Source organism: Haloglomus halophilum (assembly GCF_024298885.1).
Taxonomy (GTDB): Archaea; Halobacteriota; Halobacteria; order Halobacteriales; family Haloarculaceae; genus Haloglomus; species Haloglomus halophilum.
Genome location: NZ_CP101166.1, coordinates 3594420 through 3705665, shown reverse-complemented (window position 1 = coordinate 3705665; position 111246 = coordinate 3594420). Strand labels below are relative to the sequence as shown.

General features: G+C 70.4%; 110 protein-coding genes (2 of these 110 running past the window's edge). 46 read left to right on the top strand and 64 right to left on the bottom strand.

Annotated features, from left to right (window positions below; all coding sequences use genetic code 11):
* On the top strand, positions 1 to 431 hold the final stretch of the coding sequence (locus NL114_RS18000; protein ID WP_254822296.1) for a phosphate signaling complex PhoU family protein. It extends 598 nt beyond the left edge of the window; the window shows 431 of its 1029 coding nt (coding positions 599-1029); its start codon lies beyond the left edge, outside the window; it ends in the stop codon at positions 429 to 431.
* A gap of 32 nt (positions 432 to 463) precedes the next feature.
* Here NL114_RS18000 and NL114_RS17995 read toward each other — a convergent pair whose 3' ends face one another.
* From NL114_RS17995 to NL114_RS17970, 6 genes are all read right to left on the bottom strand, one after another.
* The gene (locus NL114_RS17995) at positions 464 to 1615 is read right to left on the bottom strand and encodes a methionine synthase (RefSeq protein WP_254822295.1); all 1152 of its coding nucleotides are present in this window, start codon (positions 1613 to 1615) and stop codon (positions 464 to 466) included.
* Positions 1612 to 2622, bottom strand: coding sequence for a 5-methyltetrahydropteroyltriglutamate--homocysteine methyltransferase (locus NL114_RS17990; RefSeq protein ID WP_254822294.1), 1011 nt, complete (start codon positions 2620 to 2622; stop codon positions 1612 to 1614). Before NL114_RS17990 ends, NL114_RS17995 begins: the two co-directional genes overlap by 4 nt.
* An 87-nt stretch (positions 2623 to 2709) precedes the next feature.
* On the bottom strand, positions 2710 to 3306 hold the full coding sequence (locus NL114_RS17985; protein ID WP_254822293.1) for a HemK2/MTQ2 family protein methyltransferase: 597 nt from the start codon (positions 3304 to 3306) through the stop codon (positions 2710 to 2712).
* Entirely contained in the window at positions 3299 to 4663 is a 1365-nt protein-coding gene (locus NL114_RS17980) for a mechanosensitive ion channel family protein (protein WP_254822292.1), read from the bottom strand. The genes NL114_RS17985 and NL114_RS17980 overlap by 8 nt, the downstream gene beginning before the upstream one ends.
* Positions 4663 to 5502, bottom strand: a complete 840-nt coding sequence (locus NL114_RS17975; RefSeq protein ID WP_254822291.1) for a 16S ribosomal RNA methyltransferase A — start codon at positions 5500 to 5502, stop codon at positions 4663 to 4665. Before NL114_RS17975 ends, NL114_RS17980 begins: the two co-directional genes overlap by 1 nt.
* A 70-nt stretch (positions 5503 to 5572) precedes the next feature.
* Entirely contained in the window at positions 5573 to 6172 is a 600-nt protein-coding gene (locus tag NL114_RS17970) for a DUF655 domain-containing protein (RefSeq protein ID WP_254822290.1), read from the bottom strand.
* Between the two features lie 420 nt (positions 6173 to 6592).
* Between NL114_RS17970 and NL114_RS17965 the strand changes: the two genes are divergently transcribed.
* Positions 6593 to 7921 carry a permease gene (locus NL114_RS17965; RefSeq protein ID WP_254822289.1) on the top strand — a complete coding sequence of 443 codons (1329 nt, stop codon included), beginning with the start codon at positions 6593 to 6595 and terminating at the stop codon, positions 7919 to 7921.
* Positions 7922 to 8164: 243 nt separating this feature from the next.
* Here the strand turns inward: NL114_RS17965 and dph2 are convergent, their stop codons facing one another.
* The gene (dph2, locus tag NL114_RS17960) at positions 8165 to 9223 is read right to left on the bottom strand and encodes a diphthamide biosynthesis enzyme Dph2 (RefSeq protein ID WP_254822288.1); all 1059 of its coding nucleotides are present in this window, start codon (positions 9221 to 9223) and stop codon (positions 8165 to 8167) included.
* Positions 9224 to 9421: 198 nt separating this feature from the next.
* On the opposite strand from dph2, the gene NL114_RS17955 reads away from it, so the two are divergent.
* The 3 genes from NL114_RS17955 (at position 9422) to NL114_RS17945 (ending at position 11070) form a co-directional block, all read left to right on the top strand.
* Positions 9422 to 9595 (top strand): DUF1328 family protein, encoded by a 174-nt coding sequence (locus tag NL114_RS17955; RefSeq protein ID WP_254824742.1) that lies wholly within the window; start codon positions 9422 to 9424, stop codon positions 9593 to 9595.
* A gap of 226 nt (positions 9596 to 9821) precedes the next feature.
* Positions 9822 to 10229 (top strand): YlbF/YmcA family competence regulator, encoded by a 408-nt coding sequence (locus NL114_RS17950; RefSeq protein ID WP_254822287.1) that lies wholly within the window; start codon positions 9822 to 9824, stop codon positions 10227 to 10229.
* An 82-nt stretch (positions 10230 to 10311) separates the two neighbouring features.
* Positions 10312 to 11070 (top strand): HpcH/HpaI aldolase family protein, encoded by a 759-nt coding sequence (locus tag NL114_RS17945; protein ID WP_254822286.1) that lies wholly within the window; start codon positions 10312 to 10314, stop codon positions 11068 to 11070.
* A gap of 82 nt (positions 11071 to 11152) precedes the next feature.
* On the opposite strand, the gene NL114_RS17940 is transcribed toward NL114_RS17945, so the two are convergent.
* Both NL114_RS17940 and NL114_RS17935 read right to left on the bottom strand, forming a co-directional pair.
* Positions 11153 to 11494 (bottom strand): hypothetical protein, encoded by a 342-nt coding sequence (locus tag NL114_RS17940; protein WP_254822285.1) that lies wholly within the window; start codon positions 11492 to 11494, stop codon positions 11153 to 11155.
* 3 nt (positions 11495 to 11497) lie between these two features.
* The gene (locus tag NL114_RS17935) at positions 11498 to 12220 is read right to left on the bottom strand and encodes a DUF2071 domain-containing protein (RefSeq protein WP_254822284.1); all 723 of its coding nucleotides are present in this window, start codon (positions 12218 to 12220) and stop codon (positions 11498 to 11500) included.
* 120 nt (positions 12221 to 12340) lie between these two features.
* Here NL114_RS17935 and NL114_RS17930 point away from each other — a divergent pair, with 120 nt between their 5' ends.
* From NL114_RS17930 to NL114_RS17920, 3 genes are all read left to right on the top strand, one after another.
* Positions 12341 to 13192 (top strand): MBL fold metallo-hydrolase, encoded by an 852-nt coding sequence (locus NL114_RS17930; protein WP_254822283.1) that lies wholly within the window; start codon positions 12341 to 12343, stop codon positions 13190 to 13192.
* A 90-nt stretch (positions 13193 to 13282) separates the two neighbouring features.
* Positions 13283 to 14575: a hypothetical protein gene (locus NL114_RS17925; protein ID WP_254822282.1), complete on the top strand. Its 1293-nt coding sequence runs from the start codon at positions 13283 to 13285 to the stop codon at positions 14573 to 14575.
* Positions 14576 to 14615: 40 nt separating this feature from the next.
* On the top strand, positions 14616 to 15536 hold the full coding sequence (locus tag NL114_RS17920) for a phosphoribosyltransferase HisG-related protein (protein ID WP_254822281.1): 921 nt from the start codon (positions 14616 to 14618) through the stop codon (positions 15534 to 15536).
* A 7-nt stretch (positions 15537 to 15543) separates the two neighbouring features.
* Here the strand turns inward: NL114_RS17920 and NL114_RS17915 are convergent, their stop codons facing one another.
* The 4 genes from NL114_RS17915 to NL114_RS17900 all read right to left on the bottom strand — a co-directional run bounded on the left by NL114_RS17915 (position 15544) and on the right by NL114_RS17900 (position 18767).
* Positions 15544 to 16194 carry a helix-turn-helix domain-containing protein gene (locus NL114_RS17915; protein WP_254822280.1) on the bottom strand — a complete coding sequence of 217 codons (651 nt, stop codon included), beginning with the start codon at positions 16192 to 16194 and terminating at the stop codon, positions 15544 to 15546.
* A gap of 288 nt (positions 16195 to 16482) precedes the next feature.
* A complete protein-coding gene (locus tag NL114_RS17910) occupies positions 16483 to 17529 on the bottom strand; it encodes a tyrosine-type recombinase/integrase (protein WP_254822279.1) in 1047 nt (348 codons plus the stop codon).
* A complete protein-coding gene (locus NL114_RS17905; protein ID WP_254822278.1) occupies positions 17522 to 18001 on the bottom strand; it encodes a DUF5805 domain-containing protein in 480 nt (159 codons plus the stop codon). Before NL114_RS17905 ends, NL114_RS17910 begins: the two co-directional genes overlap by 8 nt.
* A 364-nt stretch (positions 18002 to 18365) precedes the next feature.
* Positions 18366 to 18767 (bottom strand): DUF7124 domain-containing protein, encoded by a 402-nt coding sequence (locus NL114_RS17900; protein ID WP_254822277.1) that lies wholly within the window; start codon positions 18765 to 18767, stop codon positions 18366 to 18368.
* Positions 18768 to 18990: 223 nt separating this feature from the next.
* Between NL114_RS17900 and NL114_RS17895 the strand changes: the two genes are divergently transcribed.
* From NL114_RS17895 to NL114_RS17885, 3 genes are all read left to right on the top strand, one after another.
* Entirely contained in the window at positions 18991 to 19173 is a 183-nt protein-coding gene (locus NL114_RS17895; RefSeq protein WP_254822276.1) for a hypothetical protein, read from the top strand.
* 152 nt (positions 19174 to 19325) lie between these two features.
* Positions 19326 to 20066: a dolichyl-phosphate hexose transferase gene (locus NL114_RS17890; protein WP_286671087.1), complete on the top strand. Its 741-nt coding sequence runs from the start codon at positions 19326 to 19328 to the stop codon at positions 20064 to 20066.
* Between the two features lie 269 nt (positions 20067 to 20335).
* On the top strand, positions 20336 to 21136 hold the full coding sequence (locus NL114_RS17885; RefSeq protein ID WP_254822275.1) for a CbiX/SirB N-terminal domain-containing protein: 801 nt from the start codon (positions 20336 to 20338) through the stop codon (positions 21134 to 21136).
* Between the two features lie 48 nt (positions 21137 to 21184).
* Here NL114_RS17885 and NL114_RS17880 read toward each other — a convergent pair whose 3' ends face one another.
* The 3 genes from NL114_RS17880 to cobN are packed head-to-tail and all read right to left on the bottom strand — an operon-like array spanning position 21185 to position 26614.
* On the bottom strand, positions 21185 to 21976 hold the full coding sequence (locus tag NL114_RS17880) for a cobalt-precorrin-7 (C(5))-methyltransferase (RefSeq protein WP_286671086.1): 792 nt from the start codon (positions 21974 to 21976) through the stop codon (positions 21185 to 21187).
* The gene (locus tag NL114_RS17875; protein ID WP_254822274.1) at positions 21973 to 22704 is read right to left on the bottom strand and encodes a precorrin-8X methylmutase; all 732 of its coding nucleotides are present in this window, start codon (positions 22702 to 22704) and stop codon (positions 21973 to 21975) included. Before NL114_RS17875 ends, NL114_RS17880 begins: the two co-directional genes overlap by 4 nt.
* Positions 22694 to 26614, bottom strand: a complete 3921-nt coding sequence (gene cobN, locus NL114_RS17870) for a cobaltochelatase subunit CobN (protein ID WP_254822273.1) — start codon at positions 26612 to 26614, stop codon at positions 22694 to 22696. The genes NL114_RS17875 and cobN overlap by 11 nt, the downstream gene beginning before the upstream one ends.
* Positions 26615 to 26648: 34 nt before the next feature.
* Between cobN and NL114_RS17865 the strand changes: the two genes are divergently transcribed.
* The 3 genes from NL114_RS17865 to NL114_RS17855 all read left to right on the top strand — a co-directional run bounded on the left by NL114_RS17865 (position 26649) and on the right by NL114_RS17855 (position 29947).
* On the top strand, positions 26649 to 28901 hold the full coding sequence (locus tag NL114_RS17865) for a VWA domain-containing protein (protein ID WP_254822272.1): 2253 nt from the start codon (positions 26649 to 26651) through the stop codon (positions 28899 to 28901).
* Between the two features lie 72 nt (positions 28902 to 28973).
* Complete coding sequence (locus NL114_RS17860; protein ID WP_254822271.1) at positions 28974 to 29180, top strand: CbtB domain-containing protein; 207 nt, start codon at positions 28974 to 28976, stop codon at positions 29178 to 29180.
* Positions 29180 to 29947: a CbtA family protein gene (locus NL114_RS17855; protein WP_254822270.1), complete on the top strand. Its 768-nt coding sequence runs from the start codon at positions 29180 to 29182 to the stop codon at positions 29945 to 29947. The genes NL114_RS17860 and NL114_RS17855 overlap by 1 nt, the downstream gene beginning before the upstream one ends.
* An 84-nt stretch (positions 29948 to 30031) precedes the next feature.
* Here NL114_RS17855 and NL114_RS17850 read toward each other — a convergent pair whose 3' ends face one another.
* The 11 genes from NL114_RS17850 to NL114_RS17800 form a co-directional block, all read right to left on the bottom strand.
* Positions 30032 to 31402, bottom strand: coding sequence for an outer membrane protein assembly factor BamB family protein (locus tag NL114_RS17850; RefSeq protein ID WP_254822269.1), 1371 nt, complete (start codon positions 31400 to 31402; stop codon positions 30032 to 30034).
* On the bottom strand, positions 31389 to 31766 hold the full coding sequence (locus NL114_RS17845; protein ID WP_254822268.1) for a DUF3209 family protein: 378 nt from the start codon (positions 31764 to 31766) through the stop codon (positions 31389 to 31391). Before NL114_RS17845 ends, NL114_RS17850 begins: the two co-directional genes overlap by 14 nt.
* 52 nt (positions 31767 to 31818) lie before the next feature.
* Entirely contained in the window at positions 31819 to 33075 is a 1257-nt protein-coding gene (locus NL114_RS17840) for a CbiX/SirB N-terminal domain-containing protein (RefSeq protein WP_254822267.1), read from the bottom strand.
* Positions 33076 to 33115: 40 nt separating this feature from the next.
* Positions 33116 to 33814 (bottom strand): cobalamin biosynthesis protein, encoded by a 699-nt coding sequence (locus tag NL114_RS17835; protein WP_254822266.1) that lies wholly within the window; start codon positions 33812 to 33814, stop codon positions 33116 to 33118.
* Positions 33815 to 33887: 73 nt separating this feature from the next.
* Positions 33888 to 34154: a ferredoxin gene (locus tag NL114_RS17830; protein WP_254822265.1), complete on the bottom strand. Its 267-nt coding sequence runs from the start codon at positions 34152 to 34154 to the stop codon at positions 33888 to 33890.
* 1 nt (position 34155) lies between these two features.
* A complete protein-coding gene (gene cobJ / locus NL114_RS17825) occupies positions 34156 to 35145 on the bottom strand; it encodes a precorrin-3B C(17)-methyltransferase (protein ID WP_254822264.1) in 990 nt (329 codons plus the stop codon).
* A 6-nt stretch (positions 35146 to 35151) separates the two neighbouring features.
* Complete coding sequence (locus tag NL114_RS17820) at positions 35152 to 36069, bottom strand: precorrin-3B C(17)-methyltransferase (RefSeq protein ID WP_254822263.1); 918 nt, start codon at positions 36067 to 36069, stop codon at positions 35152 to 35154.
* On the bottom strand, positions 36066 to 37061 hold the full coding sequence (gene cbiG, locus NL114_RS17815; RefSeq protein WP_254822262.1) for a cobalt-precorrin 5A hydrolase: 996 nt from the start codon (positions 37059 to 37061) through the stop codon (positions 36066 to 36068). Before cbiG ends, NL114_RS17820 begins: the two co-directional genes overlap by 4 nt.
* 1 nt (position 37062) lies before the next feature.
* The gene (locus tag NL114_RS17810; protein WP_254822261.1) at positions 37063 to 37986 is read right to left on the bottom strand and encodes a cobalt-precorrin-4/precorrin-4 C(11)-methyltransferase; all 924 of its coding nucleotides are present in this window, start codon (positions 37984 to 37986) and stop codon (positions 37063 to 37065) included.
* Complete coding sequence (locus tag NL114_RS17805; RefSeq protein WP_254822260.1) at positions 37983 to 38765, bottom strand: cobalt-factor II C(20)-methyltransferase; 783 nt, start codon at positions 38763 to 38765, stop codon at positions 37983 to 37985. The genes NL114_RS17810 and NL114_RS17805 overlap by 4 nt, the downstream gene beginning before the upstream one ends.
* Positions 38762 to 39379 (bottom strand): hypothetical protein, encoded by a 618-nt coding sequence (locus tag NL114_RS17800; protein ID WP_254822259.1) that lies wholly within the window; start codon positions 39377 to 39379, stop codon positions 38762 to 38764. Before NL114_RS17800 ends, NL114_RS17805 begins: the two co-directional genes overlap by 4 nt.
* 148 nt (positions 39380 to 39527) lie before the next feature.
* Here NL114_RS17800 and NL114_RS17795 point away from each other — a divergent pair, with 148 nt between their 5' ends.
* Positions 39528 to 40361, top strand: coding sequence for a DUF7839 domain-containing protein (locus NL114_RS17795; RefSeq protein WP_254822258.1), 834 nt, complete (start codon positions 39528 to 39530; stop codon positions 40359 to 40361).
* A gap of 106 nt (positions 40362 to 40467) precedes the next feature.
* Here NL114_RS17795 and NL114_RS17790 read toward each other — a convergent pair whose 3' ends face one another.
* Positions 40468 to 40950 carry a nucleoside-diphosphate kinase gene (locus tag NL114_RS17790; RefSeq protein ID WP_254822257.1) on the bottom strand — a complete coding sequence of 161 codons (483 nt, stop codon included), beginning with the start codon at positions 40948 to 40950 and terminating at the stop codon, positions 40468 to 40470.
* A gap of 115 nt (positions 40951 to 41065) precedes the next feature.
* Between NL114_RS17790 and NL114_RS17785 the strand changes: the two genes are divergently transcribed.
* From NL114_RS17785 to NL114_RS17735, 11 genes are all read left to right on the top strand, one after another.
* Positions 41066 to 41566, top strand: coding sequence for a Fic family protein (locus NL114_RS17785; protein WP_254822256.1), 501 nt, complete (start codon positions 41066 to 41068; stop codon positions 41564 to 41566).
* 113 nt (positions 41567 to 41679) lie between these two features.
* On the top strand, positions 41680 to 42621 hold the full coding sequence (locus NL114_RS17780; RefSeq protein WP_254822255.1) for a hypothetical protein: 942 nt from the start codon (positions 41680 to 41682) through the stop codon (positions 42619 to 42621).
* Positions 42622 to 42713: 92 nt separating this feature from the next.
* The gene (locus tag NL114_RS17775) at positions 42714 to 43277 is read left to right on the top strand and encodes a metallophosphoesterase (RefSeq protein ID WP_254822254.1); all 564 of its coding nucleotides are present in this window, start codon (positions 42714 to 42716) and stop codon (positions 43275 to 43277) included.
* The gene (locus NL114_RS17770; RefSeq protein ID WP_254822253.1) at positions 43270 to 44226 is read left to right on the top strand and encodes a metallophosphoesterase family protein; all 957 of its coding nucleotides are present in this window, start codon (positions 43270 to 43272) and stop codon (positions 44224 to 44226) included. Before NL114_RS17775 ends, NL114_RS17770 begins: the two co-directional genes overlap by 8 nt.
* Positions 44223 to 45359, top strand: a complete 1137-nt coding sequence (locus tag NL114_RS17765; protein ID WP_254822252.1) for an outer membrane protein assembly factor BamB family protein — start codon at positions 44223 to 44225, stop codon at positions 45357 to 45359. The genes NL114_RS17770 and NL114_RS17765 overlap by 4 nt, the downstream gene beginning before the upstream one ends.
* Before the next feature lie 111 nt (positions 45360 to 45470).
* Positions 45471 to 50030, top strand: a complete 4560-nt coding sequence (locus NL114_RS17760) for a HEAT repeat domain-containing protein (RefSeq protein ID WP_254822251.1) — start codon at positions 45471 to 45473, stop codon at positions 50028 to 50030.
* A 240-nt stretch (positions 50031 to 50270) separates the two neighbouring features.
* A complete protein-coding gene (locus tag NL114_RS17755) occupies positions 50271 to 51221 on the top strand; it encodes an AAA family ATPase (RefSeq protein WP_254822250.1) in 951 nt (316 codons plus the stop codon).
* Positions 51222 to 51252: 31 nt separating this feature from the next.
* Positions 51253 to 53343: a vWA domain-containing protein gene (locus NL114_RS17750; RefSeq protein ID WP_254822249.1), complete on the top strand. Its 2091-nt coding sequence runs from the start codon at positions 51253 to 51255 to the stop codon at positions 53341 to 53343.
* Between the two features lie 77 nt (positions 53344 to 53420).
* The gene (locus NL114_RS17745; RefSeq protein WP_254822248.1) at positions 53421 to 54908 is read left to right on the top strand and encodes a lipase maturation factor family protein; all 1488 of its coding nucleotides are present in this window, start codon (positions 53421 to 53423) and stop codon (positions 54906 to 54908) included.
* Between the two features lie 62 nt (positions 54909 to 54970).
* Positions 54971 to 55141 (top strand): hypothetical protein, encoded by a 171-nt coding sequence (locus NL114_RS17740; RefSeq protein ID WP_254822247.1) that lies wholly within the window; start codon positions 54971 to 54973, stop codon positions 55139 to 55141.
* A 56-nt stretch (positions 55142 to 55197) separates the two neighbouring features.
* Positions 55198 to 56529, top strand: a complete 1332-nt coding sequence (locus tag NL114_RS17735; protein ID WP_254822246.1) for a GTPase — start codon at positions 55198 to 55200, stop codon at positions 56527 to 56529.
* A gap of 30 nt (positions 56530 to 56559) precedes the next feature.
* On the opposite strand, the gene NL114_RS17730 is transcribed toward NL114_RS17735, so the two are convergent.
* The 3 genes from NL114_RS17730 to NL114_RS17720 all read right to left on the bottom strand — a co-directional run bounded on the left by NL114_RS17730 (position 56560) and on the right by NL114_RS17720 (position 60204).
* Positions 56560 to 57474 carry an amino acid kinase family protein gene (locus tag NL114_RS17730; RefSeq protein ID WP_254822245.1) on the bottom strand — a complete coding sequence of 305 codons (915 nt, stop codon included), beginning with the start codon at positions 57472 to 57474 and terminating at the stop codon, positions 56560 to 56562.
* A 116-nt stretch (positions 57475 to 57590) separates the two neighbouring features.
* A complete protein-coding gene (locus NL114_RS17725; RefSeq protein ID WP_254822244.1) occupies positions 57591 to 57866 on the bottom strand; it encodes a hypothetical protein in 276 nt (91 codons plus the stop codon).
* Between the two features lie 166 nt (positions 57867 to 58032).
* Positions 58033 to 60204 carry an MmgE/PrpD family protein gene (locus NL114_RS17720; RefSeq protein ID WP_254822243.1) on the bottom strand — a complete coding sequence of 724 codons (2172 nt, stop codon included), beginning with the start codon at positions 60202 to 60204 and terminating at the stop codon, positions 58033 to 58035.
* Positions 60205 to 60453: 249 nt separating this feature from the next.
* On the opposite strand from NL114_RS17720, the gene NL114_RS17715 reads away from it, so the two are divergent.
* Entirely contained in the window at positions 60454 to 62049 is a 1596-nt protein-coding gene (locus tag NL114_RS17715) for a GMC family oxidoreductase (protein ID WP_254822242.1), read from the top strand.
* A gap of 17 nt (positions 62050 to 62066) precedes the next feature.
* Here NL114_RS17715 and NL114_RS17710 read toward each other — a convergent pair whose 3' ends face one another.
* The 4 genes from NL114_RS17710 to NL114_RS17695 form a co-directional block, all read right to left on the bottom strand.
* Positions 62067 to 63053, bottom strand: coding sequence for a patatin-like phospholipase family protein (locus NL114_RS17710; protein WP_254822241.1), 987 nt, complete (start codon positions 63051 to 63053; stop codon positions 62067 to 62069).
* Complete coding sequence (locus NL114_RS17705; protein ID WP_254822240.1) at positions 63046 to 63903, bottom strand: SDR family oxidoreductase; 858 nt, start codon at positions 63901 to 63903, stop codon at positions 63046 to 63048. The genes NL114_RS17710 and NL114_RS17705 overlap by 8 nt, the downstream gene beginning before the upstream one ends.
* Positions 63904 to 64179: 276 nt before the next feature.
* Positions 64180 to 64377 carry a hypothetical protein gene (locus NL114_RS17700; protein WP_254822239.1) on the bottom strand — a complete coding sequence of 66 codons (198 nt, stop codon included), beginning with the start codon at positions 64375 to 64377 and terminating at the stop codon, positions 64180 to 64182.
* Between the two features lie 126 nt (positions 64378 to 64503).
* A complete protein-coding gene (locus NL114_RS17695) occupies positions 64504 to 64686 on the bottom strand; it encodes a hypothetical protein (protein WP_254822238.1) in 183 nt (60 codons plus the stop codon).
* Positions 64687 to 64846: 160 nt separating this feature from the next.
* On the opposite strand from NL114_RS17695, the gene NL114_RS17690 reads away from it, so the two are divergent.
* Positions 64847 to 66262 (top strand): FAD-dependent oxidoreductase, encoded by a 1416-nt coding sequence (locus NL114_RS17690; protein WP_254822237.1) that lies wholly within the window; start codon positions 64847 to 64849, stop codon positions 66260 to 66262.
* Positions 66263 to 66691: 429 nt separating this feature from the next.
* Here the strand turns inward: NL114_RS17690 and NL114_RS17685 are convergent, their stop codons facing one another.
* From NL114_RS17685 to NL114_RS17665, 5 genes are all read right to left on the bottom strand, one after another.
* Complete coding sequence (locus tag NL114_RS17685; RefSeq protein WP_254822236.1) at positions 66692 to 67615, bottom strand: beta propeller repeat protein; 924 nt, start codon at positions 67613 to 67615, stop codon at positions 66692 to 66694.
* 220 nt (positions 67616 to 67835) lie between these two features.
* Positions 67836 to 68549 (bottom strand): helix-turn-helix domain-containing protein, encoded by a 714-nt coding sequence (locus NL114_RS17680; protein ID WP_254822235.1) that lies wholly within the window; start codon positions 68547 to 68549, stop codon positions 67836 to 67838.
* A gap of 53 nt (positions 68550 to 68602) precedes the next feature.
* Positions 68603 to 69193: a hypothetical protein gene (locus NL114_RS17675; RefSeq protein ID WP_254822234.1), complete on the bottom strand. Its 591-nt coding sequence runs from the start codon at positions 69191 to 69193 to the stop codon at positions 68603 to 68605.
* 9 nt (positions 69194 to 69202) lie between these two features.
* Positions 69203 to 70558: an NRAMP family divalent metal transporter gene (locus tag NL114_RS17670; protein WP_254822233.1), complete on the bottom strand. Its 1356-nt coding sequence runs from the start codon at positions 70556 to 70558 to the stop codon at positions 69203 to 69205.
* A gap of 138 nt (positions 70559 to 70696) precedes the next feature.
* Complete coding sequence (locus NL114_RS17665) at positions 70697 to 72286, bottom strand: succinic semialdehyde dehydrogenase (RefSeq protein ID WP_254822232.1); 1590 nt, start codon at positions 72284 to 72286, stop codon at positions 70697 to 70699.
* Between the two features lie 133 nt (positions 72287 to 72419).
* Between NL114_RS17665 and NL114_RS17660 the strand changes: the two genes are divergently transcribed.
* Together NL114_RS17660 and NL114_RS17655 are read left to right on the top strand one after the other, a co-directional pair.
* Positions 72420 to 72593 carry a hypothetical protein gene (locus NL114_RS17660; RefSeq protein WP_254822231.1) on the top strand — a complete coding sequence of 58 codons (174 nt, stop codon included), beginning with the start codon at positions 72420 to 72422 and terminating at the stop codon, positions 72591 to 72593.
* A gap of 1 nt (position 72594) precedes the next feature.
* Entirely contained in the window at positions 72595 to 73122 is a 528-nt protein-coding gene (locus NL114_RS17655; RefSeq protein WP_254822230.1) for a hypothetical protein, read from the top strand.
* Between the two features lie 101 nt (positions 73123 to 73223).
* Here NL114_RS17655 and NL114_RS17650 read toward each other — a convergent pair whose 3' ends face one another.
* From NL114_RS17650 to NL114_RS17640, 3 genes are all read right to left on the bottom strand, one after another.
* The gene (locus NL114_RS17650) at positions 73224 to 74171 is read right to left on the bottom strand and encodes a transcription initiation factor IIB (RefSeq protein WP_254822229.1); all 948 of its coding nucleotides are present in this window, start codon (positions 74169 to 74171) and stop codon (positions 73224 to 73226) included.
* A gap of 132 nt (positions 74172 to 74303) precedes the next feature.
* Positions 74304 to 75458: an alpha/beta fold hydrolase gene (locus NL114_RS17645; protein ID WP_254822228.1), complete on the bottom strand. Its 1155-nt coding sequence runs from the start codon at positions 75456 to 75458 to the stop codon at positions 74304 to 74306.
* A 112-nt stretch (positions 75459 to 75570) separates the two neighbouring features.
* A complete protein-coding gene (locus NL114_RS17640) occupies positions 75571 to 76044 on the bottom strand; it encodes a YbaK/EbsC family protein (protein ID WP_254822227.1) in 474 nt (157 codons plus the stop codon).
* A gap of 115 nt (positions 76045 to 76159) precedes the next feature.
* On the opposite strand from NL114_RS17640, the gene NL114_RS17635 reads away from it, so the two are divergent.
* From NL114_RS17635 to dpsA, 4 genes are all read left to right on the top strand, one after another.
* Complete coding sequence (locus tag NL114_RS17635) at positions 76160 to 76741, top strand: hypothetical protein (protein ID WP_254822226.1); 582 nt, start codon at positions 76160 to 76162, stop codon at positions 76739 to 76741.
* 61 nt (positions 76742 to 76802) lie between these two features.
* Positions 76803 to 77210 carry a DUF8048 family protein gene (locus tag NL114_RS17630; protein ID WP_254822225.1) on the top strand — a complete coding sequence of 136 codons (408 nt, stop codon included), beginning with the start codon at positions 76803 to 76805 and terminating at the stop codon, positions 77208 to 77210.
* Positions 77211 to 77283: 73 nt separating this feature from the next.
* Positions 77284 to 78072 carry a carbon-nitrogen hydrolase family protein gene (locus NL114_RS17625; protein WP_254822224.1) on the top strand — a complete coding sequence of 263 codons (789 nt, stop codon included), beginning with the start codon at positions 77284 to 77286 and terminating at the stop codon, positions 78070 to 78072.
* Between the two features lie 167 nt (positions 78073 to 78239).
* On the top strand, positions 78240 to 78788 hold the full coding sequence (gene dpsA, locus NL114_RS17620; protein ID WP_254822223.1) for a DNA starvation/stationary phase protection protein DpsA: 549 nt from the start codon (positions 78240 to 78242) through the stop codon (positions 78786 to 78788).
* A gap of 179 nt (positions 78789 to 78967) precedes the next feature.
* On the opposite strand, the gene NL114_RS17615 is transcribed toward dpsA, so the two are convergent.
* Entirely contained in the window at positions 78968 to 79117 is a 150-nt protein-coding gene (locus tag NL114_RS17615) for a hypothetical protein (protein WP_254822222.1), read from the bottom strand.
* 90 nt (positions 79118 to 79207) lie between these two features.
* Here NL114_RS17615 and NL114_RS17610 point away from each other — a divergent pair, with 90 nt between their 5' ends.
* Entirely contained in the window at positions 79208 to 79987 is a 780-nt protein-coding gene (locus tag NL114_RS17610; protein WP_254822221.1) for a DUF7547 family protein, read from the top strand.
* A gap of 17 nt (positions 79988 to 80004) precedes the next feature.
* On the opposite strand, the gene NL114_RS17605 is transcribed toward NL114_RS17610, so the two are convergent.
* Together NL114_RS17605 and NL114_RS17600 are read right to left on the bottom strand one after the other, a co-directional pair.
* Positions 80005 to 80409, bottom strand: coding sequence for a Zn-ribbon domain-containing OB-fold protein (locus tag NL114_RS17605; protein ID WP_254822220.1), 405 nt, complete (start codon positions 80407 to 80409; stop codon positions 80005 to 80007).
* Positions 80406 to 81563: a thiolase family protein gene (locus NL114_RS17600; protein ID WP_254822219.1), complete on the bottom strand. Its 1158-nt coding sequence runs from the start codon at positions 81561 to 81563 to the stop codon at positions 80406 to 80408. Before NL114_RS17600 ends, NL114_RS17605 begins: the two co-directional genes overlap by 4 nt.
* A 90-nt stretch (positions 81564 to 81653) precedes the next feature.
* Here NL114_RS17600 and NL114_RS17595 point away from each other — a divergent pair, with 90 nt between their 5' ends.
* Complete coding sequence (locus NL114_RS17595; protein ID WP_254822218.1) at positions 81654 to 82463, top strand: NAD+ synthase; 810 nt, start codon at positions 81654 to 81656, stop codon at positions 82461 to 82463.
* Between the two features lie 36 nt (positions 82464 to 82499).
* On the opposite strand, the gene NL114_RS17590 is transcribed toward NL114_RS17595, so the two are convergent.
* The 9 genes from NL114_RS17590 to NL114_RS17550 all read right to left on the bottom strand — a co-directional run bounded on the left by NL114_RS17590 (position 82500) and on the right by NL114_RS17550 (position 93097).
* A complete protein-coding gene (locus NL114_RS17590; RefSeq protein ID WP_254822217.1) occupies positions 82500 to 82811 on the bottom strand; it encodes a hypothetical protein in 312 nt (103 codons plus the stop codon).
* A gap of 116 nt (positions 82812 to 82927) precedes the next feature.
* The gene (locus tag NL114_RS17585; RefSeq protein WP_254822216.1) at positions 82928 to 83509 is read right to left on the bottom strand and encodes a gluconate 2-dehydrogenase subunit 3 family protein; all 582 of its coding nucleotides are present in this window, start codon (positions 83507 to 83509) and stop codon (positions 82928 to 82930) included.
* Positions 83506 to 85764, bottom strand: a complete 2259-nt coding sequence (locus NL114_RS17580; RefSeq protein WP_254822215.1) for a DUF7846 domain-containing protein — start codon at positions 85762 to 85764, stop codon at positions 83506 to 83508. Before NL114_RS17580 ends, NL114_RS17585 begins: the two co-directional genes overlap by 4 nt.
* Positions 85765 to 85771: 7 nt before the next feature.
* Complete coding sequence (locus tag NL114_RS17575) at positions 85772 to 87013, bottom strand: ABC transporter ATP-binding protein (RefSeq protein WP_254822214.1); 1242 nt, start codon at positions 87011 to 87013, stop codon at positions 85772 to 85774.
* 1 nt (position 87014) lies between these two features.
* Positions 87015 to 88628 carry an ABC transporter permease gene (locus tag NL114_RS17570; protein WP_254822213.1) on the bottom strand — a complete coding sequence of 538 codons (1614 nt, stop codon included), beginning with the start codon at positions 88626 to 88628 and terminating at the stop codon, positions 87015 to 87017.
* 6 nt (positions 88629 to 88634) lie between these two features.
* A complete protein-coding gene (locus NL114_RS17565; RefSeq protein ID WP_254822212.1) occupies positions 88635 to 89810 on the bottom strand; it encodes an ABC transporter substrate-binding protein in 1176 nt (391 codons plus the stop codon).
* Entirely contained in the window at positions 89803 to 91023 is a 1221-nt protein-coding gene (locus tag NL114_RS17560; RefSeq protein ID WP_254822211.1) for an alpha-1 4-glucan-protein synthase, read from the bottom strand. Before NL114_RS17560 ends, NL114_RS17565 begins: the two co-directional genes overlap by 8 nt.
* 173 nt (positions 91024 to 91196) lie before the next feature.
* Complete coding sequence (locus NL114_RS17555) at positions 91197 to 91481, bottom strand: DUF8022 family protein (protein WP_254822210.1); 285 nt, start codon at positions 91479 to 91481, stop codon at positions 91197 to 91199.
* 86 nt (positions 91482 to 91567) lie between these two features.
* Positions 91568 to 93097, bottom strand: a complete 1530-nt coding sequence (locus NL114_RS17550) for an acyl-CoA carboxylase subunit beta (RefSeq protein ID WP_254824739.1) — start codon at positions 93095 to 93097, stop codon at positions 91568 to 91570.
* Positions 93098 to 93455: 358 nt separating this feature from the next.
* Between NL114_RS17550 and NL114_RS17545 the strand changes: the two genes are divergently transcribed.
* A complete protein-coding gene (locus NL114_RS17545; protein ID WP_350355382.1) occupies positions 93456 to 93926 on the top strand; it encodes a GIY-YIG nuclease family protein in 471 nt (156 codons plus the stop codon).
* A 6-nt stretch (positions 93927 to 93932) separates the two neighbouring features.
* On the opposite strand, the gene NL114_RS17540 is transcribed toward NL114_RS17545, so the two are convergent.
* A complete protein-coding gene (locus tag NL114_RS17540; protein WP_434084117.1) occupies positions 93933 to 94949 on the bottom strand; it encodes a DMT family transporter in 1017 nt (338 codons plus the stop codon).
* 102 nt (positions 94950 to 95051) lie between these two features.
* A complete protein-coding gene (locus NL114_RS17535) occupies positions 95052 to 95870 on the bottom strand; it encodes a DUF63 family protein (RefSeq protein WP_254822208.1) in 819 nt (272 codons plus the stop codon).
* Between the two features lie 175 nt (positions 95871 to 96045).
* Between NL114_RS17535 and NL114_RS17530 the strand changes: the two genes are divergently transcribed.
* Together NL114_RS17530 and NL114_RS17525 are read left to right on the top strand one after the other, a co-directional pair.
* Positions 96046 to 96360, top strand: coding sequence for a hypothetical protein (locus NL114_RS17530; protein WP_254822207.1), 315 nt, complete (start codon positions 96046 to 96048; stop codon positions 96358 to 96360).
* A gap of 72 nt (positions 96361 to 96432) precedes the next feature.
* Positions 96433 to 96840 (top strand): hypothetical protein, encoded by a 408-nt coding sequence (locus NL114_RS17525; RefSeq protein WP_254822206.1) that lies wholly within the window; start codon positions 96433 to 96435, stop codon positions 96838 to 96840.
* Positions 96841 to 96948: 108 nt separating this feature from the next.
* Here the strand turns inward: NL114_RS17525 and NL114_RS17520 are convergent, their stop codons facing one another.
* Complete coding sequence (locus tag NL114_RS17520) at positions 96949 to 97650, bottom strand: DUF5828 family protein (RefSeq protein WP_254822205.1); 702 nt, start codon at positions 97648 to 97650, stop codon at positions 96949 to 96951.
* Between the two features lie 205 nt (positions 97651 to 97855).
* Here NL114_RS17520 and upp point away from each other — a divergent pair, with 205 nt between their 5' ends.
* Positions 97856 to 98530 (top strand): uracil phosphoribosyltransferase, encoded by a 675-nt coding sequence (gene upp / locus NL114_RS17515; RefSeq protein WP_254822204.1) that lies wholly within the window; start codon positions 97856 to 97858, stop codon positions 98528 to 98530.
* Positions 98531 to 98622: 92 nt separating this feature from the next.
* Here upp and NL114_RS17510 read toward each other — a convergent pair whose 3' ends face one another.
* The 5 genes from NL114_RS17510 to NL114_RS17490 form a co-directional block, all read right to left on the bottom strand.
* The gene (locus tag NL114_RS17510; RefSeq protein ID WP_254822203.1) at positions 98623 to 99270 is read right to left on the bottom strand and encodes an IMPACT family protein; all 648 of its coding nucleotides are present in this window, start codon (positions 99268 to 99270) and stop codon (positions 98623 to 98625) included.
* A 122-nt stretch (positions 99271 to 99392) separates the two neighbouring features.
* The gene (locus tag NL114_RS17505) at positions 99393 to 100724 is read right to left on the bottom strand and encodes an outer membrane protein assembly factor BamB family protein (RefSeq protein ID WP_254822202.1); all 1332 of its coding nucleotides are present in this window, start codon (positions 100722 to 100724) and stop codon (positions 99393 to 99395) included.
* Positions 100725 to 100797: 73 nt separating this feature from the next.
* A complete protein-coding gene (gene trpY / locus NL114_RS17500) occupies positions 100798 to 101286 on the bottom strand; it encodes a TrpY family transcription regulator (RefSeq protein ID WP_254824737.1) in 489 nt (162 codons plus the stop codon).
* Between the two features lie 144 nt (positions 101287 to 101430).
* Positions 101431 to 102219, bottom strand: coding sequence for a 7-cyano-7-deazaguanine synthase QueC (gene queC / locus NL114_RS17495; protein ID WP_286671085.1), 789 nt, complete (start codon positions 102217 to 102219; stop codon positions 101431 to 101433).
* A gap of 593 nt (positions 102220 to 102812) precedes the next feature.
* The gene (locus NL114_RS17490) at positions 102813 to 103382 is read right to left on the bottom strand and encodes a luciferase domain-containing protein (protein ID WP_254822201.1); all 570 of its coding nucleotides are present in this window, start codon (positions 103380 to 103382) and stop codon (positions 102813 to 102815) included.
* A gap of 106 nt (positions 103383 to 103488) precedes the next feature.
* Between NL114_RS17490 and NL114_RS17485 the strand changes: the two genes are divergently transcribed.
* The 3 genes from NL114_RS17485 to NL114_RS17475 all read left to right on the top strand — a co-directional run bounded on the left by NL114_RS17485 (position 103489) and on the right by NL114_RS17475 (position 106019).
* A complete protein-coding gene (locus NL114_RS17485) occupies positions 103489 to 103968 on the top strand; it encodes a universal stress protein (RefSeq protein ID WP_254822200.1) in 480 nt (159 codons plus the stop codon).
* A gap of 3 nt (positions 103969 to 103971) precedes the next feature.
* Positions 103972 to 105102 (top strand): thiamine pyrophosphate-dependent dehydrogenase E1 component subunit alpha, encoded by a 1131-nt coding sequence (locus NL114_RS17480; RefSeq protein ID WP_254822199.1) that lies wholly within the window; start codon positions 103972 to 103974, stop codon positions 105100 to 105102.
* Positions 105103 to 105170: 68 nt separating this feature from the next.
* Positions 105171 to 106019 carry a ZIP family metal transporter gene (locus NL114_RS17475; RefSeq protein ID WP_254822198.1) on the top strand — a complete coding sequence of 283 codons (849 nt, stop codon included), beginning with the start codon at positions 105171 to 105173 and terminating at the stop codon, positions 106017 to 106019.
* A 45-nt stretch (positions 106020 to 106064) separates the two neighbouring features.
* Here NL114_RS17475 and NL114_RS17470 read toward each other — a convergent pair whose 3' ends face one another.
* A complete protein-coding gene (locus tag NL114_RS17470) occupies positions 106065 to 106532 on the bottom strand; it encodes a hypothetical protein (RefSeq protein WP_254822197.1) in 468 nt (155 codons plus the stop codon).
* Positions 106533 to 106655: 123 nt separating this feature from the next.
* Here NL114_RS17470 and NL114_RS17465 point away from each other — a divergent pair, with 123 nt between their 5' ends.
* From NL114_RS17465 to NL114_RS17455, 3 genes are all read left to right on the top strand, one after another.
* Positions 106656 to 107855 (top strand): redox-regulated ATPase YchF, encoded by a 1200-nt coding sequence (locus NL114_RS17465; RefSeq protein WP_254822196.1) that lies wholly within the window; start codon positions 106656 to 106658, stop codon positions 107853 to 107855.
* A gap of 292 nt (positions 107856 to 108147) precedes the next feature.
* The gene (locus tag NL114_RS17460) at positions 108148 to 109500 is read left to right on the top strand and encodes a vWA domain-containing protein (RefSeq protein ID WP_254822195.1); all 1353 of its coding nucleotides are present in this window, start codon (positions 108148 to 108150) and stop codon (positions 109498 to 109500) included.
* A gap of 173 nt (positions 109501 to 109673) precedes the next feature.
* Positions 109674 to 111246, top strand: the 5' portion of a protein-coding gene (locus NL114_RS17455; RefSeq protein ID WP_254822194.1) for a cytochrome P450. The gene runs 53 nt beyond the window's last position; only the first 1573 of its 1626 coding nucleotides appear in the window; it begins with the start codon at positions 109674 to 109676; its stop codon lies off the right edge, out of view.

Here is a 111246-nt window from a genome sequence, read left to right as displayed (position 1 = left end):
GGCTGGAGCTGTTCGAGCTCCGCACCGTCGCCCGCGAACTGGAGCGGGTCGCCGACGGCGCCGAGACCATCGCCGAGGTCGCCGGCGCGGTCGAGTCCTTCCCCGGGTCCGTTCCGGCGAGCGAGTTCCACAGCCTGGCCCGGGAGGCACGGGCCGTGGTCGAGGAGGCGACCGCCGTCGTCGTCGGCGACGCGGCGGTCGAGACCGCGAACGACGCCCTCGAACGGCGCGAGGAAATCCGGGCGACGGTGGAGTCGATGGACCGCCGACTGGCAGACGCCGCGGGGAGCTACCGGCTCGGTCGGGTGCTCGACGCACTCCGCCGGACCGTCGAGAGCGGCGGGAACATCGCCGAGATGGGACTGCGTGCGGGGGCGCGGCGGGAGGAGTTCGTACCACAGGGACCCATCGCCAGGCCGGAAGGGGACTGAGCGCGCCGAAGAAGGAGGGGCGGCTGTGCGGCTCAGTCGTCCGCGGCCGGCGCGGCGAAGCCGACATCGACCTCGCCGTCATCGAGTTCCTGCTCGACCTCGCGGGCGGCCTGCACCATGTTCTCCATCTTGCCGTAGGCGATGTCGCGGGGCAGGAGCTTCAGGCCGCAGTCCGGCGAGATGGTCAGCCGCTCGGGCGGGACGATCTCGAAGCCCTTCTTGATGTTCTCCTTGATGACCTCGACTGGCTCGACCTCGGCGGTGTGGGCATCGACGACGCCCAGGGCGAGGTCCTTCGTGAAGTCGGGCTCGGTGAAGACGGGGACCTGCTCGTAGTCGCCGTTCGCGAGTTCGAGGTCGAACTCGTGGACCGGGAAGTCCAGGATCTCCGGGTAGATGCGCGAGTAATCGCCGTAGCAGACGTGCAGCCCCAGACGAACGTCCGCGGGCACGTCGTCGACGATGCGCTCCAGACACTCGCCGACGATGGCGTGGTCGTCCGGCGTCGTCGCGAGCGCGGGTTCGTCGATCTGGATGTAGCGCGCGCCCGCGTCGACGAGCGCCTCGATCTCCTCGTTGACGAGGTCGGCCAGCTCGTAGGCCAGCGTCTCCTCGTCCTCGTAGTGCTCGTTGAACGACCAGTTCGCGAGCGTGTACGGCCCCGTGATGGGGACCTTGACGGGTCGCTGGGCGACGCCGCTGGTGAACTCGAACTCCTCGACCAGCCACTGCTCGCCGTAGGAGACCTCGCCGACGACCGAGGGCTTGTCGAAGTAGTTGTGCCCCCAGACCTTGACGGGGCCGTTGAACTCGTAGCCGTCGATGCGGTGGGCGAAGTACTCGACCATCTCGTTGCGCCGCATCTCGCCGTCACAGACGACATCGAGGCCGGCGCGCTCGTGCTCCTCCGTGATGAGGCGCGCGGCGTCGTCGTGGGCCTCGTGGAGGTGGTCCTCGTCGAAGTCGTACTCCTCGTCGTCGACCAGGTCCTCCGACCGGTTGAGCCACTTGGGCTTCGGGTACGAGCCGACCACGGTCGTCAGGAGGAAGTGGTCGGTCGGGTGGTCGTCCGGGCGGAACTGCTCGCGCACGTCGACGCCGCCATCCGCGGCAGTCGTCGGCGTCCCCTCGCGGGCGTCGCGTCCGTCGCGGTCGTCGTCGCCGACCTCGGGCCAGTCGCTCATGCTGTCACCTCCTCTTCCTCGGCGGCGGCACGCGCGAGCACGTCCAGCTTCTCGCGGGCGCGGTTCACGGGCAGGTAGAACAGCTCCGTGTTCGCGGTGAGGTACGTCGTGTCGAACGACTGAGCGGGGACCTGCTCGTTCACCCACTCCACGCGGTCACGGATCGTCTCGACGGACTCGACGCGCGTGTTCTGCCCGTCGACCAGACCCAGCGCGATGTCGTCGGTGGTGCCGTACTCCGTGATGTTGTAGAGGTTCGCCTCGTGGTCGCTGACGAAGTCGAAGCCGACGGCGTCGAGGTCGGCGTCCATCAGGTGGGCGTACGCCTTCTCCGGCACGGCGCCCCAGTAGGTGTGACAGACCACGTCGGCGCCGGTCGCGCCGGCCACGCGGTCGATGGCCGCGCCCGCGCGCTCGTCGATACCGTCCTCGGGCGGGTTCTCGACGAGCGAGGGCTCCAGCAGGAACAGCGTCTCGATGTCGGGGAACTGCTCGACCTCGCCGACGAGGAAGTCGGCGACGGCGTCGAGGAACGCTGCCTCGTCGCCGTAGTGTTCGTCGGTCGCGAGGTCGGCCAGCGAGTACGGGCCCGGGAGAACTGCCTGCAGACCACCAGCGTCACCATCCAGCAGGGCGGCCGCCGCGTCGAGCTCGGCCGCCACGTCGCCACTCGCGGCGAGGTCGTCGGTGACCACCGGCTCGCGGTAGAAGTTGTTGTTGTCGTAGTAGCGGACGATGCCGCGGGTGTCGACGGCGTCGGCCACGGCGAGCGGGTGCGCGATGTTGTCGTCCCAGCGGCCCTGCCCCTCGACCACGCGGTCGAGCCCGGCGTCGGTCTGCCACTCGAGCTCCTCGATACGGACGCGGTCGTACGCCTCGGTCACGTCCTCGCCCTCGGTCCCGTCGATGAGGTCGGACTTCTGGTGCCCTTTCAGGTCCGAGAGCTCCCCCTTCGCCCAGTCGGGCAGCGGGAGGAGCCCCGGTGTCGTCGCGACGAGTTCGGTCATCGAAGACGGATACGGTACCACCCCGAATAATATTTGCTAATCAGATTGATGCCCAGGAGTAATCCACCGCCGCACACGGGCCGCCGCTCACGTGCCGGTCGGCGTGAGTTCGAGTACCACCAGCCGCTCGGACGGGAACTGCTCCTCGGCCGCCTCGGCCGTCATCAGCCCCTCGTTGCGGGCCGTGTTCCGCACCGCGTCGAGCCCGGTGAGCGAGGAGACGAGCAGTAACGCGCGGCCGCCCGGAGCGAGGACGCGCCGGACGGACGCCAGGAACGGGTTCACCACCGCGCGACCGTCCTCGCCCCCGGAGAGCGCCTGTTCCATCCAGTCCCCCCACTCGCGGTCCTCGGGGGTCGGGAGATAGGGCGGGTTGAACAGGACCCAGTCGAAGCTGTCGTCGCGGAACGCCGAGACCATGTCCGTTCTGACCGCCGCGAGCCCGGCGTCGTGGGCCTGCCGGCACGCATGCGGGTTGAGGTCGGAGGCGACGACCCGGGCGCTGCACGCCTCGGCGACCTTGCGCCCGACGTAGCCCGAGCCCGTCCCGAGGTCGAGCACGAGGTCGTCGCTCTCGATACGGGCGGCCGCCGCCTTCGCGAGCAGGTGCGAGTCCTCGGCCGCACGGTAGACGTCCGGCTCACCACGGAGCCCCGCCAGCCGCGGGCGGTCGCCGTCAGTCATGGTTCCGGTCCATCGGTTCGACGGGGTCGGACAGCTCCGAGCCGCCCTCCACGCGCTCGATGGCGGCGATGTACTCCCCCTCCGTAGTGCGAGGCTGGAGGGAGCTGTCCCCGTCGTCGATCTCGACGGTCGGGTCGGTCACCGCGCTCATATGCGTGCCCGGACCGTCTTCCTCAGCGTCGGGGTCGACCTGCCGCACCGCGGCGTCCGGATCGCCGTTGCCGGCTGCCCCCACTTCCCGCCGTTTCTCGGCGAGCTGGAAGCCCTCGGTCTCCTCGCGGGCCATCAGCTCGCGCTGTGGGAAGGGGATCTTCACGCCATCCTCTTGGAAGGCGTTCTTGACCGCGTCGATGACCGCGTTCTGTGCGGCCCACTTGCGCTCGATAGTGGGGTCCGGAATCCAGAACCGTAGCGTCAGCACCACCGAGGACGCGCCGAGCTCGTCGATGACGACATCCGGCTGTGGCTCGTCCAGCACCTCGTCGAGGACATGCATCGCGTCGCGGGCCAGTTCCATCGCCCGCGCGATCTCGATGTCGTAGTCGACGCCCACATCAACCTGGATGCGGAGCTTCCCGTTGCGAGAGCGGTTGATGATGTTGTTCTTCGTGACCTCGTCGTTCGGGATGACGACGACCTCGTTGTCGAAGGTGCGGATCTCCGTGTTGAAGATGGAGATATCGGTGACGACGCCCTCCTCCTGATCGATGACGACCCAGTCGTTCACCTCGAACGGGCGCGAGATGAGAAGGACGAACCCGGCGACGACGGCGCCGAGGGTCTGCCGTGCCGCGAGTCCGAGGACGATACCCGCCGCGCCGGCACCGATGAGGAGGTTCTGTGGGTTCACCCCGTACAGCGCGAGAACGAACAGCGCCGCGGGCGCGAAGACGAGGATCTGGATGATGTGATGGGCGACCTCCTTCTGGTGGGCCGTGATGGCGTCGGCCTCCGACCCCCGCCGGATGGCCCGTTTCGTGATGCGGGTGACGGTGAACGCTGCCCCGAAGGCGGCAGCGGTCACGAGGAGCCGCACCCCGTCGGTCGGGCCGAGCCGGACGAAGGTGAAGGCGGTCGCCACCTCGTCGCGCAGCCGCCAGACCACGACCAGCGCGAACGCTACGCCCAGGCCGGTGAGGCTGATGGTGAGTGACTGGATCGCCTCGACGACCTCGTCGTCCTGGATGCGTCGCTTCAGCGGCCGCCCCAGCGCGTAGACGAACGCGGCCGTGACGAGGAACAGCGCCAGGAGTCCTGCACTCACGAGATACTGCTCCGTGCGAGAGAGCGTCCACGTCCAGGGGTCGAGCTGCGGTTCGGTCTGGAGCAGTAGCCCCGCCGCGTCGACCGCACCCATCACGGCGGGGTCACCTCCGTCTCCTCGGTCGCGAGTCTCGCCAGCTCGGCGAACTCGGCCGGTGTCACGTCGCCCGCACGCCGGCTCATCAGCTCCTCGCCGGCCGCGTCGACGACGGCATCGGCGTCCGCGATGCCGCTGATGTGGACCGTGTTCCGGACGGCGTTGCGCATCGTCTTGCGCCGCTGCGTGAAGACGCCCCGGACGAGTGCCATGAACACGGCCTCGTCCACCTCGTAGTCCGGGGCACGGGGGAGACATCTGACGACGGCGCTCTCGACGGCCGGTTCCGGGTCGAACGCCGTCGGTGGAACGGTCTCGACGACCTCCACGTCGGCGTAGTGGCCCGCAGTCACCGAGAGGCGGCCGTAGTCGTCCGTCCCGGGGTCGGCGGCCATCCGCTCGGCGAACTCGCGCTGGAGCATCAGCACGAGGGGTTTCCCCTCGGGAAGCAACCGGAAGCAGAATTCGCTGGACGCCCCGTACGGCAGGTTCGAGACGGACCCGGTGAAGTCGGGCAGGTCGCACTCGAGGGCATCCCCTTCGATGATGTCGAGCCGTCCGGCGTCGACGGCGTCGGCGAACTCCTCGCGGAGGAAGGCTGCGAGGCCCGGGTCCCGTTCGACCACGGTGACGTGGCCGTCGCTGGCGGCGAGGAGGCGGTCGGTCAGCCCCCCGGTGCCACCGCCGATCTCGAGAACGTGGTCCGTGGCGTCGGCCGGCAGGTAGTCCGGAAGGCGGTCCAGAACACGGTCGTCGATGAGGAAGTGCTGGTCCTGGTCCGGGTCCCCGCGGACTCCGGCACGGCGCCGCAGAGCATCCGGGTCCCGTCGTGTCATACGCGCTACCGCGAGTTCGTCGCCGGGGCGATAAAGGGTTGGCGCCACCGACCGACCGCGTGAGTCGGCCTCACTCCCCCCGGTCCCGGGTGGCGAAGATGCGGTACTTCATGTCGTCCTCCCGGATCTCCTCGACGATGCGGTCGATGAGAACCTGCCGGGGGTCGTGAAGGCCGGATACCCGTTCCTCGAGGTCCTCGAACGACTCGAAGGGCTGGCGCTTGCGCAGGTCGAGGACGTTGTTGCGGAGCTTCTTCCCGATACCCGGGAGCAGGTTGAGCGCGTGGAGGCGGGTCGTGATGGCCTGTGCCTCGTTGAAGAAGTCGACGAACCGCCGCTCCTCCTCGTCGACGATGGCCGCGACGGCGTACTCCAGTTCCGATTCCGCGGCCCCTGAGAGCTCGCCAAAGTCGACGTGTCCCACGCGACTCACCTTGTCGCCCCGCGGGTCGGTGGCCACCCTGTCCCCCACGTTCAGGTCGGTATCACCCTCGAAGCGGACGAGGTAGAGGTCGAACTCGTCGACCCCCAGCGCGTACGCGACGGGCGTGTTGCTCCGTTGCTCGTCCGGCAACCCCGTCGGGAGGTAGTCCAGCACGACCGCCTCGCGTGGGTCGTCCTCGTCGGCAACGGCCGACTGCGAGTCGTCCGAGTCGGCGGCGTCGGTCATGTCCCGAGGGTAGACGGAGCCGATATTTAAAATGCGGCCACGCGCGGGAGACGGTCCCGGTGGCCCCTGCCGGTTCTCGACGGCACCGGGCCTTCGACACCCTCGCATGCTGGCGAACAGGCGGTACCACTCGCTTCGCCGGGCCGTGGTACCGCGCTGGCGGAGCCGAGCGCGCGGTGGCGTGCCACCCGCTCGGGTCGGCGGCCCGGCGACGACTCGTCAGGTCATGGGGACGGTGGCCGCCCTTCCGTACTTGAATCTACGCGCGTGAGGGGGGCGGTCGGCTCGCCCTTCGGCTGCTCTCTGGTTTGGTTCGGTAGTCGACTCGCGCCGCTGATCTTGGATTCCGAAGCCTCGGCCCGGGCAGCTACCGTTACGACAGGCGAAATCCGGGTAAACGAGGCGACGGTAGGAACGTACATGGAACGCAGGGAGTACGCCATCCTGGCCGTCATCGCGCTTCTGACGGTGAGTATCGGTGTATTCACGACGAGCAAGCCACTGGGGGCGTTCTTCGCCGAGAGCCTCCGCCAGTTCGCTTCCACCACCGTGGCGATGGCCTGGATCACCTGGTGGGCGCTCGTGGTCGGGTTCGCCATCGCGGGCGGCGTCGAGGCGTGGACCTCCGACGAGCAGGTCGCGGACCTGCTGAACGGCCACGGCGCCCGCGAACTCGGCTACGGCTCACTGTTCGGGTTCGTCTCCTCGTCGTGCTCGTACAGCGCCATCGCTACCGCGAAGAACCTCTTCAAGAAGGGTGGCTCCGCGGCCGCTACCATCGGCGCGTTCATGTTCGCGTCGACGAACCTCGTCATCGAGATCGGCGCCGTCATCGTCCTCCTGCTGGGCTGGCAGTTCCTCGTCGCCGACATCGTCGGCGGGTTCATGCTCATCGGCCTGCTGGCGTTCGGGTTCGTCTACCTCGTCCCTGACGACCTCATCGAGCAGGCGCGCGCGAACGTCACCGACGACGAGGGCGAGACGGCTCAGGACCCCGTCTGCGGGATGGAGGTCGGCCCGGAGGAGACGGACTACTCGACCGAGCACGACGGCCACACCTACTACTTCTGTTCGGAGTCGTGCAAGGAGAGCTTCGACCCCGAGGAGACGAATTCGAGTATTCGCGCGCAGGCCACTTCGATGGCCGGCTGGAAGGCGCTCGCGGACAAGCAGTGGAAGGAGTGGGGGATGCTCTGGGACGAGATCGCCATCGGCTTCCTCTTCGCCGGTCTCATCGCCGGCTTCATCCCCGAGTCGGTCTGGACGACCATCTTCTCCGGCCCGACGTTCGGCCTCCCGGTCTACGTGTTCTGGACGGCGGTCGTGGGTGCGTTCATCGGCGTGGCCACGTTCGTCTGTTCGGTCGGCAACGTCCCCTTCGCCGCAGTCCTGTTCAGCAACGGCCTCCCCTTCGGCGCCGTCCTCTCGTACATCTACGCCGACCTCATCGTCCCGCCCATCATGGACGCCTACCGCGACTACTACGGGACGACGTTCGCCGCCGTCCTCTCCGGGATGATATTCGTCTCGGCGGTCATCGTCGGGGTCCTCGTCCACTTCCTCTTCCTGGGTGCCGGCCTCATCCCGCCGGCGTCGAGCGTCAAGATTGCTGAGGTCGGCATCGAGCTGAACTACAAGCTGGTGCTGAACGTGTTCGCCACGGGCCTGTTCCTCTTCCTCTACTGGCTCCACCGCGAGAGTGGGATGGGTGAGGAGCGTTCCGGGGGACAGGCCCAGGCGGCGGACTGAGTAACTGAAATCAGATATTGGGGCACCTGGGATATTGCTGAAATCATAGCTGAAGAAATCGAAATATTTGCACTTTAGAACGAAGACATCGGGATAAATTAGTCGGTCGCGTACGCGCGCCGAAGGCGCGCGTTTCACCGGCACGAGGGCGCTTCGCGCCCGAGTGCCGGCATTTTTTCTGAACGTTTTTTGCGGCGAGAGGTTCCGCGCCTCCGGCGCGGAATCCGAGCCGTCAAAAAAGCTCTACCAAGTGCCGTGGAACGTATCGAACGACAGCTCGTCCAGCGGTTTCTCTCCGATGGCGATCTCGTACTCGCCGGGGGTGAGCATCGGCTTCTTGAACTGCGGGCCGTCGTCGGTGGTGATGCGGGGACAGCCCGTGTTGACGAAGGCGTCCATGTCGAAGTTGACCAGCCGGTCCGGCGTGATCTCGTCCATCGTGATGAGGTAGGCGTCGTCGTTGGCCTCGACGATCTCGTTGGCCACGTCCCAGCGGCCCTGGCCGATCTTCGTGCAGAACAGCACGCCGAACGTCTCGGCGTCCATCGCGCGGTGGACGGCGCCGTAGCGCTGCTTGAGGAACTTCTCGGTGTCGGCGACCGTCACGACGTTGTTGACGGGGTCCCCGATGACGACCTTCTTGTCGGGGTGTTCCATCGCGAGGCCGAGCGGGTGGAACTTCCCGCCGCCGACGTACAGCACCTGCTCGGCGTCGATGTCCGCGCTGGCGTAGTTGCAGCCGAGCACCTGGCCCTCGTGGGTGAGTCGGTCGTCGCCGCGCCGGGTATGGACCGTGTAGCCCCGCTCTTCGAGCCACTCGCGCATCTCGTCGAACTTGTTCATGTGCTGGGCCGTCGTCACGAGGCCCACGTCGGGGTCGGCGTCGGGGTCGGCGAGCTCGTCGAGCGACTCCTCCATGATGGGTGTCACGTCCACGTTCGAGAAGAGCGGGACGTAGATGATGGAGTCGGACTCCTTCATCGGGGAGTGGCCGAAGTGGACGAACACGTCCGTCCGGCGCATCAGGTAGGTATCGAGGTCGCAGGCGCCGTAGCAGGGCTGCCCGGATATCATCACCCGCACGCCGTCGGGGAGCAGTTCGCGCAGGTCGTCGGCGACGTTCGGGCCGCGGCGCTTCAGGCCCTCGGGGAACTGCAGGCCGACCTTCTCGGCGTCGCGCTCCTCGACGGCCTCGACGATGCGGTCGAGTTCGTAGTCCCACGTACGCTCGTGTTTGAGCGCCATCCCGGTCCGGGTGAGGTCGCCCTCGGTCCGCTCGGGGGCGTCGGCGTCCTGACTCATTGTCCGAGGATACGCCTCGGCGCGTATAACGTCGGTGTTTCCCCCGGTCGCGGACCACTCGCGCTGTCGCCACCCGACTCCGGCGATGAACCGCACAGTCAGTGCTTACGTTCAAGATAAGTATTCACGGAACGGCCCCAGTTGGTTTCAGTGAGCCTCCCAGTGTCGCTCGCGTCCGGTGTTGCCTCGTCACTCCCGATGGTCCCGATGCTGTTCTCGGGTGATTTCCTCCAGTACGCGCTCGTCTTCTTCGCCCTGGCCATCGTCGCCGCGCTGGTCGGCGCACGAGGTATCGCCGGCATCAGCATGGAGATCGCGCGCATCATGGTCGTGCTCTTCCTCGTCCTGCTCGTGGTCTCGCTGGTCCTCTGAGCCGGCGTGCTCGAACGGTTTCGTGGGTGGTTGCACGTGGCGACCGTACGGACCGTCGTGACGGTCGCTCCGGGTGACTCCCGTTGGGCACCATCAACGTCGTCGTCGCCGAGGAGGACACGGGGTCGAGGTGCCCGACTGAGGGGTGCCGGGACCCGCCACGTCCCGGGGTCCGTCGGCACGTGCGTTCGGCAGACCTAAATCGTGTCAGTTCCAAGCGCGGCTAATGAGCATCGACTCCAGCGAGGTCGACACGGAGGCGGAACACCCGGCGGCGCAGGCGACGGAACTCGCCTCGGAACTCGGCGAGGTCATCACCGAACTGCCGGCCTACCAGGAGTTCATGAAGGCCAAGGAGGCCGTCGAGTCAGACGAGGAGATCCAGGCGCAGGTCCGCGAGTTCGAGCAGCTCCGCGAGGAGTTCATGCTCGCCCGGCAGACCGGCGACGCGACCAACGAGGACCTCCGCGAGCTGCAGGAGGCCCAGCAGGAGCTCAACGACATCCCCGAGATGGCGGAGTTCCAGGCCGCACAGAACCGGCTCGAACTCTCGCTGCAGGAGCTGAACGAACTCATCTCCGACCCGCTCGCCGTCGACTTCGGCGGCAAGGCCGGCGGCTGCTGCGAGGACTGATTCGAGACGGTGGAGCCGCGAGGACTGACGAGCCTCCGGCGCCATACCGACCTTTTTGCGTGGACCGCCCGACTCCCGAGCCATGCGTGACGCACTCCGCAGCGGCGACCCCGTCGTCGGGATCTGGGCATCGCTGGCAGACCCTGCTGTCGCCGAACTGCTCGCCCCGGACGCGGACTTCGTGATACTCGACACCGAACACACGCCGAACTCGCTGGAGACGGTGACCGACTGTGCCCGTGCCGTCGACGCCGCGCCGGGCGATGCGCTCCCGCTCGCGCGGGTCCCCTGGAACGACCCCGTTCGCATCAAGCGCGTCCTCGACACCGGCGTCGGGGGCGTGATGGTGCCGATGGTCGAGTCCGCCGACGAGGCCGAGGCCGCGGTCGAGGCCTGTCGCTATCCGCCCGGCGGGATGCGAGGCATCGCGGCCGCGCGGGCCGCCGACTACGGGCGGAACTTCGAGGCGTACGTCGAGACGGCCAACCAGGAGGTCCTCACGGTCCTGCAGGTCGAGACCGAGGCCGGCGTCGAGAACGCCGCCGACATCGCCGCGGTCGAGGGGGTCGACGCGCTGTTCGTCGGGCCGGCCGACCTGTCGGCGAACCTCGGCGTCTTCGCCGAGTGGTCGAGCCCCGAACTGCAGGAGGCCATCGCCGCGGTTCTCGAGGCCGGCGAGGCGGCCGGGACGCCGGTGGGGACGCTCGGAACGCGGCCGGACGAGGTTCGGACGCTCGGCTCGCTCGGGTTCGACTTCCTCATCGCTGGGGTGGACACCGCGATGCTGCTGGATGGCGTGGCCGACGCGACGGCCGCGGCCCGGGAGACGCTCGGGAACTGAGGTCGCCGCCTGCCACCGGCACCCGGCGGGACGGGTCGTCCCCCCCCAATTCGGTATAGCGGTATGCGGTTTGCAGGTCGGCCTACCGACTGCTACGTCGCACGATCAATACCACGAGGAGCCCGAAATACGTCACCAGCCCCCAGCAGGCGGCTGCGAGAACTCGCGGCGCCCCCCGTGCGAGGAGCCCACCGCCCAGCAGGGCGAGTGCGCTCCCGCGGTTGACGGCTGGGCGCTCCCAGAGCGACAGCAACTGTTCCGGATACCGGATGAACGCCCACTCCAGGGCGAGGGCGCAGCCGATGCCTGCGAGGGCCGCCCCGGGGTCGCGGAGTCGCTGTCGACCGTCCGGCCCCAGCACGTACAGAAGGCTGGCGAGACACCCACCGGCGAGTACGCCATCTCGGACGCGAGCCGGCTCCATGACTCAGGCGGACCGCGGCTTCGACGCCCGACGCCGCCACGTGTGTGGGATATCGTCCATCAGGAGTGCGTTGTCGAACGTCACGGCGTCGGCGGGGAGCCGCTCGTCGAAGAAGCTCGCCCCGACAGACTCGACCGCGAGCGGACGGACCCGCCACTCGTCCGGGTCGAGCTCGACGCCGGCGAGTTCCTCCCCAGCGGGCGTCGGGCAGTAGCCGACCGCGCCACAGCGGTGGTACGCCGATGCCTGCTCGACGCTCTCGAACACGCTGTCGGCCGGGAGCGAGTCCGCCTCCGTCGCCGTGACGTGCATCGACACGTCGCCGTGGTGGCTCTCCATCGACAGCTCGTACCGACCGCCCCCCTCGTCGATATGGAAGTCGGCGCGGTACTGACGGCCGACGGTCCGCCGGCCGACGAGGCGGTTCAGGCGCGAATCCGTATCGCGACGAGGGACGTACACACCCGGTTCTCGTCCGCCGGCCGTGTCGTACTCGACACCGATGCGGTGGGCGGCGTTCTCGGAGGTACGGCCACAGACCGCCGGGAACCCCGCGGGACGCATCGCCGAGAGGCGGATGCAGCAGATGCCGCCGATGGCGACCCCGTTCACCGTCCGGGGGGAGAACCCCTCGGGAAGCACGTCGGCGAGCGCCGCCGGGTCGAGCCGGAAGTTGACCAGGAGACGCCGGTCGATGACGCCCCGAAGCGGCGGGATGAGGCCCATACGTGGCGGTTGCGGTTGCACTCGCAAAGGCCTTCGGGCGCGGGGGCGAGAGTAGGTGGCCGAGGGAGGTGACCGGATGCGGGGGATTTAGCCTTCACGCGCGCGCAGGCCCTCGCACGCATGTGCGCACACGAACTCGGTACGTCCGACTGGGGCGACTGGCTCCCCCGCGAGGTCGCCGAGGCGGACCCCGCCGGCGTCGATATCTGGTATCTGGGCTGTAACGGGTTCGTCCTGAAGGCCTCCTGTGGCGCCACGGTGCTCGTCGACCCGTACTGCGGGCTGGGCGACCCGCCACGCACCGTGCGGATGGTGCCGGTACCGTTCGACCCGGAGGTGTTCGGTGACCTCGTCGAGCCGGACGCGGTTCTCGCCACCCACGAGCACTCCGATCACGTCCACGAGGGGACACAGGCCCCGCTGGTGGCGAGCGGCGCCGACTACGTCGCCCCGGACGACTCCATCACGGTCGTCGAGGAGGAGGGCTGGACCGACCGCGAAGGGGTCGACGCGGCCGATATCGACGAGGTCGCGGAGGGCGACACGCTGTCGGTCGGGTCCCTGCGTATCCACGTCGAGCCGGCCCACGACCCCGACGCGACCCACCCCGTCTCCTACGTCGTCGAGCACGGATCTGGGACCTTCTTCCACGGCGGCGACGCCCGCCCGAGCGACGCGTTCACCGACGTGGGCGAGCGCTACGACATCGACCTCGGGGTGCTGGCGTTCGGCTCCTCGGGGATGCTGCTGGACAAGGAGACGCGCGAGCCGGTGTACAAGCGGTGGTACTCCTCGCCCAACGAGGTGGCCGAGGCGGCCACCCAGCTCGAACTCGACCGGCTGCTTCCGTCGCACTGGGACATCTGGAAGGGGCTGACTGCGGACCCGCGGAGCGTCCGCGACCACACGCGGTCGTTCGCCCACCCACGGACCGTCGAGGTCGTGGAGATCGGCGACCGGGTGTCGCTCTGAGCCGGCACGGCCCGGACCCGCTGGTCAGGTGAGCGACCCCAGGTTTCAGGGTACATTTATGGGACTGAGGTTGCAGGTTCATACCACAGTATGAGCAACGCCGATTCAGAGGAGGTGAGCGTGGTCGTCGAACGGGGAGGAATCACCGTCGAGAAATCCTTCGAGCCCGACGATTTCCCCGTCCCCGCCATCGCCTTCGTCATCCACTCCGACCGCAAGGAGGCCACGGACGTCCGGATCGTGGACGACGTTCCGGACGACGTCCCGGCACAGGACATCGGGTTCCACCCCAAGTACGGAGCCGACTTCTGGCGCGTCGAGGACGAGCAGATCGTCTTCGAGCGGGAGTTCGAGGCCGGTGAGGAGTACACGACCGTCTACGGCCTCCGTGCGAAGGACACGGACGATATCGAGCGGTTCCTCACGGAGCCCACCATCGAGGGTGTCGAGGGTGAGGAGAGCGTCAGCGACATCATCGGCGACGAGGATGAGTCCGAAGCGGCCGAGGACGACGCCGACGACGCGACGGCGGACGAGGAGCCCGATACCTCGATAGACCTCGACGACCCGCTCGATGCCGACACGGAAGAAGTCGAGGATACTGACGAGGGAGACACCGACACGCCATCGCCGGCCGAGGCGTCGGCCGACGACCTGGAATCCGCCATCGCAAACGTCGACGAGGCCGATATCGAAGCCGAGGCCGAGGAGGCGGACGGGGAGAGCGAGGCCGCCGTCGACGAGTCCACAGCGGCCCAGGCGGCCGAGGCCGAACACGGGAACGGCACCGCTGAGGCCGTCGCCGTCGACGATGTCGCCGCGACGCTCGCGGCAGAGATCCGGGCGGGAGACGTGGCCGAGGAGGACCTCGAGACGCTCAACGAGGCCCTCGGTCCCGACATCGAGGCGATGAGCGCCGAGGCCGAACTCCCGGGCCACGTCGAGGCGAAACTCGACAAACTGCAGTCCGACATCGACGAGGTCGTCGCGTACACGGGCGCCCTCGAGGAGTTCCTCGACGACGCCGGCACGGCCGACGACCTCCTGGCCATGCGCGAGCGGTTCGATGACGTAGAGGGGAGCCTCGAACGGCTCGAAGGAACGGTCTCGGCCGTCGAGAGCGACATGACGGCGGTCGACGACCGGGTCGACAGCATCGACGACCGCGTCGACTCGATGGCCGAGACGACGGAGTCGCTGGACGGCCGGATCTCGACCATCGAGGACGACCTCGCGACACTCCGGACCGACCTCGAGACGATGCAGGACGAGCTCGGAGAGGACCTCTCCGACCGCGTCGCCGACGTCGAGGCCGAGCTCGAGGAGATGGAGGACGACATCGAGACGCTGGACAACCTCCGACAGGCGCTGGCCGGGAACTGAACCGGACGGCTTTTCTCCCGCAGTTCCGATTCAACCGGTAATGACGACCGTGCAGGTCGCCGTGCCACGGAAGGGTCGCCCGCTGGAGGCAGTGCTGGAACGGGTGGCCGACCATGGGGAGTCGACAGGCTCCGTGGACGTGACCGACCGTGTCGACGAGGTCATCTCCACGCTCCGGCTCGAGAAGGCCGTCACGAAGGGCGAGCGAACCCTCGACCGGTCCGTGTACGAGCGGCTGGCGCACTACTCCGACCCCAACGACCGATACGCCCCCGAGTACACCCTGCTCCGTGACGCCCGCGACGGATTCCCTCGCCGCGTCGTATTCGATTCGCTACTGGTGCCGACACCGGCCGGTGAGGTCCAGCTCGTCGGGCGCGAGGAGCCGTTCCGCGCCCTCCGGAAGCACGAGTTCGCACTGGGCTTCGACTCGGCCGACCTCGTGCTGGAGGAGGTCGTCGGGCTCCGCCCGGACCCGCTGACCTCGCTGGCGGACGTGAACCAGCGCATCGACCCGAGGGACACGGACGTCCGCGTCACCGGGGGCCTCGGCGATACGGTCTATCACACGCTGCTGGCCTCGCCCGAGGTCCGGGGCGACGGCGGGACCCCGCTGGACCGCTCGTTCGTCGCCGACTACGAGGGCGACCTCTGCATCTCGCCGCGGTACGAGCGCCTCGTCGAGGCCGTGCTCGGGAGCGACGCGCTGGACGGTATCGAGTTCACCTACACGGACCCCGAGCTGGAGGAGGAGGCCGCCATCGCCGACACCGGGCTGGGGGTCTATCTCACCGTGACGGGCTCGACAGCCCGGGAACACGGATTGTTGCTGGGCGAGCAGCTGTTCCCTTCGGAGACGGTCCTGCTGGAGAACGTCGCCGAGCTGGACGACGGGGCCCAGGCACTGGCGGACCTGCTCATCGACGAGTCCGAGACGGAACTGGTCGCCCCGGCGACCTGAGCTGCCCTCAGTCAGGGGCGATACCGGTCAGGACCTTCTCCTCTGCCTTCCGGAGGTGTTCGCCGACGGTCGTCTTCGTGCAGCCCAGCTCCCCGGCCAGGTCCTCGTAGGTCGCTCGCCGCGGCTGTTCGTAGTAGCCCATCTCGAGTGCCGTGAGGAGGATCTCCTGCTGTCGGTCAGTCAGCTCCGCGAACAGGCGCTCCTGCTCGGGCTGGTACTCACCGGTGCGTTCGACGGTGTGGTGCACGGACTCGGGGATGGCAGCGATAGCCTGCCGGATGTCCGCCTCGTCGCCGACGAGAGTGAGCCTGATGCCGCCGTCACGGGTGAACTCGAGCGGTGTATCGACCACGACGCCGAGCTCTCGTGGGATCCGCAACAGGCCGTCGACGGTCGGGCTCGGGTCGTGATGTGCGTAGACGAGGACGTTCCCGGCCACCTCGGAGATCTCCGACCCCTTGGCATCGAAATGCTCGACCAGCAGGTCGTGGATCGTGTCGTGGTCGCCCGACAGCTCGTACAGCATCACGACGCTGCCGTCGTCCATCAGCTCCAGCTGGTGGATGGCCTCGCGCGTGACCCGCTGGTCGTCGGCGGCCGCCCGGCCGAACCGGGACCAGCCCTCGTCCGGGTTCACCACCAGTTCCACGAACCGCATGGGTCGTGGCGACCGTCGCAATGCTCGCGCTTTAACCTTTTCCCGGTGGACTGGGACCTGATTCAACTCACCACGTACGGTGAACAAGTTGTCAGGCGTCCGCTCGCGACCGAGCCAGTCGATCCGCCGGGATACCCGGACCAACTCACAGGGACTCTCAGCCCCGTATTCCGTCGTAATAGCGGCACGGGAACCGGATGCCTACCACCCGAGTTTCCGTATAGCGACATGCAGTTTACGAGTCGTGTCGGTGACGGTCTCCCTGGTGAGAGCTGTCGAAGTACCGCACTATCTCGTCCCGAGCGAGTAGATGTTCTCCTCGTATACCTCCCGGACGCGGTCCCCCCAGTTGTGGGTGTACGTGTCGATGACGTCCTGAGCGACATCACCGCGGAGGTACTTCACGACGCCTCTGTCGCCGGTTCGGTCCCGGAGGTGCGTGGTGAAGAAGTGCCGGAAGTAGTGGGGCGTGACGTTCTCCTCGGCGCCGCCACCGGAGCGGTACCAGCCCGCCTCGCGGGCGTGGTCGGTGACGAACGACCGGGCCATCTTCGGCGTGAGGCGGGCGCCCCACTCGTCCTTCGTGCTGCAGAACAGGGGTTCCGCGTCCGACCTCGGGTCCGGGCGGACGGCGAGCCAGCGTTTCAGCGCAGCGGCCAGCTCGTCGTCGATGGGGACGACGGTGTCGCGTTTGCGCTTGTTCGAGGCGGTCCGTTCCTCGCCGTTGTACGGCTCCCCGCGGGCCGGGTCACTGGCCACGTAGATGGAGTCCGGGCGGCCGTCGAGCCCCCCACGCGGGGCGATATCGTACGCCTCGCGGACCTCCTCGTCGGTGAGCGAGCAGTCCCGGATGTCGAGGTTACAGAGCTCGCCGACGCGCATCCCCGTCTTCAGGAGCGTGACGACGACGGCCTGTTCGAGCGGGTGGTCGAGGCCCGCGACGAACGCCCGCATCCGCGGCAGGTCGATCTCGCGGCGTGCAGGGTCCGTATCGATGGTCTCGTCCATCTCGTCGGTGACCAGCGCCATCGGGTTCCGGTCGAACGTGCCGACCTCGACCATGTACCCGTAGAACCGGTGGAGGTAGGAAGCGTAGGAGGCGACCGTGCTGTCGGCGTACTCTCCACGAAGCCGGTGGACCCAGGCCATACAATCCCGGCGGGTGGCGTCGGCGAGGGTGGTCCGGCGGCCCTCCATGAACGTCTCGGCCGAGCGGAGCACGCGCTCGTAGGCGTCCCGGGTCCGCTCGGTCTTGCCGTGGTAGGTGAGGTCCTCCAGGAAGTACGCGACCGGGTCCTCGACGGCACCGGTCTCCCCGGCGCGGGCCTCACTCATCGGCGACCACCGTGTACCCACCGTGCCGGCCACTGTGTCGGACCCGGCCCGCGGACTGGAGCGATTCGAGTGACTCCTCCAGTCGGTCCTCCAGGTCGTCGGTCAACCCGGCGACCAGTTCGTCCCAGCCGAGATACGCGTCCGGCTCGAGGAGGTCGAGGACACGGTCTTCGAGGCCGTCACCCCCAGGGTCAGAGGGGGAGGAACGGGTCTGCTCGGGGTTGTTCCCGGTAACCGTATCGGAACCGCCGGAGGCGCGTTCGCTCGAACGGTCGTCAGTGCCCGGGAGGGAGCTGCTATCGTCGGTCCCGTCCAGTTCGAAACTCCGACGGCCTGCCTGCACCATCAGTCGAACGTACTCGCTCCGGCTCACGCCCATCGACTCGGCCTCGGCCTCCCAGGTCGCGCGCTGGTAGGCCGGGATGTAGGTGCTGACCGAGACGCGTTCGGTCTCCGACCCGTCCGTACTCATGCTCCCCTCCTCGAACGGGCGCTACTTCAATCTGCGTCAGACACGACGATAAGGGCAGTTATCACCGAACGTGGTGGTGTAAATCGGGGTAGTTTGCCCATCTATTCGACGATAACTGACTGTCCAGCCGACAGGCGCGTCTTTCCACATATCACATTAGACGATAACAGATTGGCCCCGATGAGACTCCGCGAGAGGTGGGTACCTCATCTAGCTCCGATATCGGTGGGCGAATTCAGGATTGTTCAGGGCGACGGGTGGCCCCTGGTCGTGGTGGTGTGATGGAGCGGCCTGTGGAGCCGAATCGCTCGAAGTCCACCAGCGGAAAGAGACACTCCGGACCGCCAGCCCCACTCCCGGGCCGTCAGGGCCAGTCCGAGTCTTCGTCCTCGATGACTGGTTCCGCCACATCCACCGAGTCGTCGGGTGCCAGTTCCCAGTCGGCTCGCTCCGCGGCCTCGGAGGCCGGGAGGCGTTCCCATCCGTCCGGCGTCGTTGTCACGTCGTCGGGCACGACGTACACGTACCGGTCGGTGTCGTGGTGCGTGCGCATGTGGTCGAGCGTCTCCACGGCGGGGGCAGGCTCGGGTGGGAAATCGTTCCGGAGGGCGTGTTCGCGGGTGAACTTGGTCAGAACGTACGGCGGCTGGTCCGAGACGATACCGAGGTTCTCACTCCAGCGCCGCGCGTCCTCGAACGCCACAGCGGGCTCAGAGAACGCTCTGAGCGCCTCCAGGTCGAACGCGAGCGTCAGTCCGGTCGCCACGGGCGAACGAGGGGAGCGGACGCTCGTAAGCGTAGCGACCGACATCGATGGCAACCGTTGTTACGACATGAACGTTTATGATGGATGCCCCCAATGGGAGAGTGAAGACCGATGCTCGCTGTACACGTACGCAACTGATTCTCCCCCGGCCTCCTCGCGCTCCGCGCGAGGCCACGACAGCGGCATCGACGCGCGAACGCACTCACGAACCCACCAGATACCGATGGACGACTCCAACGACACGGCTCCGATGGTCCCGTACATGAACAACCCGACGACCCACACGACCCGAACGGACGGGGGAGAGCGACAGCGACAGCGATTCGAGCGCCCACCCGAGACAGCCTGCAGTGAGGCCGATCGACACCGCGAGGAGATCGAACCCGGCGCGGCCGACCTGCGGTAAGCTACGAAATCTCCTGATTTCTGGTTCTTCAGCTCCGTTCGTATGGTAGCGGCTGCTACACTCGGAAACGGCCGAGTTCTGGAGCGAATCTCGACCGGCCGTCGTTTTTGGCAAACCTAAACTCTCAAGTGGGCGCTCACGAAGGCGGACGTATGAGCCAGCAGCAGGCCGACAGGTCGGCAGACGAGTCCGTGGCCGCGGCGGACGGGGTAGAGCAGTTCACCTTCGACGACCTCAGCGTCGTCATGGGGACGTACAACGAGGAGGCAGCCATCGGTACGGTGCTGGACGACATCGACCGTGTGACCGATGGGCGCGCCGAGGTCGTCTGCGTGGACGGCTCCAGCGACAGGACGCCCGAGATCGCCCGTGAGCACGGCGCGACGGTCGTCGAGCAGGAGCCACAGGGGTACGGCGTAGCCGTCCGCGAGGCGCTGCTGACGGCCTCGCGTCCGGTCGTGGTGACGACGGACTGCGACGACACCTATCCGATGGACGCGCTTCCGGAGTTCCTCGACTTCATCAACGAGGGCTACGATGTCGTTTCGGGTGACCGCCTCTACTACGGGGCCGACGCCATGCCGGCGTTCAACCGCCTCGGAAACGCTGCCTTCGCGGGTATCGCGTCCGTGCTGATGGGCGACCGGGTCCACGATACGACCACGGGGATGCGGGCGTACCGCCGCGAAATCATCGAGAAGATCGAATGGACGGAGAACACCGGCCTCTCCGCGGAGCTGCTCATCCGGCCGCTGATGCGTGGGTACGAGGTCCGAGAGGAGCCGATCACGTACGCCGAGCGGGCGGGCGAGACGAAGCTCGACCCGATACAGGGCGGCGCCGAGATACTCAAGTCCATCGTGAAGGTCTCGCTCGAGGAGCGCTTCCGGTAGCGCTCTATCGGACTGGCGTCGCATAATTATCAGTTTCTCAACTATTCCGCTCCTGCCGGGGCGTCCCATCCCCAACGCATAAATCGTATACCGCTATACAGAAAACGCACCATCTTCATCCCTCTTCTTCCAGCGCCTCACCCGCTGTCCGTGACTTCTCACGGGAGTTCCCAGCTGACTGGCTGCAGTCGATAGCAGTACTGGACCATCACCAGCTATATGTGGGATGCCCTCGCACGCCGAGTAACAACTGCACTTGGCCTAACACAATGAAGATTGCAAAAGAGACACGGGCTACCGATGCCCTCGTTCTGGTCGCCCGAGCGTCGCCCGCCGCGGGGGGCGTCCTCGAGACACACGCTCGCCGACTGCGCGACCGTGGCGTGGCCGACGCCGTCCACGCCGCGACCTGGCGCGAGGAGCCCGGCCGCGAACTCCGGACATCGTTCGCCGACATCTCTGCCGACCGGGTGTTCGTCGTCCCGGTCCGGGCCGCACACGCTCGCGCCACGACCGACGGCGTCCCGGCCGCCTTCGACACCGTCGATGGTGCGGTGGCGTACTGCGAGCCCGTCGGACCCTCGCCGGCCGTGACCGACGCGCTCGCCACACGCGCGGCCGAGCACGTCACGCCGACGCCGGACGCCTCCCTCCTTCTGGTCGGTCTGGGAAGTGGGGACCAGCCCTTCGAACGACAGGCTGCGGACTACCACGCCTCGCGGCTCCGCGAGACGAGCGCCTACGGCGAAGTGACGAGCGCGTTCCTCCTCCAGAACCCGGCGGTCGAGTGTGCCCGCTACACCGTCTCCAACGACCGCGTGGTCGCGGTGCCGCTACCGCTGGTCCCGTCGACGGCCACGACCGAGGAGATACCGCGTAAGCTGGAGGTCGACCGGGGTGGGCTCTCCTACGCCGACCCGCTCGGCGAGCATCACGCTGTCACCGACGCCATCGCCGCCCGCGTGGCCGAGCGACGGACGGGCACCGATACGCCGGGGACCTCGTTCGAGGACCAGCTCGCCCGCGACGCCCAGCGACTCGCAGCGGACGGTGACGGCCGACCGTTGTAACGTGACGGCGGCGGCACCGACGCCGCCACGACGGGACCGCAGTTCCGGTTACGCCCGTCGCACGACCAGCACCGACAGGTCCGAGAACGGCGTGTCCTCGGCCCCATCACCGCCCGCGTACTCGGCCAGCTCGCCGAGCGTCGACCGCGTCGTCGCCTCGTCATCGTGCGTCAGCCGCTCCAGAACCAGTGCCGGCAGGTCCGGGCTCGCACCCGACCCCACGAGGTCCGCGGCGATATCCCCGGGCATCAGGTCGTAGGGGCGGGGCAGCACCAGCAGATGGCGGTCCCCGACATCACGACGGAGCCGTTCACGGGCCTCGGCCAGGTCGCCGCGCCGGTGGAGCGTGACGAACGTGCTCTCCTCCATCGGCGTCCGGGCCCGCGAGGCCGCGAGCTGGAGCGAGGAGATGCCCGGCACCACGCGCACCGGCCGGTCGACGTGGCGCTCGACGCGCCCGACCAGCTGGTAGCCCGAGTGGTTCGGATCGCCCATCAGGACGGCCGTCCCTCGCGCACCGTCGCGGACGCGGTCGGCGAACGTCGCCAGCGTCTCGGCCTGGTCGCGGTAGCCGCATTCGAGCACCTCGCCGGTCGCGTGCTCGCGGACCACGTCCACGACCGTCTCGAACCCGACCAGCACGTCGGCCTCGCGGACGGCCCGCTGGGCACGCGGAACCAGATACTCCGGGTTGCCGGGGCCGACGCCGACTGCGAGGACTGGCGGGTCGCCACCGTCCTCGACGATATCGGCCGGTTCGGGCGCTCGGGCGGCGTACGCCGTCGGGTCGCCGAAGCTCCCGTCGGCAGCGTCCGCACCGGGGTCCTCGGTGTCGCTCACGGCGACTCCTCCAGGTCGAGGTCTTCCGAGCGAACGTCGCTCGCGACGTGGACGAGTTCGTTCGTCAGGCCCGCAGCCAGCCCGCTCCCACCGCGCCGCCCGACGTTCGTGATGGCGGGCACACCGTGCTCGCTCGCGACCTCGCGGAGCCGTTTCCGGGACTCGGCGGCCTTCACGAATCCGACGGGCGTGGCGACCACGACGGCGGGCCGGGTGCCATCCTCGATGCAGTCCGCGAGCGCCAGCGCCGCCGTCGGGGCGTTCCCGACGGCCGCGATGGCACCGTCGTAGACGCCCTGACGGTCGAGTTCGAGCACGGACGCCGCTGTGCGGGTCATCCCCGTTTCGGCAGCCAACTCGGCGCCGTTGCCGATGGCCTTGCGTACCTCGCAGGAGTGCCCGCGGCCCGTGATGCCCGACTTGACCATCGTGATGTCGGTCACGATGGGTGCCTCGTCGAGCACGGCACGGGCGCCGGCACGGGCGGGTTCGGACTCGTCGGCGCCCGTGAACCGGACGAGGTGCTGGAACTCCGGGTCACCGGTGGCGTGGACCGCCTTCGCGCGGAACCGGTCGGCCAGCGTCTCCTGTGGGACGAGTTCGTGGACCCGGTCCATGCTGGTCTCGGCGATCTCCATCGCGTTCTCGGTCGTCGCGCCGAGGTCGGCGTACTCCTCGACCTCTGCTGCAGTACCTCCATCCGTCGCAGCGTCGTCCTCAGTCGTCATCGCTGGTCACCTCCGTCCGGGCCGCGCTGGCCCCATCGCGAGCCTCGATATCGCCGTCGGCCCGCAGGTTGGCGTCGCGCAGATCGTCCAGGATGTCATCGTTGGCGTCCCAGAGGCCGCGTTCGATCGCTTCGAGAAGGGTGTCCGTGATGGACTCCAGCGCCCACGGGTTCACCTCGCGGAGCCACTCCTGGCGGTCCTCGTCGAGTGCGAACTTCTCGGCCACGTCGTCCCACAGGCCGTCGCTGATGACGCCCGTGGTGGCGTCCCAGCCGAGCACCACGTCGACCGTGGTCGAGAGGTCGCCGGCTCCCTTGTAGCCGTGTTCCTCCATGGAGTCGAGCCACGAGGGGTTCAGGACGCGGGCCCGCATCGCCTTGCGGACCTTCTCCTCGTTCGTGTAGACGTCCACGCGCGAGGGGTCGGACGTGTCGCCGACGTAGGAGGCCGGCTCCTCGCCCGCCGTCTCCGCGACGGCGGTGATGAAGCCGCCGTGGAAGGCGTACCAGTCCGAGGAGTCGAACTCGTCCTGCTCGGCGGTGTCCTCGATCTTCACGGTCGCCTCGACGCTCCCGAGGCGGCGCTCGAAGGCGTCGTGGGCCTCGCTGACCGTCCCGCGCGACCCCATCGCGTAGCCGCCCCACTGGACGTACACCTCGGCGAGGTCGGCGCGGTCGTCCCAGTTGCCCTCGTCGACCGCCTTGTTCGTCCCGGCGCCGTAGCCGCCGGGTCGGGTGGTGAAGACGCGCTGTTTGGCCGCGTCACGCGCGTCATCCGGGTCGAGGCCGTCAGCCGCCAGTTCCTCGGCCTCCGCCTCGACGTGTTTCTTCACGAAATTCATCTCGTGGGGCTCGTCCAGGCCCGCAACGAGGTCGACCGCATCGTGGACCACGCCCGCGGCCGCGGGGAAGGCGTCCCGGAACAGCCCGGAGACGCGCGTGGTCACGTCGATTCGCGGCCGGCCCAGTTCCTCGATCGGGATGGCCTCGACATCGTCTACGCGCCCGGCATCGGTCCAGACCGGCCGAACACCCATCAGCGCGAGCACCTGCCCGATGGTCTCGCCGCGCGTGCGGACGGTCGGGGTCCCCCACGCGACGACACCGACCTCCTCGGGGTACTCGCCTTCCTCGTCGTGGTGGCGCTCGGCCACGCCGTCGGCGACCTCCTTGCCTGCGTCGTACGCATGTTTGGCGGGGACTTTCCGCGGATCCAGCGTGTAGAAGTTCCGCCCCGTCGGGAGCAGGTCGACGCCACCCCGTGTGGGCGCACCGCTCCCGCCCGGCGGGACGTACTCGCCGGCCAGCGCGTCCGCCGTCCGGGGCACCTCCTGACGGGCACCGCCGACCCGCGGCGCGGCCTCCTCGCAGATGAACCGGAGCGCCTCGCGCAGGTCGTCGTGGGCGCCCGAGACCGCGCGGCCGTCGCCCAGCGGGTCGATGTCGACCACGAGCAGGTTGAGATTCACCTCGTCGTCGGGCCCGGCCTCGCGCTCGGAGGCCGGCAGGTCGAACCCGTGGGCCGCGAGCGTCTCCACGAGGGCACAGCACGTCTCGTACACCTCGTCGGCGGCCTCGGCGTAGGTCATCTCGAGGTCGTCGTCGTAGGCGCCCGGCGATTCGAGCATCCGGTCCGGGTCGACGCCGAGAACGCCGGCCACGCTGTCCCGAAGGCTCGGCGCGCCGGGGTTCTCCAGCCGCGTCAGCGCGACCAGGTACTCCACGAGCCGGTCGCCGGCCGGCGGCTCGCTCATCGTGTGGAGCCCCATCCGGATCTGGGTCGTCTTCACGTCCGTCAGGTAGTCGTGGACCCGCTCGACGAGTTCGTCCACGTCCACCTCGTCGCCCGACACCTCTCCCTCGGCGAGCGTGGTCCCGGCTTCTTCCGGACCACGAACGTCCGCCCGCTCCTCGATGTCGCCTTCGATGCCGAGTTCGACGGCGAGGTCGGCCTCGGCGACGGCCTCGCGGATGCGTTCTTCGAGTGCCTGCCCCTCGTCCGGGCGGGCGCCGGTCGTCCCGGCCTCGCGGTACTCGCTCGCCAGTTCCTCCAGCTCGGCCAGTTCGTCGTACGTCCCGGCGTTGGCCATCGGCGGCGTGAGGTAGTCCACGACGGCGGCGTAGGAGCGGCGCTTGGCCTGCGTTCCCTCGCCGGGGTTGTTGACGATGTACGGGTAGACGTTCGGCAGGTCGCCGACGAGCGCGTCGGGGGCGCTCTCGCCGTCGAGGCCGACGGTCTTCCCGGGGAGCCACTCCAGGGAGCCGTGCGTCCCCAGATGGACGACGGCGTCGGCGTCGAACTCGTGACGGAGCCAGCCGTAGAACGCGGCGTAGTCGTGGGGCGGCTGGAGGTCCGAGTCGTGGTACACCTTCGAGGGGTCCATCCCGAAGCCGCGTGGGGGCTGGACCGTGACGAGCACGTTGCCGAACTCGACGCCGGGGATGGCGAACGGGCGCTCGGGCGGGTCGCCCCATTCCTCGAGCACGTTCTCGCGGAACGAGGCGTCCATGTCGGCGAACCACTCGTCGTAGGTGTCCGGCGCGACCGTACCGACCGACAGGTCACGCACGTCCTCGGGCGCGACCCAGCGGTCGTCCAGCGTGAGCTGTGCGGTGAGCCGCTCGACGAGCGCTTGCCCGCTCTCGGGAAGCACGTCGGCGGGGGTATCGGCAGCCGACGCCGCGCCCGCTCCGAGGTCGTACCCCCGCTGGTCGAGTTCCTCAAGCAGGTTGACCGTGCTTGCGGGCGAGTCCAGCCCGAAGGCGGTCCCGATGCCGTCGTCGCTGGGCGGGTAGTTGTGGAGGACGACGGCGACCTGCTTGTCCTCGTTCGGTGTGTGCCGAAGCCGTGCCCAGTTCACCGCGAGACTCGCCGCGTGGTCGACGCGGTCCTCGATGGGGAAGTGCTGTTTCGGCGCGGTGCCGATGCCGGCCTCGTCGTCGGTGCGCTCCTTCCCGCTGATGGGATGGGTGATGACGTTGCCGTCGAACTCGGGGAGCGCCACGGAGAGGGCGAGTTCGAAGCCCATGACGCCCGTGTCGCTGGACTCGTAGCGCGACCGCGAGCGCATCGTCGTCACCGTCTGGATGACGGGTACCCCGAGCCGGTCGAGGAACACGTCGCCGCTGCCCTCGTCGTCGGCGCTGCGGCCCCGTTCGTCCATCGACAGCGAGAACATGAACGAGGACAGCATCGCGTCCACGATTGGGTCGCCGGCGTCGTCCGTCAGCCAGTTGTCGACGACCCACTCGGCATCGTTCTGGTCCGGGTCGTCCTCGGCGGGGTTGCAGAAGACGGGGAGCGCGTCGGCGCCCTCGGCCTCGATTGCACGGACCTGTGCGTCGACGTAGCGCAGGTTCTCGTGGGTCCAGTGGGACTCGTAGAACCAGACGCCGACGGTGGGCGTGTCGGGGTCGAGGGTCGCGGCGAGGTCCTCGTAGCTCGCTCCCGGGTGGTCCGGGTGGTAGACCCCTTCCGTCGGGAGCGCCACGGGGTCGTCGTGCTTGCGGGACTCATCGCTGAACTGGTCCACCAGGTAGCGCACACAGCTGGCGACGTTCGCGGTGCCGCCGCGGTCGAGGTACTCGCAGACGCGGTCGCGGGTGTCGCCGTCCACGGTCGTATCCTCGATGGCGAAGGCGTCACCGGTCGCCTTCACCACGAGCGGGACGCCCGCCTCGCGCAGCCGCTCGACGGCGTGCCCGTAGCCGGGCATCGAGTCCTCGGCGCCGTGGAGCCACAGCACCACCGCGGTCGCGTCGGTCAGTTCGTCGACGAACGCGTCGGCGTCCTCCGGGCCGTCGAGGTCGCTCTCCGAGCGCACCACGAGGTCCGCATCCACCTCGCTGGCGGCCCGGCCGACCGCCCCCAGTTCGTTCTCCGTCGCCGTGTACAGGCCGATGGTAGGCATAATCTTGTTAAACCTCCGTTGCAATCGGACAAGCATGGTTGAATTCGCGCGTACCAAAAGCCTGTCGGGGCCTGGACCACCCGAGGGGCGTGATGGCCCGGCATTCGACGAGGTCGTCGGGCAGGAGGAACTCAAGCGGGCTTTACTCGCGGTCGGCGCCAGCGACGCGCTCTCCGGGCTGCTGATCCGCGGAGAGAAAGGGACCGCCAAGTCGACCGCCGTGCGGGCACTGGCCGACCTGCTGCCCGACCAGCGGGTCGTCGCGGACTGCCCGTTCGGCTGCCATCCGAACCCGGGCGACGAGGGACCTGGGGCGGCGGCCGCGCCGCCGCAGTGTCCTGACTGTCGGGAGCGGGCGGACCCGCCCGTCGAGACGCGACCGACGCCGCTGGTGACGCTCCCCCTCGGCGCGACCCGTGACCGCCTGGTCGGGACGCTCTCGGTCGCGGACGCGCTGGCCGGCGAGGCGACGTTCGACCCCGGATTGCTCGCCCGGGCGAACCGCGGCGTGCTGTACGTGGACGAGGTGAACCTGCTCGGCGACCACCTCGTGGACGCGCTGCTGGACGCGGCGGCAAGCGGTGTCAATCGCGTCGAGCGCGACGGCGTCTCCGTCCAGCACCCGGCCTCGTTCACGCTCGTCGGGACGATGAACCCGGAGGAGGGGGACCTGCGCCCGCAGTTCCGCGACCGGTTCGACCTCCAGGCGACCGTCGCCGGGCTCGAAGACACCGAGGACCGTGTCCGGGTGCTCCGGGGCGCGCTGGCCCGGGACCGGGGCGAGGACCCGCTGGAGGACGAGACGGCAGCCGACGAGACCGACCACGCCGCCCAGCTCCGGGGTGCCCGCGAGCGGCTGGCGGCGGGCGACGCCCACCTTCCCGACGAGTTCGCCGCGGAGGTGGCCGAACTCTGCCGTGACGCGGGTGTCGACGGGCACCGTGCGGACATCGCGACGGCGCGCGCGGCGCTCGCCTTCGCCGCGCTGGATGACCGACCGCGCGTCCTCGAACCGGACGTGCGGCGGGCCGCCGAGCTGGCGCTGCCACATCGACTACAGTCCCGGCCGTTCGAGGACGCTCCCGACCCGGACGACCTGCTGGACGAGCGGTTCGACGACGCCGATGACGGCGGCGAGGGGGAGAACGAACCGGACGAGAGCCAGTCGGAGGAATCGAACGAGGGCGACGAAACTGGCGACGGCGGCACCGGCGAGGCTGCCGACGATGCTGGAGGCGGCGCCGACGGCGAGCACGGTGACGGCGGGCCGGAGTCGGGGCCGGACGACGGTCCCGAAGGCGACGAGATGGACAGCCCGACCCCCGACGATGCGGACGGAGAGGACAGTGAGACGCCCGCGGAGGGGCCGAGCCCGGCACCCGCCGACGGGGGGCGGACGGCCGACGGCAGGAAGCCCGGGGGAACAGACGACGGCGAACCGAACGACGACGCCGACGAGGCCGCGCCCCCGACGCCGCTGCTTCCCGGGCAGGCGCGTGCCGAGGCGGGGGAGGCGCGGGCGCCCGACCTCCCGACGCCGGACGGTCCCGAGGGGGCCGAGGGGGCCGAGGGGGCGGGCGGCGGGTCGGCGACAGTCCGCGGGGACGAGTCGGGCCCCCGGGTCCGGACGCGACGAGCGGACCCGGACGACCAGGTCGATGCGGCGGCGTCGGTCCGGACGGCAGCCGCGAACGGCCGGGACCGGGTCGCCCCGCGTGACCTCCGGGCCTCGGTCCGGGCGGGCGACGCGACCACGCTCGTCCTGTTCGTGGTCGACGCGAGCGCGTCGATGCGGCCGGCGATGCGCGCCGCGAAGGGGACGCTGCTGGAGCTGCTCCGCGAATCCTACCAGGCCCGGGACGAGGTAGGGCTGGTGGCCTTCGCCGGCGACGGCGCGGACGTAGTGTTGCCCCCGACGGACAGTACGAGCCGGGCGGCGCGCCACCTGAAGGAGCTGCCGACGGCCGACAGGACGCCGCTGCCGGCCGGGCTGCGGACCGCGAGCGAGGTGCTGGCGCGGGCCGATCCGGACGCGAGCGTGGCCGTGCTGGTGACGGACGGCCGCGCGAACGTCGCTGACGGGGAGAGCCCGACGGCGGCGACCCGGGACGCGGCGCAGGGGCTCGCCGAGGTGGCCGACGACGTGCTGGTGGTGGACGCCGGCGAGGGCCGCGGCCTGGTCGGCACGGTCGCCGGGACGACGGACGCGACCGTCGTCGGCCTCGATGCGCTCTCGGCCGAGCGCGCGGATGCGGCCGCCCGGAGCGCACGCGACACCGACACTTGAACGGCGCAACCACACTGTGGTTCGCTCGAAAGTTTTACAATCTAGCTTGTCTTTTGACAAGTCGAGTTTCCGATGTCGCAGTCATCACCGCCCGCCTCGCGGGCCTCGACCGTCCAGGACCGTTTCACCGCCGCACGCACGTCGCTGACCGCCACGCAGGTCGCGGTCGGGACCGCGCTGGTCGCCGGCCTCCTGTTCCTGCTCGTGTTCGCGGGCGAGCCCGCGGTCCACGAGTCGCTCCACGACGCGCGCCACGCCGCCGGCATCATCTGTCACTGATGCTCGCGGCCTACGCGCTCCGCGGGCTGAAGGCCGGCGCGGTCGCGGGCCTCGCGTTCGGGCTGTTCGTCGTGCTGGTGGCGTCGCCGCTGGTCGCCGTCGCGGAGGAGCGCGCGGGCCACCACGGCGAGCACGCCGGCGACGCCGCCCACGAACACGCGACGGCACACGATCACGTCGACCTGGGCCCGCTCTCCGTCCCGACGGGGGCGCTGTCGACGCTGACGAACCTGCTGGGCGGCCTCGGTTGGGGCGTCCTCCTGGGGGTGGGCTTCGGCGTCGCGTTCTACCTGCTGGAACCGGCCGTCCCCGGCGCGGGCGATGCCCGCGTCTACCTGCTTGGCGCCGCCGGGCTGCTCACCGTCTCGGGGGCGCCCTGGCTCGCGGTGCCGCCCCAGCCCCCGGGCGTCGAGGGCGCGGCGCTCGACGTGCGCGGCCTCTGGTACGGCGGCGCGCTCGTCGCCGGGGCCGCAGCCTGCCTCGCGAGCGGGGCACTGTACGACCGGCTGACCGGTGCCGGCCGCGACCGCCGGGTCGCCGCGCTCGTCGCGGCGGGCCCGCTCGCCGCGCTGCTCGTGCTCCCGGTCGTCGGCCCCACCGCGGCCGCGGGGGAACCGCTGGTCGCGGCCTACCGCGGTGTCGTGCTCGCGGGCCAGGTCGGCCTGTGGCTCGTCCTGACGACGGCGTTCGCACGGTTCCACCGGCGCGGACTCGACCGTGACGCGACGGTCACGGCCGATAGCCCCGCAGTCGCCCCCGGAGACTAACTGTTGAATCCGACTAACAATAGACGGACAGCAGATATTCTCCGAATACCTCTCGGATAAGACGGTAGTCAGGCAGATTCTCGATTACCGCTCGAACAGCCACAGCCGGTACGCACCGTGCTCGACGCCCTCGTCGTGGTAGATGACGGGCTCCTCCACCGCCGCAACGCCGTCGTTCGCGACGGCCGCGCAGGTGACGATGCCGTCGGTCTCGACCGCGGCGGTCGGCCCGTCGGCGAGGTCGAAGGTCCGGACCGCGTGGGTCGCGGCGTCCCGGTCACGGAAATGCTGGGCCGACGGGACCGCTACGCACGATTCAGCGGCGCCGAGGCCGGTGGCGAAGCCCCCGACCGGGTCCGACCACTCCTCCACGCCGTCGCGGACGCCGACAGCCGTGTGCTCGCGCGGATGTCGAGCCTCGGTCTCGCGGCCCGCCTCGGGATAGGTGTTGCCCGTGACAAACAGCGCACCGTCGGACGCGTCCGACGAGCCTCGCCTCGCGCTGCTCGACTCATCCCCGGAGTCGGTCGCGTGGACGTGGTTGGGGTAGGCGTAGACGGTGTCCGTGCCCTCCTCGGTGGCACGCTCGACCGGCCGCGCGAGGTCGAGCTGCCAGCGCACGTCCCCGCGCCGGTCGAGTGCGTACCCACGGTAGTCGGCGTGGCTCGCCACCACGGGTCCGTCGGGCGTCAGTGATACGTCGCCGACGCGGCGCTGTCCGGGTGGCTCGGCCATCGCGGTGCCGGGGTCCCAGCGCCACCGCTCGCCCCCGTCGCCGGCGTCGAGCACGACGAGCCCGTCGTCGTGCGCGTCCGGGTCGGGACAGCGGTTGTACGCGACCGCGACGCGCCCGTCCCGGGCGTCGACGGCGATGGGTGAGGCGTCGGCGCGGTACCGCCACGCGACTTCGCCGTCGGGCGTGAACGCGTAGACGACGCTCTCGAAGTGGCGCGGCTGGTCGTCGTCGCCCGAGCGTTCGTACCGCCGCACGGCGACGTACGCCCGGGACTCGCTGTCGACGCGCGCGGTGGCCGCGCTCGCGACGAACGGGAGGTAGAACCGCGAGTCACGCTGCGGGTCGCCCACGTCCGTCGCGCTCTCGTGGCGCCAGCGGCGCTCGCCGGTCGCGCCGTCGTGGTAGCGGACGGTCCCGGCGGTACCGCGCTCGCCGACGAGCACGCCGTCGGCGAACGGGACGAGGGTGACGACGCTGCCCGCGTCCTCGGGTGCGTGCCGCCAGCGTTCGGTTCCGTCGGGTGCCACCGCGACGAGCGAGCCGTCCGCGAGGCCGGCGACGGCCAGGGAGGTCTCGGCGTCGGGCGCCTCGACCAGCGCGACGGCCGACCGCCGGCCGGCGTGGCGCGACCGGGCCGGATCCACGTCGCCGAGCGACACCGCTCCGGTCTCGGCGAGCACGTCGGCCCCCGACTCGCGCCGGGGCTCAGTCGTCGTCATCGACGGGGAACGCCTCGTGGAGCAGGTGGTGGGCGTCGTCCAGTCCGTCGAGGACGGACTCGCCCTGGTTCGTGAGCCGGCGCACGGCGCGCTCGGCGTCCCGCACCGCCACGAGCCGGCCGCGGAGGTAGTCGTACCGGTCGGTCGACTCGTCCGCCGCAGCCACCTCCTCCTCTAGGTCGACCAGCGCGGCGTCGAGGTGGCGCTCGATGGCCGCGAGGTCGTCCGCCTCGGCGAGCGCGCCGATGGGGCCCTCCAGGTGCCCCTCCAGTTCCTTCTCGGCGTGTTCGCGGGCGCTCCGGTCGGTCGTGCCGAGGACGTTCATCAGTCCGAGTCGCAGGGCTTCGAGTTCGTGACAGGTCATGTGTATGGGTGGTGTGGATGAGTTGTCGTCGGGTGTCGGTCAGTTGGCGATGCTACAGCGTGCCGTCGACGAGGTCGCTCACGATACGGTCGCGGTCGAGGTGGTCGCCGACGACGCGCTCGGCGTCGTCGGGCGCGACATCGCCGTACCACACGCCGTCCGGGTAGACAGCGACGATGGGACCGTCGCCACAGCGGCCGAGGCAGGAGGACCGGGTGACGCGCGCGTCGCAGGCGTCCGAATCACGGACGCCCTGCCGGAGCCGCTCCAGGACTGCGGGCGCACCGTCGGCGGCGCAGGTGGTGTTCGTACAGACGGCGACGTGCTTCTCGGGATGGTCGTGGACGTGCGGGTCGTCGTCGATGTCCTCGCGGTCGGCGTGGGTCTCCAGATGCGTGAGCGCGCGCAGCGTCGCCCGCGCGCCCCCGACGTCCTCCTCGTAGCCGTCGAGTTCGACCTTGTACTTGCACGTATCGCAGGACATCTCGACGCTGTCCGTGCGGGCGGCCTGCCAGCGGTCGCCCAGCACGTCGAGCAGCCGGCTGTCCGTGCCGAGCGGGTCGCCGGCCGCCGCCTCGACGTACGGGTAGTCGGCGTCGAACTCGTCGGCGCCGTCGCGGATGCGGCCAGTCAGGATCCCGTCGCCGAGCATGTACGGGAGCACGAGGACGGCATCGGGGCGCGATTTCGCCATCCGATGGAGCGTCTCGTCCAGCGTCGGCTCCGTGACGCCGATGAAGGTCGGGGCGACGCGGGCGAAGTCGCGGCCCTCGTGGAGCAGCCGCGCCAGCTTGTGTACGTCGGCGTTGGCATCCGGGTCCGAGGAGCCACGCGCGCAGAGCGCGACCGCCACGTCGTCCTCGGCGCGGTCGACGCCGAGTTCCGCCTCGACGGCGGCCGCCCGGTCGTCAAGCAGGTCGACCAGCGCGGGGTGGACGCCGAGATGGCCGCCGACGTGGAACGTCGCCTCGGGGTGGTCCGCGCGGGCGCGCTCCACCGCGAGGGGCACGTCGTTCTTGACGTGGCTCGCGGCGAACAGCGACAGCTGGACCACCGTCACGCGGGAGACGCTCGGCGTGAGCCCGCCCAGCGCCTCCGGGATGGACGGCTCGGCGAGTTCCAGGAAGCCCGCGTCCACGGGCAGGCCGAGCCGCTCCTCCAGCATGACCGCCAGCTCCCGGACCTGCTCGTTGGACTTCTCGCGCCGGGAGCCGTGGCCCACCAGGAGGACCGCCTCGTCGTCCAGCTGGTCCGGGAGCTCCGGGCTCTCGGTCGGGGCCTGGGTGGGGGTCCGCTGTGAATCGCTCATCTGAGGTCGCCTCCGTCGGATTGTCTCGAGCGTGGCATGCTCACTCCCCCTCCGAGACGCTCGCGGCACGCTCGATGCTCCGGAGCAGTTTCGTCCGGCGGTCGTCGGCGTACAGCCCCGACTCGTCGCTCCCCTCGTACACCCACTCGCCGAACGCCGCCGTGTCGTCGTCGGCGACGCCGAACCAGTAGCCGCCCGAGGAGGTCTCCGCGAGGTCGTCCGCGCCGAAGCCGTTGTCGGCCAGCGCGTCCTGAACCCACTCCAGCAGCGCGCGGTCCTCGTGGACGAAGCTTACGCCGACCACGCCCTCGGACTCGCGGAAGCAGACCGTCCCGCTCGCTTCGAGGAGCCCCCGCAGCAGCTGGCGGTCGTGGTCGGCCAGCGCGTCCAGCCGGTAGCCGCCGTCGGTGCCGTCGATGGGGAGCCCGAACGCGGCGGCCGCGCGGTCCGCGGCCCCGCCGAACACCTTCACCGTGTACTCGTCCTCGACGCGCGCGAGCGAGGCGTCGTGCGCGTACGGCCGCTCGACCGTGCGCTCGCCCGCGAGCCGGCCGTCGTCGCCGGCGATGGCCGCGAGGCGCCGGGCGACCGACTCCTCGGCCGCACGGACACGGATTCGTTCAGCCGTGAGGTCGCCGTCGCCGGCGACCCGGCCCCAGAAGTACGCCGTCTCCGGGTGGGCCGCGAGCAGGTCCCGGGGCGGGTCGCGGTCGGTGGCGTTGACAGGGGCGTCGCTCATCGCGATACCTCCGGAACAGACGCGGTTATCGACCTGTCCCGTGCCTTCGAACTGTATTCGGCTGTTTTCGGCTTCATTCCAGCACCTCCACGGAAATCGCGCTCGGCGGACAGGCCGCGGCGGCGCCCTCGGCCTCGGCCAGTCGGTCGTCCTCGAACGTCGCGGTGACGCTGTCGTCGGCGTGCTCGACGGCTTCGGCCTCGTCGGGGTCGAAGCCGGCGAGGCCGTCCTCGGCCTCCACCAGCCGGTCGTCGCGGACGAGGCAGGCGAAGATGCCGTCGCACGCGTTCTTGTCGACGGTGACGCGGTAGCGCGTCGCGTCGGTGTCGGTCGTGCTCATCTCAGTAGTCGTACTTGGACTCGTAGCCCCGGGGCGTGACCATCCGGCCGTCCTCGACGTACGTCTCCTCGTTGCCGACGAGCACGGTCGTCGTCATGTCCACGAGGTCCGTCTCGCCGAGTGCCTTCAGCTCGCCCAGCTCGACGATCTCGACCTGCTCGTCGTCGCGGCCGGCGCCGTGGACCACGCCGACGGGAACATCGGCGCTGCGGTGCTCCAGCAGGATGTCACAGCACGTCTCCCAGTTCTCGCGACGCTTCCGGCTCCAGGGATTGTAGATGGCGATGGTGAACCCCTCCGGCGCGACGGCGTGGAGCCGCGACTCGATGTCCGCCATCGGCGTGAGGTGGTCGGACAGCGAGACGGTGACGGTGTCGTTGACGAGCGGCGCGCCCAGCCGCGCGGCGCAGGACTGTGCGGCCGGAACGCCGGGCACAACCTCGAAGTCGACGGCACTCGGTGTGGTGCCCTTCGACTCGACGATCTCTAAGGCGAGCCCCCCGAGCGCGTAGACGTTCGGGTCGCCGCTGCCGACGATGGCCACGTCGTTGCCCGCCAGCGTCCGGTCGACGGCCTCCTCCGTGCGGGAGACCTCGCCGCACATCGGCGTGTCGTACAGTTCGTCCGCGGCCTCGGTCACCTCGTCGGGCAGGAGTTCGATGTAGGTGGTGTAGCCGACGATGTGCTCGGCCTCCAGCAGGGCCGCCTTCGCGCGCTGGGTCATCCCCTCGGCGTGGCCCGGGCCCAGGCCGACCGCGACCAGCCGGCCGGGGTCGCCCTCGAAGTCCGCGGCGGTCGCGGCCACCTTCTCGTCGGTCGTCTCCTGCTTGCTCTTCGAGGCGCCACAGCCCGACGAACTCGACGAGGAGCTGGACGAGGAAGCACCGCACTTGCTCGTGGACTCCTTCTCGGTCGTCGACGCGCCGCACTTGCTCTCCGTATCAGTCGAAGTCGATGCCTCGGTCGTGGTGTCGGTGTTCTCGGTACTCATTGTGAATCAGAAGTCCTCCACGTCGCGCCCGCCGCGGGGCGTGACGAGGTACTCGCGGTGGTCGTTGCTCCAGACCTCGGTCTCGTGGGTGCCGACGAGGATGGAGGTGCCCATCCCGCCGACCTCCTCGTCGTGCTGGTCGGCGTCGCCCAGCGTCGTGAGGGTGAACGTCTCGCCCTCCAGGTTGCGGCCGGCCTCGCCGCGGCCGGCGTCGTTGACGATGGCGACGGGCACGTCGTCGGCCCGCTCCTCCCGGAGCACGTCGATGGCACGCTCGTAGTCGCGCCAGCAGTTGTAGAGGACGACGACGAACCCGGAGATGGCGGCGGCCCGCAGCTTCTCCTCGATCTCCTCCCAGCCCCGCCACTTGTCCGACAGCGAGACGGTGCAGAAGTCGTTGGAGAGGGGCGCGCCGAGGTTGCCGGCCAGCCCCAGCGCCGCCGTGACGCCCGGAACGATCTCGATGGGCACGTCCGTCGCGCCCTCGGCCTCGGCCATCGTGAACACGAGGTCGCTCTTCCCGTACACGTTCGGGTCGCCACCGGAGACGTGGGCCACGTCCTCGCCGCGCCGGACGCGGGCGAACGCCTCCTTCGCCAGTTCGACCTGCCGGCCCATCGAGGACCGGACGAGTTCGCCGGTCGACCCGTCCGGGCGCTCGAAGACGCCCTCCTCGTCGGTGCGGTCCTCGGGCGGCAGGGTCCCGTCCTTCCGGAGGAACTCCTGGTAGAGGTTCGACGCGACCACGCAGTCGGCCGTCCGGATGACATCGCGGGCGCGCTGGGTCATCTCGTCGGGGAGGCCGGGACCGATGCCGACGACGTACAGGGTGCCGTACTCGGACTCGGGGACGACCTCGCCGTCGAGGTCGAACTCACCGCCGTCGTCCGCGTCGGGCGCGTCCCCCTCTGCGTCGGTGCTCATCGGCCGACCGCCACCGTGACGGCGTCCTCGTGGCTGACCTTCTCGACGAGCAGGTCGTGCTCGCGGCCGCCGGCGATGGCCGAGGCCTCCGCGATGCCCGGCCAGCCGATGAGTTCGCGCGACCGCGACGGGGTCGGGCCCTCGAACTCCTCCAGGGTGGACTTCTCGAAGGAGACGACGCCGAGGCCGAGTTCCTCGGCCGCTTCGAGCAGCCCGTCCTCGTCGGCCTTCCGGGTGCCCGTCGCGACGAACTCCACGTCCGAGAGGTCGTAGTCCGTCCCGTCGAGCGCCGCGCGCCACGCGGCCTCGAACTGCTCGGCCTCGGCGCCCGCGACGCTCCCCGTCCCGAGGACGACGCCGTCGTCCGAGTTCCGTTTCAGGACCGTCACGTCCTCTCCAGCCAGTACCGCGGTTGGGCCGTCGAGTCGCGCGACGGGGCCGAGTTCCTCGTCCAGCACGGCGAGGTTCGTCGCCACTGTCGAATCCCCGTTGACGACGTGCGCGTCGAGCGCCTTCGCACGCTCCTCGACGCCCTGCTTGCCCGCAGCCTCCGACGCGGTGGTCATGGCGGGGACCGCCCCCATCGACGCGAGGTCGTCGGCCACCTGGTTGGCACCGTGGTGGCCGCCCGTCAGCGGGATGGCCCACGTCAGCGCCTCGTCGACCACGACGACGGCGGGGTCCTCCCACTTGTCGTCGAGCAGGCCGGCGGTCTTGCGCATCGCGATGCCGCTGGCCATCAGCCCCACGAAGCAGTCGTACTCGCCCCAGTGCTCGGCGAACACGTCGCCGTGGTACTCGAGCAGGTCGATAGCCTCGTAGCGGTCGCCGATGCCATCGCGGATCTCCTCGGCGGTGTCCCACTTGCGCTCGAAGGCGACGATGGCGATCTCCTCGGCCACCTCGCCGTCGCTGTCCGGGGTCGAGCAGTGCCCGCCCGAGTCGTCGTTCGATGCGTCGTCCGTCGTACCGCTGTTGCTGTCCGTACTCATGTCAGTCAGCCCCCGCCTCCTCGTCCGCCGAGGTGTCCGAGTCGTCCTCGCCACGGTTCGCCCAGCCGCCGTACAGGTACGACCGCTCGTAGTCGCCCGCGCCGACGGCGTCGCCGATGACCACCATCGCCGAGGCGCGGTAGCCGGCGTCCTCGATCTCGTCGCCGATGTCCGCGACCGTGCCCGTCAGCACGTCCTCGTCGGGCCAGGAAGCGTGGTAGACGACCGCGACGGGCGTCTCGGGGTCGATACCCTCGTCGACCAGCCGGTCCATCGTCTCCGGGACGGCGTGGGTTCCGAGGTAGATACAGGTCGTCACGTCGCCCATCTCGACGAACTCGGCGATATGGTCGTCCTCGGCGTCGAGCGTCTTCCCCTGCGGCCGGGTGAAGGCGACGTGGTTGGCGGCCCCGTTCAGCGTGAGCTGGGTTCGCAGCGTCGCCGCAGCGGCGAACGCCGAGGTGACACCGGGGACGATGTAGGTCGGGACGCCCTCGCTCTCCAGCGCGTCCATCTGCTCCAGGGCGGCGCCGTACACCGCGGGGTCGCCGCTGTGGAGCCGGACGACGGTATCGCCGGCCTCGTACGAATCCCGCATCAGGGGGATGAGCTCCTCCAGGTCCTTCCCGATGGAGGAGACCGTCTCGGCGTCGGCGCAGTACTCCTCGAGCAGTTCGCTGTTGACCAGCGACCCGGCGTGGACCACGAGGTCCGCCTCCGCGAGCAGGTCGCGGCCGGCGACCGTCAGCAGTCGCGGGTCGCCCGGTCCCGCGCCGACGAAGGGGATGCCGTCCTGCTCGTCGCCGGCCGTATGCTCGTAGACGCGGGGGTCGCGCCCCTCGGCGCGGGCGGCCGAGGCCGCGTCGATGGCCGCCTGGGGGTCGGCCGCGGCGGCCTCGGGCTCGGTGTCGGAGTCGTCGCTCATCGTCCCACCTCGTCGCCCGAGAGGGCGGCTTCGGAGCGTTCGAGTCGTTCGGCGTCCCCGCCGTCCGTGACCGCGCGGCCGCCGTCGGCGCCCGCCTCCACGAACGCGTCGGTGGCCTGCTCGACGCGGGCCTCCGGGCGCTCGGCGTAGGCGAGCGTGTAGTAGTCCCGCTCGGCGAGGTCCGCCGGGTCGTCGGTGACGAGCGTCTCGCCCTGCTCCATGAACAGCCGGCGGCCGTAGGTCACCTCGTAGCCCGCCTCGACGAGTCCCTCGTGGGTGGCGGGCGCGTCGGTCACCTTGAACAGGACCATCCGGTCCGGCCCCGTCGGCGCCGCGCCGCGGGCGGCCTCCCGGAGCGCGATGCTGGACCCGGCCGCGACCTCGACGCCGAGCGCGGTGGCGAAGGCGGTGAGCGCGCTCACACCCGGCACGACCTCGAGGTCGACATCCGGGTGGAACGCCGCCAACGTGCGCCGGAGGTGGCCGAAGGTGGAGTAGACGTTCGGGTCGCCCAGCGTGACGAACGCGACGGTCCCGTCGCGGGCCGACGGGGCGATCTCGGCGGCCGCCTCGCGCCAGGCCTCGCGCAGTTCCTCCTCGTCGCGGGTCATCGGGAAGTCCAGGTCCCCGATGCGCTCCTCGGGGACGTGCTCGGTCGCGACCGAGCGCGACAGGCGCCCGGGCGAGTAGACCACCTCGGCCTCGCGCAGGATCTCGCGGCCCCGCACCGTGACCAGGCCCGCGTCGCCGGGGCCCAGGCCGACGCCGTACAGCGTCATGCGCCCCCCACGATGCAGTAGACCGGGTTCTCCGAGTCGAACGAGGTGGCGCCGGCCAGCTCGTAGCCGTGGCTCACCTGGAACTGGCAGACCTCGTCGAGCAGGTCACGCTCGCGGAACGCCCGGACGGCGTCGCCCGCCACTTCGAGCCGGGAGACGTTCATCACGACCGTCCCGACGCCGGTCTCGACGGCATGGTCGAGCACGGCCTCGTAGTTGCGGCTGCCGCCCAGGAACAGCGTGTCGGCGTCGTCGGGGAGCCCCGCGGGCGCCTCGGCCTCGCGGAGCCGGACCGTCGCGGGGTCGGTTGTCGCGGCACCCGTTTCGCCGTCGGCGGTGACGACCCCCCCGTCGGTGGCGGTGTCGATGTCCGCCACGGGAACACCGTTGGCGGCGAGGTTCTTCCGTGCCGTGTCGAGGCGTTCGGACTTCCGTTCGAGCGCGGTCACGCGGCTGGCCCGGCGCGCGAGGCCGACGGTGACAGCCCCGGTGCAGGCACCCACCTCGACGGCGTGGGCGTCCGGACCCGGGTCGAGCTTCGCGAGCGTCACCGCACGGACCTCCGGTTTCGTCGGCCCGGCCTTCGCGTCGTGGGGGAGTCGTACCCGTACCATGCCGAGCACAAGCGCACCCGGGAGTAAAACAATTGTGCTTGTATTAGGACAAATCAAGTCGTTATTGTGCGGGTAGAATCGGGTCAGCGGTGCAGAATCTGGGAACTGAGTCCAAAATTACTTGCACTCGGCGGGGGGACACGGTGGTATGAGTGGCGACGAGGCGGGCGGCGGGTCGACGGACGCCGGTGACCGCGCCGGCGTCCTCCGGAGCAAGCGCGACGCGACGCGCTACCAGATCCTCGTGGAGATCGCCCAGCGCCAGCCGGCCGTGAGCCAGCAGGAGGTGGCCGACGCCATCGGTGTCACGGCCCAGGCGGTGAGCGACTACCTCCAGGGGCTCGTCGCGGAGGGGTACGTCGAGAAGCACGGCCGCGGGCGCTACGAGGTGACCAACGAGGGCGTCGACTGGCTGATGTCCCGGACCGAGGCGCTCCGGGATTACGTGGGCCACGTCTCCGAGGACGTACTCGGACGGGTCGAGGTCGACACCGCCATCGCGACCGCCCCCATCGACGAGGGACAGCCGGTGTCGCTCTCGATGCGTGACGGCGTGCTGCGGGCGACGCCCGGCAGCGCGGGCAGCGCGACGGGCGTGGCGGTCACGAGCGCCGAGGCCGGGCAGGACGTCGGCGTGACCGAGTTCGAGGGGCTCGTCGATTACGAGTGGGGTGAGGTCCGGGTCGTGAGCGTCCCCCGTGTCCACGAGGGGGGGAGCGCGGCCGTCGACGCCGACGCGCTCGTCGAGCGGGCGGCCGACCTCGACCTGCTCGCGGTCGCCGGGGGGGAGGCGCTGGCGGCCGTCGAGCGCGCGGCCCTCGACCCGGACATCCGGTTCGGGGTTCCCACGGCCGTGACCGAGGCGGCCCACCGTGGGCTGGACGTGCTCGTCGTGGCGAGCGTCACGGAGCTGTCGGCCATCACCGACGCGCTCCGGGAGGGTGACCTCGGCTACGATGTCGTCGACGGCGAGCGGCGGTGAGCCGACACCCCAGGACGGACGCTGCCCCGCCGGCACCGGCGAACGGCGGTGAGCCGACACCCCAGGACGGACGCTGCCCCGCCGGCACCGGCGAACGGGACCGCGGTTACTGGGTGTGGGTCGTGTCGACCCGCTCGACGGCCAGGAACTCCCGGTCGGGGAACCAGAGGTCCAGTTCCGCCTCGGCGCTCCCGGGTTCGGAGGCGTGGACCAGGTTCTTGACGGGCTTGCCGGCGGTGTCGGCGTGGCCGTAGCTCACGTGCGCGAAGTCCCCCCGTATCGTCCCCGGCGCCGCCTCCTGTGGCGCCGTCTCCCCGACCAGCTTCCGGACCTCTGTGACCGCCTCCACGCCCTCAAAGACGGCGGCGACCACCGGCCCGCCGGTCACGTAGTCGACGAGGTCGTCGTAGAACGGTTCGTCCGCGAGGTCGTCGTAGTGGGCCGCGACCAGGTCCCGGTCCGGCGCGCGGGATTCGACCGCGGCCAGCGTCAGGCCGACCCGCTCGATGCGGTGTAGCACCGACCCGACGAGGCCACGCTCGACACCGTCCGGCTTCACGAGCACGAGGGTCCGCTCGATGGTCTCCATACGCCCGCCCGTCGGGCCGTCGGCATTACTCTTGTTCCGGGGTGTTCGTGTCTCCCATAGCCCCGTCGACAGGGGAGCGTTGAAGCCCCTGCCCCGGGATGTTCCCGCAGGACGCATGGTCGACGTTCGCGAGTACCTGCGCGAGTCGAACGCGATAGAGGGCGTCGAGAGCGAGGCCGCCCTCGCGGACAGCCTCGACGCCTGGGCGTATCTCCGTGACCGGGACGAACTCACCCACGAGGTCGTCAGGGAGGGGCACGAACACGTCCTCGAGAACCGCCAGCCCGGAATCGCCGGGGAGTACCGCGACGTCCGGGTGACGGTCGGCGGGCGGCGCCCGCCACCGCCGGGGTTCGTGCGGCCCGCAATGGACGGCCTGCTCGACTGGCGGCCGGCCGACACCGTGGAGGCGCTGGAGTGGCACGTCGCCTTCGAGCGGATTCATCCCTTCGCCGACGGTAACGGCCGTATCGGGCGGCTGGTGTACCTGTGGCACTGCCGGCAGCTCGACGCCGAGCCGATACTGTGGCGGGCGGCCGACCGCGACGGCTACTACGCCCTGTTCGAGTCCGTGGTCGACGTTCCCGGAGTCACCGCCGACCCGGACGACCACTGAGGCGGGTTCGCGGTCGAGATACGGCCGGGGGCGGCCAGGCTGCGGCCGAGCCGGCACGCCAGGCAGCGCCACGGCTGCCGAAGGGTTACGTGACCCGCGCTGGAACCCCGCCCGTGCCGTTCACCGTCCTGGTCTCGGCGACACCCGAGCGGGCCGCGAGCGTCGCGCACCTCGGGGACGGACTCGAATGCAAACTCGACTGGCAGCACGCCGAGCGGCTCTCGGCAGAGCACACTCTCGCCGACGAGTGCGCCCAGCGAGGTGTCGACCCGGCGGCAATCACCAGCGTCCACCTCCCGCCCGGGACGACCCACCCGCAGGGGATGAGCGTCGCGCCGGGGGCCGTCGGCACCATCACCGACTTCACCAACCGGGCGTTCGGGGCCGACATCGCGCCCGACTGGCTGACGGTCCACACCACCCGCGAGTTCGACTACCGCGAGCAGGTCGACCGGCTCGGGACGATAACCGAGGTCGGCGGCGACCCGCTCGCCGTCGAGAACCTCCCGGACCCCAGCCACTACCACGCCCCCGAGGACGTGGCCGCGGTGGCGCTTCTCGCCGACCGGGTCCCGCGGCTCGACGCAGTCTCCGTGCTGGTCGACACGGCCCACGTCCCGATGGACCGACGCCAGCCGGCGGTCGACGACGACGCGCTCGGGGCAGTGCTCGCACGACTCGACGGGCCGCTCCGCGAGCGCCTGGCCGACGAACTCGCGTCGTTCCTGCGGACGAACCTGGACCGTGTGCAGGACCGCATCGGCCCGGGCGTCGAGCCGCCGGCACCGGACAGCCCGTGGCGGCCGGTCTTCGTCATGCTCGCGCTCGCCGGCGGCACGGTCGGGGCGCTCCACCTGAACGACCCCGTCACCGACGGCCTGCCGGGCGACAGCCACGGTTCGGACGGCCTGCCGGGCGGCGACCACGGCACGGACGGGCTGGCATGGGTGCTCGCGTTCTGTCGCGCACACGACGTGCCCGTCGTCCTCGAACCGGGCGACGCGACGCCGGACGCCATCGCGTCGACCGTCGAGCGGCTGCGAGCGGACGACTGAATCGGGGCGGCCGGTGTGGGCGCAACGCGTGCCGTGTCACTCTCCCTCACCCCGACACAATCTACGAGTACCCGCCCGACGACCTGACACCAGTGGACTATCTCGTCTCGGACCTCCATCTCGACCACGACAACATCATCGAGTACTGTGACCGGCCGTTCGACTCGGTCGCGGAGATGAACGAGACGCTGGTCGAGCGCTGGAACGCGACGGTCGACCCCGGCGACGAGGTGCTGTACGGTGGTGACCTGACCATCCGCTCGTCCGCCGCGGCGCTGCTGGACTGGCTCGAGGAACTCCATGGCGAGCTGGTGTTCCTGCTGGGCAACCACGACGGGACCGTGCTGGAAGGGCTGGACCGGGTCCGGTTCGTCGAGGAGTACCGCTTCGAGCATCGTGGGGTCCCGTTCCACGCCGTCCACGACCCGGCGGACGGCCCCTCGAACCACGCGGGCTGGCTCCTCCACGGCCACCACCATAACAACTGGCCGGACGAGTTCCCGTTCGTCGACCACGAGACGCGGCGCGTCAACCTCTCGGTCGAACTGCTGGACTACCGGCCGCTCGCGACCGACCGGCTCGTGGATTACCTGGCCTGCGGCGAGCGGTTCGCCGACCGGGCCGCCGCCGAGCACACGGTGAGTGACGATGACTGACCCCGACACCGAACCGCTCCACCGCGTCGAGGGGGCGACCGTCGACCTGCTGGTCGTCTCGGACCTCCACCTCCGCGCGACGGGCGGACGATACCCGGTCGATGACCTCCCGGTCGAGGCGCACGACCTCGTGGTGTCGCTGGGCGACATCATCGACGAGAACCGCGAGCACGCCAAATCCGCCGAGGCGGGGGCGGCCTACGAGGAGCGGGGCCGCGCGTTCCTGAAGCGGCTCGACGAGCGGGGCGTTCCCGTCCTCGCGGTGCCCGGGAACCACGACCCCCTCACCTGCACGCGGCGACTGAGCGACGGCCTGCCGAACGTCCACCCGCTCCACGGCGAGACCCGCCGGGTGGCGGTCGATACGGGCTGGTCGCTCGCGCTCGTCGGCTGGGGCTGCGAGCAGTTCGACTTCACGCCAGCCCTGCTGTCGCCGGACTACCCGGAGATTCCGGTCGGGAGCGGCCCCCAGACGCCCGAGGCCGTCGCCGAGACTCTCCTCGGCGCAGCGGGGGCGTACCTCGACGGCGCGCTGAGCGCGGCGCAGCTCGCCGACCGCCTCGGGGCCGTGCCGTCGGACGCCGCGTTCGAGACCTCGCTGGCACGCCTCGACGACCGCTTCGGGACGCTCGTCGAACTGCTCGGGGGCGCACAGCCGACCGTGGTCGCGAGCCACGTCTCCCCGTTCGGCGTGCCGTTCGACATCCGCGGCCAGCACTCCCACGACGGGAGCCACCACTTCGGCTCCGTGGCGCTCCGCCTCGCCCTGGCGGCGACCGCCGTCAGCGGCTGCCTCTCCGGACACACCCACCAGCGCGGCCTGACCGCGGTGCCGACGACCGCCGGCCACTCGTACGCCCACAACCCGGGCGACGCCGGGGTCTCGAGCGTCTCCGTCAGCCGGGACGGAACCCTCCGCACGGAGGCGGTCGACGTGGGGTGGCGATGACCCGACCGCCCGCGCGCAACGCCGACCCGGAGCACCGGGGCCACGACGCCGACAGCACGGCGTTCGCCGGGCCGGGGACGCCGACCTGGACCCACACGACGGAGGAGCCCATCCTCGCCCGGCCGGCGGTGGGCGACCAGCGGGTCTATGCCGGGACCCGCGCCGGGCGCGTCCTGTCGGTCGACCGCACCGATGGGCGGGTCGTCTGGGAGCGGGAGCTCCCGGCAGAGACGGTCACGGCGCCCGTCGTCCTCCGGAGCGGGGCGGTCTTCGTCGCTGGCTTCGACGACTTCGGGCGTGCCGAGACCACGGTCCACGCCCTCGACGCCGGGACCGGCGAGGACCGCTGGGCGGCGGGCACCGCCCGTGGGTCGCGCGCGCCGCCGGTCGTCGCCGGGAATCGTGTCGTCGTGAGTCACGCCGACGACTCGCTCGTCGTCCGCCGCGCGAGCGACGGAACGGTGGCGTGGGACGCGGCCGCGGCCAGCGGCGACGCCGCGGTCGCTCGGGGAACCGTCTTCCACGCGAACGGCGACGGAGTGGCGGCCTACGGGCTCTCGGACGGCGAACCGTGCTGGAGCCGGACGCTCGACGGCAACAGCACCACGGCACCCGTCACCGTCGACGGCCTCGTCCTGACCGGCCGGCGGTCGGGGGACCTGCACGCGCTCGACGCCGCGACCGGCGAGTCGTGCTGGACTGCCGACCTCTTCCGGCCGGAGTTCCACGACGACCTCCGGAACATGGGCCGTGACGGACAGGGGCCGCCGGCCAACCGGTCGGCCATCAGCACGCTGAGCGTCACGGCGGACACGGCCTTCGTGGGGACCTGCAACGCGGTCTTCGCGCTCGACGTGGGCGACGGCACGGTCCGCTGGGTCCGCGACCTCGACTGCGACTACGTGCGGAGTTCGATAGCGGCCGGGGCCCGTCTGCACCTGGGGACGGCGGACGGCTCGGTGTACGTGCTGACGCACGAGGGCGATGTCGAGTACCACCTCTCGCCGTCGAACGCGACCACGGCACGGGCGACCCTGGCCGACGGGGGGCTGTTCGTCGTCGGCGAAGCCCTCCCCGAGGGGCCGCACAGCGCTCCGACATCGGGGTTCCTGTCCGGGTACGTCGACTGCTGAGGGCGACCCTGGTCCGCCCCGGGCGGGAGCCGTCGGTTCCGCCACGGGAGGCGGTCACAGCCAGCACGCCCCCCGAAGGGATTTACACGCGACGCGAGCAGTCACGGGCAGATGACGCTCGCGGAGCTGCGCCGCCTGGCCGAGGCGGTTCGGGTGGGGGAGGAGCCGCCGGTCGAGGCCATCGAGACGGCCAGCGACCACCTTCCCGGCGAGCCGCCGGTTCGCCGGGCGGCCCACGAGGTACTGGTTGCCGCCGCCCGCGCCGACCCGTCGGCGACCTCGAGGGCTGTCGCTGCCGTCGTGACGACGTACGAGTGGAACGACAGAACCGGGGTCCCGGGCTCGGCAGTACTGACGCTGCGGACGCTCGCCGTCCTCCGTCCGCGGGCGTTCATGGGGAACGTCGAGCCGCTGGTTCGGGCGGCCAGCGACGGGATGGGCGACGCGGACCCGGCGGTGACGGGGCTGCTCGCCGCGCTCGCCCACCGCGTCCCGAGTATCCTCACGCGGGCGGTCGCGTGGCACGTCGCACACGCCGAAGAGGGGATCTACCAGGGTGATGCCGGCTACCGACTGGTCGGTATCGCCGGAGCGACGGCGCCTACCGCGGCCCGGCCCACCGTCGCCGCCGCGGTGGAGGCGCTGGACGGGACGGACGGGGAGCGACCCGACCCGGAATCACTGCGCCGGGCGCTCGAAACGCTGCGTGTCGTCGGGACGGTCCTCCCGGAGCTGGTTCCGGATGTCGAGCCGATCGTCGCCCGCCTCTCGCACGACGACGCCGAGGTCCGAGAGGAGGCCGCGGAGACACTCGCCGGCGTCGCACGCGACCGTGAGGGGCAGCTCCCGTTCCAGGAGCCGACGACGGACCGCGTCGTCTCCGCGCTCGCGGTGGCGGCCGAGGACCCGGTGGAGGACGTGCGGCAGGCGGCCTACGAGGCGCTCGGGCGAATCGGTGCCGCCGAACCGCGGCTCGCGCCGGCTGCCTGGGCGCCGCTGCTGCGGTCGCTTCACGACAAGGCCTACCACCCGCAGGAGCAGAGCGTGGCGGCCGTCGAGCTCGCGCGGCTCGCTGCCGTCCGGGGCCCGGAGCGCCGGCAGGAACTCCTCACGGAGCTCACCGACGCGCTCCTCGAGAGACCCTCGCTGTGGGGCGCCGTGGAGCGTGCGGTGGCGCTCTGGCGGGAGCGCGTGGAGGACTGGTCGCTCGCCGATGTCCCTCCGGACCTCCGGACGCGATTGCTCCGGTACCTGCTGGGGCTCCCTCACTGGGAGGTGTGGGATGTCGACAACCTGGAGACGCTCCTCTCGTTCTGCTGCTCGATACCCGCAGGGGCCTTCGAGCCGCTCGACACCGCCGCGCTGGCCCACCGGGAGGCACGGGTGCTCCGACAGGAGCCGGGGCACCCGCATCGAACGGCGGCGCTGGCGGTCCTGTCCGTACTGGGCCGTGTCGACGAACACGCCGCCTCGGTGACCGTCGGGCAGGTGCTCACGGCGTTCCGCGGGGAAGACCCGGAGCCACCCGCCGAGTACGTTGGGGCGCTGGAGCGCGTTGCGACCGGCGCCGCGACGGCGTCGGCCCGCGAGAGCGCCGTTGCAGCCCTGATGACCACGCTCGACCGGACATCCGAGGAGAGCCCCCGGAACCGTCTCTCGGAGGCCCTGCGGACACTCGTCGAGCAGGACCCGACGATGGCACCGGTCGTCGTCGAGCGGTTCTGCAGCCGGCAGCGTGGCCCGGCGATGGGCGACGCGCCCGCAGCGTTCCGGGCGGCCACGCTCGCCGCGCCGGCGGCGCTGGAGCCCGCGCTGTTCGACCTGCTCGGCGTCGCCGCCGGAGCGCCCCCGCCCGGTGCCACCGCGGACGAGGACGACGAGACGACAGAGGACTCGGCGGAGGAGTCCATGTCGCTGGGGGAACTGTTCGGCGACGGGGAGGCGGACGAGGGCCCGGACACCGGCAGCCCGGTCGCCCCGCGGCGGGAGGCGGCGCGAGCGGTGCTGGCTGGGGTCGCGGCGGTACCCGAGACGCCTGTCATCGGTCCTGCCGAAATCAAGCCCTTCCTCTGGCAACCCGATCACGGCGACAGTGTGGTGGCGGCGCTGGCCGGGGCGCTGGCGATTCGCGCCGACCACTTCGACACCCGCCGGTACGCGGTCGAACGCCTGCGGACGTTGCTCGCCCGGGAGACGACCGTCGCCTGTCCTCGCGAGGCGACCGCCGGTTCCGACGTGGTCGTCGACGCGAGCCGAGCGCTGGTCGCCGTCGCGGAACACGACGCCGACGCGGTGGCGCCCGCGGTTCGGACGCTGGCCGCGTGCGAGGCCACGGCCACGCAGCGGGCACTGGCCCGGATCGCGATAGCCGACCCACGGTACCTGTCCGAGGCGCTCGCTCGACTCCGGACGCCGGGCGACGGCGTCGGGACCGGCGGCGCCGACGCGTCGGACGCCGCTCGCCACCGGGACCCGCTGGCGGCCCTGTGGCTGCTGGCGGCCTACCCGGCGCTCGCGCCGGCGCTCGTCCCCACACTGGACGCCCGCTGCCGGGCGCCCGACCCGCCCGACAACCCGGTGCCGGCCGTCCACCGGGCGTCACCCGGCCCCACTCCGACCTACCGCGTCCGGGTGGACGAGGGCGTCCCGGACGAGCGGGCCTTCGAGCGGACCGTCGTCGAGGCCCTCGCCGAGGTGCCGGGAGCGGCCGCGACCGACTACCTGGAGCGGGCCCGGTCCGTCCCCGACCCCGACACCCGGACCGCGGCCCGTCGGGCGCTCGACGACCGGCCGGTGCGCGACTCGGCGGGAACGCCCCGGGCCACGCCGGACACGGACCCAGGAGCGGTTCCGGCCGTTCTCGCCGTGGCCCGGGTTCTCGCGACCCCCGAGGAGATCGCCGACAGCGACCGAGACCGTCTCGAATCGTCCGCGGATGGGGCGGACGTGTTGGGCGCAGCCACGACGACCGACACCGAGGCTGTCGGCGGTCGGAGTGAGGCCGTGGCACTGCTCCGGGATGCGGCGACGGCTCGGGACCCGGAAGTCCGTCGGGCGGCGGCGACGGCGCTCGGCCTCGTCGGGCATCGGGCCCCGGCGGACGCCGCCGGGGCGGTCTGCGGGCTGCTGGACGACCCCGACCCCGTCGTGGTGGCTCACGCCGCCCGCGCGGCGGGGGAACTCGCCCGGGTCGTGCCGGATGCGGTCGGGCCGCTCGACCCCGCACTCCGGGCCGCCGGCGGCCCGCCGCCGGCGACCGGCGAGGCGGTGGTGACCGCGCTCGGTCGGGTGGGTATCGCCACGGACGGCGCCGAGTCGGTCGACGCGCTGGTCGAGCGACTCTGGGACCCCGGTCCCGGCGTGCGCCGGCGGGCGGCCGCGGCGCTCGCGCGTGTCGTCTGTCACGACGAGACGGCGGCGAAGGCGGCGGCGCCAGCGCTCGAACGCCGGTTCCTGACGGACCCCGACACCCGGTGGACCCTCGCCGTCGCGCTACTGGCCGTTCCATCGGCCGCCGTCGAGAGCCCCGAACGGCTCGCGACCGGGCTGGTGGGGGCGCTCGCCAGCTACGACGACGGTACCGCCGACGGCGACGGGGACGGCTCCGAGGAGGCGGCGGGGGCGGCGGGGGCGGCGGCCGACGCCACGCACGGCCTCGCGCCGCCGCTGGACCCCGAGAGCCCGGACGGGGAGGCCGGGCGCGTGGCGGCCGGCGCCCTGCTCGAGCGACTGGCTCGTGCCGAGCCCGACGCGGTTCGCGTGGCGTTCCGCGAACTCCCGGCCGAGCTCGACTGGGAGGACCGGCTCTCCGGTCCCGCCCACCCGGTTCGGCGGACGCTTCCGGCGCTGGCGACGCTGACCACCACACTGCCCACCCTGTGCGTGCCGGGGGAGGCGTCGCTCGACCACCAACTCGAGGAAACGACGATAACGAACCGGTGGCTCCAGCTCGGCGCCCGGGTGCTGGCCCGGACCGGCGCGTCGCTCCATCTGACCCACCTCGGAGAGGACGCCCACGAGGTGGCCGCGGACGTCGCCCGCTACCTCGTCCACGCCGAGCGCGGGGCCCGCGACGAGGCCGCCAGCACGGTCGCCGAGTCGACGCTCGACACCCACGAGGTGGCGCTCGCCGTCCGCGAGGCGTACGACGACAGGCGGCATCGGGAGGGGGCGACCGCGGCGCTTCGTGGCCTCGTCGAGGAAGACGGCGACTCGGTGGCCCAGGTGGCCGCGACGCCGGTACGGCAGGAACTCACCGCCACGGGGTGGGAGCGGCGGGTCGACGCCGTCACGGCCGTCCCGCCGCTGGTGCAGGCAGGCGGGCTCGACCCGGACGAGGCCGCCGGACTGCTGTTCCGCCGGCTGGACGACGACGTGATGCGGGTTCGTCGGGCCGCTGGCGCCGCGCTCGCGACCGTCGCCCGGGAGACACGGGCCGGCGTCCGCTGCGTGGTCGCGCTGCTCGCCCGCCGGCTCCGGGTCGAGGCCGACCATGGTCCACACGGGGAACTCCGGGCGCTGGGTGCGCTCGGCCGTCGCCATCGGTTCGTCCGGGGGGACTGCCGCGAGACACTGACGGCGGCGGCCGACCGGCTGGACGCCCCGCTCGACGAGTTCGCCGAGGAGGCACTGGACGTCCTCCGGGGACGGGCCGACCCCGAGGCGGCCTGAATTGGGCGAGCAGCCCCGGGACAGCCTGAGTAAGGTGGCCCGAGTGGAGCGACCCGAGCGGGGCGACCGTCGCCCGTCCCGGCAGTCCGCCTCCCGGGGTGTGGTATCGGCCGCCACTCCTGGACAAGGCATTTGTCACTCCCGCCGGGAGTGTGGGGTACTGCTTCACGGCGGGGACCGGGCCGGGGACCGTCGAGGACCGACGTTGCCGCGACCGACGCCGCGCCGCAGCCACCTATCATGACCGGGAGTGACCCTCACGAGACCGACACGGACACGTTCGGCGGCCGCCCCACCGAGGCGGGCGCCCCGACCGGGGCGACGTTCGGCCACCTGACCGTCCTCGAGGACGTGGGCCACGAGCAGGTGCCCGAGGTCGCCGAGGACGCCTACTTCCACCGGCCGGCCACGAGCGACCACACGGACGTCGACATCGTCACACGGGCGCTGGAGGCGTCGATGAACGTCGTCCTCAAGGGACCACCCGGCGTCGGCAAGAGCTTCCTCGCGCGCTACCTCTGTGCCCGGACGAACCGGCCGCTCTACCGGATCACCCTCTCGGAGACGACCTACCGCGAGGACCTGCTCGGGCACATGCACCTCGTGACGGCGCCGGGCGGCGAGAGCGTGACCGAGTGGGTCGACGGCCCGCTGACCCGGGCGGTCCGCGAGGGCGGGATGCTCCTGCTCGACGAGATCAACGCCGCCGACGCCAACACGGTCGCTGCGCTCAACGCCGTGATGGAGAGCCACCGGACCCGGTCGCTGACCATCCCACAGACCGGCGAGACCATCATCCCGCACGAGGAGTTCCGCGTCGTCGCCACGGCCAACCCGGGCTACCAGGGGACCTACGAACTGAACGCGGCGTTCGAGGACCGCTTCCGGCACGTCGAACTCGACTACCTCCCGGCGGAACTCGAGGTCGACCTGGTGTTCCGCCGGAGCGGCCTCTCTCGCGAGCGCGAGCCCGACATCGAGCGACTGGTCTCGTTCGCCGGCCGGCTCCGGGAGGCGTATCTCGACGGCGAACTGTCGACGCCCATCACCACCCGCGAACTCGTCCGCATCGCGACGTTCATGCAGGACGGGTTCATGGACCTCGTGACCGCGACGCGGAGCGAACTGCTCGCACGCGTCCACGCCCACGACGAGTCGCTGGTCGAGACGCTCATCGACAAACAGCTCTGAGCGGCGGCCGCTCACCCACCGAGGCGAACGCATGTATCTGACACCGGACACCGACCCCGACCGACTCTCCCGGCTCGCGTTGCCCGACCGCCGCTCCGCGGAGAACCGTCGGGAACTCGAGCGGCTGGCGAACATCTGCACGCCACGCTCGGTCGACGTGTCGGTCAGCTTCACGGAGCGCGAGGCGTCCTGCCGCCCGGCGGACTCCGGTGACGATGGAGACGACGGTAGCCGCTCGGGCCAACGGGCCGGGGCGAAGCACCGCCAGCGCCGCGGGAGCAGCGCCGGCCCGCTCGTGACGGAGTCGTACGTCATCCGCCTCCCGACCGAGCGAATCGAGCAGGGACGGACCGACATGCATCCCCGCCGCTGGGACCGGCGCGTCCAGGTCGGACTCCTGTTCCACGAACTGGGCCACGTGCTCTACTCGGACCTCCAGCGGTTCGGCGAGTGGCGCTCGCACATCGCCCCGGAGTGGGAGGAGCTGTTCCGGACCGTCTACAACGCCGCCGAGGACGGCGTCGTCGAGGCGCAGATGGCCGCCGAGTTCGATGTCGGTGAGGACTTCGTCGTCCTGAACGACGCCTTCGCGCAGCGTGAACTCCGCCGTCACCGCGCGTACGCCGACCTGTTCGACGATGGCGGGGAGACGGCCGGGGCGCGGTCCGGTGCCGACGGCGAACGAGCCCGGGAGACGAACGCCCGCAGCGGGGGCTCCCCCCTCACTCCCTCGACCCCCGGCCCGACCCCCGGCCCGGGCGCCCCCGGCGCGGCGCGACCCGACGGGCCACCCCTGGAGTACACGGTGAAGGAGGCGCTGGGCATCGGGCTGCTGGACCACGGCTTCGGCGACAGCGGCCGGTTCGAGGCGCTCCTGGACCCGGCCGACGAGCGCCTCGCCGTCCGGAACGACCGCCACGACGTGCTGGCCGAGTTACGTCCGGCCATCGGGGAGTACATGGACCGGATGTTCGCGGAACCCGACGGCACCCGGCGGGTCGACCTGGCGGCCGCGTTCTTCCGGACCGTGCGGCCCACGCTCGAACCGCTGCCCCCGGCCCAGCTGCAGGCCGGCCAGCGCCGCGCCGGACGCCCGCACGACGCCATCCCCGTCGCCATCACCGACCCGCGCCCGGCCGACAGGCTGCCGGGGCTCGCTGTCGGCCAGGGCGAGGACGGGGGGCGGCGTTCCGGCGACCGGACGGGCCGCGGAACTGGTCCCGGCAGGGAGGTGCTTCCGGGGCGGCTCGACCGGGGGACCGTCCGCCGCGCCGAGCGGTCGATACGGGGCGACGACGCCAGCCGGGCGCTCGACGACTCGGACCCGCTCCGACAGGAGGCCGAGCGGCTGCTGGAGCTGGTCCGCGAGTCCGAGGAGCTGGACCGGGTCGGGATTCCGGAGCCGGAACCGGGCAGCGGCGACCGCGAGCGGTGGGAGACCGCCGCCCGGGATGCACAGCGGCTGTCCGCGGCGCTGGAGACACAGCTGCGCCGCGAGCGCCGCGCGACCCGGAGCGGCGGTCACCGCGTCGGGTCGCTTGACTCCCGGCGCGTCGTCGACGTCCGACGGGGGTCCAGTCGGGTCTTCGAGCGGGTCGAGCGCGGCCCGGAGAAGGACTACAGCTGCCTCCTCGTCCTCGACCGGTCCGGCTCGATGTCCGGGGCCGTCGAGGCCGCCGAGGACGCCACCGCCCGCCTCGCGGTCGCGATGAACGGGGTCGGTGTCGACGTCTCCGTGCTGTCGGTCCACCAGAGCCTGCCGTGGCTGGAACTGCCGTTCGGCGGGACGCCAGGCGACCACGTCGACCGGCTGCTGAGCGGCCGGGTCGGCGGCAGCACGCCGCTCTCGGCCGCACTCACCATCGCCCGCGAGCGTGTCCGGACCGGGCGGGGCCACGAGCCACTCGTGTTCGTCGTCACCGACGGCGCCCCGAACGACGAGGAGCGCTACGGGGCCGTGCTCGACGCCTGCAACTTCCCGGTGTTCGGCGTCTACATCGACGAGGGCGACGGTGCCGCGCCCGACCACGCCGAGTTCTTCGACCGGCTGGTCGTCACCGACCCGGATGCCGTCGGGACGACCCTCACGCAGCTCGTCCGGACCCTGTTCCGGCAGGGCTGAGCCGCCCGACGCGACGGCCGGAGGTTCGAGGGGCCCGTCGGCAACGTCTTTGTCCGTCGCCCGACTCACGCTCGCGCATGGTGCTCTCCGAGCTGGGACTCCCGGCCGGCGGGAGCTACTGGTTCGCCCGCTTCCTCGTCCGGCGGGGACTGGCGCTGCTCTACCTGCTGGCCTTCCTCGTCGCGGCGTTCCAGTTCCGGCCCCTGGCCGGTGAGGACGGGCTCCGGCCGCTTCGTGAGTACATCGAGCGCGCCGAGTTCCGCGAGCGGCCGAGCCTGTTCTACTACGTCCCGAGCGACCGCGCCATCGCCGTCGCGGCGTGGGCCGGGGTCGGGCTCGCGGCGCTCGCGCTCGTCGGTGCCCCGGCCGTCGTCTCGGCGCCGTTCGCGCTCCCGGCCTCGATGCTCCTCTGGTTCCTGCTGTGGGCGCTCTACCAGTCGTTCGTCAACGCGGGTGGCGTCTTCTACGGCTACGGCTGGGAGTCGATGCTGCTGGAGGTCGGGTTCCTCGCGGTCTTCCTCGGTGACCCCGGGACCGCGGCGCCCGGGGTCGTCGTGTGGCTCCTGCGCTGGGTCCTCTTTCGCAACATGTTCGGCGCGGGGCTCATCAAACTCCGCGGTGACGACTGCTGGCGCGAGTTGACCTGTATGGACTACCACTACGAGACCCAGCCAATCCCCAACCCGCTCTCGTGGTACGCCCACCACCTGCCCGACCGGTTCCACCGCGTCGAGACGCTGGGCAACCACGTGGTCGAACTCGCGGTGCCGTTCCTCTACTTCGCACCGCAGCCGTTCGCCGCCATCGCCGGCGTCGCCACCATCGCCTTCCAGGGGTGGCTCATGCTGACGGGCAACTTCTCGTGGCTCAACGCGCTCACCATCGTCCTCGCGTTCAGCACGTTCTCGGACGGCGTCCTCGCGGGACTGGCCCCGGTCGCGGCGCCCGCGACCGCCGCCGCGCCGCTCCCGTTCGTCGTCCTCGTCCTCCTGGTCGCGGCGCTCGTCCTCGCGCTCAGCGTGCGCCCGGCGCTGAACACGGTCTCGGAGACGCAGGTGATGAACACCTCCTACGACCCGCTCCACCTCGTCAACACGTACGGCGCCTTCGGCTCCATCACGCGCGACCGCTACGAGATCGTCGTGCAGGGCACCGCCGACGAGACGGTCGGCCCGGACACGGAGTGGCGCACGTACGAGTTCAAGGGCAAGCCGACCGACCCCGACGAGCGCCCCCGACAGGTCGCGCCGTACCACCTCCGGCTGGACTGGCAGCTCTGGTTCGCCGCGATGGCGCCCACGCCCCGTCGGAGCCCCTGGTTCCCGCGGTTCCTCCGGAAGCTACTGGAGGGCGACGAGGCGACGCGCTCGCTGCTGGCCCACGACCCGTTCCCGGACGGACCACCCGAACACGTCCGCGCCGTCCGCTACCGCTACGCGTTCACCTCGCCCGCCGAGCGGTCCGAGACCGGACGGTGGTGGACCCGGGAACGGGTCGGAACGTACGTGCGGCCCATCTCGGAGGGAGACCTCGGAAGCCGTCGCTTCGGGGCGGGTCTGCGATGAGGACCGCGGGCGTGACTCCCCCGAGGATGTGACTCTTGTTCCCGGGGCGAGATGCCCCCGATATGGAACGGTTCGTCCAGTACATCCTCGGTGGGGGCATCGCGCTCGTCGGCGGCCTCTGGGTGCTGGCCGGCGTCGGGCGGGGAACGCCCGTCTGGGCCGGCGGCCTGGTCGCCGTGCTACTCGGTAGTCTCGGGCTCGCGGTCGGCATCGGCACCGAACTGGCGGTGTGACCAGCGCGGCGGCCGGGTGGCCAACCTTTTACCCCCTGCACGTGCCGCTCTCACCGATGCGCGTACTCGTCATGGGCGCGGCCGGTCGGGACTTCCACGACTTCAACGTCGCCTTCCGGGGCCGCGGGGACATCGAGGTGGTCGCGTTCACCAGCGCCCCCGGACAGAACCTCGGGGAGGTCGAGGGCGGGCACGACCGCTACCCGCCGGCGCTCGCGGGGGAGGGATATCCCGACGGCATCCCCATCGAGCCGGAGGCGGACCTCGAGCGGCTCGTCCGCGAACGGAACGTCGACCGGGTCTACTTCTCGTATTCAGATGTCTCCCACGAACACGTGATGCACGCCGCCTCGCGGGCGATGTCGGCGGGCGCATCGTTCGGCATCCTCGGGCCCGAGGACATCTGTCTGGACGCCGACGTGCCCGTCGTGGCGGTCGACGCCGTGCGCACCGGGTGTGGCAAGTCGCAGGTCGCCGGCGCGTTCGCGGACGCGCTCTCGGGGCGTGGGCTCGACGTGAGTATCGTCCGCGAACCGATGCCGTACGGCGACCTGGCCGAGAGCCGCGTCCAGCGGTTCGGCTCGCACGAGGACCTGGACGCCGCGGACGTGACCATCGAGGAGCGCGAGGAGTACGAACAACACATCGACGCCGGCCACGTCGTCTTCGCGGGCGTCGACTACGCCGATGTCATCTCGGCCGCAGCCGAGGAGGCGGACGTGCTCGTCTGGGACGGCGGGAACAACGAACTCCCCTTCGTCCGCCCGGACCTGCACGTCGTGCTCGTGGACCCGCTCCGCCCGGGTGACGAGACCCGCTACCATCCCGGCGAGACGAACCTCCGGCGCGCCGACGCCGTCGTCTCGAACAAGGAGAACAGCGCCGACCCCGACGACATCGAGCAGGTCGCGGCGAACGTCCGGGACCTCGCCCCCGACGCCGACCTGTTCCACGCCGACTCCGTCGTGACCGTCGATGACCCCTCGCTCGTCGAGGGGGCGTCGGTGCTCGTCGTCGAGGACGGTCCGACACTCACCCACGGCGACGCGAGCCACGGCGCGGGGGCCGTCGCCGCCGACCGGTACGGCGCGGCCGAACGCCTCGACCCCCGCAGCGGCGCCGTCGGCTCCATCGCGGACGTGCTCGAGCGCTATCCACACCTCGACCGCGTGCTCCCGGCGATGGGCTACAGCGACCAGCAGGTCGCCGACCTGGAGGCGACCATCCGCAACGTCGACCCCGAGGTCGTGGTCTCGGGGACGCCCCACGACCTCTCGCGGCGGGTGGACGTGGATGCCCCCATCGTGGACGTGACCTACGAGGTCGACCTCCACGACACGACGTTCGACGGCCTGCTCGACCGGTACGCGGGCCTGCTCGGCAGCTGACCGGGCTCGCGATATACTGACGCGCACCTCTCAGCCGTGGATTCGGGTGCCGGCCTCCCCCTCGACGGCCGCGGCCACGTCGTCCGGATGTACGACGATGGCCCGTTCCCCGCCCCCGTCGAGGAACGCCAGGCAGGCCCGGACCTTCGGCCCCATCGAGCCCTCCGGGAACTCGCCGGCTTCGAGGTGGTCCCGGAGGGCGGCCGCCGACACGTCCGTCAGGGCTCGCTCCTCGTCGGTGCCGTAACCCACACAGATGTGTGGAACGTCGGTGAGGAAGACGAGGTCCGTCGCGTCGACCACCTCGGCGACCTGCCGGGTGGTGTAATCCTTGTCCACGACGGCGGGAACGCCCTCGAACCCGCCCGATGGCTGTTCGACGACGGGAACGCCACCGCCGCCCCCGCAGACGAGCGAGTGGCCGGCGTCGAGGATAGCCTCGATCTCGGGGGCCTCGACGATGCGCTCGGGGCGCGGCGAGCGGACCACGCGCCGGTAGGGCCGCTCGCCGTCGCCGACCGCGCGGGTCTCGAATGGCTTCGACTCGGCCTCGGCGGCGGTGTACCACGGCCCGACCGGCTTGGTCGGCTCGGCGGCCTCGAACGCCTCGCGGTCGACGGCGACCAGCGTCACCAGCGACGCGACGCTCCGGTCGAGGTGCCCGTCGAGCGCCCGCTGGAGGGCGTAGCCGAGCTGTGCCTGTGTCTCGGCGACCAGTACGTCGAGCGGCAGCGACGGCGTCTCGTCGGAGGCCTCCTGTTCGAGCAGGCGGTTCCCCACCTGCGGGCCGTTCCCGTGGGTGAGGACGACCCCGTCGTAGCGGTCACGGACGAGCGGTGCGAGTTCGCCGACCGTCTCGCGGACGGTGGTGACCTGTTCGTCCCACTCGTCCGCGCCGGACTCGGCGATGGCGTTCCCACCGATGGCGATGACGGCTCGCGACACGTCCGGCACCCACGAACCGCCGGAGCAAAAATCGGTGGCCTCCCCGGGAGCGAACCGCACTCGGGGATGCCCCCGTAGCTACGCGGTGCAGGCGAGACAGGGCCGCGTCCGCCGAGTCAGAACGGGACGGTGACGCCCATCGCCATCGTCCCCATCCCGATGGCGGCCAGTCCGACGACGACGAGTCCCAGGGCCAGGACGACCAGCGCGGCCGTCCGGAGCCGGCCCCGTCCCGTGCCCGAGTCGGACCAGGGTTCGTCGCCGGCCCGTCGGCGCTGGCGGAACTCGCTGAACGTGAGCGTCTCCATCCCCTCGTGGCCGCATTCGTGACAGGCCCCCGGCCGCTCCTGATAGAGCTGGTCACAGCGGGCACACGCGAATCCTCCCACCATACCTGCTATTGACTACCCGTTCACCATCGTCCTGCTGCCGGAGTCCACCGGGGGTTGAAGTGTGGGTAGCGGACACACGGCCGCTCTCCGTCCGACACCCGTCGCCGGGAACGGGCGTGACGGCCGCGGAACAGTGCCGTCGAACAGTGCCGTCAGAGCAGCGTCATCAGAGCAGCGCCGTCAGCGCGGTGACCGGGCGCTCCTCGAGTGTGTCGACGTGGCTCAGGATGGTGTCTCGCTTGCCCTCCGGGAGTCGCCGGGCGGTCTCGTGGAACTTCACGTCCGGCGTGTAGGTCTGGATATCGTCGCGGCCGCGGCCGTTGACATCCCGGGTGATACACTGGACGAACGACTCGTAGGTCGCGTCGTCCCCCGCGGCGGTGTCGTCGACGCCGACCGCCGAGCGGAAGGGACCGCCGTCGCTGGTGGTGACGCTGACCTGTGCGCCGAGGACACCGACGCCGAGGTCCGGGGCCTCGTCGAACTTGAACCACAGGTCGCGGATGCGGTCGTCGGCGATGGCATCGCGCTCGTACTGCCGGTCGGTGAGTTCGCCGTGAAGGAGCGCGGCGGCGAGCGGGTAGCGGCCGCCGAACAGGAGCGAGATGTAGGTCCAGTCGGGCTGGTCCTCGTCGAGGACACGGTCGAGGACGGCGTCGTCGGCCTCGTTGAACATCGTTGCCGTCGAGGCCATGGGGAGGTTCATGTGGACACGGACCGACTCGACGTTCGACGGGTCTGTGGGGTCGATTCCCTCCTCGACCAGCTGTCCGCGGACGTTGAGCATCGCCTGGATGGCGGTCATGGTGAAGCCGTCGCAGGGGTAGCGCTTGTTGAAGTACTGCTCCCGGCGGAAGCCCCACTGGTCGACGGGCGTCCCGTCGGTCGCGAGGTCGTCGACGGCGGGCCACATGTCGCGGGGGCTGCGCACGTCGGAGACACGGTAGCAGTAGCCCAGCGGGTTCTCCAGCAGGTCGCGGCGGCCCGACAGGCCGTCACGGGCGAAGAGGGCCGCTCGGACGCCGGTCCCGGTCGGGTCCGCCGTGACCATCCCCTTCGCGTCGGCGGTCCACGCCGGGATGGAGGTGAGCTGTGGCTGCGTGGCGGCCGTGCCGACGGCGTCCTGCAGTTGCCCGGCGTCGAGGCCGAGGAGTTTGCCGGCCACGAGCGGCGTCTGGACCTGATGGAGCGGGAGCGCCTGTCCCGTGTTCGTCAGGTCCGTCATGAACTGGCTGGTCCGGGCGAGCACCTCGTTGCCGGCGACGATGGCCGTGATGAGTTCCTTCCCCGAGACGGGCTGGCCCTCGGTGCTCGCGGCCTCTGCCGCGGCGAGGGCGGCCGGGATGATGGCCGCGCCCGAGTGTGCGAGGTTGGTCCAGTCCTCCCACTCCAGCACCTGGCAGAGGTAGCTGTTGGCCATCGCGGCCTCGTGGGGGGAGGCCGAATCGAAGCCGACGACGGTCGCGGGGCCCTCGCTGAAGCCGACCGTCGAGTCACAGAAGGTGCGTCCCGGCTCCGTGGCACCGCCCGCGACCATGCAGCCGAGCATGTTCTTCAGCTGCTCCTTGGCGAGTTGCACCTGCTCCTCGCCCAGCCGGTCGTAGGAGAGCGCCGCGACCCACTCGGCGAACTCGCGGGTCAGGTCGGGGGCGTCGTTGGTGCCGAACGCGCGCTCGCGAACCTCGCCCTCCGGGTCGTTCTGGACGCGGTTGACCGTCGCGAACGAGGCCGGCTCCCCCTCGCACTCCGGGACGCCGCCGCGCTGGAAGAACCCCTCCAGCGTCTCGGCCGTGAACCGCGGGTCCGCGTCCGGGTGCGGGACGTGCGCGAGGACGTACATCACCAGCACCAACCCCACCAGCGTGTTCGCGTCGTCCTTGTTCGGGTAGGTGTCGCCCGCGAGGATGGGCGCGAGGCCGGTGTAGTCGCCGTAGAGGACGGCTTCCCAGTCCCCCTCGTCCATCGTCAGTTCGGCGTGGGCCGTCGGCGTCACGCCGGGTGTCGCCGTCGCGCCCGCGGTCCCGAGCGTGAGCGTGTACGAGCGCGCCGGGTCGGCCTCACCATCCGTGTCGTCGTCGGTCTCCGGCTGGACGACGTGGACGTTGTACGTCTGGTTGGTGAGGAAGCGGCCGAAGCGCGTGGCCGTGATGATGGGGCCGCCGGCGGCCCACTTCGTCGCGAACAGTTCCAGCCCCGCCTCGACGCTGCGTGCTTCCTCGGGGACCGCCGTGGCGGTCTCCTCGGCGTCGACCTCCTCGACGGCGTGCTTGCCGAGCAACGCGAGCGACCCCAGCCCGCCGATTCCCTGGAGTACCGACCGCCTGTCGAATCCGTTCATACACCCCGATTCCGGCACTCCCGCATGGTCCTGTTCCCGTTCAAGTAGGGCTGTATATACCACGACGCGTCCGATGGAGCGGGCGCTCCGTGGCGAGCGGTCTCGGAACGGGGACCGAGCGGTCCGGTCGCCGCCGACCGACCACCCCTCCGCCCCCGCTGGGCAGCGGCGCGTGGTACGTGCCGCAGTCACCGTGTTCCCGGGCGCCATCGGGCGAAGCGTTATGCCGTCGCCGTGAGGTGTGTGCCCATGCCACCACGAACGGCCACCTACGATTACGTCATCGTGGGCGCCGGCTCCGCGGGCTGTGTGCTCGCGAACCGACTGAGCGCGGACGACCAGACGACGGTCCTCCTGCTGGAGGCGGGCGAGCCGGACGACCAGCGCGAGATACATATCCCGGCCGCGTTCCCGGAGCTGTTCCACGAGGAACCGGACTGGGACTACCACACCGAGCCCCAGGACCAGATGAACGGCCGGGAGCTGTACTGGCCCCGTGGGAAGACGCTCGGCGGGTCCTCCAGCATCAACGCGATGATATACATCCGCGGGCACGCCGCGGACTACGACGAGTGGGCCAGCCGGGGCAACGAGGGCTGGGGGTACGACGAGATGCTGCCGTACTTCGAGCGCGCGGAGGACTTCCGGCCCGGGAACCGGGAGTACCACGGCACGGACGGGCCACTCGCCGTGAGCGAACCGCAGTCGCCCCGCGGGATCTCGGAGACGTTCGTCGACGCGGCCGCCGAGGTCGGGTACGAACGCAACGACGACTTCAACGGCGCCCAGCAGCAGGGCGTCGGGCTCTACCATCTCACGCAGAAGAAGGGCCGGCGCCACAGCACCGCCGACGGCTACCTGAAGCCGGTCCTCGACCGGGCGAACCTGACCGCGAAGACGGGCGCGCACGCCACGAAGGTCGTTCTCGAGGACGGGCGCGCGACGGGCGTCGAGTTCGCACACGAGGGCGAGCGCGTGGTCGCGGACGCGAGCGAGGAGGTACTGGTCTCGGCGGGCGCCGTCGACTCGCCGCAGCTCCTGATGCTGTCGGGTATCGGCCCCGCCGACCACCTCCAGGAGCACGGCATCGACGTGGAGCGTGACCTGCCCGTCGGCCAGCACCTCCAGGACCACCTGTTCGCGTTCGTCGTCCACGAGGTCGATGCCGGCTGGCACTCGACGCTGGACGACGCCGGGAGCCCCATCGACCTGCTGCTCTACTTCGGGGCGAACCGGGGGCGACTCACCTCGAACGTGGGGGAGGGCGGCGGCTTCATCCGCGCCGGAACCGCCGACGACCTCGACGCACCGGACCTGCAGTTCCACTTCGGCCCGACGTACTTCATGCGCCACGGGTTCGACAATCCCGAGGAGGGGCGCGGGATGTCCATCGGCGCGACCCAGCTCCGTCCGCAGAGTCGCGGCGAGATCCGCCTCGCCTCCGCGGACCCCTTCGACGACCCAGCTATCGACCCGAACTACCTCGACGAACAGGCCGACGTGGACGCGCTCGTCGAGGGACTCCGGCGGGCCCGGGAGATCGCGGGGGCCGAGCCGTTCGACGACGTGCGCGGGGACGAGGTCTGGCCCGGCGAGGACCGAACGACCGACGAGGAGCTGGCCGAGCACGTCCGTGAGACCTCCCACACCGTCTACCACCCGGTCGGCACCTGCCGGATGGGGAGCGGCGACGACGCCGTGGTCGACGACAAACTCCGGGTTCACGGCGTCGAGGGGCTCCGTGTCGTCGACGCCTCGATCATGCCGACGCTCACCGGCGGGAACACGAACGCGCCGACGGTCGCCATCGCCGAGCGGGCGGCCGACCTCATCCGCAGCTCCTGAGCCGCCCGCCGCCCGGCTCAGCGCTCCCCGAGGAACGCTTCCGCCGTCGCCTCGCCCTGGTCCATCAGCCCCATCAGGAAGTCGGACGACCGGTCGAGTTTGCTCGGCTGGTCGAACTCCTGGTCGAGTTCGATACGGCGGACGCTGGTCCGCGAGAAGTCCGATTCCGGGAGGTGGCCCTGGTCGATCCAGTCGTTGACCTGCTGGATGAACCGGAGCTCCTTGTTGAGCGAGATGTTGCCCGAGAGCTCGTTCCGGCGGTCGGCGATCTCGGACGGGGAGGTGGGGAGGTCCTCACGCTCCTGTGGGTTGATCTGGACGACCCAGAGCTCGTCGGGCTTGCGTTCGGCCGCGACGTGGAGCAGGTCACGGACCGGCGGGTTCTGACTGAACAGGCCGTCCCAGTGGTAGTGGTCGTGGATCTCGACGGCGGGGAACAGCTCGGGGACGGCGGCCGACGCCAGCACCGCGTCGGCGGTCACGTCACGGTCGGTGAAGGTCTCGAACTCGCCGGCGTTGATGTCGACCGTTCCGACGACGAGATGAGGGTGGTGCTCGTGGTCACAGAGGTCGCGGACCGCCTCGAAATCGACGTGTCGCTCGATCACCTCGCGGAACTGCTCCTGTGCCGCCGTCGCCGACGGGAGGTAGTAAGGACTCACGTGCGGGACCGGGAAGCCGCTGGCCTCGACGCGGTTGAACCAGACGAGCGAATCGTTGGTGAACCTGGAGACGGGGTCGTCGGCCGCGATGTCGGCCCAGACGGCGTCGAGCAGGTCGCAGGCCCGCTCCGGGCCGTCGGTCGTGAGTCCGTACCACGCCGTGACGGCGTTGACCGCGCCGCCCGAGGTCCCCGAGAGGCCGACGAGGGTGTCGTCGGCGTCCCAGTTCCGCAGGAGCCCTCGGAGCACGCCGGCGGTGAAGGCCGTGTGACTGCCGCCGCCCTGGCAGGCGATGGCGACGTTCGGCCCCTCGTCGGCGGCCCCCTCGAGGACATCACTCATAGGTGGTCGTGTAGCCGCCGTCCCAGAGCATGTCGCCGCCGTTGAGATGCTGGCCGTGCGAGGAGAAGCCGAAGGTGAACAGGTTCGCCACCTGCGGGGGCGTCATCATCTCCTTCGTCCGGGCCTGGCCGAGCATCACGTCCTCGACGACCTCGCTCTCGGAGATGCCACGCTCCTGGGCGGTGTCGGCGATCTGGTTCTCCATCAGGGGCGTCAGGACGTAGCCGACCGACACCGAGAACGACCGGAGCGAGCCCGCGCCCTCGGCCGCGATGGAGCGGGTCAGCCCCCGCAGGCCGTGCTTGGCGGTGATGTAGGCCGCCTTGTCCTGCGTGGCGTAGTGGCCGTGGACCGAGCACATGTTGCCGATGGCCCCGGTCCCGTCGTCGGCGTCCCGGATGTGTGGCATCGCGTGCTTGGCCGTGAGGAAGGGTGCGCGCAGCATCACGTCCAGCAGGAGGTCGTACTTCTCCATCGGGAAGTTCGAGATGGACGAGATATGCTGCATCCCGGCGATGTTGGCCACGTAGCGCAACTGTCCGGCTTCGGCGGCGGCCTCGACCATCGCCGCCACGTCCTCGTCGTCGGTGAGGTCCGCCGGGGCCTCGTGGAACGCGCCCTCGTCGGCCACGTCCGCCACGATGTCGGCGGTTCCCTCCAGCCCCTCCTCGTCGATATCGGCGCCGACGACGGTGAGACCGGTGGCAGCGAGGCCGGCCGCCGTGGCCCGGCCGATGCCGGACGCGGCGCCCGTGACGAGCGCGACGTTGTCGGGGGTGAAACGGGGGTCGTCGAGCGTGAGGAGCGACTCACGGGTGAGCTCCGTGTCAGGAAGGTCGGCATCGGACATACTCACCGGCACACGCGGGGAGGACAAAACGCTACGCCCGTCGCGCGGTGGCGTGCCCCGGGCCGGGTCAGCAACTCGGCGCTCGCCACGAGCGCGCCGACCACCGCGAACACGCCCTCCGCGCCGCCGCCGTAGCGGAAGCGACGCCCCATCCCGGCCAACGTGTAATCACCGGGACACGCTCATCCAGACAGATTGTGCAATATTCGATGATGGGGTGAATTATTCCCCATACACGCCGAATAATGTTCGAATGGAGTGGAGAACTGAGTTCCGTCAGACCAGATCGGCCCGATTCGCGTATACCGAGGACTGGATCCAGGCGTCCTCGTTCTCCACGTCGTACACGAGGAGGTCGCCGTCGTCGGCCTCGACATCGTCGTACCGTGACAGCGAAGCGGCGTCGATGCCGAGGGTCGGGTATCGTCGGTTCGACCGGTCGTCCGCGTCCAGTTCGGTGTCGGGAGTGTCCACGTCGTAGCGCCTCGTTGGGCCGGCTACACGGGACCCCGACATAGGTCTTTCCGGACCCGGACCACGCCGACAGATAGCCCCGGATGCCGCCGGATAGCGTGGGACGAAGCCATCACTGCCCGGCAGCTAGAGCATCGTCCCGCGGGGAACGTACAGGTCGGCCTGGACCCACGCGGTCTCGTCGTCGCGGTCGTAGACGAGCAGCTGTCCGTCCTCCGTCCCCACGTCGACGAACCGGTCGAGCGGGACGGCGTCCACGCCGATGGTCGGACGGTCGCGCTCGGAACGCTCGTCCGTTGTCGCCACCATGCTGGTCACCTCCTACCTGCTAGTTACCGCCCGATACTGTTAAATGTTAGCACACCACACGTCTGTTCCGTACCGCAACATAACCGCGAAATTCGTCTCCCGCGCTCCGAGCGCGCACATGCCCGGTAGATGCAAATGCCCGCCGCCCCCCGGCGGAACCATGACGGACCCGTTCGTCGTCGTCGGTGGTGACGCGGCCGGACTGAGCGCGGCCAGCAAGTGCAAGCGCGAGGACCCGGACCGCGAGGTGCTCGTCTTCGAGAAGGGGGCGTGGGTGTCGTACGCCCACTGCGGCATGCCCTACTACGTGAAGGGCGAGATCGAGTCGCTGGCCGACCTCCTGTCGCTCACCCCCGACGAGGTCCGGGAGCGCGACATCGACCTCCGGCGCGAACACGAGGTCGTCGCGGTGGACACGGACCGACAGACGGTCGCGGTCGAGGGGCCGGACGGCCGGTTCGAACAGTCGTACGGGGACCTGCTCGTCGCCACGGGCGCTCATGCCACGACGGACCCCATCGACGGCTTCGAGCTGTCGGGCGCGTTCACGATGCACAGCATGGACGCGACGGCGGCCCTCCGCGCGTTCCTCACGCCGCCGGACGAACCCGTCCGGGGCGCGGACGTGGAGTACGTGGACGCGGCGCGCGTGGCCGCGTACGCCGACCGCGAGCCGCCCGAGTCGGCCGCCATCGTCGGCGGGGGGTACGTGGGCGTCGAGATGGCCGAGGCGTTCAGCGCACACGGCCTCGACGTCCACCTCTTCCAGCGGCCCGAACGGCTCGTTCCACCCTTCGGCGAGGCCGTCGGCGAGGTGGTGGCCGAGGAACTCCGCGACCGGGGCGTCACACTCCACCTCTCGACCGAGGTCGAGCGGCTGGAGGGCGAGGAGACGGTGGAGGCTGTCCGTGCCGGCGGAGAGACGGTCGAGACGGACACCGCCGTGGTCGGCATCGGCGTCCGGCCGAACACCGCTCTCCTCGACGGAGCGCCGGTCGAGTGCGGCGACAGCGGCGCGGTCGTCGTGGACGAGTACGGCGAGACGACCGTCGACGGCGTCTACGCCGCGGGCGACTGCTCGGAGTCCCGTCACGTCGTCACGGGCGAGTCCGACTGGGTCCCGCTCGGCCTGACCGCCAACCGCGAGGGCCGTGCGGTCGGGGCGACGGTCGCCGGGGCCCCGTCCCGGGTCGGCGGTATTGCCGGCACAGCGGTCGTGAAGGCCTTCGACCAGGAGTGTGGCCGCTCCGGACTCCTCGACCACGAGCGGGCACGGGCGGCCGGCTTCGACCCCGTCTCGGAGACGGTCACCGCGGGGTCGCGGTCCGGATACTACCCGGGGAACGCGGAGACGCGCGTGACGCTCTGTGCGGACCGGGAGAGCGGCCGGTTGCTCGGCGGGAGCATCGTCGGTACCGACCGCGCGGCCGTCCGTATCGATACCGTTGCGACGGCACTGGAAGCCGGACTGACCGTCGCGGAACTCGAGCGGACGGACCTGGCGTACGCGCCGCCGTTCAGCCCCGTCTGGGACCCGGTGCTCGTGGCGGCGAAGGTGCTCGCGGGAGAGGTGTGAGGCCGGCTGGGCTCCTCGCCGCTGGCGGTGGACGGAACGGCGAAGGGGGAAGGGGAAAGGGGTGGGGGGCGCGGAGCCCGCTGCCGCGGCACGCTCGTGCCCGGGCCGCGTCGGCGCTGCCGTGGCCGACCGAGTCACCATGTCCAGACTCGCGCTCTCGGCTGACGGGTCGCGGCCGGTTCGGGGCGAGCAGTTCCGTGCCGCCCCCATCACTGGCGAGGGGTGACACGACACTGTGACTGCTGGCGAACTGTTCGGGACCTTATATGCGGATGCAGCCAGAGAGAGCGCCGGAACCGTCCACGAGCAGGCGGTTGTCCGGTGATACAGACGGCGAGAGAACAGGAGCACGCGGAGCGAGCGGCGAAAGCGGCGGTGAGAACGAACGGCGGACAGCGGGAGTGGGGACGTGAACGGCGACCGTCGCGCCTACTTCCGGGCGATGACGGTGCCACCGGCACCGACAGCGAGCGGCGTGGGGCCGTCGACGACGGATTTCAGGTTGTCGCCCGTGGGTGTGGCCTCCTGGGCCCACTTCGAGCCGTCACGGCGGAAGACGGCGCCGCCGCCGCCGACGGTGTAGGACACCTCGCCGACGCTCACGTCGCGGAGTTGAGCGTCGCCGAGGTCGGTCCGGGTCCACTTCGACCCGTCCCACTCGAGGACGGTCCCGCCGCCACCGACGACGGTCACGTCGTCGAACGCGTCGGAGTCGACGCCGAAGAAGTTGTTGTTGGCGTCGGCGACGCCGATCTTCTCGTAGGTGCCGCCGTCGTCGGTCTCGAAGACGGTCTTGTTCCCGTCGACCGCGTGGCCGTCGCGGCCGGCGAAGAAGTCGACGGCGTTGACCGCCGACCCGCTCCCGGGGGTCGTGTAGTCCCAGGTGCCGGTCTTCCCGCCGTCGAAGGAGGAGTAGATCTTCCCGGAGTCACCCGCGACGTAGACGTTCGTCCCGTTCGGGGTGGTCTCGGTGCTCACGTCGTTGAAGTTGTTCGTCACGTCCATCGGCGCGGAGTAGTCCTCCAGGTTCCCGGTCTCGACGTTGTACATCCCGATCGCGCCGGAGGAGCCGACGAACCAGAGACAGGACCCGTGGCACGAGACATCGGACCCGTAGAGGGAGTTGCCGTTGCCGGTCGGGCCGCCGTCGAGGACCTTCGTCCAGCCGGCCTCGTCGCGCCGCAGGACGACGCCGCCGGCGCCGACCGCGTACGCACCATCGCTCGTGTACTCCACGTCGTAGATGGTGCTTCCGGTGGGGGTCTCCTCGACCGTCCACTCGGCATCCGAGTCGGCGGCAGCGGCGCTTCCGACGACGGTCGTCGCGACCGCCGTCCCGGCGATGCCTCGCATGAACGCACGTCGGGTCGTACCTTCCTGCATCACACTCCTTCGTAACGGGGGAGCCACACAATCGATGACGGCGAACAGTTCGGGGCCTTTTGTAGTACGGCAGAACCGCACGAGGAATGCGAGATTTCGCTACCGGCTGAAGCGAAAACGGGTCGGGAGCAGCCGAGTGGGGACGACTCCCACCTTCGCGTATCGGGCGACGAACGGAAGCGCCGGGCACTCAGTCGGGCGTGTCGAACGCCTGCTGCACGAGTTCGCGCTGGACCGCGCGGAGGTGTTCGGAGAGCGTGGCCTTCGCGATGCCGAGGTCGTCGGCGACGTCGGCCGCCGAGGGTCCGTCGGGGTCGAAGTAGCCGCGTTCGACGGCCGCGCGTGCGACCTCGCGCTGGCGGTCGGTCAGCACGTCGATGTCGAGGATGGTCGTCTCGGAGGCCGCCGAGACGCCCTCCGGGGCGTCGTCCCCGGCGCGGATGAGCTGTTCCAGCTCGACCACGTAGTCGGCCGCGCCGAACGACTCGATGACGCGCTCGACCTCGCGCGTGTCCAGGGCCGCGAACGAACAGCGGAGCGCGTCACCCTCCCAGCGCGTGTGATACGCGTCGATGGGGAGGAAACCGAAGCCGTGGCCCAGGCAGTGCCCGTGGCCGCAGGCGGACAACGTTCCGTCCTCGGTCCGGACGAGTGAGGGGAGTCGACAGACCGTGCCGTCGCCGGCGCGGACGATGGGGTGCGCGCCGAGTTCGACCAGCCGTTCCTCGGGGGCGGACTCCACGACCACCTGCGGCGCTCTGCCGGGTGCGCCGGGTGCGACCAGCTCGCGGATGCCGAACTCGCCGGCCAGCCGCGTGACGGGGCAGTCACGAACGGGCCGAACCACCACCCGGGCGTGGACTGCGCTCGAGCTCGCGAGCGGTGAGGACGCCGGCTTCGACATGCTTGCTGCTCCGGTGTACCTCTTGTGACAAAAGCGTTCCCGGAACTGGGCGTTCAACCGGAGCCGTCGAGCCGCACCCGCCGGTCCACCCAGTCGGTCAGTCGCTCGAGTGCCGTCCGCTCGGTGTCACTCACCGGCCCCTCACCCAGATCACCGTCGAACGCGTTGGCCACGACCAGCGAGGCACCGTCACACGCCGCGTCGAGCGGCGACGGGTCGCCTGTGGCCTGGAACGGGATGGTGGCGTCGTTGACGAAGACCGCGCGTGCGGGCGGGGCGGCGTCGAATAGCCGCTCGGCATTGCGTGCGTTCGCACGCGCCAGCTCGATTGCACGCTTCTGGTCGCCCCCGCTCCCGGCGCGCGGCGCGTGCGCGACGAGCGTCCCCGTCCACGCGACGCGGGGAACGTCGAACCGGTCGAGCCGCCCGCCCAGAACCGTTCCGTCGCGGACGACCGTCGGCGCGAAGTCGAGTACGACCACGCCCGTCCTCCCGTACCGGTCGACGTACTCGCGGAGCGCGGCCGCCGTCCGTCGTGTCTTCCCCGCGTTCGAGGGGCCGGTCAGCAGCGTCCGGCCGGTGGCCGGAACCCTGGGGGCGAGGGCGTCGCTCGCGTCCGTCGGCCCGTCCTCACCGTCTGGCACGGGACGCACTCAGTCGGCCGGCTCGGCGGCCGGCGCATCACCCCGGTGGAGGAGGAACTTCGCACCCAGACCGACGGTCGCGATGGCCAGCACCACCGCGAACACGACCGAGAGCGTGCTGGCCGGCGAGGTGAGGAGTGCCGTCCCGACGCCGCCCTCCGCGGACAGGAGTCCCCGGGCGGTCCCGTAGACGGAGTCGGCCGCGACGTAGGAGACGAACGCGAACAGCAGGACGCCGGCACCCGTCATCGCCCGGGAGGGCCGAACCGAGACGGCATCGCTGTGGAGCAGGTAGAGGACGACCGCGAGCGCGAACGGCGTCCCCACGGTGCCGATGACGAGTGCCTGGAGCAGGAGCGGGATGAAGTTCCCGCCGACGAAGGCGCCGGCCGCGGAGACGAGCGCGGTCACCGCGATGAGCGCACGGTAGCGGGTGTCCTCGACGGTGGTCTCCCAGCCGAGCTTGTCGGCGACGAGGAACGGCGGGACCACCGTGTTCCCGCCGAGCGTCGAGACGGCCGCGCCGAGGATGCCGACGAGGAACAGCGTGACGGCGGCACCACCGGCCACCGGTTCCAGCGCGCTCGCCGCGGCGCCGGCGGTCGGGGCGACGCTCTGCCCCCCGATGGCCCCCGCGAGGACGAGGAAGATGGCGATGCTGTAGACACCGAAGGCGGCGAGCATCGAGGCCCCCGCGTCGAACACGGCGAGGTCGTAGTCCTCGCTCCCCCAGCCACGGGCGTGCATCGTGTAGGTGTGCATCGTGATGAGCGTGATGTGGACCGCACCACCCAGCACGCCGGCGATGGCGTCGGCCGACCCGGGCGGCGAGACGGGGACGAGTCCGGCCGCGGCCGCGCCGAGGTCCGGTGGCACGACGACGAGCGTGGCGAGGAAGACGAGCACGACCGCCGAGACGATGACCTTCGCGCCGACCTCGGCGACGCGATAGCCGCCGCCCGCGAGCCCCACGACGAGCACGAGCGCCCAGACGACGCCCCAGACCCTGGCGTCCAGCCCCAGCAAGGTGCTGGAGATGTCCGCCAGCGTCTTCATGATGAGCAACTGGGCCACCATCGACACGATGACGGTGTCGGCGACGAGCAGCCACGCCCAGCCCTCACCGAGGTGGTCCTCGACGGTGGCCACGATGCCCCGCTCCGTGCGCGTCCCGAGCCGCGCGGCGAGCAGGAGCGCGAGGAAGCCGGCCGGTGCTGACAGCAGGACGACCCAGAGCAGGTCGTAGCCGAAGCCGGCGGCCGCCGCCACCAGCGACCCGATGGTCGCCGGGCCGGCCGCGATGGCACCGGCCACCCAGCCGGGGCCCATATCTCGCAACCCGTTGCGGATGCGTACGGTGTTCATACAGCGGCCTCCGGACGGTTTCGGCTTAACCCTTTACACTCGGTGGTATTACTGGGTGGCAACCGTGACGAACGACGGACGCGTCGCTGGCCGGCGCGTCCGTCGAAAGAAGCCGGATATCGCTCGCAGCCGGCCGGCTTACCGCAGGCCGGGAACCTTCTCGATGAGGCGGAGCGCGTAGTTGACGCCCTTCGCGTAGATGCCGTACGGGACACCCGGCGGTGCGGACATGGTGCCGGCCTGCTGGAGCGTCACGTTCTGTGATTCGGTGTACTTGAGCAGCCCCTCCGAGGCGTGGCGGCGGCCGATGCCGGAGTTCTTCATGCCGCCCATCGGGGCGTCGGTGGCGGCGAAGGCCGCGGCGTAGCCCTCGTTGACGTTGACGGTACCGCACTCGATCTGCGAGGCGAGTTCGACGCCGCGGTCGTAGTCCTCGGTCCAGACGGAGCCGTTCAGCCCGTACTCCGAGTCGTTAGCCAGTTCGATGGCCTCCTCCTCGTCGGAGAACTCGTAGATTCCGACGACCGGCCCGAACGTCTCGTCACAGCACGGGAGGCTGTCCTCGGGCACGTCGGTCAGGATGGTCGGCTCGTAGAACGACGGGCCCACGTCCGGGCGTGCGGTGCCGCCGGTCAGCACGTTCGCGCCCTTCGCGCGGGCGTCCTCGACGTGCTCCTCGACCTTCTCCAGATGGTCCTCGCTGATGAGACAGCCCAGGTCGTAGGAGTAGTCGTAGCCCGTGCCCAGTTCCATCGCCTCGGTCTGACGGACGAACTCCTCGACGAACTCCTCTCTGATGGACTCGTGGACGTAGAGGCGCTCGATGGAGATACACAGCTGGCCGGCGTTCGTGAAGCAGCCCCGGACCAGCCCCTCGGCGGCCTTCTCGATGTCGGCGTCCTCGCAGACGACGGCGGGGTTCTTGCCGCCGAGTTCCATCGAGGACTTCGTGAGCTGCTCGGCGGCCTTCGCCGCGAGCATGCTCCCGGTCTCGGAGGAGCCGGTGAAGGCCAGGAAGTCGCACTCCTCGATGAGCGGGTCGCCCAGCTCCGGCCCGTAGCCGGGGACGATCTGGTAGAGGTCGCTCGGGAGCCCGGCGTCCTCCAGGAGCTCCTTCGACTTCAGCGCGCTGTACGGCGTGTCCGGCGCGGGCTTGATGACGACCGCGTTGCCCGCGAGCAGCGCGGGGATGGCGTCGGAGATGGTGAGGCTCAGGGGGTAGTTCCACGGCGTTATCATCCCGACGACGCCGACGGGCTGGTGGTACTCCCAGGTCTTCTGTGCGCCCGGAATGCCGGACTTCTTGCGCTTGCGAGAGAGCAGGCCCTCCGCGCGGTGGCCGTAGTAGCGCGCGTTCATCGCCACGTCCATGACCTCCTCGTGGGCGTGCTTCCGGGACTTGCCCGTCTCGACCTGCACGACGTCGAGGAACTCACCGTCCCGGTCGAGCACCTTGTCGTGGGCGTCGAGGATGATCTCCTCGCGCTCCTCGACGGGCCGGGCCGCCCACTCCTCCTGGGCCTCGCGAGCACGCTCGAACGCCTCGCGCATGTCGGCCTCCTGGCAGGCCGGGAGCGTCCCGGCGGTGTCGCCGGTGAACGGCTCGCTCACGTCGAACGTCTCCGTGACGCCGTCGGCCAGCGTGACGTACTTGCCCAGCCCCGCGATGCGCTCGTCCTCCTCGGCGGACTCGATGTCGAACTCGCCCGCTTGTTCGCTGACGGTCATATGCCGGGTATCCGGTCGGCTCCTCCTTAAGGGTGTAGCACGGTACGCGGGGGAGTATTAAACAGAAGACGAGGCTATGAACCGCGTGGACCGGGGCACAAAGCTTACCAACCGGAGAGAGCTAACCGAGCATATGACCGAGGAGGCCGCCCGTGTTTTCGACGAGGCGGCGGCGTCGGACCGGAGTGCAGAGAAGGCGTTCAGCGATGCCCAGCGCTTGAACCGTCAGGTCGACTGGAACCTCCGAGCGATGCTCGACCGTGGGGACGACACGGAGCTGACTCCGGCGGTCCGCCGTATCGAGTGACGTGCAGCCAGAGACACGTTCGAGGCTGCCGGACGAACCCGTCGTCGTCTACGACACCAACTGCTGGATTCACGGAATCACGGAGTCTGAACCGGCGTACGCGCTCTACTTCCGGCAACTGCTCCGCGATGAGGTCCCGATAGCCGTCAGTGCGTATATCTACAACGAGGTTATCGAAGCGTTCGCGCGAGGGCAGGATGCCGGAGACGATGAGTGGCGCGAGCAACGAGGAAACTTCGCCGAGATTGTAGCCAAGGCGGACAACGTGGTGGGCCCCAGGCGAGCAGAGGTAGAGGAGATGGATGTGGGCACAGTCAGGAGGAGTGCGGAAGCGACGATGCTGTCATTTCTAACTGGAGTTCAGTCGAAGGATATCCCGGTTCTCACCTATGCCTGGGCCTGCCCAGGGGAGACGCTCCTGTTCACCTGCGACAGGTCGTTCGCCCGTTTCGAACCCGCCGATACGCCGCTTTCCGGCATCAGGATGGAGTATCTACCTTCGCGCCTGAATCTGGAGGACGAGGGTTAGCCACATATCTGGACATCTCCAGTAGAGACACCACCAGATCGCAGTTATCCGGGATGCAAATCAACACTGGCAGCAGAAGGATCCGGGGATCTGCACCCGACTCAGTGGATGCCCAGCGCCTCGATCTGCTCCTGATATCGGTTTCGAATCGTCACTTCGGTCACCTGCGCGACCTCGGCGACCTCGCGCTGGGTCTTCTTCTCGTTGCAGAGCAGTGAGGCAGCGTAGATGGCGGCTGCGGCGTAGCCGGTCGGGGACTTGCCCGAGAGCATCCCCTTCTCGGCCGTGACCTCGATGATCTCGCGGGTCTTCTGTTCGACCTCCTCCGAGAGGCCGAGTTCCGAGCAGAAGCGCGGGACGTACTGGACCGGGTCGACCGGTTCCAGCCCGAGCGAGAGTTCCTGGGCGACGTAGCGATAGGTCCGGCCAATCTCCTTCTGCTCGACGCGGGCGACCTCGGCGACCTCGTCGAGTGAGCGCGGGATACCCTCCTGGCGGCAGGCGGCGTACAGCGCGGCCGTGGCGACGCCCTCGATGGAGCGGCCACGGATGAGGTCCTCGTCGAGCGCGCGGCGGTAGATGACGGAGGCGACCTCGCGGACCGATCGGGGGACACCGAGCGCACTCGCCATGCGGTCGATCTCCGAGAGCGCGAACTGGAGGTTGCGCTCGCCGGCGTCCTTCGTCCGGATCCGCTCCTGCCATTTCCGGAGTCGGTTCATCTGGGAGCGGCGCTCCGAGGAGATGGAGCGCCCGTAGGCGTCCTTGTTCTTCCAGTCGATCTGGGTCGTCAGCCCCTTGTCGTGCATCGTCTGGGTCGTCGGCGCCCCGACCCGGGATTTGGACTGTCGCTCGGAGTGGTTGAACGCACGCCACTCCGGCCCGCGGTCGATCTGGTCCTCCTCGATGACCAGGCCACAGTCGTCACAGACGAGCTCCTCCCCGTCGTGAACAAGATCCGTCGACTCGCATTCAGGACAGCCCCGCTGTGTTTCGTCTTCCTCCTCGGATTCGACACTCCGCTCTCGCTGGCGAGTCGGCCCTGCCATTATACTTATGTCGTCGGACCCAGCCACATATAAAAGCTTTGTCTGTGTGGACCGTTGCCGGTGCTCGTCCGGAATCGCCAGTCAGCAGACGGGACGCTGGCGAGTCGCCTCTCGACCGGGCTCGCGTCGGGTTCACGTCGTGTGAGCGTCGGCGAACCCGCCCGCGTCGACGACGGCTCCCGCGACCCGCTCGGGGCGCTCCTCCTCGACGAAGTGCGAGACGCCGTCCAGCACCGTGATGTGGCCCTCGGCCTGCGGGAGCGCCTCGGCCCACTGGTCGAGGACGGCGTCCTTCGCGAGCGGGTCCCAGCCGCCGAACACGAGTTCGACATCCACCTCACAGCCCGAGGGCCCCCACTCGCGTCCGAGGCCGTCGTGGATGGCGCGGTAGAACGGTGCGGTGTTCCGCGTCCCGATGCGTGGGTCCTCGAAGGTGTTGCCGTGCCCCCAGTAGCGGGTCTGCCGGACGAGCCGCTTCGAGGCACGCGTGTTCCACTCGTCCTCGAACTGCTCGTAGTAGACCCGGCGGGCGTCGCGCTCGTGCTCGGGGAACCAGCCGAACCCCTCGACCCGTGCGAGGTAGAAGAGGAGTTCCAGCAGGATGCGGTACTCCCCGGCGGGCTGGCGGAAGACGGCGTACGAGGCGACGGCGGGCCAGAACCGGTCCGGCGTGACGCGGGGGAAGTCCGCCCACGGGAGCCAGCCGATGGGGTAGTCGTCGAACGTCGGTCCGACGAACGGTATCGGGAACACCGTCGTGTTGCAGGCGACGAGCCCCGTCACCCGGTCCGGCTCGCGCAGGAGCGCACCGATGCCGATGGGTCCGCCCCAGTCGTGGACGACGAGGGTGACATCCCACAGGTCGAGCACCCCGACCAGCTGGTCGAGGTTCTCGGCGTGGTCCATCGGAACCGCCTCGTGGGTGGCTGTCGAGGAGAGCCCGAAGCCGATGTGGTCGACCGCGACCAGCCGGACGGGCAGGGAGAACTCCCCCGCGACGGCACGGTCGCGCAACGCGCGCACGACGTTCCGGTACGCGTACGAGCACTCCGGGTTGCCGTGGACGAACAGCACGACCGGCAGGTCAGCGACCGTCTCCGCCGTGGCCTCGGTGGGGACGAGCCCCTGGGTGGTGAGCGTCACGTCCCAGAAGAACAGTTTCTTGCCCGCGTCCCGGCCTTCGGGGAGTTCGAACCAGTGGCCGGCGTCGGCCGGGGCGTAGTCGCGCGGGACGGACGTGACCGGGGAGTCGCCCGGCTCCGTCGTCACGCGGTCGTCCCGGTGCATGTGCGGCCTCCTCTCGGTCCGCGCTGGTAAGTGTGTGGAAACCCGCTGGATGTGCAGCAGCATCTGTCTCCGGAGGCCCCTCGTGTCGGCCGAGAACGACCAGTAGACACCTTCAGGACTCGGCGACCGCCGCCGGCTCGGCCGCCGCCAGCTCCGCGAGTCGCTCCGGGTCGACCGGGAAGACGGCCTCCGGCGTCCCGGCCGCGGCCCACACCTCGTCGAGCGCCAGCAGCGTCTCGTCGAGCAGCGTCGGCAGGTCCGAGGCGTGACAGAACGGCGGCACCCCGCCGATGGCCCAGCCGGTCGCCTCGCGGACGGTTTCGGGGTCGGCGAGGTCGGCGTCCACCCAGCCCAGCACGTCCGCAACCCGGTCGGTGTCGAGCCGGTTCGCCCCGCTCGTGACGACCACGGCCACCGCCTCCCCGTCCGTGACGACGATGCTGGAGGCGATCTGTGCGACCCGGCAGCCGATAGCGTCGGCCGCGGCTTTCGCGGTCTTCGTGCCGGCCTCGAACTCGCGGACGGCGGGGTCGAAGGCGTACCGGTCGCGCGCCGTCTCGGCGAACTCGCGTGCGCGTTCGTGCATGTCCCGGCGGGCGCGGCGCCGGCACATGAATCCGACGCCATCGGGCGGTCGTCGCTCAAAGGGCTGTTTGTGGCTCCCGGAAGGGTTTATCCGTCCGCCGTCTCCGTCGACCTGCATGCGACGAAGAGCCCTCCTCCGCACCGCGGCACTCGCCGGGGCAGCGGGTATCGCAGGCTGTACCGGCGACGAACCGACCGACGGCTCCGGCGACGGCGGTGCCGGTGGCGACGGCGGCGATGCCTCGCCGACCGATTCGCCCACCGACCCACCCACCGACTCACCCACCGATTCGCCCACCGACTCGAACTCCCCCACACGGACCCCGATGGGGAACGGGATGGTGAGCCAGTCCTTCGAGGTCACCGCGCAGGGGTGTGGTGAGGGGAAGAACACGGTCGACGTCCAGTTCGACGGGTCGGAGGTCACCCTCGACGGCGTCATCGACGGGTCGAACGGCTGCTACACCGCCGAGCAGGAGTCGGTCGAGTACGACGCCGAGAACGACAGACTCCACGTGAACGTCCGCGCCCACGAACGCCAGGACGCGGAGATGTGCACCCAGTGCATCGTCGACATCGAGTACGCGGCACGCTACGTGTTCGAGGGCGAGGCGCCCAGTGAGGTGACCGTCGCTCACGATGGGCGCGACATCGCGAGCGCGGCACACGGGAGTGCGAGCGCTGGCGGGCCGGAGTAGTCCACCCGCATCGCCCACCCCGGTCGGTGCGCCTATACCCACCGGTCGGGTAGGGCCGGCCGTGACCGACTCCGCCGGCCCGGCAGCTCGTGACCCGCTTGCCCCCTTCGACGACGACATCGTGGCGGCGGTGGCCGAGCGAACCGACACGGACCCCGACCGCCTTCGTGAGCTGCTCCGGCGCCACCAGCAGTCCGCCCGCGACTTCCCGGGGGTCGACAACCTCGTCTACGAGTGGCGCAAGTACCTCCCCTACGACCCCGTGGTCGCCCGCACCGACGAGGCGTTCCACTGCGTGGTCCTCCCGGAGGTGTGGGCCGACTTCGCCGACACGGTCGACATCGACGACGCGGACTTCGAGCGTCTCCTGGCCGTCCACGACCGGCAGGCCCGCCGTGCGGCCGAGGACCGCGGCGAGTCGACCGAGCCGTTCGACGGCGCGACGCCGATGCTCCTCACGCGAGAGTAGCCCGCCACTCCGTCCTTTGCCGTCCATCGAGGCCACCCGAAGGGTGATGTGGTGCGGGCCTGCACCCGCGCCCATGTCGAACCCAACACCCGACGAACGGCCGACGGTCGCGGCGTGCCAGACGCCGGTTTCGGACCTCGACCCGGAGGCGAACGTGGCGACACTGCAGGACCGGGTCGCTGCGCTCCCCGACCGCGTCGAGGTGGCACTCTTCCCCGAGCAGTTCCTCACCGGCTTCGTCCCGGACGACCGAACGGCCGAGGCCGCCGTCCGGACCGACGGCGCCGAACTCGATGCCGTTCGTGACTGCGCCGCCGACAACGACGTGGCACTCCTCGTCGGCTACGTCGAGCGCGCGGACGAGACGCTCTACAACACCGTCGCCTACGTCCGCCCGGACGGGGAGACGACGGTCTACCGGAAGCGCCACCTCTGGGGCGGCGAACTGAAGGTGCTGACACCGGGCGAGGAACGGGTCACGGTGGAGACACCCCTGGGACGGACCGGGCTCGTCACCTGCTACGACCTGAACTTCGTCGCCGACAGCGCCGCGTACACCGAGGAGCGCGTCGACGCGCTGTTCGTCGTGGGGGCGTGGCCGGCGGCACACTCCGAGAACTGGCGGCTGCTGGTCCGCGCACGCGCCCTCGACGGGGTTCGATGGGCCGTGGCCTGCGGTCGGACCGGTCGCCGTGACGTGCCCGAGGCCCCGACCGCAACCTACGGCGGCCGGTCGATGGTCGCCCGGCCGAACGGCTCGGTCCACACCGCCCTGGCCGACGACGAGCGCGACCTGGTGGTCACGCTCGACCCCGAGGAACAGGCGTACCACCGCAAACGCGTCGGCATCTACCGCGACTGACTAGCGAATGGCCGGTCGACACCCCGCAGCCGTCCTGATTCCCTGCGCCCCGTGCCCGACCGTCGATTAGGCACGCCTAGCTATCGAGAACTATTCTTTGCCGAACCGAAAAACTGCTTTCCGTCTCGCCAAGACTTAAGTGGCCGGCGGGCGGACATTAGAACGCAATGAGTACCCAGAAGAACGTCCGTCAGCAGGCAGACACCGTGGAAGGGAGCGACGCGCTCCGGATGGACCAGGACAAGGCAGAGCAGATCGTCGACGCGTTCAACACCGACCTCGCCGCGTCGTACGTCGCGTACCATCAGGTCCGGAAGCACCACTGGAACGTCGAGGGTGCGGAGTTCCTCGAGCTCCACGAGTACCTCGGTGAGGTGGCCGAGGACCTCGAGCTCGCGGCCGACGCCTTCGCCGAGCGTGCGCAGGCCCTCGGCGGCGTCCCGGTCGCCGGCCCCGCGAATCTCGAGGAGCGTGCCCCCGTCGAGTTCGAGGGCGAGGACGTGTACGACATCCGGACCTCCCTCGCGAACGACATGGAGATGTTCGGTGACATGATCGAGACGATGCGCGACCACATCGGGATGATGGAGGACTTCGGCGACTACACCTCCGCCGAGATCCTCCGGCGCTACCTCGAGGACCTCGAGGACCACGCGCACCACCTCGAGCACTACCTCGAGGACGACACGCTGGTTCTCGACGAGGCCACTCACTGACGGCTCCCGTCGCCACACGCTGACGTGCGTCGCCGGCCACTCTCGGCCGGATGCTGTTCCCCCTTCCGTGTAGTATTATCAGATAATCCTCTGTTTCCAGCTGTTGCTGGCGATATTCGGTGCGAACATCCAGAACAGCAATCGAGACGGCAGCGAACAGCTCCAGAACGGTCGCGGGGTCAGTTCTCGAGTTCGGTGAGGGTGTCCGTCGCGATCCACGCGTCCGGGTTCCCCTCCTCGGTGAACACGGTGCGCTCGGGGGAGGTCCCGTGGGCGGTGACCCGGGGCGCCTCCGGCGTCTCGGAATCCCGACTGCGAGTGGCTTCCATCAGCCGATTAGGTGAGCCTAGAGGTAAAGAGGATTTCGGTCTTCCTAAACCAGCGGGAGCGTTTTCCCGGTCGGCCCCGCAGTCCCCGATATGAGCGACTGGAAGGCCGGCGGCGAGCCCATCCCCGTACAGGTGAGTCCACCGGGGGACGAGCGTGGTGACCGGGCGGCCGACAGCCGGCACGACCGCCGACCTGTCCGCACCCGCGACGATGACCTCGGCGCGCTGGTGGACGAACTGGAGGCGACGCTGCGCCAGCTCCGGGCGGAGGTCGACGAGGAGAGTCGGCCGCCCAGCCGACGCCGTCCCGGTTCCGGTGGGCCGGTGCTCCCGCGCCCGCCGTCACCGCGCGAACTGCTCACCTTCACGGAGCGGTACACCATCCCGACCGTCGTGGCGTTCCTCGAGGCCGCCATCCGTGGGCTGGAACTGCTGGCCGGTACCATCCGGCTGCTGGACGGCCGCGACCCCCGTTCGCCGGACCGTCGCAACCGCGACGGGGGGAGCGTCCTCGCGGACGTATCGACAGCAGCGGGCGAACGGGCCGCGGCCAGCGGGCGCGAGGCGCTCTCCCGTGTCGACGACGCGCTGGCCGAACTCCAGCGGACCTACGAGGGGGACCCCGAGGACCCGACGGCCCGGCGACTGCTGGCCGACGCCCGGGAGCTACGCGGTGAGATAGACGAGCGGCTCGCCGCGATGGAACCCACCGACGATGCCGCACGGGACGACCACGAGGCCGAGCGTGACCGGGGGCCGACGGTCAATGTCGATGCGGAACTCGCCTCGCTCAAGGAACAGGCCGGCCGCGACGATGAGGAGGCGGACCAGGGTGACGACCCCACCGCGGACGACCCTGACGACTCCTGACGGCGCTCCGTCCGGAGTTACTCGACGGGCTCGAACCGGTAGCCGTCCCAGCGCTGGCTCTCCCGTTCGCGGATGCCCGCGTCCGGGTCGCGCAGTTCCGCGACGTACACCGGCTCGACGGTGTCGCCGATGCCGACGTCCTCGGTGGTGCACTGTCCAAGCGCCCGGACCGGCGTGCCGTCCACGTCGAACTCGACGATTGCGAGCGTGTTCGGCTCGCGGACGCCCGGCGGCGTGGCGTGGCTGGTCGTCCAGGTGACGACCTCGGCGGTGTACTCGGAGAGATCGACCTCCTCGACGGGTTCGCTCCCGTCCGGCCCGACGGGGTGCGGTGGGTAGGTGATGCTGCCGTCCTCGTAGCGCGCGGCCGCCATCGGAGGGGTGCCACCGTCGGCCACGCGGCGGTGCTCGTCGTCGCTCATGCGCCCGCCTCCATGATGGTGGTGATGACACAGTTCCCGAAGCCACCCACGTTGCAGGCCAGGCCGACATCGGCCTCGACCTGGCGGTCGCCGGCGCCGCCGACGAGTTGCTCGTACACCTCGACGGCCTGAGCGACGCCGCTCGCGCCCAGCGGGTGCCCCTTCGATTTCAGCCCGCCCGACGTGTTGATAGGTAGTTCACCGTCGCGGGCCGAGCGGCCCTCCATCGCGGCGCGCCAGCCCTCGCCCTGCTCCTCGAAGCCCAGCGCCTCCAGTTGCATCACCTCCAGGATGGTGAACATGTCGTGGAGTTCGGCCACGTCGACGTCCTCGTGTTCGTGGCCCGACTGCTCGAACGCGGCGGCACCGGACTCGGCGACCGCACCCATGTGCGTCGGGTCGGCACGTTCGTGGACGACGTGGGTGTCGGTGGCGCCCGCGATGCCCGCGATGCGGGCGAACTCGTCGGCGTAGGACTCGGCGTGCTCGGCCGGGACGAGCGCGAGCGCCGCCGACCCGTCCGTGACGGGGCAGAAGTCGTACAGCCGCAGCGGGTCGGCCACCATCGGCGACTCCAGCGCCTTCTCGAGGGTTATCTCCTTCTGGAACTGCGCGTTCGGGTTCAACGCGCCGTTAGAGTGGTTCTTGACGGCGACGTGGCCGAGGGCCTCCCGGGGGGCGTCGAACCGGTCGAGGTAGTGGCGCGCGGTCAGCCCCGCGAACGACGGGAGCGTGACGCCCTGCTTGTACTCGACCGGATGGGTCAGCGAGGCGATGACGTCGGTCGCCTCCCCCGTCGTCCGGTGGGTCATCTTCTCGCCGCCGACGAGCAGCGTCAGGTCGCTCGCTCCCGAGGCGACCGACTGCCAGGCGGCGTACATCCCCGCCGCGCCCGAGGAGGAGGTCTGGTCGACGCGCTGGGTGTAGGCGGGGATGGCACCGAGGTCGTGGGCCAGCGCGTTCGGGACGCCGGTCTGCCCCTCGAACTCCCCGCTGGCCATGTTCGACACGTACAGATGGTCGATGTCGTCGGGCGTGATACCCGCGTCCGCGATACAGGCCCCGCCGGCCTCGGCGAGCAGGTCCATCACCCACTCGTCCTCGCGGACGCCGAACTTCGTCATCGACGCCCCGACGATTGCTACGTCGCGCATACACGAGGCGTCCCGCGGCGGCGGCGTAACTGTTTGGGCATCCCGCCCCGTCGCCCCGAGAGCTATGTCCGGGGAGCCACTGCCCCCGCCATGGTCGACGTTCCCCGCGCGGTGGAGACGGCAGAGCGGTTCATCGCCGACTACCTCGCGGAATCGGGTGCCGAGGGCTACGTCGTCGGCGTCAGCGGTGGGCTCGACTCGGCACTCGCGTCACGACTGACCGTGGAAGCCGTCGGCGCGGACGCCGTCACGGGGCTGGTGCTCCCGGGGGCGCCGAGTTCCGAGACGCACACGACCGACGCCATCGACCTGTGTGAGCGCCTCGGCATCGACCACCGCGTCGTCGATATCGAGCCGGTCGTCGAGGCGTTCCGGGGGACGACGCCGGCGGATCTCGGACGACTCGCCCTCGGCAACGTCCGTGCCCGGACCCGGATGGTCCTCCTCTACCAGGCCGCCAACCGCCGGGACGCGCTCGTTCTGGGGCCGGAGAACCGGAGCGAGTACCTGCTGGGCTACTTCACCAAATACGGCGACGGCGCGGTGGACGTGGCGCCGCTCCGGCGCCTCTACAAGACCGAGTTCTACGAGGTCGCCCGCGCGACCGACCTCGACGACCGGTTCGCCGAGAAGCAGCCGACCGCGGAACTCTGGGAGGGACAGACCGACGAGGCGGAACTGGGTGCGGACTACGCGACCATCGACCCGGTGCTGGTCGGACTGGTCGAGCGCGACCGGTCCACCGAAGCCGTCGCGGCGGAGACGGACGCCGACCGCGAACTGGTCGAACGACTCGCCGAACGGTGGGCATCGTCACGGCACAAGCGGCGGCTGCCGCCGGCCGCGGACCTCGGTGCCGGCGTCGACGCGCTCTGTGCGACCGGTGGTCGTGACCGCTGAACGTCGCGAGCAGCGACGGGAATCAGGAACAGCCGGTCAGCTGTGGAGTCGGTCCCGGAGTTCGGAGAGGCGCCGTTCGGTCTTCTCGAGCGCCTCGTGGGCCGCGTCGGCTCCCTCCTCGACCTCGCGCTCGATGGCGTCGCGGAGTTCGTCGATCTCCCGGTCGATACGGTCGAGCAGCTCCACCTGGTCGGACTCGTCCTCGGTGTTCTCGTACGCCTGGACGCTCGCCCGGAGCTGTTCGAGGCGCTCCGGCGTGTGGGGGACGCTCCCGGGGACCTGCGTCTCGACGTCGTCGAGATGGTCGTAGGCCTGTTCGACCTCCGGGGTACGGTTGCTGGCTGACATCATCCGTGGCGAGCGCGTCGAGCCCCGTAAGAGTCGGGCCGAATTACTAGACAGCCGCGACCGACGGCAGTTCCAACCGACACAGATGACCGAGCTGGCGGGGCCGTCGGGTCGATTCAGCGGTCCGCGTCCGGCGGCTGCCGGTAGCTCGTCGTCCCGCCGGGGTGTCCCTGCGGGTTCTCGATACCGACCAGCTTCCCGCCGGTCGGGGACGAGTAGAGCGCGAACAGGAGTTCGTTGACGAGGTAGAACCGGACCCGCTCGGGGTCCAGCCCGTCCGGCTCGGGCGTCGCCCGCGTGACGCCCATGCTGTTCAGGAGGGTTCCACGACGGTCTGTATCGAGGTCGACGAACCGCTCGTCCGTCCACTGGACGGCGTACTCGTCGAGCGCCGCGAGTGCCTCGCGCATCCCGGTGGCGTACTCGGGGCGGTCGCGGACCCGGCCGACCGTGTACCGCTCGACGAACTCGGGGATGCCCGTGACGGTCGACGGGTAGAGATGCTCGGCCAGCGCGACGAGCGTCTCGCGGTCGCGCTCGGTGAACCCCTCGGTCGTCGCGTCGTCATCGCCAGCCTCGTTCAGCACGGCCCACGAGAGCGTGCCGCCCAGCGCCGTGGCCGCGCCGGCCGCCGTCAGTGCCGCCATCGCGTCGCGCCGGGTGAGGCTGGCGTCGGCGTCGCGGTCGTCGCCCGTCATCGCGTTCCCACCTCCGCCGCCGCCGTCCGGTCGCTTGCTGTCGCGTTCGTGGCCACGCCGGCGTCCGCCGAGAGCCGCGTCTCGACGGTCACCCCGGGGAGGGCCGTCTCCGGAACATAGGCCGCCTCCCCGTCGCAGAGGTCGGCGCCGCGACAGACCTCCGGATGTGGGGTCAGGACGCGCCACTCCCCCTCCTCGAGGGCCACGGGCGTCTCCAGCCGGTAGGTGAACGCGTTCCCGGGTGCGTACTCGGCGTTGGCCTCCAGCAGCACCTCGTCGCGGGCGTGGACCGGGACCGACGTGTCGTTCGAATCGACCGGGACCACGTCGGAGCCCAGCAGCCGCGCCCGGCCATCGCCCACGACGATGCGTGCGTTCAACTCCTCCGGCGGCCCGACGACCGAGTAGTAGGTGCTCTCGCCGCCGCCGGCGAGCCGGACGGTCATCGTGTCGACGCCCTCGGGCACGCCGAGAGCCGTGCGGACTGTGACACGCTCGCCGCGCACGTGGCGGATGCGGTAGAGGCGTGGCTCGACCGGCTCGCCGAGGAACGGCGCCCAGTCACCCTGGAACCCGTAGCGGTACAGTGCCCGGTTCGGGTAGGCGTCCACGACGGCGAACTGGTTCTCGCGCATGGCGTACACCGTCCGGCCGTCGAATGAGGGGTCGTTACGGAGGGCCTGGAACGGGTGGTTGAGCCAGTCCCCGTACGGCGTCGGGAGGAACACCACTCCGGCGGGCGGGCGCGGCTCGAACGGCTCGTAGGCCGCGGCGAGCTGGTCGGAGTTGGCGTCGTTCTCGGCCAGCGGGTCGGCCGCGACGGCGACGCCCGTCCCCCCGACGACGAGCGCGCCCACGAGGAGCCCGGCTGCGGCCACCCGGCGGGCGGCGTCACCGTCGAGCCGTGACGCGACGAGCGACCGCCAGCGGCCCGCCAGCAGCCGGAGGGCGACCGCCGCGAACAGCGCCGTCGGGACGACGAGGTCGAAGTGGTAGTACGGCCCGTAGAACGAGATGAGACCGTCACCCGCGACGTCGACCGCACCGAGGACGTTCAGGTTCCCCCAGAAGTAGACGTTCCCGAGGACGACACTCGCGAAGAGCCCGGCGAGGACGAGCCGGGGGGCGAGGCGGTCGGTCCGGTCCGGGTCGGTGCCCTCACCGTCCATACCGGTGACCCCGCCATCCCGACGGACGGCGGCACCGACCAGTCCGCGCCCCCGTCGGGCGAGCGCCCGCCGGACCTGGAGCGCGGTGGCCCCGAGTCCGACGGCGGCGAGTCCCGTCCCCAGCGGACCGGCGACGACCCAGCGCGTCAGGAGCGCACGGACGACGCGTGCGTTCGCCTCCAGTGCCAGTGCGAGCGTGTAGTCGCGCTCGTAGCCGAGGATGCGCCGGGTCCCGAACCCGAGGCCGTCACGGGGGGCGAACACCTGGTACGGGAAGGTGAACGGGTCACCCGTCATCCGGGCGTTGTACGCGAGCGTCGCGCCGACGCCGACGAGGCCGCCGACGGCGACGAGCCCCTGCTGGAGCGTCACGGGGAGGAGTCCCCGCCCGGTACCTTCACCCGCCATCGCGGCCCGGCCGAGCGTCCACAGCGCGTGGACGACGAACGGTGTCGCGAACAGGACCGCCGTGTAGGGCCGCGCGAAGAAGGCGACGCCGATGGCGAGGCCGGCCACGGCCGCGAGCGGACGCGACCCCGTTCGCGCCCCGCGCAGGTACGCCCACGCGAACAGGAGTTCGAAGGCCAGCGTCGGCGCGTACGGGAGGAAGGTGGCGGCCTGGACGAGGTAGAACGGCGAGAGGGCGACGAGTCCGGCGCCGAGCAGTCCCGTCCGCCGGTCGAACGCCTCGGCGCCGACGGCGTACGTCAGCGCGACGAGCGCGGCGGCGACGGCCGCGAGCGAGAGCCGCGGGTCGCCGAGCGCCATCCCGACAGCGAAGACGGCGGCCGTGACGGGCGTGTACTTCGGGTAGAGTTCGGCCCCCGACTTCACGAAGAACCACGGGCGGAAGGTCACGTCCACGGGCGGCCGGATGACCAGTTGCCCCTCCAGCAGCATCGCCGCCTGCTGGAGGTAGACGCCCTCGTCGTGGTTGGTCGAGAGGTACGGGAACACCCGGTACGAGACCAGCAGGACGACGGCGCCGGCGACCAGCGCGAGGGCCGCGGCGGCGAGTCGATGGCGGGTGCGGTCGTCGTCCGGGAGCCGGTCGACGAGCGGAACACGGAGGGACGGGGCGGTCACGGTCGAATCAGGGCGGATACCAGGCGAGTTCGTGGTCGGCGGTCAGCTCCACGGTCACCGACTGTCCGACGGCGAACTCCTCGACGTGGTTGTGCATGCAGTGGACGGTGTCGCCGCTGTCGAGCTCGACGCGGTAGACGAACGTCGGGCCGTTGTACTGGCGGCGGACGATGCGGCCGTCGGCGCCATCCTCAGTCGCGGGCGTTGCCCGGAGGTCGTCCGGGCGGACGAGTATCTGGATGTGGGTGCCGTCGTAGGCGTCGATGGGGCCGGCCAGGTCGTCGTCGTCGACACAGCCCAGGCCCGTCTCGATACAGTCCGGCTGGACCTCGGCGTCGAGGAAGGAGGCCTGCCCCAGGAAACTCGCGACGAAGCGGGACTCGGGGTGCTGGAACAGCCCCTCGGGACTGCCGATCTGCGCGACGTGGCCGCCGTTCATGACGGCCACGCGGTCGGAGATGGAGAGCGCCTCCTCCTGGTCGTGGGTGACGGAGACGGCCGTCACCCCGGCTCGTTTGAGGATGTCGCGGACCTCCTCGCGCATCGCGACCCGGAGCCGGACGTCGAGGTTCGAGAACGGCTCGTCGAGCAGGAGGACGGCCGGTTCGGGCGCGAGTGACCGCGCGAGCGCGACACGCTGGCGCTCGCCACCGGACAGTTCGTCGGGTCGCCGGTCCTCGTACCCCGGGAGGTCGACGAGGTCGAGCAGGTCATTGACGCGCTCGGCGTTCGCCCCGGCCTCGCCCTCTAGGCCGAAGGCGACGTTCTCGGCGACGCTGAGGTGTGGGAACAGCGCGAAGTCCTGGAAGACGAGTCCCACGTCGCGCTCCTCGGGCGGGAGGAAGCGGCCGTCGTCGACATCGCCGGTCTCGGTCGCGGCGGCGCCGCCCTCGGCGCCCACGGCGACTGGCTCGCCGTTCAGTCGGATGACGCCCTCGTCGGGACGTTCCAGGCCCGCGAGGAGGCGGAGCGTCGTCGTCTTCCCACAGCCAGACGGCCCGAGCAGCGTGAGCAGTTCGCCGTCGGAGACGGTCATCGAGACATCGTCGACGGCCACGGTGTCGCCGAACCGCTTCGTGACGCCGTCGAGTTCGAGCACGGTCCCCTCCGCGCCCGCCTCCTCCTCGACGGCCCAGCCGACATCACCGTCGTCGAGCGTAGGGTCCGCCCGCGTGCGGTCCAGTCGCTCCTCGACGCCGTCGTGGTCCGTCGCCCTGGCCTCCGCCGTCGTCCTGTCCTGTCGTGCCATATCAGCGTCGCTCCTGTGCCAGGATGACGGCCATCGAACAGGCCGAGACCACGATCAGCGTCAGTGCCGGAATCGCAGCCTGCCCGTAGTAGGCCGCACCCTGTACTCGCCAGATGTAGCTCACGAGCGTTTCAAAACCTGTCGGACGAAGCAGGAGCGTCGCGGGGAGTTCCTTCATCGTCGTGAGGAAGACCAGCGCGGCCCCGGCGAGCACGCCGGGCCAGATGAGCGGGAGCGTCACCCGTCGGAAGGCTCCACCGGGCGACTGGCCCAGCGCGCGCGCGGCCTCCAGCAGGTGGGTATCGACCTGCAGCACCGACGAGGTGGTCGTACCGACGGCCTGCGGGAGGAACCGGACGACGTAGGCGAACACCAGCAACGGCAGGGTCTGGTACAGCGTCGGGACGAACCGGACGCCGAAGTAGACCAGCGCCAGCCCCAGTACGACGCCGGGCATCGCGTAGCCGACGTAGGTGGCACGCTCGGCCAGCCGTGCCGGAATCGAGGCCCGGCGCACCGCCACGTACCCGACGGGGACGGCGAGCAGGACCGAGACGAGCGCGGCCGCCGCCGAGACACCGATGGAGTTGAGCGCGAAGAGGAGTTCGAACTCGAACCCACCCCCGCTGTACCCCAGCCCGCCCCGGAACAGCCACATGAGGAGGATGCCGACCGGGAGCACGAGCGCGAGGCCGGCGACGACGAGACAGCACAGCGCCGCGACCCACCGCCACGCCCCCAGCTGGATGCGGGTCGCCGAGCCACCGCCACCCGAGGCGTAGGCGCTGGCGTCGTCCTGCCCGATCCGCGATTCCAGCGCGAGGATGACGGTGGTGACGCCGAGCAACTGCATCGAGAGCAGCGCCGCCTGGTCGGCCGCGAACCCGTTGTACGCGACGTAGATGTAGGAGGTGAACACGTCGACCTGCATGATGGTCGGCGTCCCGAAATCCGACAGCGTATACAGCGCCACCAGCAGCGCGCCCGCGGCGATACCGGGGACGATGCGTGGGAGCGTCACCTCGCGGAAGGCCCCGACCCGGCCCTTCCCGAGCGTTCGCGCGGCCTCGACCAGCGAGGCATCGAGCGAGAACAGCGCCGCGCGCGTCGTGAGGAAGACGTACGGGTAGACGTACAGCGTCAGGACCAGCGTCGCACCCGGGAGACCGTAGATCTCCGGCAACCGCTCCACGCCCAGCGGTGCGAGCGCGTCGGCCAGCACGCCGCGGGGTCCGAACGCCGAGACGAAGGCGAACGCGCCGATGTAGGAGGGGACCACCAGCGGCAGCGCGAGGACGACCGTGAAGAAGCGCCGGAACGGGAGGTCCGTCCGGGCGGTGAGCAGGGCCAGCGGGACCCCCAGCAGTATGGTGGCAGTCGTGACCGTCGCCACGAGGGCGACGCTGTTCGTGAGGACCCGCGTCGTCGAGGGCGCGGTCAGCAGCGAGAGCGCCTCGGCCGTCGGGATGTCGGTCACCCGGAGGAACAGCCACGCGACCGGCGAGAGAAGGACGGCGGCGATGGCCGCACTCAGCAGTGTCAGGCCGAGCCCGTCGCCGTCGGCCTCGCGCCGGAGTCGCTCCCGGAGCGCGGCCAGCTCCTCGCGGGTGGACATCGACCGTTACAGCGCCCCGGTATCGCGGAGCAGGTCTATGGTCCCCTCGATGTCGTCGAGCTTCTGCAGGTCGATATCCGGCGGGTTCAGCTCGCTGACCCGCGGAAGACCCCCGACCGGCGGCACTCCCTCGATCATCGGGTAGGCGAAGGTCCGCGTCGCGAAGAACTCCTGGGCCTCCACCGTGAGGAGGTGGGCGATGAAGTTCTCCGCGAGGTCGACCTTGTTCGTCCCCGTCAGGATCTCGGCGCCGGAGACGTTGATGAGCGCGCCGGCGTCGCCGCTCGTGAACGCCAGGTCGAGAGGGGCGTTCGAGCGGGCGGCCTTGACCCGGAGCGCGTAGTAGTGGTTGGCAAAGCCCGCGGCGAGTTCGCCGTCGGCGGCCGCGTTGGAGACGACGAACTCGTTGGGGTACTGCTGGACGCCGGCCTCCTGCATCCGGGTTATCCACTGCCTCGTGGCCTGGTCGCCCCGGATGAGCCGCATCGCCGTGATGAACGCCTGGAAGGAGCCGTACGTCGGCGCCCAGCCCATCGCCCCCTGAAGCGCCTCCGTGTCGGGGAAGTCGCTGACCTTGTCGGGGATGTCGCTCTCGGAGAGCTGGTTCGTGTTGTACGGGACCGCACGGGCCCGGCCGGCGACCCCGACCCACTGGTTGTCGGGATGGTACTCCTCGAGGACCGGCTCCACGAGGTCGTCCGGGAGCGCGCGGGTGTACCCCTGCGAGGCGACGGCGGCGAGCGAACCGGCGTCGACCGCCCAGAACACGTCCGCGAAGCTGCCGCCGCCGGCGGACTGCTCCTCGTCGATCTTGCTGACGAGCTGGGAGCTGGGCTCCAGCCGGAAGTTGGGCTCGAACTCGGGGTAGCGCTGGCCCAGCAGGCTCAGGAGATCGGTGTAGAGACCGCCCTCGCCGCCGCCGAGGTAGATGTTGAGCTGGCCCGACAGGTCCGGAAGGTCGTCCATCCGGGTTCCGCGAATCTCCCCACGGCCGCCGACGTTGGCACCCGAACCGCGGAAGTCCTCGAGGGTGTTCCCGCCGTTGCCGCTACCGCCATCGCCGCCGTCACCGCCGTCGCCGAGGATGCCGTTACAGCCCGCGAGCCCCGTTGCGCCGACGGCGCCGGCCGCGGCGAGGAACCGGCGACGGGTCCGGCTCGTGTGTTCGGAGTCCTCAGTCATCGGCCTCACCCCCGGTCTCCGCGACGGTGCGACCCGGCCCGGCCGGGACGGGCTGGCCGGCGTCCAGCGAATCCAGACAGTCGAGCCAGTCCTGCATATGCTCGCCGACGAAGACGAGGAAGTCGCCGTTGTTCCACTCCTCGAACTCGCCCTCGGCGAGCGCGTCGGCCATCGCAGCGAACGCGCCACGGAAGGTGTTCGCGTCGGTACCGGCATCATCGACCACGCGCCAGACGTGCTCGTTCAGCTCCAGCGCCGGCACCTCGTTGTTGAGGTCGTCGAACGTCGACCGAGGGGCCTTGTTGTGCTCACAGAGCGGCGTACCCGTGAGAACGCGCTTGCCGAGGATGTCGGCCGCGCGCTTGAGGAAGACGCCCGACCAGATGTCGTCGAACCGCCCCACGTCCCACTCGTTGTCGTCCATCGGGAGCTGGTAGAAGGCCGGAATCACCTCGCGGCGGAAGGCGAGGTTCATCGAGCAGACGGTGGTGTAGTGGCCGGGCGCACAGACGAAGTCCTCGCCGAAGTCCTCGCGGCTGGTCAGGGTCTGCGCCTGTCCCTGGAGGTCGCCGTCCATCAGGATGCGGACCGCGTCGAGGTCCGGGACGTTCGTCCAGAGCCCCTGCGAGGCGACCACGTCGCCCCGGGCGAGTTCGACCTCCTCGGTCTCGTGGCCGCCGCCCATCGCCGCGTACGGGTAGCCGCGCGGGTAGAGGCCGTGCTCGTCGAAGTTCTGGTAGAGGACGTTGACCCAGCGCTGGTCGTCGTCGGCCGACCGGACCTCCGTGATGGAGCCCTCGTACGAGAGGTTGTCGTAGTGGCCCCCGAAGAAGTCCGTCTCGTGGGGGAGCGTGTCGTCGTCGATGAAGAAGCCGTACTCGAAGTCGTGGGCCCACATGTACAGCAGGCCGAAGGAGGTCTGTGCGTGGCTCGCTGCCGGCACGACGTGGCCGTAATCGGAGACACCGTGCTCGGCGTACCAGTCGTGCCGGTCGGACTCGTCGAAGACCGCGCCGGGCACGTCGAGGTCGTCCAGCATCTCGCGCATCGCGTCGGCGTCGCAGAAGTCCTCGGTGACGAGGACGAAGAAGAGCCGGTCGTCGTGCCCGTACTCGCGGGCGTTGGCGACGTAGTCGCGCACGCACTCGTGCTCGCGGATGGTCGGAACCACGACACACGTGTCGGGGCCGGCCGGGGTCGCAGTGGAACTCATTGCCAGCGGGTTGTTTAGGGGTTCCTAAAACCTTGACGATGTTTTGGTGGGCCTAAGAAGGCCGGTTTTACCCATAGAGAAGGTATTATCAGCAGTACAGCGGAATAACTGTCGTAGATATCGGATTTCTCCCGGATTTATCCAGCTATGATTCAGGGTCAGAGGTTGATGGGTTATCGACGCGCGCGCGTGGCCATCTTCCACTCCTGTCCCCGTTCGATACGGGACGGGAGGTCGACACGCTGGCGGGCCCCGACCCGTGCGGCGTAGGCCCACGGCTCGACGGTCTCGGGTTCGTCGTCGGCCTCGGCGGCCGCTTGCTGGTCGCGGAGGTGGCTGGCGACGGCGGCGACGAGCGCCGCGGCCTCCTCCTCGCTGGCGGTATCGGGGAGCAGTAGCTTCCCGCCCGGAACCGGGAGGCTCCGGCTCTCGTCGCCGTTCGTCGACTCTGTGGCCATGTTCGGGTCCGCGTCCGCGGGGGGCGTAAACGTGTGGGAATCACCGTCGGTCGCCCCGTCGCTCGTCTCCTCGTGTCGCGGAGGTGTCATAGCGGGATGTTGCCGTGGTCCTTCGGTGGCGAGTCGGCGCGCTTGCGCTCGAAGAGCCGCAGGTCCGCCACGAGCCGCTGACGCGTCTCGCTCGGCTCGATGATGTCGTCGATGTGGCCGTGCTTCGCCGGCCCGTACGGGTTGGCGAACTCCTCGCGGAACCGGTCCTCCAGCTCGGCCCGCAGGGTGTCCGGGTTCTCGGCGTCGGCCAGCTCGTCCCGGTAGAGGATGTCGACGGCGCCCCTGGGCCCGAGCACGGCGAGTTCCGCGCCCGGCCACGCGTAGGTCGCATCCGCCCCGAGTTCCGACGACCCCATCACGATGTAGGCGCCGCCGTAGGCCTTGCGCGTGATGACGGTCAGCAACGGAACGGTCGCCTCGGCGTACGCGTAGATGAGCTTCGCGCCGTGCCGGATGATACCCCGGTGCTCCTGGTCCGTCCCCGGCAGGAACCCCGGCACGTCGACGAACGTACAGATGGGGAGGTTGAACGCGTCGCAGAACCGGACGAACCGGGCGGCCTTCTGCGAGGCCTCGATGTCGAGCGTCCCGGCCGCGATGCTGGGCTGGTTGGCGACGATGCCGACCGGCCGCCCGTCGAGCCGTGCGAACCCCACGACGACGTTCGCCGCGTACCCGTCGTGGACCTCGTGGAACGACTCGCGGTCGACCACCTCGGAGACGACGCCGATGGCGTCGTAGGGTTTCTGTGGCGCGTCCGGCACGATATCGCCGGCCACGCACTTCCGGTCCGGAGCCTCCGTACACCGGGTCCGGGGTGGGTCCTCCATGTTGTTCTGTGGCAGGTACGAGAGGAGCCCTCGTATCTCGTCGAGCGCGGCTTCCTCCGAGGGGCAGGCCTGGTGCGCGAACCCCGAGTCGACGGCGTGGGTCCGGGGGCCGCCGAGGGTCTCCTTCGAGACCTCCTCGCCCGTCACCGTCCGGACGATATCCGGGCCGGTGATGAACGCGTAGGAGGTGTCCTCGACCATGTAGACGAAGTCGGTCAGTGCGGGCGCGTACGTCGCCCCGCCCGCGCAGGGACCGAGGATGGCCGATATCTGCGGGACCAGTCCCGACGCTTCCGTGGCACGCCGGAAGATCTTCCCGAACCCGGCGAGCGAGTCGACACCCTCCTGGATGCGGGCCCCGGCCGAGTCGTTCAGGCCGATGATGGGAATCCCCGTCTCGATAGCGCGGTCCATCACCGACGCGATCTTCTCGCCGACGACCTCCCCCACGGAGCCGCCGAGGAACGTGAAGTCGTGGGCGTAGACCGCCACCTGCCGCCCGTCGATGGTCCCGAAGCCGGTCATCACGGCGTCGCCGGGCGTGTGACGCTCGGCCAGTTCGAAGGCGGTCGACCGATGCTCGACGAGCGTGTCCACCTCACGGAACGACCCGTCGTCGAGGAGGTACGCCACGCGCTCGCGAGCCGTCATCTTCCCCCGGTCGTGCTGGCGGTAGGCACGCTCCTCGCCACCGGCGTCGCGCTTGCGCGCCCGCAGTTCGTCCAGGGGGTCCATCTCCCGCCCGGTCGCGCTGTCCGAGACGCCGGCATCGCTCGTGTCGGCGCCACCGTCGGCCACGGGGTCGTCCGACGAGTCGCGCTCGTCGCGCACGCTCACCACCCCCGTCCGGCAGGCTGGTGGTCACGTTCGTACCGTTCGAGGGCGGCCCCCGCGGTCCATCCGGACGACCACGGACCGTCGCTCGCCGCTCCGATAGCGCCACGACGCGCAGTTTCTGACATAAATCAACCACCCATGAACGGGTATGGTAGCATACCGCATTAGATGTACCGGCGGGATACCGAGCGCGCAGCGCCGGAGTCCCGGTCGACGGAGGGGAGGCCTGAAGCCCCGGGCGGCCGTCGATGGGCCCGTGACGACAGGTGATAGGCCGGACGGCTCGGGGCCGGACAGCTCGGAGCCGCACGGCTCGGAGCCGGGCGGAACCTACACGCTCCTGGTCGTGCTCCCGGCCGCGACCGGTATCGAGGTCGGTGCGCTCGGGGCCCGGGAGTTCCCGGCTGGCTGGTACGCCTACACGGGGAGCGCGCTGGGGAGCGGCGGCTTCGCGCGGGTCGAGCGCCACCGAGAGCTCGCGGCCGGCGAACGGGACACCCGCCACTGGCACGTCGACTACCTGCTCGGTCACCGCGACGCGGCGCTGCGGGAGGTGGTCACGTCGCCGGGCGCCGACATCGAGTGCGCGGTCGCCCAGCGGCTCCCGTCAGGACCGGTCGAGGGGTTCGGCGCGTCGGACTGTGACTGTGGGAGCCACCTCGCCCACTTCGGCACGCGCGAGCGGGCCCTGGCTGCGGTCCGGACGGCACACGACGCCGCGAGATGACTCCGCTCACTCGGGGGAGTCGGGTGGCTCGTCGCCGTGGGGGCCCGCCGGGTCCAGGTCACTTCCGGCGTCGTCGGCGTCCTCCCTGGCCCGCACCGTGAGCGCGACTCCCGCGAGCACGATGGCCCCGCCGACGAGCGTGACCGCGCCGACCCGTTCACCGAGCAGGAGCACCCCCAGCAGCGTCGCCCCGATGGGTTCGCCCAGCAGGGAGACGCTGACGACCGATGACTCGACGTGTGCCAGCGCCCAGTTGATGACCGTGTGTCCGAGCAGCCCGGGACCGATGGCCATCGCGATGAACAGGAGCCAGTCGCGCGGCGGGTGGTCGAACAGGCTCGCGGCCACTGCGGCGCCCATCCCCTCACCACTCGCCGCACCGACCGCGCCCCCGACGACGGTGGCCAGCAGCGCCATCGCACACGCGGCGTACACCACGGTCACGTACGGGAGCAGGGGTACCCGCTGTCGGAGGGACCGCCCGACGAGTACGTAGGCCGCGGCGGCGGCCGCCCCCAGGATGGCCAGCCCGTTGCCGTACAGCGGTCGCTCGCCGGTGACCACCGCTCCCGAGACGAGGTCCCCCGCCGAGAGCAGGGCCATCCCGCCGATGGCGACGGCCACGCCCAGCGCCGTCCGCCGACCGACCCGCTCGTCGAGGAGGAGCCACGCGCCGACCGCGACGAAGGCCGGCTGGGCCTGCACGAGCGTCACCGAGGCCGCGACCGAGGTCCACCGGAGCGACTCGAACCACGCGGCGAAGTGGACGGCGAGGGCGACGCCCGTCACCGCGGCGATGAGCCCGTCCCGAGGCGCGAGCCGCCGGAACGCGGTACCGTAGCGGGTGCCCGCCAGCGGCACGAGCAGGAGCGTCGTGAACAGGACCCGGTAGAAGGCCGTCACCGTCGAGCCGGCGCTCGTCCACCGGACGAGGACGGCGCTCGTCGAGACGGCCGCGACGGCGACCACGAGCGCGAGCAGCGGCGGCGTCCGGTCGGCGAGGGCGTCGACGGGGTCGGCGATGCGTCCCACGGCTACCGCTCCGGCTGCAGGCGATGATAAACCCCACCCGACCGGCCGAGGCGGACGCGGCGGGATTCTCGATGGCGAGACGAGCTCCGGTCGCTACGCGATCATGAACAGCACGACGTTGTGTGCTCCCGGACCCAGTCCGACCGCCGCCACGCCGCCGAGCAGCAGGTAGCCACGCTGGGGCTCCTCGGCGGCGAACTCGCCGATGAAGACGAGGATGAACGTGGCGAGCGCGATCTTCACCAGCACGAACAGCCACGCCGGCCCGAGGAACGGGAGCGACACGAGGCCGCCGCCCAGCTCGATGAGGAGCCGTGAGAGCGGCGTCTGCTCCGCGAAGCCCAGCGTCGACCCCACGGCCGTCGAGATGCCGTCCAGCGTGTGCCCGACCACGACCAGCCACCCGACGCTCGATGCGGCTGCCGCGTCCTCGCTGGAGGTGGCGGCGACGACCCAGACGGCCGTCGCGACGACGAGCGAGACGACCAGTGCCGCCAGCGGCGGCCCCAGCAGGAGGCCGCCACGGCCCATCCCGACCCGGAGCGCGGTCCCGACGACGCCCCCGGCGGTCAGGGTTCCGGTCAACAGGAGGAGACTCGGTGCCGAGGGCAGGTCCCACTCGTCGGCGGGGAAGGGGCTCGCCGCTGCCCACACCAGCCCCGCGACCGAGAAGGTGGCCACGTAGACCGCCGGCGCGCCGACGAGCGGTCGGACCACCGCCGGCACGGCGTCGACCTGGAACAGTGCGTACAGCGAGGCCCCGACGACCATCCACGGCGTGAACGCCACCACGACACGCGACGTGACACGCGGTCGGGTCAGATGGAGGGCAGCCCCGGCGACCGCAGCGGCGACCGCGAGCGCCAGCAGATAGGGGACCGGCGGGAGCGCGAACCCGGAGGGGAGTACCATACGCGCACTCGCGCCCCCGCTGCGGAAGGCGTTGCGGTCCGGAACGGGAGACCTTCCGAACCAGTTCGTCCAGTAATCGCGTCTCGAACTGACCGTTCATCGGGACGGAAGGAGCCATCAAGAGATCCTTGCCTTTCCGAACGAATTAAGTGGAATTGCGATATAATAGCTGTGTATGTCCACGAGTAGTCCGAATAATATTCCGTTCAGGGCGCCCGAAGCCACATACAGTGAACACCACCACCGCGGTGCGGCGGCGTTCCTCGCGGCTGTCGGCTACGCTGTCGCCGTCGCGCTTTCGGGCGTTCCGGTGGCGCTGCTGGCCGGGCTGTTCGTGCCGCTCTCGCTGGGGACGGAATCGGCCGTCCGAGCCGCCCACCGGGGGCCGGTCAACACCCGGGCCGACGCCCTCGCGACGGGCCTGGGAATCGTCGTGGGGGTCGTGGCGACCGGGATGGTGGTGTTCGTCGCCAGGGCACTGGTCCCCTGAGCCCTGCTACCTGCTGTCGATGACGCCGGTGTCACGCCACCACTCAAGGGCATCCAGCCCCTCCACTCTCCTGTGACGGCCCCCTCCGCCTACCGACCCGGTGTCTGCAACATCGGCCCCGCTGCCCGCCGCGAGCGGGGCCTGGTCGCACTGGTCTCGTTCGCCGGAGCCATCGGCTACGCGGCCTTCGTCCTCGTGAGTAATCTCCCGACGCTCCTCCTGCTGGGGCTGTTCGTCCCGTTCTCGGTGGCCATCGAATGGGGGTTGCAGGCCCGCCGCTCGTTCTGCGTGACGCTCGCGCTCCAGGGGCGCTACGATTTCCGCGACACGGCCACGGACGGCGGCACCGGGATGGTCGAGCCATCGACGGCCCGTGAGCAGGACCGGACGTACGCACTCCACCTGACTCTTCTCGGGCTCGCGGCGGGCGCGGCACTGACCGCGCTCGTCTACGCGGCCGCGGTGCTGGCCGGGGTCTGAGCGGTTCGTTCACTCGATGCTCCCGGTGTCATGGTTCCTCCCTCGGCGTCGGCCCCGTCACCTGCACCCCAGGGCGGTCCCGACGAACAGCACGACGGCCGTCGGGCGTCAGTTGGTGTCCGGCCGGGAGCGTCCCTCCGTCTCGTCCTCGGTCGGGGGTTCGACGCCCTCGGCGGCCACGGCCGACTCCGTCTCCTTCGGCGTGTCCACGTGCCAGCGGTCCACGTCGCTCTCGTAGTCCGCCAGCCGGTTCGAGACGCGGATCTTCAGGTCGTCGTCGTTGACGTTCACCTCGAGTTCGTAGTCCGCGTCGTCGCTGCGTCCCACCCGGGAGACGTTGGCGCTGACGAGCTCGTTGTCGAAGTAGTACGGCGCGATACGCGTCATGACGTTCTTGTAGACGGCCCCCTCGACCCGGCGGATGGCCTTGCGGCTGGCCGAGTCCGCTGCGCGGGCGATGTAGCTGACGGAGTCGGCGGCCTTCTCGACGGCCTCGTCCGGGTCGTCGAGCTTCTCGTACGATTCGGCGAGCTGCTCGCCAGCGGCCTGGATGTCCTCGTCGGGGTCCTTGCCGGCCTTCTCGCCGGCCCCCTCGTTGACGCTGGCCTGCTCGGCCGTCTTCTCGTTGACGTGTTCGTCCAGCCGCTCGTCGTGTTTCGGGCGCCACTCGTCCCACTCGACCAGTGCGTCGTCGTCGATCTCGACCTCTCCCCCGGCCAGGTCCCGGAGTGCCCGCGTGATACGTTCGCCGTGCTCCACGATGTCGCTCCAGGTACCACGTTCCCTGAACCCGGAGACGCTCTCTTCCATCGGTACCCGCTTCGGTTTCCGGCCTAATACGTGTTGCCAGTAGTCCGACGCTCGTACGCCGCAGCGCACTCGGCACGGGACACCCGCCACGGCACCGCTCCCCGGGGCGCGCACCTCTCCGAGCGGCCAGGGCCGTGACCCTCGTGGGAAGTCCGGAGCGGCCGGGACCCCTCATGTTAAGCCCTCGGCGCGTCCCGATTCGGATATGCCTATCGAGGACCGTGACGACGCGTACGTCATCACCCACTCGCTGGCGAAGCACACGCTGAGCGACCTCCGGTCGGCCGATACCGAGCAGGTAGCGTTCCGGAACGGACTCGTGAAGCTGGGGCGCATCTGTGGCTACGAGATCATCGACGGCATGATGGACACCGAGTACGTCTCCATCACGACCCCGCTGGCCGACACGACCGGCGAGCGCGTGAAGGGCCTCGACGACGTGGTCATCGTGAACGTCCTCCGGGCCGCGACACCGTTCGTCGAGGGGCTGCTCAAGGCGTTCCCGCAGGCCCGGCAGGGCATCGTCAGCGCCGGGCGCGACGAGTCCGCCGGGATGGACGCGGACGGCAACTTCCCCATCTCCGTCGACTACGTCAAGCTCCCCGAACTCACCCCCGAGGACACCGTCATCGTCGCGGACCCGATGCTCGCCACGGGGTCGACGATGGCGGCCGTCCTGGAGGAGGTGACTGCCGACGCGGACCCGGAACGCGTCCTCGCACTCTCAGCTGTCTCCGCACCCGACGGCCTCGTCCACGTCCGCGAGGCCGTCCCGTCGGCCGACCTGCTGACCGTCGCGGTCGACGAACGGCTCGACGACGACGGCTACATCGTGCCCGGGCTCGGCGACGCCGGCGACCGGGCGTTCGGGACGAAGTGAACGGAGAGGAAGACTCCCCCAGATATTCGGCAAGAATCGGGAGTTGAGACGGACAGTAGACAGCTTTCCCGACTAATCCGCCAACTCCGGGCTCAATCCAGTTCCACCCGCCCGCTCGTCGCCGAGAGCAGGCGGTCTCGCAGGTCCTCGATTTCGCGGGCGGGAACGCGGGCGTCGAACCGGACCTCGGCCTCGTAGCTGGCCTCGAACTCGACATCTGCCGACTCCAGCAGCCCCCGGACGGTCCCGCTGTCGTCGTACTCCACGGTCGCGACGAGTCGCTCGTGGGGGACGGTCCACGTCACGCCCGCGTCCGTGATGGCCTCCTTCGCCGCCCGCGAGTACGCACGGACCAGCCCGCCCACACCGAGATTCGTCCCGCCGTAGTAGCGCGTGACCACGACGGCGGCGTCCTCCACCTCCTGGCCCTGCAGAACGTTCAGGATGGGCTTGCCAGCCGACCCCGAGGGCTCGCCGTCGTCGCTGCTGTACTCGCGGAAGGGGTCGGCGTTGACGCGGTAGGCCGGCACGTTGTGGGTGGCGTCGGGGAACGCCTCGCGGATCTCCGCGACGAACGACTCGGCCTCGTCGACGGTCGCGGCGGGCGCCGTGTGGCCGATGAACTCCGAGCCGTTGACGGTGAACTCGGCGCGCCCCCGTCCCCCGAGCGTCCGGTAGGCGTCGGGGTCGTCCGGCTGCCCGTCGGTGGCGTCCGGGTCGCTCCCGTCGTGGTCACTCACGGGCGGACCACGGCGCGGCCGTGCAAAAACGGTACGACCCGCGGGTCGTACCGATCCTTCCGCTCGCCGTCCTCCCGCTCACCGCCCTCCCGCTCACCGCCCTCCCGCTCACCGCCTCCCGCTCAGCGCTGGAGCGCGTACACCGTTCCGTCGGCCGCGCAGACGTAGACGCGCTCGCCGAGGGCGAGATCGGAGAGCCCGTGGTCGGCCTCGAACGTCCAGCGCTCGCTCCCGTCGGTCGCGTTCCGGGCGTAGACGCGGTTCGGCGCGTCGTTCCCGCCGCCGGTGTCCCCGTAGACGGCCATCTCCGTGGCGACCGCTGGCGTCACGAGGTCGGCATCGGCGGTCCAGGTCCACAACCGGTCACCGCTTTCGGTGTCGTAGGCGGCGAACCCGTCGCCGCCCGCGTACAGGACACCGCCCGCGACGGGCCCCTCGACAAGGAACGACTCGCCCTGGGTCTCCCAGCGTTCGTCGCCGCTCGCGGGGTCGACGGCCGTGACGGGGCCGCCGCCGAGGTAGAGCGCGTCGGCGAGCGTCACCGACGTGGTGTAGCGGGGGCGCTGCCAGGCGTGGCTCCCGTCGGCGGCGATGGCCCGCGTGTGGCCGCTGTTCGTTCCCGACGTGGTGGCGAAGAAGGCCGTCCGCCCGTCGGCCCGGAGCGTGTCGAACTGGTACTCGACACCCTCCTCGAAGAAGCGCCACAGCCGCTCGCCGTCCGGCCGAGCGAACGCGTCGACCGCCCGACGGCTGGCGACGAAGACGGCCTCACCGGTGACGGCGGCGCTGTGCGGGTCACCGACCTCACCGGTCCACGTCGACGCGCCGTTTCCGGCGTCGAGCGACCAGAGCGTCTCGCCGCTGCTCATGGGCTGGTCGTCGCGGCTCGCCACGAAGACACGCTCCCCGTCGGCGCCGAGGAGTTCCAGTGGCCCCCACGGCGAGGCGTCCGCGCTCCCCGGGAACGTCCACTGTTCGGTCCCGCCCGCGTCGAACGCACGCACGAGGTGGTCGTCGCCCAGGGTCTGCTTCCCCGCGCGTGCCACCACGAGGCCGGCGTCCGGCGCCACGACCACGTCCCGGACGGGCTTGCCGAGGTCGGCCTGCCACAGGTCCTGCCCCGTCGCCGGGTCGAGAGCGTACAGGGTCCCGGCCTCGGTCGGGACGAACAGCCAGCGGTCGCGGGCCGGGCCGGAACCGTCGACGTACCGGAGCGTCGCACCCGTGTGGACCGGGTCGCCCGCGGCGCCATCGACGGAGGCGGTCCAGGAGACGGGGCCGGTCGGCGTCGTGTCGTCCGTCGGAGGGGTGTCGGTCGGGGTGGGCGTTCCGTCGTCGGTGGGTGGCGTCTCGCTGGGGGACTCTGGCGTACTCGACCCGCCATCCGAGAAACAGCCGGCGAGGGCGGTCGTGAGGCCGGCGCCGAGGCCGGCCAGGAGGGTTCGTCGTCGCATACGCGGGACTGGTGGGACGGACGGCATAAGCCTCGTAGAGGCTCAAAGAGCCGTTTGAGACTCCGGCGTGCTGTTACTCCAGTTCGATGCGGTGGACGAACTCGAGGTCGCGGATCTCGTTGATGACCGCGCCCGGGAGGTCACCCTCGGTGATGACGTACAGGACGGGGTCGTTGGTGAACTCCGGGTCCTCGGAGATGGTCTGCCGGATGGAGATGTCGTGGTCGGCGAGGATGCCCGTGACGGCGGCGACGATGCCCGAGGCCTCCGGGTCCGAGACGGACACGGTGAGGACCGTCAGGTCGAGGACGGGCGCCAGGTCCATCAGCGACGGGATGGCCGTGATGTTCCGGAAGATGGGCTCGAGTTCGGGGTCGTCGAGGATGGCGTCGGTGGTGGCGTCGACGACGCGCCGGTCGACGCCGATCTCGCGGGCGATGCCCGTGTTCGGAATCTCGATGCCGCCCGAGACGACACGGCCGTCCTCGTTGACCGAGAAGCCACGCGCCAGGAGGAGTCTGACGACGGCCTGCTGGCTGGGGCTGTCCTCGAACTTCTCCATGATGGAGGCGAACGTGTCACCCACGTCGCTCACCCCCCGACACGGCGGGGTCGGCAGTCATGCTCGGTCGCGCGCCCGACACGACCAAAAAGGTTGCCGAGGGGCGATGGTGGCCAGTGCGGGCGAACAGGGCCCGTGCCACGGTCACGTGTAGTCGGGACGCTCCGCGTAGTCGATGGGGTCGCGAACGCCGAGGCGCTGGAACGCCTGGAGCCGGAACGCACAGGCGTCGCAGGTGCCACACGCCGGCTCCTCGGACCGATAGCAGGACCACGTCTGCTCGTAGGGGACCGCGAGTTCGAGGCCGCGCTCGGCGATGTCGGTCTTCGACCACTCGACGAACGGCGCCTCGATGGCGATGTCCGTCTCGGGTTTCGTCCCCACGTCGACGACCTGTTCGAACGCCTCGAAGAACTCCGGACGGCAGTCCGGATAGCCGGAGAAGTCCTCGGCGTGTGCGCCGATGAACACCGCCGTACAGCCGTTCGCTTCGGCGTACGAGACCGCCATCGACAGCAGGTTCGCGTTGCGGAACGGGACGTACGAGGTCGGAACCTCGTCGCTGTCCAGGTCCGCGTCCGCGACCTCGAGCTCCTCGTCGGTGAGCGAGGATGCGCCGATGCGTGCCAGGTGTTCGGTCTCGACGTGGAGGAACTCCGCGCCGACGGTGTCGGCCAGCTCGCGGGCACACGCGAACTCCCGGTCCTCGGTGCGCTGCCCGTAGGAGGTGTGGAGGAAGAACGGCTCGTAGCCCCGGTCCATCGCCTCGTAGACCGCCGTCGCGCTGTCCATCCCGCCGGAGACGAGGACGACGGCGCGGTCGGACGCCTCGCGGTCGTCCCGCGCCCGGTCGGTCGTCGGGGCGCCGCTGGACGGGCTGTCTGTGCTCTCGGTGCCGCTGTCGTCGGTGGGGGAGTTCTCGGAGTCGCTCATGGGGTATCGGGTGGAGGCCGTCGCCGAGCGCGGCGCCGCCGGTTCCGGGAAACGATTCCGTCCGGTACCCACAGGTCGTCGCCGGGGCACTTGAGTCTGCCCGGTGGATCCCCCGGGGACTGAGCCGAACTCCGTGAGCCGCCGTGTGGACGGTGATAGCCCGAAGGATATCCATCACCCTCTCCAGATATCCAGATAGTATATAGTAAATTGACAGGATATCTGTTAAATTTATACTATTATCAATATATCTGGTCCGCCGTGTATGGTTCATGGCAACACACGTCAGTGAGTACGGGAGTACGGTCGGCACAGTGGAGGAGTACCTGGCGCGGGCGGACGAGCTGGACGGGTTCATCTTCGCCGTGGGCGAGGGGGAGACCTCAACGCGTCCATCGGCCGGAACGAGGGCTCGGAGAACATCCTGTGGCTGGACGACCTGCTCGGGATGATCATCCTCGGCATCGCTGATACCCACGACGTTCACCCGGCCGTGCTGGGCCACATGGCCGTCGCGTTCGCGATGGAACACTGGGAGGGTTAAGCCAGCGCCGCGCGGGACAGGCGGCGCGCACGGGACGCTGCCCCTCCTGTCAGGCCCGCGACCGGAGCGTCGAGAGGAAGGTCTCGATGACGGCCTCGGGCAGTGCGAGCGCCCGAGCCGCCCGTTCTGCGGCGTCGGGGTCGAGGCTGTCCGCACCCGCATCGAAGTGCGCGACGTGCCAGCACCACGAGAGCCGGAGCAGGTCGCGGATACGGTCACGGTCCGCGGGCATCTCGAGGAACGTCGTCGCCCAGCCCGAGTCGGGAAGCACGTGGTGGCGAGCCGCGATGCCGGACGTGACGACTGCCTCCCCCACGGGCCGGACGAAGGGGATGTCGGTCAGTCCCCAGTCGTGGACGTGGCCGATCTCCCGGCCCCCGACGAGGAACTCCGTGCCGCCGTACCGATGTGGGGCCGTCTCGACGGCCGGCCAGTCAGCCACCTCTGCCACGAGGTCGGCCTTCAGGTCGCCGATGCGGCGCTGGAAGGCGAGTCGCCACGGCGAGGCCTCCGTCAGCAGGAGCCGGGCCCCGCCGACGACCCGCCTGAGGTTGAATCGGAACGGATTCGCTGGTGACGGCGAACGCCTGCCGGTGGCCCGGTCGATGTCGTGGGGCACGGTCGGTCGTTCCGGCCGTGTTCCCCTAACAGTTCGGGCTCGACCGCCGGGCTGGAGTTCCGCTCTCGGACAAGGAGTTATACTGGCTCCGGGAGTTGACAGTCATATGGTTCTGCTAGTCCCGTACGACGGGTCGTCGCTCGCGACGGCAGCCCTGGCCCGGGCGGAGGAGTTCTCGCTGTTCGCCGACGAGGAGGTCGTCGTGCTGTCGGTGCTCCCGGACGACGAGGAGTTCGCCCGTACCCGCGGCTGGGTCGGGGCGGACGAACCGTACGACCCGGAGGCGGTGGCAGCGGACCTCCGGGCACGGGCGCGCGAGATCGCTCCGGACGCGCGCTTCCGCGTGGAGCGGCTCGAGTCCGACGAGTCGAACCTGCTCGCGAACGTCACGACCGATATCACGCGCCGGATCCGCGAGGTGGCCGCCGAGGAGGACGTCAGCGTCCTCTTCATCGGCTCCGAGAACGCCGGCCGCGTCTCGCGGCCGCTGACCAGCGTCGGCTCCTCCGTCTCCGGGGACCCACGCTACGACGTCCACATCGTCCGGCATCCGCGGGAGAACGACCCCTCGCGGGGGGAGGCCTGACCGATGGACCGCGACCGCGTCGACGCGCTGCTGGACCGCGACGTGACCGACACCGTGCAGGTGCTCGATGAGGACGGCGAGGTCGTCGCGCCCGAGCTGTTGCCCGCCATGGGCGACGACGAACTGCTCGGGCTCTACCGCGACATGCGGCTGGTCCGGCACTTCGACGAGCGGATGGTGAGCCTCCAGCGCCAGGGCCGCGTCGGGACGTTCGCCCCCGCGGCGGGCCAGGAGGCCACGCAGGTCGGCTCCACGCACGCGCTCCGGGATTCGGACACCATCTCCTACCAGTACCGCGAGCACGGCGCCGTCGCCTCGCGCGGGTTCACCCCCGGCTACGTCCGCTACTGGATGGGCCACGAGTCCGGCAACGCCGCGCTCGCGGACGTGAACGTCTTCCCGCTGAACATCTCCATCGCGGGGCACATCCCGCACGCGACGGGCTACGCGTGGGCCGCCCAGCTCTCGGGCAGCGACGAGGTCGTCGCCTGCCACTTCGGCGACGGCGCGACCTCGGAGGGGGACTTCCACGAGGGCGTCAACTTCGCCGGCGTGTTCGACGCGCCCGCGCTCTTCTTCTGTCACAACAACGGCTGGGCCATCTCCACGCCGGCGAGCGAGCAGACGGCCAGCGAGACCTACGCCGGGAAGGCCAGCGCCTACGGCATCGACGGCGTCCGCGTGGACGGGATGGACCCGCTCGCGGTGTACGCCGTGACCGAGGCCGCCGCGACCGCCGCCCGGGGGCCGGGGCGCGAGGAGTGGCGCCCGCGCCCGACGCTGGTCGAGACCATCTGCTACCGCTACGGCGCGCACACGACCGCCGACGACCCGGACGCGTACCGCGACGAGGGCGAGGTCGAGCAGTGGCGCGAGAAGGACCCCATCGACCGGATGGCGGCCTACCTCCGGCGGACGGGCCGGCTCGACGACGAGCGTGACGATGCCATCGAGTCGGAGGTGGCGGAGACGGTCGCCGACGCCATCGACGCGGCCGAGGAGGGCGCCGGCGACCCGATGGACCTGTTCCGAGACGCGTACGCCGAACCGACGCCACGGGTCGACGAGAGCCGGGAGTACCTCGAAGCGCTCATCGACCGGCACGGCGCGGACGCGCTGCTGCGCGAGGAGTAGGGCCCGCCGCGGTCCCTCGGGGCCGGCCCACCGACACGTTCAGTACGGTGCCGAGCGACGGCCGGCGCATGGCCACGCCGACGGAGACGTTCGTCTCGCTGGTCGGAACCGACCCGCTGGTCCAGGGGCTCGTCGGCGGTATCGTCATCGCGCTGCTCAACACCCTCGGTGCGGCGGCCATCCTCGTCGTCCGCGACCCCTCGGAGCGGACGCTGGATGCGCTGATGGGTTTTGCAGCGGGCGTGATGCTCTCGGCCTCGTTCACCAGCCTCCTCCTGCCCGGCATCGAGTTCGCCGGCCAGCCCGCCTACCAGGCGACCGTCGGCGGCGTCACGCTCGACGGCGTCGTGCCCGTCCTCGTCGGGTTCGCGCTCGGGGTCGCGCTGCTCGACCGGGCCGACGACATCGCCCCGCAGGTCGGGAGCGTCATCACGGGCCGCGCCGGCCGCGAGGCCGACCTGGACGACGCCCGCGTGAGCGCCGTCGTCCTGTTCGTCCTCGCCATCACGCTCCACAACATGCCCGAGGGACTCGCGGTCGGCGTCGGCTTCGGCTCGGGGAACGTCGGCGACGGGCTGGCGCTCATGCTCGCCATCGGTATCCAGAACATCCCGGAAGGGCTCGCCGTCTCCATCTCCGCCCGCGACGCCGGTCTCGGGTCGTCGTTCTACGCGCTCGTCGCGGGCGTCCGGGCGGGCATCGTCGAGATTCCCCTCGCGGTCTTCGGTGCGGTGGCGGTGACGGTCGCGGCGCCGCTGCTCCCGTACGCGATGGGCTTTGCCGCGGGTGGGATGCTGTTCGTCATCAGCCACGAGATCGTCCCGCGGACCCACGCCCGGGGGAACGAACACGTCGCGACGATGGGACTGATGGTCGGGCTCGCCGTGATGCTGACGCTGGACGTGGTACTCGCCTGACCCCCATCAGCGTCGGCCCCCTGCCACGGACCGCTCGCCGGGTCGCTAGCTGAACAGGTTGCGGAGCCGGGACAGGAGTCCTCCGGACGACTGGTCGTCCGCCGTGTCCGTCCCCTCGGGGGTCGCCGTCGTGGCCGCCGGTTCCGCCGTCTGCGCGGCCGACCCCTCGGCTTCGGCCTCCGTGTTCGTGTCCACTCCCTCTGCCTCCGCTTCCGGCGCCGCCGTGTCGGGAGCGCGACCGGCCATCGTGCAGTACGGGCAGCCGTTATCGTCATCGGCGTAATGTGCCAGGCCACAGTTCGAGCAGACGGTCCGTGGTCGCGAGGGTGGGGTCGGGCCGGCGACCGACCCGGCCGGGGGCGTGTCTACTGTCGGGGACGAATCCGCCGACGCCGACGCCCCGGCCGCTGACTCGTCGTCACCAGCCAGCGCGCCACAGTACGGACAGTCGCTGTTCCGGTCCGTGTAGTACGGGAGCTGGCAGTTCGGACAGGGTTCTCTCGCGGCACTCATAGGCGCGTGCTAGCAGTACACGCATATATAACCGGACGACCGTTCACGGCCGCGTCACGCCGTGACAACCCACGGAGCCGGCGAGTGGAAACCGCTATCCGGACCGACGGCTGCCATCCGGTAATGAGCTATCGCATCGGTCTGGTCGGCAAGCCCTCGGTGGGCAAGTCGACGTTCTTCAACGCGGCGACGATGAACGACGTGCCGGAGGGTGCCTACCCGTTCACGACCATCGACCCGAGCCTCGGCGAGGCGTACGTCGGTGTGGACTGTGCGGCCCCGGAGTTCGACGAGGACTGCGAGCCCAGCGTGGGCGTCTGCCGCGAGGGGCGGCGCTACGTCCCCGTCAAACTGGTCGACGTGGCCGGGCTCGTGCCCGACGCCCACGAGGGGAAGGGGATGGGCAACCAGTTCCTGACCGACCTCAACGAGACGGACGTACTGGTCCACGTCGTCGACTTCTCGGGGACCACGGACGCCGAGGGCGAGCCGACGGAGGGCCACGACCCCCGCGACGACATCGACTTCCTCGAACGGGAACTCGACATGTGGTATCTCGGCGTCCTCGAGAAGGGGATCGAGAAGGTCGAGAGCGCCTACGACCGACCCACGCCGGACGACGAGGTGAAGCCCGCCCGCATCCTCGCCGAGCAACTGAGCGCGTTCGGCACCACCGACGACGGTGTCAAGCGCGTCGTCCGGTCGCTGGACCTCGCTCTCGACCCGACCGAGTGGGACGAGTCCGAGCGCGAGGCGGTCGCCCGCGAGACCCGCAAGCGGACGAAGCCGATGGTCATCGCGGCGAACAAGATGGACACCCCCGAGGCGCGGGACAACTACGAGGCCATCACCGACGACCCCGACTACGACCACCTCACCATCGTCCCCACGAGCGCCCACGCGGAGAAGTCACTCAAGAAGGCCGACGAGGCCGGTGCCGTCGACTACCGCCCGGGCGACGCGGACTTCGAGGTCGTCGGGGACGTCTCCGACGGTCAGCGCGCCGGGCTGGAGGCCATCCGCGAGTTCGTCACCGAGTACGGCGGCACCGGTGTCCAGACCGCGCTCGAACGGGCGCTGTTCGACGAGCTGGACCTGAAGGCCGTCTTCCCGGGCTCCGCGAGCGGTGACTGGTCGAAGGGACCCTTCCGCGACTGCTTCCTCATGCCCGGGGACGCCACCGCCGAGGAGTTCGCCTACCACCTCCACTCCGATATCGGCGAGGGCTTCCTCCACGGCATCGACTGCCGCTCGGACATGCAGGTCGGCGGCGACACGGACCTCGACCACCGGGCGGTGCTGGAGGTCGTGACGACGAACTGAGAGGACGGTCTCGGGCCGCGCGCGCAGCGAATCGAACCCCTGTTCGACCCGTGCGAGTGTGACAGTAGCATCCGGCAACGTCGGCCGTTCCGTGCTCGGTCTGTCCCCACACGGTGGCAGTATGGACTCCATACCGCTTACAGAAGCGTTCTAGAACCGTTCACGGGGACACGACGGTAGTACGTGCTTAATACCTCAAGCCACCGATACTGCGGTACACTTCCGAGCGAGGAGGCACATCGTTCCTCGGCCATCCTGGCCAGGCGCCCACCGGACCGGAGGAGTGACATCAATGACTACAACCAACACGGAGACGACCCAGCTGTATCCCCTCTCACGTCGTGACGTGATGCGAACGGCCGCCATCCTCGGCGGTGCAGCGGCGGTCGGTGGCGTCGGGACCACGCTGTTCCCCACCGTACGCGCGGCAGAGCCAACCGTCATCCAGACCTGCGGTGGTGATGTCGACATCGTCGTGGCGCTCGACTACTCCGGCTCCATCTACAATACCGGCTCCTGGCCGGATATCGAGAGTGGCGTCGACAGCTTCCTCGGCGTCGTCCCGGATGACGTTCAACTCGGGCTGGTGACCTTCGGTGACGCACCCGACGCGTTCGAGTACAGCGCGAACAACTTGCTCGACTTCGCCACCGCGACGAACGTCGCTGCGTTCAAGGCCGGCATCCCTCCGGCGATGACATCGAACGAGAATGCGACCCACATGCCCGGTGCGCTGGCTTTCTCCAATGCCATCCTCGCGAATGAGGGCCGCGCCGGCAAAGAGATCATCCTCCTCATCACGGATGGGAGCCCCAACTACCAGAACGGCGTCGTGGGCGACGGTGCGGCACCCCCTGCGGACGACACGTCGTTCCCGTACGGAACCTTCCCGTTCACCGGCGGGACGGCATCTGAGGACGGAACGATTCAGCAGACAGAGAAAGACGAGACTGCAACACTCGCGACCACCATCAAGAACGGCGGGCGCCGCATCATCACGGTCGGCGTCGGCACCAGCGTCGACGACGACTACCTCATGAACAGTATCGCTAGCACCCCCGATGACTACGTCGCCGTCGAGGACCCGGCCAACCTGGGCACGGAACTCGAGACTCTCATCAGCGAGGTCTGCGAGCCCGAGTGCGCCCCGTGCGCGCTCGACGAGTCGGTCAGGTACGAGTACGTGGTCGAGTACGACGACGAGGGCACCGTGACCTTCGACGGCTTCGTCCTCGATGGCGACTACGACGGCGGCATCAGCTACGTCAGCGACGTGGACAAGGACGGGTCGATGTACGACCCCATGTCCGCGACGTTCGACCTGGGTGGTCTCTGTGACGCCTGGGCGGTCGTGAAGGCGGGCCAGGAGTTCGCGGTCACACAGGTGACTGCCGACGACGATGGCAGCGTGACGGTCGGCTACGTCGACCCCTACGCGATCAGCTTCGTCGCGTTCTTCTGCACCGAGGCGGACGCACAGGCCTTCGCCGAGAGCTTCCCCTCCCGGGGTCGCGGTGGTGGGCGCCCATCCGACGACAGCGCGACCAGCACGGTGACCGGTGACTCCGGCGGACGCGGTCAGGGCCACGCTCACGGGCGCGGCAAGGCGACCGGAAAGGGCAACGGACTCGCACGCGGCCGCTGATACGGCCGCTGCCGGCGGACCGACCCTGACCGGCCGCCGTTCTCCTTCGTTTTCCGACAGCTACCGTTCACCGATGGCGCTCGCTCGAACCAGGCACCTCCACCCAACGTTCGTGTGCCGCGTCCACAATGGCCACGACACTCATTACCTTGCGGTAACAATTGCGACAGGTAATGGGCATCAGGGATATCGACCCGTCGGAGCTTCCGGGCGGCCCCTCGCTGGCCCGGGCCGTGGAGCTGGTCCCCCGGCTTATCAGCGACGACCCGCTGACCGTCGGGCTGTACCTCCGGGAGCAGTACGGACACACCGTCCGCATCCCGCCGATCCACCCATCACTCGACAAGGAGGTGTATCTGATCTCGCACCCGGACGACCTCCAGTACATCCTCCAGTCGAACCCCTCGGAGTTCGGGGGACTGGACGTCCCCGGCTCGCGGGACTTCAGTCGGGTCATCCGCAACAGCATCGTCAGCCTCCACGAGGACAGCGAGGAGGGCTCCTGGACCCGACGGATGCGGCTGGTGGGGCCGGAGTTCAACGAGAACGCCGTCATCCCGAAGGCGCCGGAGATGGTGGAGACGACGCTCGCCACGCTGGCCGAGTTCGAGGGAGATGACGGCGGGGCGACGGCGGCCGCGCCGGAGACGGTTCCCGACGCCGTCCAGGTCATGGCCCCCGACCACGACGGCATCCGACTGCTCCCGGCGATGCAGCGGCTCACCCTCCGACTCCTCGGCGTGAGCCTGTTCGGGCCGGACATCCGCGCCCAGGAGACGGACATCATCGAGTCGGTCGACGGCCTCCGGGACCTGTTCAAGCAGCGGCAGACGCGGCTCGTGGCCAGCTACGTCGGCCGCCGACTCCCCGACGAACTCCATCTCCCCGGCTGGCTCCAGGACGGGCTCGGCGCGGACCCGTACGTGGAGCTGGGGAGCCGCCAGGAGCGGCAGATCGAGGCGTACGTCGACCAGTTGATCGGGGCCGCGACGGCCATCGTCGAGCGCCGGCTCCGCACGCCGCGGGCCTACGACGACGCACTCGGGGCCTGGCTCTGCCGCCAGGACCCGGTCGATGGGGAGTCGCTGGACCCGGAGACGCTCCGACAGGAGGTGCTGGGGCTGCTCATCGCCGGGCACGCCACCGTCACCGCCGGGATGACGTGGGCGCTCTACCTGCTCGCCGCCCGCCCCGAGGTGCAAGAGCGCATCCGGGCGGAGACCCGGGAGACGGAACTGCTGGCCCCCCATGGCGAGGCGGCCTGCCAGGTCGCGCTGGGCGAGACGCCGGCGACCGAGGACGGCGAGACGTTCATCACCTCGCTGCCGTACACCCGGCGGGTCTGGGAGGAGACGCTCCGACTCTATCCCTCGCTCCCGGTCTTCGGCCGGACCACAAAGACCCAGACGAGTGTCGGTGGCGAGGAGATCGACGCCGGGACGCATGTGCTCATCAGCCCCTACGTCACCCATCGCGACCCGGATTTCTGGGACGACCCGGACACGTTCGACCCGTCGCGGTTCGAGTCCGAGCAGGTGGCCGACCGCCACGAGTTCGCCTACCTCCCGTTCTCGAAGGGCCGCCACTCATGCCTCGGCGAGAACATCGCCACCACGGAGGCCACGGCCGCCCTCGCGGCCATCTGTGCGACCTACCGGGTCGAGTTCGCCCGCCCCCACGACACGGACCCCGAGGAGTTCGACCCCCACGAGGCACCCGAGGTCGGACTGGATTCGGCCATCAACC

What these genes read in the sequence shown, in the direction of transcription:
- NL114_RS17615 (WP_254822222.1), bottom strand. Translation starts at nt 79,117, where the DNA reads ATGGAAGCCACTCGCAGTCGGGATTCCGAGACGCCGGAGGCGCCCCGG.
- NL114_RS17560 (WP_254822211.1), bottom strand. Translation starts at nt 91,023, where the DNA reads ATGAGTTCCACTGCGACCCCGGCCGGCCCCGACACGTGTGTCGTGGTT.
- NL114_RS17565 (WP_254822212.1), bottom strand. Translation starts at nt 89,810, where the DNA reads ATGACTGAGGACTCCGAACACACGAGCCGGACCCGTCGCCGGTTCCTC.
- NL114_RS17905 (WP_254822278.1), bottom strand. Translation starts at nt 18,001, where the DNA reads ATGAGTACGGACGGGTCGGAGACCGAACGCGTCTCGGTCAGCACCTAC.
- NL114_RS17595 (WP_254822218.1), top strand. Translation starts at nt 81,654, where the DNA reads ATGGTCGACGTTCCCCGCGCGGTGGAGACGGCAGAGCGGTTCATCGCC.
- upp (WP_254822204.1), top strand. Translation starts at nt 97,856, where the DNA reads ATGCCTATCGAGGACCGTGACGACGCGTACGTCATCACCCACTCGCTG.
- NL114_RS17550 (WP_254824739.1), bottom strand. Translation starts at nt 93,097, where the DNA reads ATGGACCCCCTGGACGAACTGCGGGCGCGCAAGCGCGACGCCGGTGGC.
- NL114_RS17690 (WP_254822237.1), top strand. Translation starts at nt 64,847, where the DNA reads ATGACGGACCCGTTCGTCGTCGTCGGTGGTGACGCGGCCGGACTGAGC.
- NL114_RS17865 (WP_254822272.1), top strand. Translation starts at nt 26,649, where the DNA reads ATGGTTGAATTCGCGCGTACCAAAAGCCTGTCGGGGCCTGGACCACCC.
- NL114_RS17830 (WP_254822265.1), bottom strand. Translation starts at nt 34,154, where the DNA reads ATGAGCACGACCGACACCGACGCGACGCGCTACCGCGTCACCGTCGAC.
- NL114_RS17890 (WP_286671087.1), top strand. Translation starts at nt 19,326, where the DNA reads ATGAGCCAGCAGCAGGCCGACAGGTCGGCAGACGAGTCCGTGGCCGCG.
- NL114_RS17990 (WP_254822294.1), bottom strand. Translation starts at nt 2,622, where the DNA reads ATGACCGAACTCGTCGCGACGACACCGGGGCTCCTCCCGCTGCCCGAC.
- NL114_RS17970 (WP_254822290.1), bottom strand. Translation starts at nt 6,172, where the DNA reads ATGACCGACGCCGCCGACTCGGACGACTCGCAGTCGGCCGTTGCCGAC.
- NL114_RS17920 (WP_254822281.1), top strand. Translation starts at nt 14,616, where the DNA reads ATGACGACCGTGCAGGTCGCCGTGCCACGGAAGGGTCGCCCGCTGGAG.
- NL114_RS17805 (WP_254822260.1), bottom strand. Translation starts at nt 38,765, where the DNA reads ATGACGCTGTACGGCGTCGGCCTGGGCCCCGGCGACGCGGGCCTGGTC.
- NL114_RS17585 (WP_254822216.1), bottom strand. Translation starts at nt 83,509, where the DNA reads ATGACGGGCGACGACCGCGACGCCGACGCCAGCCTCACCCGGCGCGAC.
- NL114_RS17635 (WP_254822226.1), top strand. Translation starts at nt 76,160, where the DNA reads ATGCGACGAAGAGCCCTCCTCCGCACCGCGGCACTCGCCGGGGCAGCG.
- NL114_RS17520 (WP_254822205.1), bottom strand. Translation starts at nt 97,650, where the DNA reads ATGGAAGAGAGCGTCTCCGGGTTCAGGGAACGTGGTACCTGGAGCGAC.
- NL114_RS17930 (WP_254822283.1), top strand. Translation starts at nt 12,341, where the DNA reads ATGTGCGCACACGAACTCGGTACGTCCGACTGGGGCGACTGGCTCCCC.
- NL114_RS17465 (WP_254822196.1), top strand. Translation starts at nt 106,656, where the DNA reads ATGAGCTATCGCATCGGTCTGGTCGGCAAGCCCTCGGTGGGCAAGTCG.
- queC (WP_286671085.1), bottom strand. Translation starts at nt 102,219, where the DNA reads ATGAGCGACTCCGAGAACTCCCCCACCGACGACAGCGGCACCGAGAGC.
- NL114_RS17670 (WP_254822233.1), bottom strand. Translation starts at nt 70,558, where the DNA reads ATGAACACCGTACGCATCCGCAACGGGTTGCGAGATATGGGCCCCGGC.
- NL114_RS17820 (WP_254822263.1), bottom strand. Translation starts at nt 36,069, where the DNA reads ATGAGCACCGACGCAGAGGGGGACGCGCCCGACGCGGACGACGGCGGT.
- NL114_RS17725 (WP_254822244.1), bottom strand. Translation starts at nt 57,866, where the DNA reads ATGGTGGGAGGATTCGCGTGTGCCCGCTGTGACCAGCTCTATCAGGAG.
- NL114_RS17770 (WP_254822253.1), top strand. Translation starts at nt 43,270, where the DNA reads ATGACTGACCCCGACACCGAACCGCTCCACCGCGTCGAGGGGGCGACC.
- NL114_RS17710 (WP_254822241.1), bottom strand. Translation starts at nt 63,053, where the DNA reads ATGAGTGATGTCCTCGAGGGGGCCGCCGACGAGGGGCCGAACGTCGCC.
- NL114_RS17975 (WP_254822291.1), bottom strand. Translation starts at nt 5,502, where the DNA reads ATGACACGACGGGACCCGGATGCTCTGCGGCGCCGTGCCGGAGTCCGC.
- NL114_RS17485 (WP_254822200.1), top strand. Translation starts at nt 103,489, where the DNA reads ATGGTTCTGCTAGTCCCGTACGACGGGTCGTCGCTCGCGACGGCAGCC.
- NL114_RS17745 (WP_254822248.1), top strand. Translation starts at nt 53,421, where the DNA reads ATGGTGCTCTCCGAGCTGGGACTCCCGGCCGGCGGGAGCTACTGGTTC.
- NL114_RS17705 (WP_254822240.1), bottom strand. Translation starts at nt 63,903, where the DNA reads ATGTCCGATGCCGACCTTCCTGACACGGAGCTCACCCGTGAGTCGCTC.
- NL114_RS17845 (WP_254822268.1), bottom strand. Translation starts at nt 31,766, where the DNA reads ATGACCTGTCACGAACTCGAAGCCCTGCGACTCGGACTGATGAACGTC.
- NL114_RS17875 (WP_254822274.1), bottom strand. Translation starts at nt 22,704, where the DNA reads ATGACGACTGAGGACGACGCTGCGACGGATGGAGGTACTGCAGCAGAG.
- NL114_RS17985 (WP_254822293.1), bottom strand. Translation starts at nt 3,306, where the DNA reads ATGACTGACGGCGACCGCCCGCGGCTGGCGGGGCTCCGTGGTGAGCCG.
- NL114_RS17605 (WP_254822220.1), bottom strand. Translation starts at nt 80,409, where the DNA reads ATGAGCGACGACGAGCACCGCCGCGTGGCCGACGGTGGCACCCCTCCG.
- NL114_RS17740 (WP_254822247.1), top strand. Translation starts at nt 54,971, where the DNA reads ATGGAACGGTTCGTCCAGTACATCCTCGGTGGGGGCATCGCGCTCGTC.
- NL114_RS17645 (WP_254822228.1), bottom strand. Translation starts at nt 75,458, where the DNA reads ATGCACCGGGACGACCGCGTGACGACGGAGCCGGGCGACTCCCCGGTC.
- NL114_RS17535 (WP_254822208.1), bottom strand. Translation starts at nt 95,870, where the DNA reads ATGGTACTCCCCTCCGGGTTCGCGCTCCCGCCGGTCCCCTATCTGCTG.
- NL114_RS17765 (WP_254822252.1), top strand. Translation starts at nt 44,223, where the DNA reads ATGACCCGACCGCCCGCGCGCAACGCCGACCCGGAGCACCGGGGCCAC.
- NL114_RS17925 (WP_254822282.1), top strand. Translation starts at nt 13,283, where the DNA reads ATGAGCAACGCCGATTCAGAGGAGGTGAGCGTGGTCGTCGAACGGGGA.
- NL114_RS17460 (WP_254822195.1), top strand. Translation starts at nt 108,148, where the DNA reads ATGACTACAACCAACACGGAGACGACCCAGCTGTATCCCCTCTCACGT.
- cobN (WP_254822273.1), bottom strand. Translation starts at nt 26,614, where the DNA reads ATGCCTACCATCGGCCTGTACACGGCGACGGAGAACGAACTGGGGGCG.
- NL114_RS17810 (WP_254822261.1), bottom strand. Translation starts at nt 37,986, where the DNA reads ATGAGCGACGACTCCGACACCGAGCCCGAGGCCGCCGCGGCCGACCCC.
- NL114_RS17475 (WP_254822198.1), top strand. Translation starts at nt 105,171, where the DNA reads ATGGCCACGCCGACGGAGACGTTCGTCTCGCTGGTCGGAACCGACCCG.
- NL114_RS17660 (WP_254822231.1), top strand. Translation starts at nt 72,420, where the DNA reads ATGACCGAGGAGGCCGCCCGTGTTTTCGACGAGGCGGCGGCGTCGGAC.
- NL114_RS17685 (WP_254822236.1), bottom strand. Translation starts at nt 67,615, where the DNA reads ATGCGAGGCATCGCCGGGACGGCGGTCGCGACGACCGTCGTCGGAAGC.
- NL114_RS17575 (WP_254822214.1), bottom strand. Translation starts at nt 87,013, where the DNA reads ATGGCACGACAGGACAGGACGACGGCGGAGGCCAGGGCGACGGACCAC.
- NL114_RS17735 (WP_254822246.1), top strand. Translation starts at nt 55,198, where the DNA reads ATGCGCGTACTCGTCATGGGCGCGGCCGGTCGGGACTTCCACGACTTC.
- NL114_RS17750 (WP_254822249.1), top strand. Translation starts at nt 51,253, where the DNA reads ATGTATCTGACACCGGACACCGACCCCGACCGACTCTCCCGGCTCGCG.
- NL114_RS17950 (WP_254822287.1), top strand. Translation starts at nt 9,822, where the DNA reads ATGAGCATCGACTCCAGCGAGGTCGACACGGAGGCGGAACACCCGGCG.
- NL114_RS17800 (WP_254822259.1), bottom strand. Translation starts at nt 39,379, where the DNA reads ATGGTACGGGTACGACTCCCCCACGACGCGAAGGCCGGGCCGACGAAA.
- trpY (WP_254824737.1), bottom strand. Translation starts at nt 101,286, where the DNA reads ATGGAGAAGTTCGAGGACAGCCCCAGCCAGCAGGCCGTCGTCAGACTC.
- NL114_RS17640 (WP_254822227.1), bottom strand. Translation starts at nt 76,044, where the DNA reads ATGCACGAACGCGCACGCGAGTTCGCCGAGACGGCGCGCGACCGGTAC.
- NL114_RS17470 (WP_254822197.1), bottom strand. Translation starts at nt 106,532, where the DNA reads ATGAGTGCCGCGAGAGAACCCTGTCCGAACTGCCAGCTCCCGTACTAC.
- NL114_RS17590 (WP_254822217.1), bottom strand. Translation starts at nt 82,811, where the DNA reads ATGTCAGCCAGCAACCGTACCCCGGAGGTCGAACAGGCCTACGACCAT.
- NL114_RS17695 (WP_254822238.1), bottom strand. Translation starts at nt 64,686, where the DNA reads ATGGTGGCGACAACGGACGAGCGTTCCGAGCGCGACCGTCCGACCATC.
- NL114_RS17760 (WP_254822251.1), top strand. Translation starts at nt 45,471, where the DNA reads ATGACGCTCGCGGAGCTGCGCCGCCTGGCCGAGGCGGTTCGGGTGGGG.
- NL114_RS17855 (WP_254822270.1), top strand. Translation starts at nt 29,180, where the DNA reads ATGCTCGCGGCCTACGCGCTCCGCGGGCTGAAGGCCGGCGCGGTCGCG.
- NL114_RS17955 (WP_254824742.1), top strand. Translation starts at nt 9,422, where the DNA reads ATGGTCCCGATGCTGTTCTCGGGTGATTTCCTCCAGTACGCGCTCGTC.
- NL114_RS17835 (WP_254822266.1), bottom strand. Translation starts at nt 33,814, where the DNA reads ATGAGCGACGCCCCTGTCAACGCCACCGACCGCGACCCGCCCCGGGAC.
- NL114_RS17850 (WP_254822269.1), bottom strand. Translation starts at nt 31,402, where the DNA reads ATGACGACGACTGAGCCCCGGCGCGAGTCGGGGGCCGACGTGCTCGCC.
- NL114_RS17680 (WP_254822235.1), bottom strand. Translation starts at nt 68,549, where the DNA reads ATGTCGAAGCCGGCGTCCTCACCGCTCGCGAGCTCGAGCGCAGTCCAC.
- NL114_RS17980 (WP_254822292.1), bottom strand. Translation starts at nt 4,663, where the DNA reads ATGGGTGCGGTCGACGCGGCGGGGCTACTGCTCCAGACCGAACCGCAG.
- NL114_RS17885 (WP_254822275.1), top strand. Translation starts at nt 20,336, where the DNA reads ATGAAGATTGCAAAAGAGACACGGGCTACCGATGCCCTCGTTCTGGTC.
- NL114_RS17895 (WP_254822276.1), top strand. Translation starts at nt 18,991, where the DNA reads ATGGACGACTCCAACGACACGGCTCCGATGGTCCCGTACATGAACAAC.
- NL114_RS17840 (WP_254822267.1), bottom strand. Translation starts at nt 33,075, where the DNA reads ATGAGCGATTCACAGCGGACCCCCACCCAGGCCCCGACCGAGAGCCCG.
- NL114_RS17665 (WP_254822232.1), bottom strand. Translation starts at nt 72,286, where the DNA reads ATGACCGTCAGCGAACAAGCGGGCGAGTTCGACATCGAGTCCGCCGAG.
- NL114_RS17965 (WP_254822289.1), top strand. Translation starts at nt 6,593, where the DNA reads ATGGAACGCAGGGAGTACGCCATCCTGGCCGTCATCGCGCTTCTGACG.
- NL114_RS17995 (WP_254822295.1), bottom strand. Translation starts at nt 1,615, where the DNA reads ATGAGCGACTGGCCCGAGGTCGGCGACGACGACCGCGACGGACGCGAC.
- NL114_RS17785 (WP_254822256.1), top strand. Translation starts at nt 41,066, where the DNA reads ATGGTCGACGTTCGCGAGTACCTGCGCGAGTCGAACGCGATAGAGGGC.
- NL114_RS17555 (WP_254822210.1), bottom strand. Translation starts at nt 91,481, where the DNA reads ATGGCCACAGAGTCGACGAACGGCGACGAGAGCCGGAGCCTCCCGGTT.
- NL114_RS17755 (WP_254822250.1), top strand. Translation starts at nt 50,271, where the DNA reads ATGACCGGGAGTGACCCTCACGAGACCGACACGGACACGTTCGGCGGC.
- dpsA (WP_254822223.1), top strand. Translation starts at nt 78,240, where the DNA reads ATGAGTACCCAGAAGAACGTCCGTCAGCAGGCAGACACCGTGGAAGGG.
- NL114_RS17650 (WP_254822229.1), bottom strand. Translation starts at nt 74,171, where the DNA reads ATGGCAGGGCCGACTCGCCAGCGAGAGCGGAGTGTCGAATCCGAGGAG.
- NL114_RS17570 (WP_254822213.1), bottom strand. Translation starts at nt 88,628, where the DNA reads ATGTCCACCCGCGAGGAGCTGGCCGCGCTCCGGGAGCGACTCCGGCGC.
- NL114_RS17625 (WP_254822224.1), top strand. Translation starts at nt 77,284, where the DNA reads ATGTCGAACCCAACACCCGACGAACGGCCGACGGTCGCGGCGTGCCAG.
- NL114_RS17945 (WP_254822286.1), top strand. Translation starts at nt 10,312, where the DNA reads ATGCGTGACGCACTCCGCAGCGGCGACCCCGTCGTCGGGATCTGGGCA.
- NL114_RS17480 (WP_254822199.1), top strand. Translation starts at nt 103,972, where the DNA reads ATGGACCGCGACCGCGTCGACGCGCTGCTGGACCGCGACGTGACCGAC.
- NL114_RS17530 (WP_254822207.1), top strand. Translation starts at nt 96,046, where the DNA reads ATGTCCACGAGTAGTCCGAATAATATTCCGTTCAGGGCGCCCGAAGCC.
- NL114_RS17600 (WP_254822219.1), bottom strand. Translation starts at nt 81,563, where the DNA reads ATGCGCGACGTAGCAATCGTCGGGGCGTCGATGACGAAGTTCGGCGTC.
- NL114_RS17715 (WP_254822242.1), top strand. Translation starts at nt 60,454, where the DNA reads ATGCCACCACGAACGGCCACCTACGATTACGTCATCGTGGGCGCCGGC.
- NL114_RS17795 (WP_254822258.1), top strand. Translation starts at nt 39,528, where the DNA reads ATGAGTGGCGACGAGGCGGGCGGCGGGTCGACGGACGCCGGTGACCGC.
- NL114_RS17915 (WP_254822280.1), bottom strand. Translation starts at nt 16,194, where the DNA reads ATGCGGTTCGTGGAACTGGTGGTGAACCCGGACGAGGGCTGGTCCCGG.
- NL114_RS17610 (WP_254822221.1), top strand. Translation starts at nt 79,208, where the DNA reads ATGAGCGACTGGAAGGCCGGCGGCGAGCCCATCCCCGTACAGGTGAGT.
- NL114_RS17790 (WP_254822257.1), bottom strand. Translation starts at nt 40,950, where the DNA reads ATGGAGACCATCGAGCGGACCCTCGTGCTCGTGAAGCCGGACGGTGTC.
- NL114_RS17940 (WP_254822285.1), bottom strand. Translation starts at nt 11,494, where the DNA reads ATGGAGCCGGCTCGCGTCCGAGATGGCGTACTCGCCGGTGGGTGTCTC.
- NL114_RS17505 (WP_254822202.1), bottom strand. Translation starts at nt 100,724, where the DNA reads ATGCGACGACGAACCCTCCTGGCCGGCCTCGGCGCCGGCCTCACGACC.
- dph2 (WP_254822288.1), bottom strand. Translation starts at nt 9,223, where the DNA reads ATGAGTCAGGACGCCGACGCCCCCGAGCGGACCGAGGGCGACCTCACC.
- cobJ (WP_254822264.1), bottom strand. Translation starts at nt 35,145, where the DNA reads ATGAGTACCGAGAACACCGACACCACGACCGAGGCATCGACTTCGACT.
- NL114_RS17860 (WP_254822271.1), top strand. Translation starts at nt 28,974, where the DNA reads ATGTCGCAGTCATCACCGCCCGCCTCGCGGGCCTCGACCGTCCAGGAC.
- NL114_RS17935 (WP_254822284.1), bottom strand. Translation starts at nt 12,220, where the DNA reads ATGGGCCTCATCCCGCCGCTTCGGGGCGTCATCGACCGGCGTCTCCTG.
- cbiG (WP_254822262.1), bottom strand. Translation starts at nt 37,061, where the DNA reads ATGAGTACGGACAGCAACAGCGGTACGACGGACGACGCATCGAACGAC.
- NL114_RS17910 (WP_254822279.1), bottom strand. Translation starts at nt 17,529, where the DNA reads ATGAGTGAGGCCCGCGCCGGGGAGACCGGTGCCGTCGAGGACCCGGTC.
- NL114_RS17720 (WP_254822243.1), bottom strand. Translation starts at nt 60,204, where the DNA reads ATGAACGGATTCGACAGGCGGTCGGTACTCCAGGGAATCGGCGGGCTG.